The sequence below is a fragment of the Apibacter sp. wkB309 genome (assembly GCF_002964915.1).
Classification (GTDB): Bacteria; Bacteroidota; Bacteroidia; order Flavobacteriales; family Weeksellaceae; genus Apibacter.
The window spans coordinates 1-115,343 of the sequence record NZ_PSZL01000004.1 but is presented as its reverse complement, the minus strand read 5'-3'; the positions used below and the strand labels follow the sequence as shown (position 1 = coordinate 115,343).

Here is a 115,343-nt window from a genome sequence, read left to right as displayed (position 1 = left end):
TAATCTACATATCTTCCATGAAGGGAAAAAAAGTGCTTACTTTCCTTAGGATTATAGACATAGGAAACAGCTCCTAATTTGACATCTGCAAGATAAGAGGAATAATTTATTCCCGCTTGGTTATGCATTTTATCGTTCATCATTGCCGGATTGAACATAGCCATATTAGGATCATTGTCCCAAGAAGAGTTAGCATTACCTCCTAAAGCCGCTTGACGGGCAGATACGGTCATATTCATAAATGTATATATTTCTTGCCCGTTTTGAGAATAGACAATGGAGTATAAACTAATGAATATAATTAGTATAAATTTATGCAATAGACGCATTATAGTAAAAATTACAAGAAAATAAATCAGGTACGCTTGATGGTACTTTTTTGTAATTATAAACTATGAATCTGTCAATTTATTGTATGGGGCTACTAATAACCTAAAAGATCTAAAATTTGCTTATAATTTTGTTCTTCTCGAAACACTTCATAAGTAAATTCGCCGTCTTTATTTTTATTGATCAAAATATGTTTTGGCTGCGGAACTAGACAATGGTGCACGCCTCCGAACCCGCTAATGGCATCTTGATAAGCTCCTGTATTGAAAAAACCTATATATAAAGGTTTTTCTTCACTGAAAATAGGAAGATAAATGGCATTAACGTGTTGTTCTGAATTATAATAATCATCGCTATCACAAGTAAGACCTCCTAAGAAAACACGTTCATAGGAATCTTCCCAACGATTGATAGGAAGCATGGTAAATCGACGAGAAATAGCCCAAGAATCAGGTAATGTTGTCATAAAAGAACTGTCAATCATATCCCATTTTTCCCGATCATTTTGTCTTTTTTGACTTAAAATTTTGTAAACAATCCCTCCACTTTCTCCAACAGTGAATGAACCAAATTCGGTATATAAAGTAGGTTCTTCTACTCCTTCTTCAACACAGAATTTTTTTATTTGGTAAGTAATCTCATTGACCATATAATAATAGTCGTAATTAAAATTCAAAGAATTTTTTATAGGAAAACCTCCTCCTATATTGAGCGAATCCACTTCGGGTGCGATTTTTTTCAATCGAGCATAAACTCGCAAACATTTATAAAGTTCGTTCCAATAATAGGAAGTATCTTTAATCCCCGTGTTGATAAAGAAATGCAACATCTTTAAACGAGCAAAAGGATGATTTTGGATTTTTTGAGCATAAAAGGGAACAATATCTTTATATCCGATTCCCAAACGAGAAGTATAAAACTCAAATTTAGGTTCTTCCTCAGAAGCAATTCGAATACCTATATTAAAATTAGTATCAATGCTGTCGGAAAGTCGATCGATTTCTCTGAAATTATCCAATACAGGTAATATGTTAGAAAATCCGCCGTTAATCATTTCCGAAATAATTTTTAAATATTCATCGGTTTTGAATCCGTTGCAAACAACTTCTATATTTTTATCGACAATTCCTTTATCGTATAATCTTCGTATAATTTCCATATCGTTTGAAAAAGAAGTTTCCAAACTAATTTTATTTTTTAAAGCTTCTTCAACCACGAATGAAAAATGACTTGATTTTGTACAATAACAATATCTATATTCATTATTGTAATTATTTTCCTTATAAGCCTTTTTAAACCATTTTTTGGTTTGTTGTATGTTTTGCGATATTTTAGGTAAATAATTGAACTTAAAAGGAGTTCCGAATTTTTCAATTAAGTCCATTAAAGGGATGTCATGAAATAATAAATTTCCGTTATCAACCTTAAATTCGGGTTGTGGAAAATCAAAAGTTTGTTGAATTAAATCGTGATACTTTATTTTCATTTTTAATAGTGGAAAAAAATCAGATTACAAATATCTATAAATTTACTAGTTAATAAATGCTTTTTTAAAAAAATTAATAATTTTTTCCATCAAATATTAGATTTTAAAAATATTTTAACAATTTTAAGTTATCATTTATCAAATTCAGAAAATATTTTTTTATTGAGAATAATTATAAAAAACTGTTTATTAATTCTTCATGCAAAACACCTTCACAAATTTGGCGAACTTCTCCGGTCATTCTTATTTGCCAATGATCATCAATTTCTATTTTAAGTTCTCCTCCGGGCATTTTAATGGTTACTTTATTATTTATTAACCCTTTTTTTCTTAATACACTTGCTACCGCACAAGACGAACTTCCTGAGGCTAAAGTGAAACCGGCCCCTCTTTCCCAAATTAATATTTGAACTTCATCTCTATTCAGTACTTTTGCAAATTGAACATTTATACGGTTAGGAAATTTTGAAAACGTTTCAATTTTAGGTCCGTATTTTTTTATTTCCTCACTATCTAAATTTTCTTTGAGAATTACACAATGTGGATTTCCAACAGAAACACAATTGATTAGAAACTCTTGATCATCGATAGTAATACGTTCATCTTGTACTTCTTTCGAATTAAAGGAAGTGGGTATTTGTTTTGAATCGAAAATGGCTTGACCCATATCTACTGTTATTAAAGCAGCCCTCTCATTTAAAGTTTCTTGTATGGTTGCACGAACTTTCCCTCCTTTGGTTTCTACTGTAAATTCCTTTTGAGGAATAATTTTATAATCGTATACATACTTACAAAAAATTCTTAATCCATTTCCGCTTTTTTCTGCTTCGGAACCATCCGGATTAAAAATTTTCAGACCTATATCAGCCGTTTCTGACTTTGTTTTTACTAATATTCCATCAGAACCTATTCCGAAGTTTACGTTACAGATTTTTTGAATGGCTTTTTCAGTTAAAGGAAAAGTAATAGTATCTTCATTGATTACTATGTATTCGTTACCCAAACCTTGGGATTTAATAAAAAAGTTTTTTTCCATCAGAACGGATTTTTTTTAATTAATAAGATGGTATTAGAGCATAAATATAAAATTTATTTTAATTCATGTTCTAAATTTTTACTTTTTAAATTTTTGATTGTGCTGTAGATGTACCTATTGATTTAAAAATAAATTAAAGCCCTTTACATAAAAACATCAATTGAATTCTTATTTACTAATTTTCGGAGTAAGAAATAAAGCAGAGAAATATATTATGATTGTTTAATCCACTTGAAAATTTCTTTTATAGTTACTTTTTTTCCATACATAAGTATACCAATCCTATAAATTTTACTTGCAATAAAAACCATTACTAATACCGATCCGACCATGGTAATGATTGATACTGCCAATTGCCAACCCGGTATTCCATAAAAGGATCGGGTAACCATAGCCATGGGAGAGGTAAAAGGAATAATGCTTAACCAAAATGCCACAGGTCCTTCCGGATTGTTTATGATACTTATGCATCCATAAGCGCCTAAAAGTAGGGGGATTACAATTATTGGAATAAATTGTTGAGTTTCTGTATCATTATCCACTGCTGCTCCAATGGCTGCAAAAAAAGAACTGTAAAATAAATATCCCGTAAAAAAGAAGAAAAGAAAAACAAAAATAATTAACGGATAGTTAAGATTGAAAAGGGCATTAATAGTGTCGCTAATTTGAATTTGCATTTCTTGATTAAGAATATTTCGTAAATCATTTTGTTGAATGGAAAGTGTTAATTCATGCCCTAATATCAGTTTACCCATACTAAGAAGGAGCAGGGTCATTCCTATCCATATACAAAATTGAGTTAAAGCAATTAACGTTGTACCCAATATTTTTCCCATCATTAATTCAAAAGGTTTAACGGATGAAATAATTATTTCAACCACCCTGTTATTTTTTTCTTCCATAATGCTTCTCATCACACGTGTTCCGTAAATAATAAAAAACATAAGATTTACATACATTAATGACAAAGAAAGAATTTCTTTAATTAAGTGGTTATCTTCTGATTTGCCTTCTTTAACATTAGTAATTTGTAAGGATATTTTGGAATTAATTTTATCTATATCGGATTGATTTATTCCTAATAATTTTCTTCTTTTTTCTTCAATTTTTTTATTGATGGTTTCTTCCAATGAATAGAGAAGATTTTTGTTCAGATTTTTGTTTGTATAAAGTTGGATATGGTCTTGCAAATTATTGAATAGAGAATCTTTGGTTTTAGGTATATACAAAATAGCATCTAATGAGTTACTTTGTGCTAAAGAATCTTTTAAAGCTTGTAAATCATTTTCTGTATAAAAATTAAAGATATTTTTTTCATTACTCTTAAAATCAGGATAAAATTCATGGGTTGAATCAATGATGGCAATACGTGAATTGCTTTCATTAATTTTAATCATAAAACCAATGATTGCTACGGCTAGGATTACTAATATCGGAGCAAAAAAAGTAATAAGAACAAAAGATTTTTTTCTTGCCTGAGTAAGAAATTCTCTTCTCATTACCAAAAAGATATTTCTCATAGATTTTTAGAATTTACAGCATTAATAAAAACTTCATTCATACTGGGGATTTCTTCATAAAAAGAAAGGATTGTTCCTTTAGATGAAAGTTCTGATAAAAGGGATTTTGAGCTTTTCAGGTCAGATAGTTTAATTGAAAATGAATATTCATTATCCATTTTTATTAAATTTTCGATCGTATGATTAGATAGTAGGTGTTCAATATCATGGGATTGTATATCAGTAATCCTGATATTAAATTTTCCTTGTTTAAATTTATGTCTGATATCTTTAACCGAACCATCTAAAATTTTTTTTGAATTATGGATAAGGGCCACATAATCACAAAGTTCCTCAACAGATTCCATTCGATGAGAAGAAAATAAAATGGTAGTCCCTTTTTCTTTTAATTCCAGAATTTCATCTCTTATTAGATTGGCATTTACCGGATCAAATCCGCTGAAAGGCTCGTCAAAAATTAATAATTCGGGATTATGCAATACGGTAACTACAAATTGAATTTTTTGAGCCATTCCTTTAGATAATTCGCTCAATTTTTTATTCCACCATTTTTCAATTTTTAGTTTATCAAACCAATATTCTAAACGCGCTTTGGCTTCCGTTTTATTCATGCCCTTGAGCTGGGCTAAATAAATTGCCTGTTCGCCTATTTTCATGTTTTTATACAGCCCTCTTTCTTCCGGCATATAACCTATATGTGAAATATGTTTGGGTTGTAGAGGCTCTCCATTAAAATAAATTGTACCGCTGTCCGGCTTAGTAATTTGATTTATGATTCTTATAAACGTAGTTTTTCCGGCACCGTTCGGACCTAAAATTCCATAGATACTGCCTTTTGGAATTTTTATGTTGAAGTTATCTAAGGCAATTTTGTCTTCATAAGTTCGGGTAACATTTTCAGCTACAATAAAATAATCCATTTTTGAGTTGTATTATTTATTCAATCACAAATAGCAAATGTACTATTTTTATAGAAATTTGTTTATGTTAAATACTTTATATTTGCCCCTAAAATAAAGTATAATTAGGTTTTAATTTTAAACTTAGTTGTAATACACTTTTATTTGACTATATGAAGAATTTTCCGGTTTATATTTTTTTGTTATTTCAAATATTTATGTTCTCTCAGAATTTAGAGATGAAATATTATGTACCGGATCGTCCTCATTCCCGTGTTTATAAAATTTTAAAAATGGTTAAAAAGAACGAAAAAATTAACCATCCTAACCATTTAAATTCTTATAATTATTTTTTATATACTAAATTCTATATTGATGATTTTAGTAATGTTATGCATAGTATGAATAGTGATTCATCTGAGATTGCTAAGTTAGAGAAAAAGGAATATATATTTTTAGGAGAGCGGGTGTTGAAATGCAGATATGACACAAGATACGGGAAAAAAAATATAATTTTAGCCGATCAGGTTTCGGGTTTTAAAAAACCTTTTTATGAGTTGTTTTCTGAACCTTTTTTTCAAGAAGAATTTCCTAATCTTTTAAAGAATAAATTCAATTCCTATAATTTTAAATTAATTGACAGTATTGTAATCGATACTAAAAAAAATTACATTATTTCATTCGGATCCAAAAAAAACTTGTTAGTAAATGGGAGCAGGGGAACGTTGTATATTGATGCTAAAAGTTTTGCAGTAGTTAAATATTCAGGGGAAGAATACAACTCAAATTATACTCGTTATTTTGAATATCAATGGAAATCGTTCAAAGGGATATGGTATTTAAAGTCTAAAACCAATAAAATAAGAATAAGTACCATTGATGTTACCAAATTTTTGACAAATTCCAACAAGGAACAAAAATTTTTGTTTTCTCCTTGGATAGTTATCGAGATGACAACGTCTCATTTTACATCCAATAAGTCTTTTACAAGAAAAGATTTTAGAGGGTATGAATATGAATTAGAAAAAGATTTTAACACGAATACGGAAACAAAAATTAAAAACTTTCGTAAAGCTCCTTTAACGCAACGAGAAAAGAACACCTATGCAAATTCCAGCTTTTTCAATGCGTTGCCCATTGAAAAAAATGTTCGTCTTTTGAATTCGGTAAAAAATTGGAAATTACCTTTAGGTAAAGTAGATTTAAATGTATTGAATTTGATGAATTATAATGATTATGAAGGATTTAGGTTTCAGTTAGGAGGAAAAACCAATTACAAGTTTAGTAAAAATATGTCCATACTCGGATATCTTGCCTTCGGGACGAAAAGTACCAACAGTAAAGGTGCGTTGGGAATAGATCTTAATGTAAACAAAAAAAATAATGGAAAAATAAAGCTTTTAGGATACTCTGATGTAAATCCATTTTCGAAAACTATTGATAGATTTCCTAATCGTGAGGAACAAATAAAGGACGAATTAAATTACATTCAAAATTCAATTTTTTATACTTACAGAGGAGGAAAGCTCGCTTATGAACAAGATATAGTAAAGAAAGTTACTGCTTCGGTGGAAGCGAATTATGAAGTTCAAAAATCGGATTATGAATATTCATTTAAATCTTATTCGCCTTCTCATAAATATACGTTATTTTCAACTTCTTTACACCTTAAATATGCACCATTTGCTAAATACCTGATGACTCCGGAAGGAAAAATGACGGTAGAAGATAAGCCCGTTTATTTTTATTTTGATTATACCAAAGGGTGGAAAACTTTGGGAGCTGATTTCAACTATGATCGCTTTGATTTAGCTGCTCATATATCGGTAACTAATCCTATAGGGGAGAGTTCCTTATTTATGAACTCCGGATATATTTTCGGAAAAACGGTTTTATGGAATAATTATGGAAGTTTTGGTAATGCGAAAATAGGTAAATCAATAGGAAATAGATTTTCAATGAAAGGCTATCGATCACTGGAAACCTTAGCACCCGGAGAGTTTTATGCGGATAAATACGTGGCTTTTTTCTTAACTCATTCTTTTAAAGACATAAATTTTATAGGAAATAGTAAGTTGCAATTTTCTTTAGTTTATAATGGGTTACTAGGAAATATGAATCATAAAGAAATCCATAAATTAACTTCTTTTTCAGTTCCCGACAACTATTATCAAGAAGTTGGAATGGAGTTTAATAAGCTAATTTACTATTTTGGATTGGGAATTTATTATAGAATGGGAGCCTATCACCTTCCTACTTTCGATAAAAATTTATTTCTTAAATTAACTTTTAGTCTCTTTTAAATAGCATATTTCTTTAGATTTAATTATAAAATGCTATTTTTGTGTAGTTAATTTTATCATAATATCCAAATGAAAAGCTATCTTTTTTTATTACTTTTTTTTATATGTATTTCTTTTAAAGCCCAGCAAATCATTACCAAAGTAGATTCAGCTACCGGGGGAAAGCTGATTATCAATGCTGATGAAGAAATATTGAAAATGGTTAGTGAAGATGAATTATGCAAAAAATTTGGAGACACCACGAGAGAATCTAAACCCATTTCTTCCACCGATAAAAAACCGGTGAACAGGCCTGTTTCTCCTGAAAACATTTGTGGCAGACGTAACGATATCCCCGGTTTTATGATCAAAGTTGGAGAAGCTAAAACAGAGAAGGAAATAAATACGTTGACTACAGAATTTAGAAAGTTATTCCCTGAATTACGGGTTGAAAAAAGTTATTTACGTCCTGATTGGAGACTTTTGGCCGGAGATTATTTTAAGAGAGAATCAGCAAAATCTGATTTAAAAAGAATTAAAAGGAATTTTCCTTCCGCCTTATTAGTTAATTGGAGAATTTATTGTAACCGGGCAAAATAATTTTTTTTAATAAAAAATATAAAACGAAAAGGGCTTAATTAATAAGCCCTTTTGTATTTTAAATTATATTTCTTTACCTTCTTGATCGTAATATTCAAAGAGAAAATCATTATAAGGAAATCGTTGGGTATGGATATCTTTAACTTGATTATAAATAATTTTCTTCAATTCTTCATAATTTTCTTTAGTTAAAGCAGAAATAAAAACACTAGGATATTTGGATTTAGCCATCCATGTTTTTTTCCAATCTTCTAACGAATAATTTCTTTTGGTCACCGGTGTTAGATCATCTTCATCTTTTCTTTCATAAGAAAAATTATCAATTTTATTAAATACCATTATTGTTGGTTTATCTGCAGAACCTATTTCTGCCAAAATGGTATTAACGGAATTAATATGATCTTCAAAGCTGGGATGAGAAATATCAACCACATGAATTAAAAGATCAGCCTCTCTCACTTCATCTAACGTTGATTTAAACGACTCTACCAGCTGAGTAGGTAATTTTCTTATAAAGCCGACTGTATCGGTTAGTAAAAAAGGAAGATTACCTATTACAACCTTTCTTACAGTTGTGTCTAGTGTTGCAAATAATTTATTTTCTGCAAAAACTTCCGATTTACTCAACACATTCATTAAGGTAGATTTTCCTACATTAGTATATCCAACCAAAGCTACTCTAACTAATTTTCCTCGATTGTTTCGTTGAGTTGACATTTGCTTATCAATCGATTTTAATTTATCTTTAAGCAAGGATATTCTGTCTCTAATAATACGTCGGTCGGTTTCAATTTCAGTTTCTCCAGGTCCTCTCAATCCAATCCCCCCTTTTTGTCGCTCCAGGTGAGTCCACATACGAGTTAAGCGAGGAAGAAGATATTCATATTGAGCAAGTTCGACTTGTGTTCTGGCATAGGATGTTTCAGCTCGTTGAGCAAAAATATCTAATATAAGATTCGTACGGTCAATAATTTTCCTGTCTAATTCTTTTTCTATATTTTTAAGTTGAGAAGGAGTCAATTCATCATCGAAAATAATTGTATCGATTTCATGTTCTTTAGCATACTCATTAATTTCTTCCAACTTTCCTTTTCCTACAAACGTTCTAGAGTGTGGCTGATCCAGCTTTTGCGTAAATCTTTTGTAAACTACAGCTCCGGCTGTATTTGCCAAAAACTCCAATTCATCCATGTATTCATTTAACTTTTCTTCATCTTGGTTTTGAGTAATCAATCCGATTAGAATAGCTTTTTCATATAATGCTTCTTTTTTTTCTAACATATAAAATTAATCTGCTTTAAACTCGATTTATTTATCAAATGTATTGTTTTTAATAATTTGTAATACTATAAACTTTTAAAGATATGTGTAATTACTGCATAATGTGATTTAACATAACAGGTATCTTTCAATAATTATACAATTTTTTTTAATTCTTTGTTTTTTACTGAATAGTACAATGGGTCCTAAGAGAGATTTTTTCTAATTAGTCATTAAATATAAAAGTAAATCGAAAAAAAACATGTTTACAATCAACTAATGATTAACAGGATGAAATGAGCAACTAAGAGTATGATCATTAACCACTCCAACTGCCTGTAAAAATGCATAAATAATAGTTGTACCCACAAATTTAAATCCACGCTTTTTTAAATCTTTTGAAATACTATCGGAAAGTTGAGTTGAAGCGGGAACTTCTTTAATGGTCTCCCAGTGGTTGCAAATAGGTGTGTGGTTGACAAAGTTCCATAAATAATTGCTAAAACTTCCGAATTCATTTTGCACGTCCATAAATTTTTGTGCATTGGTTGTGGCTGCTTTAATTTTCAATTTGTTTCTAATAACACCTTCATTGAGAAGTAAACGATCCATTTTTTCCTGAGTATATTGTGAAATTTTTTTATAATCAAAGTGGTCAAAAGCTTCACGAATGCTCTCTCTTTTTTTTAATACAGTTATCCAACTAAGACCGGCTTGAAATCCTTCAAGTAAAAGAAATTCAAACAGTAATCGGTCATCATATACCGGTTTACCCCATTCCTCATCATGATATTTTTTGTATATGTCATCAGATCCTACCCAATCGCATCGAATTATTTCCCTTTCCATACTAATTTATATTAATGTAAGATGCAAATGTAGATATTTATATAGGTATCTGATAATTATCGATTGTTGACTTTTGCATTTTGTTTTTTCTCTTCTTCCAACATTTGCTCAATGGTTTTTCTAGGCTCGTTTTTATTATAGGGAAAGACATCCGGGAATATATCTTGCCATTTTTTTAATCTTTCGTCATCTCTCCATTCAAAGTCAGGTAAATATCTGTTTTGCTCGGGAAGCCTACTTTCAGGGTATAATTTTGATTCTGCACTGAGCTGACATGAAACAATATCCATTTTGCGTTCAACAAACTCTCCTTGTAAAATTCCACATACAGATATGCTGATTCCCGTCCGTTGTTTACCTTTCGTTTTAGATTCTTCTTCTACATAAGTGATGGATTCAGCATTACCTTTTAAATCCACTAAATGAAGTTCTTCGTTTTGAAAATAGGCATGAAGCATTCTTCCTTTTGCTTGATTGAATTCCAATTTAGGACTTAAAGAATCTACTTTGCTAATTACAAAAGCATGGGATCTGCCATAAATGGAATCAATGGCTTGACTGGAACTATTTAAATACGCTGAAAGAGTGTCTGCGGTTAATTGTCTTCCTCCTGTTGACCAAAATATGGGTTTTTTATAAAAATCAATTCTTCCAATGGTTTCTTGATACACCAGAGAATCACTTTTTCCGGAAACATTCGATTTAAATAGTCTTCCGTTATGGTACCCCCGAATGGTGGATTTTTTATCTTTCCCTTGAATAGCAATCAAGGTATCGGAATGAATGTATAAAGAATCTTTAGTAAATGCTTTTACCATATAAGGCCTTCCTGTAATCATTGCAGAATCCTTAAATTGGTATACTTCAGCATATTCACCGATTAAAAATCTTTTTTCTTTAGGTTCTTCCAGTTTAACGTTTTTAATTCCTCTACCAAAACCTTTTATTTCATCAAAAAATAAATCATTTCCGGATAATATTTTCCCTTGGTAATAAACCTTTCCGTCATTTTTTAAATCGGATTGTTTGGTTTTGGTGTTGTAAGAACCCGTACTTCCCGTTACGTAAACCGTAGGATCTTTTTTATTGGTTATGCGGGTAAATTTAGTAAATGTTGCAATTTCATTTTTAGCATCATATTTAATATCAGACCCTTCTAATATATATTCCGGAGATTCTAACGTAGAATTATCGCCTAATTCAATTCGGTTGTCTTTAACAAAATATTTTCCAACTTTTGTATGAGTTATATTTTCGCCTTTATAAACTGTTCCCCAATTCTCAAAATAGGCAACATCCCTATTAGCATCATAGATCATTTCCTCGGTTTCAACCGTTTGATCGGGGGTAACTAATTTTACGTTATAATAGGCTATTGCATTTCTGGTTATTCCGTTATAGGTCAATTTTTTACAATTCAAGGTAGATTGTTTATCCCTAAAAAATACATTTCCTCTCGCTTCAATAAAATTTTTATCGCTAAAATAAATGATTGAATCTGCTTCTAAATGAGAAGTTTCGTGTTCTGCTATGACATGTCCTGAATAAACAATATTTCCGTTAAATACATGTTCATTCACCTCTTCCATGTCGGCATTGATAAGATTAATAGGTTTGGGATTATCCTTTTTGGAAGTAGCCGGAGGAGTAACTTGAGAAAATAAAAATACACCTGTGAATATAAAGAAAATAAAAAATATAATTTTTAAATTCATTTACTTGCTTTTCTTTTTTGCATAAAAGTATAAAGAATGACTTTCGATTTCAATATTAAATATTTTTTCTAATGAATCTTTAATTGTTTGAAGTCTAGGATCACAAAATTCAATAACTTCTCCCGAATCCATCATTAAGATATGATCATGTTGCTTAGCAAAATACGATTTTTCATATAAAGCTTGAAGTCCTTCTCCAAATTGATGTTTTCGGACTAACTTGGCATCTAAAAGAATTTCAATAGTATTATATATAGTGGCTCTACTCACTCTATAATTTTTTTCTTTCATTCTCATATACAGCCAATCGATATTGAAATGTTCATCTGTTGAGTAGATCTCCTCAACGATAGCAAATCTTTCAGGAGTTTTTCTATGTCCTCGATCTTCTAAATATTTTATAAAAACATCTTTAACAATTTCAAAATTTTTATTTGCAGTATCTGTACTCATGTTATAGAATAGGTAATATGCAAAGTTAGCAAATTAATTACCTTAATCATACATTCTTATAACATAATTTAAAATGATTTACTAAACAAAATAAATATTTTTTTTATGGAATAAATTATTTATTCAAAATAAAATATAAAAAAATCCTTTTGTTTGTGTAAAATATTTAAAAAAAAATAAATTTTAGTACAGTTTTTGTTTAATAAAGAATAATATTAAATACTTAAATTTTTATAACTGTTTTATAAATATGCAACTAGTTCTAACAAATAATATAAAAAAGCAATTATTTATTTTTTTTAATGCTGTTAATTTACTTTTGTTTAGTTGTCAGACCAATCAATCACAAGAAAAGAAAACGGATATAATGAGAAAAAAATTAGAGAAAATCACATTAGGAGGAGGATGTTTTTGGTGTTTAAGTCCTTGTTTTGAAATGTTAAACGGTATTACTAAGGTTACGGCAGGATATTCCGGAGGAAAAAAAGAAAATGCCAATTATAAAGATGTTTGTACGGGAACTACGGGTCATGCAGAAGTAATTGAAATAGAATACGATCCTGAAGAAATTTCTTTTTCAGAAATATTAGATATTTTTTGGTTTTTACATGATCCGACTCAATTAAACAGACAGGGAAATGATATTGGAACACAATATAGATCTGTTATCTTTTATAGAAACGAAGAACAAAAAATTCTTGCTCAAGAGTCTTTAAAAAAATCAGAATCTTCTGACTTATGGAAAGGTAAATATGTGACAGAAATAGTACCTTTTAAAGAATTTTATCCGGCTGAAGATTATCACCAAAGATATTACGAACAAAATCCTAATCAACCTTATTGCAGCTATACTATTGCACCTAAAATCCAAAAATTTAAATCTCGATTTAATTATAAATTGAAAACAGAATTTCAAAAAAGAAATGTGGATAAAAATCAAGCATAAGAAATTCACAATATAAAAAATTGTAGTAAGAATTAATTTAAATTATTTTAATTGTAGAAAAAAATATTTATAATTTTAATAAAAATAAATACAAAATATCTATATCAATTTAATTTATTTTTATAAATAATTAGTCTTTTTATAAAAAATTACGTTTTATTTTATCATGTATTATTTTGATTATATACTTTTAAAAAAAAATTAAATTATTTTTTTAGAAAAAAAATTATATATTTGCTTGGCAAAAAACAATATGTCGCTTAGTTCTAAAATTGTAGAAGAAGCTATCACATTTGATGATGTTTTGCTTATTCCTTCTTATTCAGAGATTCTACCTTCTCAAGTAAATTTAAAAACCCAGTTAACCAAAAGAATTCAATTAAACATTCCAATAGTTTCAGCAGCTATGGACACTGTAACTGAATCAGGTTTAGCCATTGCTTTGGCTAGAGAAGGAGGTCTGGGATTTATTCACAAAAATATGCCGATAGATCAACAGGCTGTTGAAGTTAACAAAGTAAAAAGGTCAGAAAACGGCATGATCTCCAATCCCATTACCTTAAGTCGAAACCATACCTTACAGGATGCGCTCATGTTAATGAGGGAGTATAAAATATCTGGCTTGCCTGTAATAGAAGAAGATGATACCTTAGTCGGCATAATTACCAATAGAGATATTAAATATCAATCGGATTTAAATCAGAAAGTAGAAGATGTCATGTCCAAAGAACATATTATCACTTCTTCAAAAAATACTTCTTTGGAACAAGCCAAGCAAATATTATTAAATAATAGGATAGAAAAACTTCCTATTATAGATGATCACAACAAATTAATAGGGTTGATTACCATAAAAGATATTGATAATTTGTTGGAATATCCCAATTCATGTAAAGATTCTGAAGGAAGACTTAGAGTGGGAGCAGGTGTAGGAGTAGGGGATGATACCTTAGAAAGAGTCGAAGCATTAGTTAAAGCCGGAGTAGACATAATTGCAGTAGATTCTGCTCATGGACATTCAATCAATGTATTAAATAAAATCAAAGAAATCAGAGCTTCTTTTCCCGATTTAGATATTGTTGGTGGAAATATAGTTACCGCACAAGCGGCAAAAGATTTAATAGAAGCCGGAGCCAATTCATTAAAAGTGGGGGTAGGTCCCGGTTCTATATGTACCACTAGAGTAGTAGCGGGAGTAGGAGTACCACAATTATCTGCCATATATAATGTCTATGAATATGCCAATCAGCATCATATACCGGTAATTGCAGATGGAGGAATTAAACTTTCGGGAGATATAGTTAAAGCTATATCCAGCGGTGCATCCTGTGTCATGCTGGGATCTTTATTTGCCGGAACCGATGAAGCGCCCGGAGATGAAATTATTTTTCAAGGAAGAAAGTTCAAAAGTTATCAAGGTATGGGTTCAATTTCTGCCATGAAAAGAGGAAGTAAAGACCGTTACTTTCAATCAGGAACAAAAAAATTAGTACCAGAAGGAATTGAAGGAAGAGTTCCTTATAAAGGAAAATTATCCGATGTGGTTTATCAATTATGTGGAGGAATTCGTGCAGGTATGGGCTATTGCGGTACAGAAGATATAGTAAAATTGCAAAAAGAAAGTAAAATGGTTAAAATTTCTTCTGCAGGATTAAAAGAAAGTCATCCTCACGATGTTATAATTACTCAAGAAGCACCTAATTATTCTAATTAAAAAAAATATAATATTTTGTTAAAATTTTGGCATAGGTTTTGTCGTTTACTATGGTGTATAAAAATAATATAATAATTATGAAAAAAGTACTTTTATTGTTTACTATTTTTTTAGGTAGTATAGCAATATCAAATGCACAGATTGTAACTACACCACAAACTTCGGCTAACGTAGGTTCTACACCAATTCAAAAAGGAAGCTGGTTGACCGGAGCAGGTATTACAAATCTCGGCTATGATTTCGAAAACAAAGGATTTTCATTTAATTTAACTCCTAGAGTTGGGTATTTTCTTTCTCATGGAATAGCCGTTGGTGCAGCTATAGATTTCGGGGCAGTATTTCAAGATGATGAAAAACCTATTTGGAACTATGGAGTTATGCCTTTTGTAAGATATTACTTCCCTGAAGGTGCTAAAGAAACCGGAAGATTTTTTGCTGAAGGTGATGTTGGGTTCAAAGGAGCAGCAGTTAACGGAAGCTCAGACAGTGGATTTGCCTTTGGTGTAAATGTGGGTTACGCTCATTTTATTACCCGTTCTGTAGCGTTAGAAGGTACAATCGGATATAACTATGCAGCTGCAATTCAAAATATTAACAACGGAAACAAACAAAGTGGTTTAGGTTTTGGTTTAGGATTTCAAATTTATATTCCACAATCCAAATAATTTAACTGCTGTTAAAAAAAATTAAAACTCCTAGAAAATAGGAGTTTTTTTTATGAAATAAAGTCAGTTGCCATCGGTTTAATGAATTAAATATTACTTGTTTATTTTATACTACTATCCAATAATTACAAAAGAAATAAACTAACAAAACATTATCGTTTTATTGACAGTAAATGGAATATTAACATAATTATAGCGAAAAAACTACCTACACTAATCACCCCGGTCCAATTATAAATTTCAAAAGCATAAGCAGAAATAAAGGTTCCCAGTGATCCACCGATAAAATAACTGGTCATATAAATAGTATTAACACGATTACCTGCTTCCGGGTGATTTGAAAAAATAATAGATTGATTAGTAATTTGGGTAGATTGCACACCAATATCAATTAATATAATCCCAATAGTTAAACCCAAATAAGAATAACCTCCATAGTAGAATATAATCCATGAAAGTAAAATCAATAATGCGGTAAAAACAAGTATCGTATTTTTATTGAATTTAGATATAACTTTTCCCATGAGGGCAGCAGCCAAAGCTCCAAATGCACCTACTAAGCCAAATTTTCCGGCTATATTACTTGCTGATCCATCACTTAAATGAAAATTTTCTTCAAGATGAAAAACCAAAGGAGTCCAAAAAGCACTTAAAGAAGCAAAACTAAGTCCTCCTCGTAAAGCGGCAGAGCGTAATGATGAATCTGTTTTAAAAAGCTCAACGAGTGAAAGCATTAACTTTTTATAATTTCCTTTAAAATTCGGGTAGATTTCCGGTAAATTAAAATATATCAAAAGATAAACAACCCCCATTAATATCGCTGCGATATAAAACATTTCTCTCCATCCTAAAATATCGCCGATATATCCACTTAAAACCCTCGATCCCAATATACCGATGAGTAATCCGCTCATCACAAATCCTACGGCTTTAGGTTTATCTTCCGGAGCTGCCAAAGTTGCAGCCATGGGTATAAATAATTGAGGAATAACTGAGGTAAAGCCTATTATAAAACTTATGGGAAATAATAATTCTATGGAAGGACTGACAGCCATAGCTAATAAACTACCAATAATGAATATAAAATCAATAAGAATAATTTTTTTTCTACGAAACATGTCACCTAAAGGAATCAGAAAAAATAGTCCACAGGCATAGCCTATCTGCGTAAACATGGTTATACCGCTTATTTTTGATTCACTGACATTAAAATCTTTGGCCATTAAACCCAATAGTGGTTGGTTATAATAGTTATTTGCTACTACTAGTCCTGAACTAATAGCCATCAGCCAAAGTATTTTAGGAGTAAGTTTTGGTTGAGAAAGGTCCATTGGTTATTAATAGTGTTTAATTTATAAAAATATTAAATTAATTTTAAGTATATGAAATTTTTTATGAATGAATTATAAAAACAATAATAATTGAAACTTTAATTTTAATATTTTAATGAATGTTAAAGAAATTTAAGAAGATTTAAAAGGGAACGTTTTTAGTTTGCATATATAAAATTTATTTGGAGGTATTCATTCATTGTCACATTGTGGATCTAGCTAAAAATAAAGAAATTTGAAATGTGTACGAATATAGTTATTTTTGTACATTCAATACTAAATTATGGGCAAGGATAAACTTCGTAAATTTGCTGAAAACAAGACTTTTGATAATGTAATACAGCCTACGAGAGATGAAATACTTTCTAATTTTCATTATAAAGGTAAATGGAAAGAAGAATTTTTTAAAAATGATAATCCCATAATCATTGAATTGGGTTGTGGAAAGGGAGAATATTCCGTTGGTTTAGCGCAACATTTTCCCGATAAAAACTTTTTAGGAATAGATATTAAAGGAGCACGTTTTTGGAGAGGAGCAAAAACAGCCATAGAACAACAAATAAAAAATGTTGGTTTTTTGCGCACTCAAATTGAATTAATTGAACATGTATTTTCTCCCGGTGAAGTAGATGAAATTTGGATAACATTTCCGGATCCACAAATTAAATATAAAAGGACAAAGCACCGATTAATAAATTCTATTTTTCTTGAAAAGTATAAAAGAATTATGAAAGAAGGAGGAAGTATCCATTTAAAAACGGATAGTGAATTTTTACATGGGTATGCCAACGGATTAATACATGGTTTGGGATATACCGTGTTATCTTCTCACCATGATATTTATGGAGCGCCGGAATATGAATTACCTTCTTACGTAAGAGAAATAAAAACTTTTTATGAGAATATGTTTTTGAAAGAAGGTAAACCTATCACCTATCTGAATTTTAAAATATAACTATAAACGGAATTTCTTGATATATGATTCACCTATTATAAATATCTTAACTAGATAGATACTCTAAATGTAAATTATATATAATGAAAAAAGGATTGAGTAACAATCCTTTTTTATGTTATTATAATATTTTTGTATAAATAATTTAATCGCAAAGTATTATACCTTTATTGTTATTAAATTCTAATAATCCGCTCTTTATAGTGAATGTTTGGTATTTGCCATCATTCGTTAATTTAGTAGCGTTGGAAGAAGAACTTACATTTTCCAGCTTAATGATTCCGGGTTCAAGAGTAGAAACAATAGAAGCATGGTTTTCCAACATTTGAAATTCACCCAATGAACCTGGAACTGTTATAGATGACACTTCACCGTCAAAAATAACCTCTTCCGGAGTAAGTATTTGTATTTTCATCAAAATTTAAAATTATTCAACAAATTATTTTTTTAATTCAGCTAATAGTCTTTCGCCATGTTCAATAACTTCTTCGATAGTTCCCTTCAAGTTAAAGGCAGCTTCCGGATATTGATCTAATTCTCCGTTAAGAATCATATTAAACCCTTTAATCGTGTCTTTAATATCCACTAATGCACCGGGAGTTCCCGTAAACTGTTCTGCAACATGGAAAGGTTGTGAAAGGAATCTTTGTACTTTTCTAGCTCGATAAACCACTAATTTATCTTCTTCACTTAATTCTTCCATACCTAAGATGGCAATAATATCTTGTAAAGCTTTATATCTTTGAAGGATTTCCTTAACATTTTGAGCACATTCATAGTGATCATTTCCTAAAATTTCAGGAGAAAGAATTCGCGAAGTAGATTGTAGTGGATCTACGGCCGGATAGATACCCAATGAAGCAATTTTCCTGTCTAATACAGTAGTAGCATCCAAATAAGCAAATGTAGTTGCAGGGGCAGGGTCAGTTAAATCGTCTGCCGGAACATAAACCGCTTGAACAGATGTAATAGAACCGTTTTTAGTTGAGGTAATTCTTTCTTGAAGTGCACCCATTTCACTGGCTAAGGTAGGTTGATACCCTACCGCAGAAGGCATACGTCCTAATAAAGCAGAAACTTCCGATCCGGCTTGAGTAAAACGGAAAATATTATCTATAAAAAACAATACGTCCCGACCTTTTCCGGCTCCTAATCCGTCTCTATAGTATTCGGCTAAGGTTAAACCGGATAGAGCCACTCTGGCACGAGCACCAGGAGGTTCATTCATTTGACCAAAAACAAAGGCAACTTTTGATGATTTTAAAGCTTCAAAATCAACTTTTGAAAGATCCCAACCGCCTTCTTCCATAGATTTCATAAATTCATCTCCATACGAGATAATTTTAGATTCCAACATTTCCCGTAATAGGTCATTACCTTCACGAGTTCGTTCTCCAACACCGGCAAATACAGATAACCCACCGTGTCCTTTAGCAATATTGTTAATCAATTCTTGAATCAATACGGTTTTACCAACTCCAGCACCTCCGAAAAGTCCAATTTTACCTCCTTTGGAATAAGGCTCAATTAGATCGATAACTTTAATACCGGTATATAAAACTTCTGCAGAAGTAGAAATATCTTCAAAATTCGGAGAAGGCCTGTGTATAGGTAATTCATGGGTTTTGGGTACATCACCGATTCCATCAATAGCTTTTCCGATAACGTTGAATAAACGTCCGTTAATTTCTTCACCGATAGGAACCGTTATAGGTTTATTGGTTGCTATAACTTCCTGACCTCGATATAAGCCATCCGTAGCATCCATAGCGATACATCTAACTGTATCTTGACCTATATGTTGCTCAACTTCCAGTACTAAATTGGGTTCGTCGTTATCTTTAATAACTTCTAAAGCATCATATATATTGGGAAGTTGTTCTACGTCATCAAAAACAACGTCTATAACCGGACCTATTACCTGAGATATTTTACCTTTATTTTCAGTTACCATATAATTTAAAATTCAAATAATTACATTTCCTTTGTGGAATTACAAATATACTATTTTAAAGCTTATAGGCGTTGAAAAAAAACCAAAAAAATATCATATTTTTGCAGACAATTTGTTTTCATTACCGGTGAATATTCATACTAAAAATTTCAGAGTAGCTAAAGAAAATAAAATTATACTAACTTTAGGTATGTTCGATGGAGTGCATTTGGGCCATCAGTTTGTTTTAAACTATTTACATGATATTGCTAATAAAGAGGGAGCTGAAACAGCAGTTATGACATTCAATCCACACCCCCGATTTGTTTTACAACCTACTACTGAACTTAAGCTTTTAACTACTTTAAATGAAAAAATACAACTTTTGGAAAAATTTAATGTGCAGCATTTATTTGTACAAGAATTTACGAAAGAGTTTAGCCGGTTAAGTGCCTTAGAATTTGTTAGAGATCTATTAGTATCCCAATTACACATACATTCATTAGTTATTGGTTATGATCATCAATTTGGAAATAATCGGGATGGAAATTACGAACGCTTGCAAACATATTCCGAACAATTTGGATTTACTCTTTACAAACTTCCTTCAGTAAGTGGATATACTTCTGTAATCAGTTCCACTAAAATTAGAAATAAAATTAGCGAAGGTAAAATAGGTAAAGCAAACGAGTATTTAGGTTATAATTTTTTTATGAAGGGCAAAGTGGTTACCGGTGATAAGATAGGAAGAACGATCGGTTTCCCTACTGCAAATATTGAAATTGTACCACATAAGATATGCCCAAAAAATGGGGTATATTACGTCAAAGTTAAGATTAAAGATGAATTTTTTTACGGGATGATGAACATAGGAATGCGTCCTACCATACAAGGTTTAAAAAAACAAATAGAAGTTCATATACTTGAATTTGATAGGGATTTATATGGAAAAGAAATTGAAATTTATTTCTATGATAGAGCACGTGATGAGATCAAATTTTCTTCATTAGATAATCTTAAGGCTAGATTGACTTTGGATAAGAAAAACACACAAAACTATTTTAAAGGTTTATATAATTAATTTTTCAAAATAAGTGTATCCGACTAAATTTTATAAGACAATCATTTCGATAAAGGTTTAACGTCGATTAAAGTAAGGGTTACTAAGAGGGGAACATTAGATCCAATTTTATTTTCATCTCCATATAAACCATAGGCAGTGAAGGAGGGGAGGACTATTTCAGCTACATCTCCTTTTTCCATCATGTACAATGCTGACTCAATTCCTCTTATCTCTTTAAATTTTCCTAAAACTCCCTGCTTTTCACCAAACTCATCAAAAGAATAAATTACATCTCCTGAAAGTGTTTTTATTTCAGCAGAATATTTAATCCAACTATTATTTTTAGGTTGTGGAGATTTTTTATGTGAAATAAATCGAATCCATATACCCGAAGAAGTAGGCATAAATTTTAAATGTAAAGAATCCTCTCGTTTACTAATCCAGTTTTGCAAGAAATCCCTTTCCTTATCTTCTCTAGCTTTAGAGTTTTCTAATAATTTTTTGCCGTATGCAGATTTTGAATTAGTAACCGGAAGGAAAATTTCTTTTTTTTGACACGAAAAAAAAATGCCTATACAAAATAAGTATATAATTGCAATGTTAAGAAATTTCATGGATTTCGTTTTCAATTATATTTTTAAATCTTGAAATAGAATCTTTTAAAGAAAGATCACTTCTACCACCGGCAGCATTAATATGTCCTCCGCCATTAAAATAGCTTCGAGAAAACGCATTAACATCAAAATTACCTTTGGAACGGAAAGAAATCTTAACAAAATCATTTTGCAGATCTTCCATAAAAAATGCAACAAACTTAATGCCTACAATGGAAAGCCCGTAATTAACAAATCCTTCCGTATCTCCTTTTTGATAACCCAATTCTAACAATTGATTTCTGGTCACATACAATATTGCAGTATTTTTATTAGGAATAAGTTCAATGGATTCTAAAACACAGCCTAAAAGTTTTAGTCGTTCCGGTGTATTACAATCAAAAATATTGGAAGCTATAAGATCCGGTTTTGCACCTTTTTCCAAAAATACGGATATAATTTTATGAGTTTCGGCGGTGGTATTTTTAAACCGAAAACTTCCGGTGTCAGTTAAAATTCCGGTATATAGACAAGTTGCTATTTTTTCATCGATTTTTGATACTTCACCTAAAGCATCAATAAATTTATAAATCATTTGGCAAGTAGCCGGTTGAGAAGTATCTGAATATATGTAATCAAAATTATCCGGGTTTTGATGATGATCAATCAACACTTTAACGGCTTTTGATTCATTTAATTTTGTTTCCAATTGATTAATCCTTGAAGAAGTATTGAAATCAAGACAGAAAATTAAATCTGCATTTCTAAAAGCTATTTCAACGAATTTTACCCGATATTCACCAATGATAATATTTTTGGCTTCCGGCAACCATTTTAAAAATTTAGGAAATTCATTCGGTACAATTATCGTGGATTGAACTCCAAGGGTACGTAAAAAATGATATAATCCTAAAGAAGAACCAATGGCATCACCATCCGGATTCTGATGAGCCAAAATGAGTATATTTTTTTTTGTTTTTATTAATTGTTTTAATTCATTGAGTTTTTCAGGTGTAAACATCGTACTGTATAATTTTGGTAAATGTAAAAAAAATCACTCTTTTATGCAGAGTGATTCTTACTATAGGTTAGATATTTTAGTTGAAATTTTAATAATTGTCGTAAGCATTGGTTGCATCACCACCAAAATCCCACGTCAATCCAAATCGTAACGTATTGTCTAAAGCATTATTAACACTTGAAGTTGTAATCAGATAGGAAAAATCAATACCGAACGATTGATATTTAAGACCTGCTCCTAGTGTTACATATTGTCTTCCTCCTTTGTCAGGATTTTCGTAGAAATAACCGGTACGAAAAGCAAATGCGTTATTGAAAGTATATTCACCTGCAATGCTGTACGTAATTTCTTTGCCTACATCTTTATTACTAAATGATTTAAACATTCCGGAAATAAAACTTTTATCGGGAACTTGATATGTTATGCTACCATCGGGATTTTTAACTTCTTCGGGTGCAGGAACAAGTAATTTTGTAGCTTCAAAAGTCAATCCCAATTTATTATCGTCATCGAAATACAGGTCATAACCCACACCTAATCTTAAATTAGTAGGCAAATAGCTGGAATTTTCTTTGCTGTCAGAGTAGTCTAATTTAGGTCCCATATTAAATAACCCCCAACCGGCTCTCCACCTTCCTTCATAATTGCCGAAAGAACTGCTTTTTTCAGATTGGAAATATCCGGTTACGTCAACTGCAAATGTATTGGCAGCCTTTGTTTGGGCAGATGAATTGTCAACATTGTTAAATAAATCGGAACGAACGTACCTAGCGGTAACCGCCATGGAATATACATCCGCTAATTTAAGTCCATAAGACACATCTAATGCAAATTCATTAGGTTTAGAAATACCTTTTTCAACAATGTTATTTCCCAATAATTCGTTAAGTTGGATTTCACCCATGTTGAAATAATAAATACTTGCGGCTAATGTGCTTCTTTCTTCTTCACCGAGGAATGTATAAAAAGTTCCATTTAATAAAAATACATCGCTAGTTAGTTTATTCATGTAAGGAGTATATGAAAGACCTACTCCGGAATAACTAGTTCCAAAAACATATTTTGAAGGGTTCCAAAATTGGGAGAACCCATCGGGTGACGTTGCCACCCCTTGATCACCTAAACCGCCAGAACGAGCATCCGGTGATATTCTTAAAAAGGGTGCTCCGGTGACTATGGCGTAATTTCTATTCTGAGCCTTAAAGGCGCTAAATAATAACAACGTCAGAATTAAAATTCTTTTTTTCATGAACTATTTGAGTTAAAATGATATAAATTTTTTTTATTATAGCGTTTTTATAATGCAAAAATAAATTTTATTTTAATATTACCAATTTTTCCACTTGAGAAACTGAACCCTTACAAAATTCAGATGTTCCTTTTATTTTTACACGATAAATATACACACCTTTTCCGATTTTGTCTCCAAAATCATCCAATCCATCCCATTCAATTCCGAATTTGTCGGTTCTGTATCCTTCGTTAAATGGTTGAGAAGTAACGGTTTTGTTAATAGTTTTAACTAATTTTCCGGATACGGTAAAAATTTGGACTTGAACATCAAGAATATCGGGACAATTATGTTCAAAATGAAAAAATGTTTTAGTTGTAAATGGATTAGGCCAGTTTAATAATTTTTTTATTATTAATCCCTGATCACCGTTATCAACAACTAAAAAATCTAAGGTAGCAGAAGATGAATTATTATTAATATCCCAAACTTTGAATTTAATTGAATGATTTCCTGTTTCAAGATTATCTAATCGATACCAAACTTTTCCTTTTTGATAATCTTTTAAATTCGGATTTAGACAAGGAGAAGATTCTCCCCCGGTATAAAAATCATTTAGAATAATGGTACCGTTTACATTATTATTTAATACGCCCGTGATATCATGTCCAATTCCTAAACCGGTTGAATTAATACCGGTACTATCCGTTACACAGGCTAAAAGATACGGTGAGCGATCAGTTATTCCTCCATTAGCAAAATTTAGATTATTCATGTATAAACCTATTTTTGGGCCTTCCGAATCATTTATTCCATTGGGATTTATATCTCCAATTTTTAAATCATTTTTAAAATATAAGGCGTCAATTTCAGAATTATCGGCATATAAAAGTAATTTGCCATCGCCGATATCATAATTAATATCTTTAGGAACGTAAAATTCTATTTTAAAATTTCCATCTTTAACTTGTGAACCCCCTTTATATATGGCATTAACCTGTTCTTTATATTCAAGAGGTGGTTTAAGTGAATTATAATTAAAATTATTTAGAGTTTTTTTATCCACAGGTTTATCATATAAAACAGTTTGGATATTTCCTGAAAAAGAGGGATCAACATCTCCATTTTCATTTAGTACTTGGCCTTCAATGGTAATAAAGTCAAGGGCTTTTATAACACCCGAAAAATGGTCAGCATCCAATCCGTTTATTTTAGTAACCTTAATTTTACGTTTTGGGTATACCAATGATTGTGCGGGATCTCCTAACAAATTTATTTTTCGACTTTCTCCACTTAAGATATCTTTTTTGGAAAGTCGAAGTGCTTCACCTAGAGCTATATATTGATTACTTCCAGTTTTTTTTGTGAATATGTTTTTCATGATTATAGGATTCATATTCAACCCATAATATATTGACAGCGCCCTATTAGTTGTAATCATGGAATTTGCTCCACCATTTTTTTTGAGATATAATAAATCCCCTAAAGAATTTAAAGAAGGATTGTCCCATACGGAAACATCGCATGAGATAGTAATAAATAAAGGCAATCGAGAATAATCTCTGTTGAAATTAGACAAACTGTTTACATCTTCTTTTGAAAATAGCCTATATTGAGAAAGAGATAATGTACCGCCATGTCCAAAATAATTTATTACTAAATTACCATTGTTAAAAGCGGCTTTAATAGCTTCATTTACCTGTGGAAATCTGGCTCCACCTGTAGTGTAATCTGCATTATAAGAATCTATATATAACTTTTTAAGCGTATATTCTTTTAAAGATTTATCAAAAATATTTTGAGCAATAGTTTCTTCCATTTTTTTATGGAAATTATTATCACTGTCAATATCAACAATAATAGAGGCGTTTAATCTCCAATTTCCAAAAGGAGTACCTTGAGGAGCTTTTCCATTATCGTATTTTACACTTTTATCTACACACGCAGTTGCTTCAGATAGATTTTTTGCAATCATTCTTCCCACTGCTATATCTAATTGACTGGCTGAAAGATTGGCATCTTCTCCTATTAAATTAGCTTCATTATCATCTAATATCGTTATAAAATCATCTGTTGCATAAGAATAATTAAGACCGGTGCTGTTATAACTTTGATAGGTAGGAATTAAGTTATGTCCGGTTCCGGTTTTATTTTTATAGTCATAAGAGGCAGAACCCAGTAGAAGCACATATTTTAATTTTCCATTGTCTTTCTTATATAAATAACGTAAAAAATCCCTTATTGCGGTTAAATCTTGTCCCCCGGAGCTAAATTCATTATAAATTTGATTTACTGTAACTACTTCAACTTTTAATTGATTTTTAGATTGATGTAAATTTTTAATGCGATTTGCCTGCGAAACAAATTCAGGAACAGTTATTACAATATAATCTACTTCGGAGATGGAATGTAAAGCCTGATTTGAAATTTTACCAACAACTTCCGGAATGTAGGCAGCTGAGTGCTTAAAGGCAATCATCTCATTTTTAAAATTAGTTGATAACAATTGATAGGAATATGTAAAGGCATTTGCTGATCGTTCCAGTTTTTTTGCGTTGACTACATCTGAAACATCCCACACTTCGAAATCTTCAGAAGGAACAAAAGTAAACCCATATATTTTTCCATCTTCAATGGGATCAAATGTTCTGAAATTCATTTGACTACCATTAAATTTAAGCTTTTGTTTATATAAGACTTCAAAATAATCGGGATAAAATTCAGCCGAGGGATTGGCCGAATTATCAAATCCTAAAGTAAATTTTAATTGATTATTAGTTGGAGTAATAGTTTGTGTTTGGCTTCCAATTGCAAAATCAATTTCATTAGGAGATGGTCTTAAAATCGATGAATATACCGGATTATCATTATATGACACATTTATTTTTCCGTTAATACCGTTTCTTGATACCCAAGAATATTTCCAAGTTATGCTTGAACCCGGAACTAAGTCATGCACCGGAAATAGGATTTCTTTATAATTTTTCAATCCCAAATTTTCGTCCAGCCATATTTTACCTAATTGATTTAAATTTAGTCTATCTTCTTCAAAAAATTGATGATCATCGTACTCTACATATACTTTAGCGTTCGGTGTTTTGTAAGGATTGGATTGAATTCTTTTTCCCGCAGTTTGATTGACGTTAATAAAATAATATGCATAATCTTCATATATATTTTTTTTATGCTTTACCGTTGAATTTCTTATCCAGTAGTCCGGTCCTTGCCCATAAAATAATATATAATCATCTGAATCAAAAATTCCATCATTTTCTCCACGTACAAAAATGGCATTTTCTTTTAGATTATCGTATCTGAACGATGAGGTTGGTTCCGGAAGCATTTTTCCTCCATTGCCAAATATTCGTATAGTTTTGGGATCTAAGGAATTACAATTTATTCCTAATGATTGTAATAAATTACGATCAATTTTATATATTCCTGTTTTAGCTATTTTAATTTTATACCATGATCCGTTTTTTAGAACACTTTCAACATTCAAAAAGGATTCTGTAGATGAAAAATTTTTATGAAACGAATTTTTTTTCTCAATGGTAAAACGTACCAGTTTAAAAATGGTATTGCCTGTTTTCTTTAATGTTTTAATGGTTACCGATATAAATTTTTGATCTCGTGACTTAGTAATTGACGCGCAGAAAATATCATCATCGGGAATGAAATCTAGAGGCGTATCGCCAAGTTGCGATTTTTCAATAGGTTGCCATTGTAAATTGGTTAGAAATACATCTCCATTAAAATCTGTTTTCTCGGCATAATATAAAGTAGGTATTCCTTCATCAATGGAATAGTTATCATTGGTAAAGAAAGGATATTTTTTTACTTGCTCAGTAGAATAATAAAAATTCTTTATACCGTCCCAATTAATCGTAATAGTTTGTGCCACAGGGATAAATGTGGACACTTGAATGAAAAACGCTATAAAAATGTATAAAAATCTTTTCATTTAACACTAAATAACGAATAAGTAGAAATAATATTTTACTAAATATACAATATCTACAAATAAGTTAACGTTATTTGAGGTTATGTAATATAAAGTAGAAAAAATTTTTCTTTCAGTAATATTATATTATTTTTGCATGATCTTAATTATGAAAATAAATACAATGAGAATCGGGAAATTCATATTATTATTATCCGTTGTTTCTTCAATTTCCTTAGCATTAGTTAGTTGCGGTGGTGGGAGAACTAAACCTGGCGGTGGAACTAAAAATACAAAAAGTTTGACCGGATGGAAAGCCAACGATAGAAACGGCTGGTTTTATAGTAAAAAGAAAAAGACTGAAAAAGGTTGGGTTGGAATGGTATTCGTGGAAGGTGGAGCTTTTACTATGGGATTAGTTAAAGACGATGTAATGCATGATTGGAACAATACCCCTAACCGAATGCAAGTAAGATCTTTTTTTATCGGTGAGACTGAAGTAACAAATTATGAATATCGTGAATATGTAACTTGGTTAAAGTATGTATATTCACCAACGGATGAGAATTATAAAGATATTTATTATGGAGCCCTTCCTGATACTCTTGTTTGGAAAAACAAATTATCCAGAAACGATGTTTATTCAGAAGATTATTTCAGAGCTCCTCAATTTGATAACTACCCGGTAGTTGGAGTAAGTTGGTTACAAGCACAAAGATATTGTGATTGGTTGACTGATAGAGCCAATGAAAGAGAATTAATGAATAAAGGTATTATCCCAAAAGATTTTTATAGTAATCCGGCCAATAATGTGGGTTCAAATTCATTTAATGTTGAAAAATATAAATACAATGATCCTGAATTAGAAGGTATTGTTAACCAAGATAAAATCGCTAAACAAAGCGGTATAACCAGCAAAAATGATAGAATTATAGCAGTTAATAAAAGTGCTCAAGGAAATTTAGTACAAAAATTCAGATTACCTACAGAAGCAGAATGGGAATATGCTGCACTGGCTGAAGCAGATAACAGACAGTATAATATCATTGAAGGTAAAGATGTAATGATCAATAGAATGCGTGCTAAAAAAGGAAGAAATAGAGGTCAATTCCTGGATAATTTTAAATCCGGTGGACAAGGTGATTATTCCGGTAGTGGAGGTTGGGCTAATGATGGGAATGCAATTACTTCTGATGTTAGAGCATATCCATCCAATCCATTTGGTTTATATGGTATGTATGGAAATGTTGCTGAATGGACACAAGACGTTTATAGACCTTTAATAGATACTGATTTTAATGATTTCAACTATTATAGAGGAAACGTTTATCAACAATTTATTAGTGAAGAAGGAAATCCCGGAAGATTTAAAAAAGTTGATGACGGTTCAATTCAATACGATACTTTGGCAGACGGAAGAAAATTGTATAGAAATTTATCAGGAAAATTTGAAACAGAGATTGTTGATGATGCAAGAAACTTTAGAGACGGAGATTTACAATCATCTTTAGAATCGGGAGATGGTCGTGTTGATTCAACCGGTACTTTTAATTACTACAATTCACCTATTAGAAACTGGACAGTAGATAAAAACGGAAGAGTAGTGTTAGATAAAGATTCCAAACAAAGAACCTCCCAAATCAGTAATGATTTAAGAGTAATTAAAGGAGGATCTTGGAATGATACCGCTTATTGGTTAGATCCGGGACAAAGAAGATATATGCTTGAAAATGAGTCTGCCGTATGGGTTGGATTTAGGGTAGCTCAAGATCATAAAGGTAAAGAATCCTCTTCTAAAAGAACCAAAAGAGGAGCAAGCAATAGAGTTCCCAGAAAATGATGTAAAATATATTAAATAGTATAAACAAAACATAGAAGGCTATCCTCAAGGTAGCCTTCTTTATTAATTCAATCTGTATGAAGATCGGGGATAAAGTAAAACTACTGGATGAAGAAGGAATTTTTACTATAAAAAATTTTATAGGAAATAAAGCAGTTTTAATAGATTCTTATGGATTTGAAGTTACACATTTACTAAATAACTTAATTGCTTATGATAAATATGCAAACATGTATACTGAAGTTATCGATTTTAATGCTAAAAAAGAAGATGTAACTTCTAAAAAGACAAACAATGTAGCAAAAGAAATTATACAAGAAAGAATTATTGATTTGCATATAGGAAATATTGTTGATTCTTTTAAAAACATGATGCCTCATCAAATGCTTGAAAAGCAAATTAATAAAGCTATGGAGGAAATAAAATCAGCCAAGAAAGATAAGGTTAAGAAGTTAATATTAATACATGGCAAGGGAAAAGGAGTATTAAAAAAAGAAATTTATAAAATATTAAATAGTATGAATGATATTGAATATTTTGAAGCAGATATAATTAAATATCGTTTTGGAGCCGTTGAAATAAGATTTAAATAGTAATCATCTGCTATGTCTTCTTGCTGTTAACTATGAAAATTCTAAGAATCTTAACGAATATAATTTTAGTAATTTTACCTTTATTGTGCTTTTCACAAAGTGATAAAATACTTATATCAGCAACCTTAGACAGCCTAACTAAAAATATATCCGTAAAACAAAAGATCATTTTTTATAATAATACGGGTATAACTTTAGATAAAATATATTTACACGCAGCCGCTAATTCCTATTCTAATACTAATACGGTATTAGGAAAACGAAAATTAGAGGATAGAAATAAAACTTTATATTTTTCAAAATATATGGATAGAGGTCGAATCAATGATTTGACCATCTTTATAAATAAACGACAACCCGTTTTTTTACTTAGAGATTTTGAATTTTACGAAGTAAATCTTTTTTCTCCTTTATCACCCAATGATAGTATATCTTTAGATTTAAATTATAATATAAAAATACCTTACAATAAAATTACCGGATATGGATTTTCCTCGAAAGGTACTTATGTATTAAAAAACTTTTTTATACAACCTTTAGATTTTATCAATTCAAAACCCAAGTTGGAGCCTTTTACCGATACTGAGTTTAATCCCTATAGAAAAACCAATTATACTATTAACTTTTACTATCCTGTGGGTTTATATATGGATGGAGATCTTACAAAAGTAGGAGAAAATCAATTACAGGGAACATGCGGTGATGCTGTTGCTATGATCCTTACTAAAAATAAACCGATTTCTTTTATTTATACTATAAACGGATCGCAAACCGAAGTGGTTATTGGATATTCCATTAATGAAGAATTTAAAGAAATTTATTATAAAAATATCAAACGAGAATTACTATTTTTAAATGAAAAATTAGGCAAACTACCCTCAAAATTATTAATTAGCTCTAAAATTAAAAAAGATCATAATTTCATAGGAGTTGATGATATTAAATTATTTGGTTTAAAAGAATGGAAACTTTTTCCTGATGACGTAAAAATTGATCTTAAAATGTTTCAACAAATTGCCTATTCAGTTATTAATCAGGTAATACAAGTGGATAAAAATAAATATCATTGGATACCTAACGGTTTGCTTACCTATTATCAATTAAATTATTTAAAGAAGTATTATCCTGACACTAAATTATTAGGTGATCTTCCTAAAGAACTTAGCATAATAAAAATTAAACCGTTACAATATTTTTTCATATCTAAAGTTCCTATAACCGATCGATATAAATTAGGATACAGATATATAGCCACTCAAAATTATGATCAGCCGATAAGTGAAGATTTTTTAGAATTGAGCAATATCAATCAGTATATAATTAGTGGATTTAAATCGGGATTAAGTTTTAATTTTCTATCCGCCTATTTGGGAGCGGATCTTTTCGAAAATTCAGTTAAAAAGCTTATTGAAGAAGGAAAAGATCGTGAAATTACTTCATCAGATTTTCAAAGTATTTTAGAAACAAACTCTCAAAAAAATTTAGCATGGTTTTTTCAAAATTATATAGTTACCAATGATCGTATTAATTTTAAGATAAAAAAATTTTATGAGGATAAGTATGAAAAAGATACTATAAAAGTACGTATCACTAATAAAACGGCTTTACCAATTCCAATATTAATCACAGGAGAAAAAAACAAGAAGATAATCAATCAGAAATGGGTATTTTCAACCCATAAAGATTCTTTATATTCATTTAAAAATGGAGAATATGATCGTTTACTTATAAATAAAAATTACCTGTTTCCGGAAATTAACGATAATGATAATTTATTGAACACAGAGGGTATTTATAAGAACCGAAAGAAATTGCAAATGAAATTCTATGCAGACGTTGATAATCCTAATTATACACAAATTTTTTATGAACCCAATATAAACTGGAACAATTACGATAAATTTATACTAGGTTTACGTTTTTATAATAGTTCTCCATTTTCAAGACCTTTTGAATATTCATTTTCTCCAACCTATTCAACAGGAACCAAAAGTTTAACAGGTTCAGGATCCTTAAATTACAATTACGATTTGCAAGAGGGCATATTCAGAAGAATGTCTATGGGAACTGGATATACTTATTATCATTATGATAAGAATTTGAGTTATAAAAAATATTCAGGAAACGTAAATCTTATATTTAAGAAAAGGCCCAGATCAGATATTAACAGAACCATAGGAATTTCATTCAATAGTGTCGAAAGAGAAAAAGATCCTTTTAAAATATTAGAAAAAAATGATTATTCCCATTACAATCTGCTGGATCTATCATATTCGCATTCAGATAAAAGAATAATCAATGAATGGTATAGTAAAACGAACTTCCAACATTCTAATATTTTCAATAAAATAAGTACAGAAATATATTTTAGACATGAATATGCGCCGAATAAAAAAATAACTTTACGCTACTTTGGAGGATATTTTATAAACAATCATTCAAACTCTACTTACTTTGATTTCGGAGTAGATCATATCACAGATTATAGTTTCAATTACATGGATTATTTAGGAAGATCTGCAACCGGTGGATTGTTTTATCAACAATATATAATGGCTGAAGGAGGGTTTAAATCCATGTTGGATAAATCAGCCAATAAATGGATTACTTCACTAAATGGAGAAATACATTTATGGAAGCCTTTTGACTTATATGCTGATATGGGATTGTATTCGAATAAAAAGAAATCTACCTATTTTATCTACGATTCAGGAGTTAAATTGAACATAATACCTGAATTTTTAGAATTGTATTTACCCATTCAATCAACGTTGGGATTTGAACCGGCAAAAAATAATTATTTATCCCATATTCGATTTACCTTTAATTTTAACTTAAGCGCGGTGGTTACCCATTTTCGGCGGGGATGGTATTAGTTAAATTCTTTTGTATTTCAGAAAGAAAGCTAATCAAAACATCTATTTCCTCTTTTGTATTATAGTGGCTGTAAGAAATGCGTAACGTCGTTGTATTTTTTAACTCTTCTTCGGTATAAAGCTGCAACATGGTTTTTGACGGTTTAGAAGCACCGGAAGCACAGGCGCTTCCTTGAGAAACGGCGATACCCTTCATATCGAGTTGAAAACCAACCAAAGTATTGGGAAAAGGAAGCAAAATACTTAAAAGAGTATAGTTACTTTTAGTAAAGTCTGTTCCATGTCCATTAAACAAAACCCCTTGTATATTTTTAGACAATTGATCAATCGTATATTGTTTTAAATCTTCAATTATTCTTCTTCTTTCTTTTAATTCTTGCATAGCATAATCAAAAGATTTACCTAAGCCAACAATCCCGTAAACATTTTCAGTTCCTGCTCGTAAATTACGCTCCTGAGTTCCTCCGGTTATCATACCTTTTAAACCGCTTGATTTTCTTATAAAAGCCATTCCTATTCCTTTTGGACCATGAAATTTATGGGCACTGCAAGAAGCAAAATCAATGGGTGTTTTAGAGAAATCTAAAGGATAATGAGCCATAGTTTGAACGGTATCTGAATGAAATAAAGCTCCATGTTTTTTACATAATTGAGCAATACAATCAATATCCGTTAAATTTCCAATTTCATTATTGGAATGCATTAAAGAAACTAATGTTGGAGTTTTTTCTTCTAATAAATCTTCTAAAAAAGCAATATCCAAATCCCCTTTTTTATTCTTCAAAGGAAGAAAAACAACTTCAATTTCAGGATGCTTTTCTTTTAGATCTCTGATGGTTTCCAAAACAGATTTATGTTCTAAGGGAGAAGAAATGATTCGTTTAATAGATAAATTTTCTATACAAGAACGTAAAATTAAATTATTAGACTCAGTACCGCAGCTTGTGAAAATAATTTCATTAGGATTTACATGCAACCATTGAGCTATATTTTTTCTGACCATTTCTATTTTTGACTTGCTTTCTTGCCCAAAGCTGTGTATAGCAGAAGGGTTACCAAAATCTTCTTTCATAGATTGAATCATTGCTTCAATAACTCTTTCATCTATAATAGTTGAAGCGGCACTGTCTAAATATATTTTTTTCATTGGTTAATTGCTTAATTATAATTCAAAAGTTGCTCGTATTCAATTTTAAATGCATGCAGATAATTTATTTATCGAAATAAATTACTTCATAAGATTAACATTTAAAATATAAATAAAAACTAACATAGTAAAACATTTATATTTTCAATATTTTCTAATAATAAATTTTATTAGCCTAAAATTTAAAATTATGTAAATCTATAGTATTACAAAAATAAAAAATATATGATCATAAATTTATGTAAGCCTGCGATAACAAGAATATTTATAAATAATTCGAAGTAAAAAATAGATAATTTACTAAGAAAGCCCTAGTAAATTATCTACCGGGACTTTCAAAACTAGTATATTTTATACAAATCTATTTTTAATTTATAATTTTACCAAAAAAATGATAATAATTATTTAACGAATTATATTTATTAAAAATAAATTAAAAATCACACTTAAGACTTATTGGAAATTAATATGCTTTCAGCTTTATCGTAATTAAATTCATTTTCCCTTCTGGCAACAACAATAGTAGCAGCTGCATTACCTATTAAATTAGTCAAAGCTCTTGCTTCACTCATAAATTTATCAATACCGAATATTAACGCCACAGCCTCAACCGGTACATGTCCTACTACCGGAAGGGTAGCGGCAAGAGTAATAAAACCACTTCCTGTTACCCCGGCTGCACCTTTTGAGGTTAAAAGCAATACCAAAAGAAGCGTAATTTCTTGTTGTAAATTCAAATGCATGTCTAAAGCTTGAGAAATAAAAACAGCAGCCATGGTAAGATAAATCGAAGTACCGTCGAGATTAAAAGAATAGCCGGTTGGTATAACCAATCCAACGACAGACTTAGAACAGCCTATTTTCTCCATCTTGCTCATAATTCCCGGCAATGCTGATTCGGAAGATGAGGTGCCGAGCACTATTAAAAGTTCTTCTTTAATATATTTGATAAATTTAAATATGTTGACTTTATTGTAATAAAGAACTGCTCCGATAACTCCGAAAATGAAAACAATACACGTTAGATAAAAGCATAAGATTAACATTCCTAAATTACTCAATGCTTTCAATCCGTAAACTCCAATGGTATATCCCATAGCACCCATGGCTCCTAAAGGTGCCAGATACATAATTATTTTTATAATAGCAAAAAGTCCATCCAGGAAAGATTGCATTACGGATAGAACCGGTTTTGAAGATTTAGGTCCAATTTTTGTCATGGCAAAACCAAAAAGAATGGCAAATACCAACACTTGAAGTAAATTATTAGAAGCAATTGAAGCAATAACATTTTCAGGAATCATATCCAAAATAAAAGTAATTATTCCGTGATCTTCTTTACTTTTTTCTATATAATGGGACATAGATGAAGAATCCAATGCATAAGGATCTACATGCATGCCGTTTCCGGGTTTTAGCACATTAACGAAAACCAAGCCGATGATTAAAGCTATTGTTGTCATAATTTCAAAATAAACAATAGCTGTTAAACCAACCTTACCTACCTTCTTAGTATCTTCCATTCCTGCAATACCCAGCACAATGGTACAGAAAATCAAAGGTCCTACGATCATTTTAATTAGCTTGATAAATCCGTCTCCTAATGGTTTTAGCATTTCACCAAGTCCCGTACTGTGTTGTTTAACCCCATTAACTATAATATCTTCACTTGGGAAAAAATATCCAATAAGAATACCTATAATTATGGCAATTATTACTTGTACGTAAAGACTTTTAAGTATTTTCATATTGTTTTTATTTTATTAAGGACAGTAATATATGAATAATATATTTGAATTGTTATAAATTGTAATTTTTTTCTTTAAAAAACATTTTTTGTAAATGTAATTATTTGAAATATAATATTTTGCGCTAATTTAATTAAGAAAAAATTCATTAAAAATTCACTTAATTTTCTTAAAAAATGCGTTAAAAAAGAAAAAAAAGCGTAAAAAAAAGTGGCTTAAAAATTAATTTTTTATTTATCAAATGAAAAAAATCATGTATTTTTATGAAAAATATTAGTAAGGTAATAGTTTGTAAAAACACAAAAATACAACTTAAAATTTATGAAACTTACTATTTTAGGATATAACTCAGCGGTTCCCACTGTTCGTACCAATCCTACATCTCAGTTATTAGAATGTAATAACCAATATTTTCTAATAGATTGTGGAGAAGGAACTCAAGTACAACTTAGAAAAGCAAGAGTGAAATTTACCCATATTAATACTATATTTATTTCTCATCTGCATGGCGATCATGTTTTTGGTTTGATCGGGCTTATATCTTCTTTTCATTTATTGGGAAGAACTGAACCTTTAACCATTTATGGGCCCAAAGGAATTAAAAAATTAATAGAAGTTCAATTACTATTAACTGAGAGTAGTAATCAGTTTGATATTAACTTTATTGAACTGACTTCTTTAAAAAGTGAATTAATTTATGAAGATAATAAATTGTGTGTTTGGACGATTCCATTAAACCATCGTATTTACACCAATGGGTTTTTATTTAAAGAAAAAGTAAAGCCGAGAAGGCTAAATATGGATGTAATTAGATACAATCCCGAAATTGAAGTATGCGATTATCATAATTTGAAATTAGGTAAAGATTTTATAACTCAATCCGGAGATATCATAAAAAATGAGTATCTTACCCTTCCTCCCAAACATTCTTACAGCTATGCTTTTTGTTCAGATACTAAATTCAGTCCCAATATAGTCCCGTTAATTAAAGGGGTTGATGTTTTATACCATGAAGCTACTTTTTTGGATGAATTAAGAGAATTAGCTTCTAAAACAGGACATACCACAGCATATCAAGCCGCAGAAATAGCAAAAACGGCAAACGTTAAAGTGTTAATATTAGGGCATTTTTCCAATCGTTATACCGATATATCCTTACTAAAAGAAGAAGCCAATCAAGTCTTTTTCAATACGATTTTACCCGAGGAGCTTTTAACTTTAGATTTTAATAAACTGATAATTAATTAAATAAAAGATGCAAATGATTAAATGAGTGATAAGGTAGTCTTTACACACAAAAACACTAATCAATATTACTTAATTGTTAGTACTTTTGCTTTTTACTAAACTAAACTAAACTGATAACATGAAAACTTTTCTAGACGGATATTTTAAGCTATCCGAAAATGGTACAACTATTAAAAAAGAATTAGTAGCCGGGATCATCACTTTTTTAACCATGTCCTATGCTTTGATTGTCAATCCTAGTATTTTATCGGAAACGGGAATGGATAGAGAAGCTCTTTTTACAGGAACTACGTTGGCTATAATTTTTGCGACGTTGTTAATGGGAATATTGGCAAAATTGCCCATAGCACAAGGGCCCGGAATGGGACTGAACAGCTTTTTTGCTTTTTCTGTAGTTTTAGGACTTGGATATTCTTGGCAATTTGCTCTAACAGCTGTTTTTATAGAGGGGCTTATATTTATAATTCTTACTTTTTTGAATGTCAGGGAAATGATAGTTAAAAGCATTCCTAGAGTACTGAAAGAGGCAATCCCTGTCGGAATTGGATTATTTATTACCTTAATAGGACTAAAAGGAGCGAATATCATTGTATCTGATCCCAATACTTTTCTTGCTTTAGGTGATTTTAAACAACATTCGGTATGGATTGCTTTTGCAGGATTATTGGTAACGGCTGTACTTCATTCGCGCAATATAAATGGATCCATCTTAGCGGGAATTGTAGTTTCCACATTATTCAGCTATTTGTTGGGCGACATACAATTACCTGGATCATTGGTAAGCATGCCTCCTTCCATTGAACCTATATTTGGTAAAGCTGTCGAACCGATGTTTTCTTCAGAAGGCTGGGACAAAATATTTTCAGTGGATATGTTGATTGTAGTTTTCACTTTTCTATTTGTTAATTTATTTGATACGATTGGAACTTTAATAGGAGTTGTATCTAAACTGGGATTGACGGATGAAGAAGGAAATTTTCCTCAAATGAAAAAAGCATTATTGTCTGATGCATTGGGAACAACGGTTGGAGCGATCTTGGGTACCAGCACGATTACTTCATATGTAGAAAGTGCTTCCGGGGTAGCCTCCGGAGGGCGAACCGGTCTTACAGCAGTTAGTACAGCATTGATGTTCTTTTTATCTTTATTTCTAGCACCTATATTTTTATTGGTTCCGGCAGCTGCCACAGCACCGGCATTAATTATTGTCGGTCTCTTTATGATTTCTTCTGTTGTAAAAATTAATTTTAATGATATCACGGAAGGTTTACCCGCATTTTTAACCATAATTTTTATGCCTTTTACATTTAGTATAGCTGAAGGTATTGTATTTGGTATGCTAAGCTTTACTTTATTGAAAGTATTAGGTGGCAGAAGAAAAGAGGTTACTCCAACGGTATATATTGTTTCGTTACTGTTTTTAGTAAAAATAGTTTTGGATGCATCGAAGATATTAGGATGAGATTGAAAGACGGTGATGATAAAAAACTAATTTATAGAAAGATAATATTTGATTAAGAATTTAATCTAATAAATATATATTTTTAAGTGGATGAATTAAATTTTACCATCTGGTTAAAATTTAATTCATCCATTGCCTTTTATTATTATCAAAATTTATAATTGATAAAATCTTTTATAAGTAAGGATCAAGCATTCATCTGTTTTAATTACAATTTTTATACTGAATTTGAAAACCGAAAAAATTATTAATTTGATAAATAAAACATTCAAGCTATTATCTGAATTATTTACGGTCTTATTTGACCGTTACCTTCTACAATCCACTTATAAGAACATAATTCATCCAGAGCCATAGGACCTCGTGCATGCATTTTCTGCGTGCTGATCCCTATTTCTGCACCCATTCCGAATTGTGCGCCATCTGTGAAGGCAGTGGAAGTATTAACATAAATACAAGCGGCATCAACCAGCTTTTCAAAAATTTTTATACATGATTTATTTTCGCTTATTATTGCTTCGCTATGTTTGGATCCGTAGTTCGCTATATGTTCAATTGCTTCCTTAATAGTATTTACCGTTTTTATAGACATTTTATAATCCAAGAATTCCATTCCGTAATTTGCGGAAGTTGCTTTATACAGTAAATTGGAGGGATAAGAGTTTTCTAATTGAGCGTATGCAGGTTCATCAGCATAAATAACTACTTTTTTCTCAATTAATTTTTTACACAATTCGGGAAGGTCCTGTATTCTTTCCTTATCAATAAGTAAGCAATCCAACGAATTGCAAACGCTAACTTTTCGGGTTTTAGCATTAAAGATGATCTCTTTTCCTATTTCTAAATTACCTTCTCGGTGGAAGTAAGTATGGCATACTCCTGCACCGGTTTCGATTACTGGGATTTTCGAATTTTCACGAACAAAATCAATAAGCTCTTTACTTCCTCTCGGAATAAGAAGATCAACATAATTACTTGCGTTCAATAATTGTAAAGTCGAAGAACGATCAGCGGGCAATAAATTACAAATATCAGGACTCAAACCCTCCTGTAGTAAAACCCTCTTAATAATCGAAACAATCGCTATATTAGAAAAAAAAGCATCAGAGCCTCCTTTCAAAATACAAACATTACCCGATTTTAAACATAAAGAAAATACATCGAAGCTTACATTGGGTCTGGCTTCATAAATAATACCTATAACTCCGAAGGGAACCGTAATTTTAGATAACTTAAGACCATTGGAAAGAATTTTTTCTGAAATTATTTTTCCTACAGGTGAGGGAAGAGAGGCAACTTTGCGAATATCTTTCGCTATATCTTGTATGCGTTCTTCAGTTAAAAGCAACCGATCAAATTTCGGATCGGAAGTAGACATCCTTTCTATGTCTTTCTTATTTTCAGAAAGAATATAGGGAATTGAATTTTCAGTTTCTTTGGCAAGAACTTCTAAAACTTGGTTGATTTTATAAGTATTAACTAAATTTAGTTCATTTACTGCTTTAACGGATGAGGTAAAAATATTTTGTTGAATAGAAGACATCATTTATTTTTCAATATATAAATAGTCGTAATGTATGATCGGCTTGTTGTTGGCCTGTCCTAAAATTTCTTTCGCTTTTTCGCTGGAATAGGAAGATCGTCCTATTCCAATTTGTTTTTTGGTGTGATCAATAATGCGAACAATATCATCAATTTCAAAATTTCCGACTATCCGAGTTACGCCCACAGGCAATATGCTGACAGCTTTAAAATTTAATAAAGCTTTTCTTACTCCTTCATTAATATGTATTTCTCCTTTAGCGAAACCTTCAGAATGGGCGATCCATTTTTTCACGCCCGAAATTTCTTTGGATGCCGGAATAAATCGGGTGGAAGGTGTGTCAACGCCATTTACAAGTCGAGAAATGATGTTTTTCACCCTTCCATTGGCAATAATTACTTCTATACCTTCTTCTGCTACTTTTCTAGCTATATTATATTTGGTTTTCATTCCGCCTCTTCCGGTAGTCGACCGCTTAGATTGTATATAATCCTCAACAGGATCACTTGAACTGTCTATTTCTTTTATAAGCTTAGATTCAGGGTCTGAAGGATCGCCGGTGTAAATTCCATCGATATTACTTAAAATAATCAATTTTTTGCAATCCATCATAGCGGCTATCAAGCCTGATAATTCGTCGTTATCCGTAAACATAAGTTCATTAACAGAAATCGCATCGTTTTCATTTACAATTGGAATCACATGATTTTCAAGCATAATATTCATGCAATTCCTTTGATTTAAATAATGCCTACGTGTTGAAAAATCTTCTTTAGTTGCTAATATTTGTCCGCATAGAATTCCATGTTGATTAAATAGGTCGTAATATCTATGGATTAATTTTACCTGTCCAACAGAAGAATATAACTGGCGAGCTGAAATACTGTCAAGTTTTGAGTGGGTTTTAAATTCATTTTTACCGGACGCTACTGCACCGGATGAAACCAGAATGATTTCCGTATTATTTTTATGAAGTTCAGCAATCTGATCAACGATATCAGACATTTGGGTAATGTCAAGAGTTTCATCCTTACGGGTTAACAGCTGACTTCCAATCTTTACAACAATTCTATCTTTCATGGTAAATGAATTTGTCGAAATAAAACAAAGGTAAACTTTTTTATTTTGACTAAAAGAATCTTATAAATTAAATAATAATTTATATAGTTATAAAAAAATCTATATATAAATATTTTTAAAAATTTGGAAAAATACTTTGTAAATAATTAGAGAAAAGAATAATATAAATGTAATAGTAAATTGAATATTTGTTCTCTGCGTTTAAATAAGTTATATTTGCATCCCAATTAAATTTAGTAATCTTTAAAAAGAAAAAATAATGACAGATGTTTTAAAGTGCCCAAAATGTTCAATGGAAAATGTTTATTTTGATGGTACTTCCTATGTATGCCCGGATTGTTTTTATGAATGGTCGGGAGAAGAATCGGCGGGAAATTCAATAGTTAAAGATAGCAACGGAGCTGAACTTCAAGATGGAGATGCGGTTACAGTCATTAAAGATCTTAAAGTAAAAGGTTCTTCTATGGTAATTAAAAGAGGAACTAAAGTAAAAAGCATCCGATTAACTGATAATCCGGAAGAAGTAGATTGTAAAATTGACGGTTCAAGTATTGTTTTAAAGACCTGTTTTCTTAAGAAATAAATTTTATAAATATATTTATACTTATGAAAGAGCTGCTTTAGTAGCTCTTTTTTTTGTTGTAACATTTCTTTGAATCCCTTTTTTAAAATCTATTTTTTAAGCTCTGTATAACAAGTAAATAAAAGTTATATATCGGAAATTAATTCATTTTGAAATAGCGAAAATTCAAAATAATAGTTTACTAATTTATTTTAATAAATATTGAATAACTTAATAAATATGTAAATATTTTATAAAAAAAACTTATATTTGAACTGTAATTAAAAATATTACAGTAATGAATGACCGCCATTTTACAGTTTCCATGCATATACTTACTCTTTTGGCAAAAAATTTGGATCAATGGCTACCGTCAGCTTATATAGCAGGAAGTTTAAATCTTAATCCTGTTATAGTCAGGAATGAATTAACCAATCTTCAAAAACATGGTTTTATAGAAACAAAAGAAGGAAAGAAGGGGGGAAGTAGATTATTAAAATCTCCTGAAAAAATTGCATTGTCTGAAATTTATTTAAGTGTTTACAATCAATCGCTAGTAGGAAAACTTTTACCATCTCCCAATCCTTTATGTTGTGTTGGAAAAAAAATTAATCAAAACATTAGCGAATTGAATGAAACTATTGAAGAGGTAGTATTTAAAAAACTGGAAGGAGTAACTCTTCAAGATTTCAGCATGAAATTTTAGGGAAAACAAATATGGAAATCTCATTTATTATATGAAAATAAGTTATCAAAGAATTAATTATTAATATATTAGTATACAAATTATGAAAAAAGTAGCATTAATAGGTGCCTCAGGATTTATAGGGTCACAATTAGTAAAAGAATTACTGAGCAGAGGGTACCAAGTAACAGCAATCGTTCGTTCGGCTGATAAAATTAAGAATGACGATAAAAATTTAAAAGTGGTAAGTGCAGATGTATTTGACACAGATAAATTAGTAGAAGTTTTAAAAAATAATGATGCAGTAATAAGTGCATATAATCCGGGTTGGACTAATCCGAATATTTACGATGATACAATAAAAGGATATCAATCAATAATTGAGGCTGTTAAAAAAGCGGGTATTAAGAGATTACAAGCGGTTGGTGGAGCAGGAAGCTTATTGGTAGCTCCGGGTAAAACCGTTGTAGATTCTGGAGCCATTCCGGATGAAATTTTACCGGGAGTTAAGGCCTTAGCATTAGTTTTAAAAGATCAATTTTTACCGGAAAAAGAACTAGATTGGGTGTTCTTTTCTCCTGCCGGAACTATTGAGCCGGGAGAAAGAACAGGAAAATATCGTTTAGGATTAGACAATCTTATTACAGATGATCAAGGGAACAGTAAAATATCAGTTCAGGATTATGCGAAAGCTATGGTTGACGAACTTGAAAATCCAAAACATCATCAACAAAGATTTACCATAGGATATTAAAAAAGGGAGTGTTTAAACTCCCTTTTTCTTTTTATATAGTAATGTATATTTTAAACTTTTAAATTGAAATAGTCTAACTTCTTAATTAATTTAAAATTTAGGTTATGAAGTAAAGACATACTATTATTTAAAGTTTTTCACTTTTAAGTTTAGGGATTTGCAAATCCCATCTAACAGCTATATATCTTAATAAAACTACAATTCCGATAGTTACAGCACTAATAAATGGTAAATTAAAGTTGAAGAATTGAAGCGTTACAAAAAAAATTCCTCCAACTATACAGGGAGAAGCATAAATTTCACGTTTAAAGATTCGAGGGACTTTGTTTAAAAGAATATCACGAATTACTCCACCTAAAACAGCTGTAATAGTTCCCATAATCACTATGACCCAAGAGTCATATCCTAACAACATAGCCTTTTCAGCGCCTACTACAACAAATAATCCAAGACCGATACTATCACTCCAAAAAAAGAAACTATTTAAATGATTAAGATGCTCACGTAGAAATATATAAAATAACAAAGAGAAAAGAGTACACCATACATAGATACTATTAAGCATCCAAAAAGGAGTTATACCCAAAAGAAGGTCTCGAAAAGTTCCTCCTCCAACGGCAGTAACAAAACCTAAAACAAAAGCACCAAACCAATCGCATTTTTTTGTTGCAGCACCCCGAACACCACTGATTGCAAAAGCAAATGTTCCTATAAATTCAATAATGTCAACGAAGCGGATTTGTCGAACTAATTCAAAAACGTATTCTTTCATGGTTATCAATTCAATTAAAACTTGCAAAATTACAATAATTTAGCATTAGCCGGTTTGAACGTTAATAATTTAATTAACTAAATTTTGATTGGTAAAATTCATAAAATATCAAAAACTAAAACTTTTAATTAGAGGGTTATATAAGAATTATCCCCTCTATAAAATAAGGAATTTAATTATCTCATTACTACTTGTTTGTAATATATATTTTATAAAATTGGAATAACCCATGATGATTAATTATAGGTTCAAATTTACCTAATTTTTCAGAACATATATAAGTCAAAGATTTGGTATGATTTTTTTGTTAATTATACATAATATGTTAACTACAGATTTAAATAAAAAGAAGCAAATTTTCATATCTTTGCGCACTACTTTAATTTAAGTCAGTTAATCAATTAACTTGAGATAACCTATAATGAATCAGGATTATATAAATATTTATGGAGCAAGAGAACATAACCTCAAAGATATTTCTCTTAAAATTCCCAGAAATCAATTAGTAGTAATTACCGGTTTAAGCGGAAGTGGAAAATCTTCCTTGGCATTTGATACAATTTATGCAGAAGGTCAAAGACGATATATCGAAACTTTTTCAGCCTATGCACGTCAATTTTTGGGAACTTTAGATCGTCCGGATGTAGATAAAATAGATGGATTATCTCCCGTTATAGCTATTGAACAAAAAACCACATCGAAAAACCCACGTTCAACTGTAGGGACCGTAACAGAATTGTATGACTTTTTTCGATTGTTATATGCCCGAGCTTCGGACGCATTTTCATACAAGACGGGTGAAAAAATGGTTACTTATTCGGAAGATCAAATTACTGATTTAATTTATAAGGATTTTTCAGGAGAGAAAGTTTTGGTTTTAGCGCCATTAATTAGATCAAGAAAAGGACATTATAGAGAGTTGTTTGCAAATCTGGCTAAAAAAGGTTTTTTACAAGTTAGAGTTGATGGAGAATTATTGGATATTGTTCCGGATATGAAGTTAGACCGTTATAAGATTCACGATATAGAGGTTGTAATAGATAAGCTGATTATAGATACAAAAGAGAATACCCAACGAATCATACAATCGATACGGTTAGCCATGCAATATGGAGAGGGTACCATAATACTTTTGAAGCAAGGAGAGGAGCAGGGAAAATATTTTAGTCGTAATTTAATGTGTCCCAGTACCGGGATTTCTTATCAAATGCCGGAGCCAAATACTTTTTCTTTTAATTCTCCTAAAGGAGCGTGTGAGCACTGTAACGGATTAGGAAGAGTTAAGGAAATTAATATAAATAAGTTGGTGCCCAATCCCAAATTATCTTTTGATAAAAACGTTTTTCCAATTTTTGAAGAACTTAGTCATACCGGATGGATTTTATCTCAAATAGATGTTATCCTAAAAAAGAATGGTTTTACAATGTCTACTCCATGGGAAAAACTTTCTGAACAAGCAAAAGATGAAATACTCTACGGGATAAATGATAAGGTTACTTTAGATTTAGATTATGCTCAAATAAAGAAGACCTATAAAGTAAATTTTGAAGGAATCATTGATTATATAACTCGTTTGTCCACCGGAAAAGATGAAGAAGAATCTCAAAAATTTAAAACTCAGGTATTTGAAGACAGAATTTGTCCGGTTTGTGAGGGAGCACGCTTAAAAAAAGAAAGTTTATTTTTTAAGATTGATAACAAAAACATTTCGGAAATAGCCCGTTTTTCTTTACAAAAATTAAGTGAATGGATTCATGAATTGCCTTCAAAATTATCTGAAAATAACCAAATAATTGCTAAAGATTTAATTCAAGAAATTTCCAAGAGACTCAGTTTTTTAGTTGACGTTGGTTTAGATTATCTTAGTTTGGATAGGCCGTCGCAGACCTTATCCGGTGGAGAATCTCAAAGAATACGTTTGGCTACACAAATTGGTTCTCAATTGGTCAATGTTTTATACATTTTAGATGAGCCCAGCATTGGGTTACATCAACGCGATAATATTAAATTAATAGACTCTTTAAAAAAACTTAGAGATTTAGGTAACTCTGTTTTAGTAGTGGAACATGATAAAGATATGATCCTAAATGCAGACTATGTAATAGATATGGGACCATTGGCCGGAAAGGGAGGGGGTGAGGTAGTTTGGGAAGGAAAACCACAAAATATATCAAAAGCAAATACATTAACTGCAAAATATATTAATGGAGAATTACAAATTCCCATACCCGAAGAACGAAGAAAAGGAAATGGTAATCATTTAAAATTAATAGGATGTACAGGAAATAACTTAAAAAATGTAACCCTGGATATACCTTTAGGGGCATTGGTTTGCATAACCGGAGTTTCCGGGAGTGGAAAATCTTCGTTAATAACCAATACATTATATCCTATATTAAATAAACATTTCTATCGTGCTGAAAAAGAACCTCTTCCGTATAAGAAGATTGAAGGTATTGAATTTTTGGACAAGATTGTAGATGTAGATCAATCGCCAATTGGTCGAACTCCAAGATCCAATCCTGCAACCTATACAGGAGTTTTTACAGATATACGAAACTTGTTTGCTCAATTGCCTGAATCAAAGATAAGAGGATATCAATTGCGTAGGTTTTCTTTTAATGTAAAAGGAGGAAGATGTGAAGTTTGTCAAGGTTCCGGATTGAAATTGATTGAAATGAATTTTTTACCGGATATATATGTTCATTGTGAAGCCTGTCATGGAAAACGATTTAACAGAGAAACTTTAGAGGTAAGATACAAAGGTAAATCTATTTCAGATGTATTGGATATGACCATAGATGAAGCTGTAGATTTTTTCCAGCCAATCCCTAAAATTCATCGCATTATTAAAACATTACAAGAAGTAGGTTTAGGTTATATTACTTTAGGACAGCAATCAACAACCCTATCGGGAGGGGAAGCTCAACGAGTTAAATTAGCTAAAGAATTAAGTAAAAAACAAACAGGGAATACCATTTATATATTGGATGAGCCAACTACAGGCTTACATTTTGAAGATATCAGAATTTTAATGGAAGTAATTAATCGTTTGGTAAATTTAGGTAATTCAATTATTATTATCGAGCATAACCTCGATGTTATTAAGGCAGCAGATTATATTATTGACATCGGATTGGAAGGAGGAGATAAAGGAGGTAAGATAATTGCACAAGGTACCCCGGAAGAAGTAGTTAAAAATAAAAGCAGTTATACTGCAAAATTTTTAAAGGATGAATTATAATTATTGCTAAATTATTTATAAACAAATTGTGTATTAATTACTCCGGCTACCCCCGTTCATAATTTACCTATTTATCTTAATTTCAATCAAGATTTTTAAAATTTGTTTCTGTGAAATAAAGAAATTTTACTTTTCAATAGTATTAATTTTATTAACATTTATTTTTTTTTCTTAAGATTATTTTAAGAAATTTTTAAAAAATTTTCTTCATATTTTTACATGAGTTTTTTAATGTATTTAATTGTATTGTAATTTTTTACAAAATATTTTTTTGCTAACTTAAAGGTAAAATTATTTACAATTGTGAATAAAAATTAAAATTTATGTTGGTAAACTGCTAAATAGTACTTATATTTGTTAAAGAAATCTTAATAAAGATTTAACTAAAACACACAAACAATATTATGAGTAAGAAAAAAATAGCAATAGGCTGCGATGAGGCAGCGTATGCTTTAAAAATTGTCTTAAAAGATCATTTAGAAAAATTAGGATATGAAGTCAAAGACTTTGGTGCTGAAAAAGGAGAGGTGGTTTTATATCCGGATGTTGCAGCAAAAGTAGCAAAGGCTGTAGCAGCAGGAGAATTTGAAAGAGCTGTGTTAACGTGTGGTACGGGTATAGGAATGGCAATAACAGCCAATAAAATACCGGGAGTTAGAGCAGCGGTTTGTCATGATCCTTTTTCTGCTGAAAGAGCAAGAAAAAGTAATAATGCACAAATTATTTGTTTTGGTGAACGAGTAATTGGTCATGAACTTGCGAAAAGTTTGTTGAATACTTGGTTAGAGTCAGAATTTAGCGGTGGCGGTTCTGCTCCAAAAGTTCAACGAATCTGTGATTACGAAGAAGAATATTTCAAAAAATAAATTTTGAAATTTTAAAAAAAGATATTTTTATTTATTTTAAATAGTTATTAATAATTATTCAATCAAAAAAAGAGTAAGTTAAATTAAACGTTACTCTTTTTTTTATTTTATTATGTTCGCTAAAAAAAGAAATCTGCTTTATCTATTTGGATAATTTTTTTCCAAAAGCCAAATCACCGGCATCTCCTAATCCGGGTACGATATATTTATTTTCATCTAATTCATCATCAACAGACGCAATCCATAATTCTGAATTTTCAGGTAATTTAGTTTTAATGTAATCAATTCCCGGTTTGGAGCCTATGGCTGCAACAATATGTACTTTCTTGGGCTTTCCTTGACTTAATAAAACTTCATAAACATTTGCCAAAGATTCACCGGTAGCCAGCATAGGATCTGAAATTATTAATGTTTTATCTTGCAAAGAAGGAGTTGCCAAATATTCAACCACTATTTCAAATTCTTTATTACTGTTCGGATGATGTCTAAATGCGGATACGAATGTGGTTTCTGCTTGATCAAAAAAATTCATCATTCCTTGATGTAAAGGTAATCCCGCTCTCAAAATAGTACATAGTACAGGTTGCTGGATAATCAATTCTGTAGGCTTACTACCTAAAGGAGTAGTAATGTTAACAGTTTGGTATTCAAGCGTCTTACTTAGTTCGTAACCTAAAATTTCACCTATTCTTTCCAAATTTTTTCTAAATCTCATTCTGTCTTTCTGAATAGAGACATCTCTTAATTCTCCTACAAAATGATTTAAAATGGATTTAGATTTACTGAAATCGTGGACTATCATAAATATTATTTTTGTAAATATAAGTTATTTGCTCTAATAGTTTATAAACTAAGTGGTGACTACAAAGATGATTTAGTTATTCTATTTATCAGAAGATTCTGTAAAAACCTCTATATAAATTTTATTTCTTTTATCTTTTTGATATTTTTGTTCTTTAGTCCAAATATCTAAGATAGTAGTTGAATTTAGCTTTTCAGAATTTCTACTATACATTTCAAGATTAATTCCTAAATAATTTAAAAGTGCAAATTCATCACTTAATGAAATAACTTTAAAAGCGGTTTCCTTATTCTTTCCATCTCCATAGTCGGCAATAGCTCTCATTAAAATTTCAGCTTGATTTTTTAATAGTTTTAATCTTTCTTCATTTTCATTATTTTCATTATAACATATAATTAGATTTAAAATTACCGTAAGATTAACCGGGTCATTTTTTAGTAATTCTTCTCCTAAAATAACTGCCTTAGTATATTTTTTAGCTGCTATTTGTTTCATGAATTTTAAATAATTGTTTTTTCCTTCCAAAGATTTAGTATAATATGAAGTATATAGCTTACCATAATAAAGGTAATACGATTTCACCTTTTCATTATGGAAGTTAGACGCATTATTTAAGAATTCAGATATTAATTGATCATAATAATAGGACGAATTCTTATCCGTTACATTTTCTTTTATGATTTCAAAATTTATCGTTTGTGAAAATGACAAATTAAATACCAATAAGGTTAAAATAGAATAGAAAGGTTTCATATAATTTGTGTATTAGTTAGTATAAAAATGAAATATAAATATAATTAGATGTTAAATAGTTATTTTTTAAGGATATAATGTTCTTATTTAAAATGAACGGATACTTAAAATTCATAGTAGTTAAATTATTTTTTATTAGTAAAAGAGCATCTAAAATGATAGCTTGTCGGACTAACTGTTGTTGAGTATTTAAATTAATAAATAAATTTATATAGTAAGATCTTTCACATGTTTTAAATAGGTTTCTAATAAAATCATGGTTAAAATCTTTAAATTGCTTTTATAATAGTTAGTTTAAATTTTATTTTTCAATTTACTAAATAAAATTTAAATTTCAATTATTTAAATTAAGCTGTTGGCTTATGATATATGCTTCACTCCAACATGCTTGAAAATTAAATCCCCCCGTTAATGCATCAATATTTAAAACTTCACCCGCAAAATATAAATTAGGTATTAATTTAGATTGCATAGTGCGAAAATCAACTTCTTTCAAATCTACCCCTCCGGCAGTTACAAATTCATCTTTATGCGTATTTTTACCAGTAATGGATAATTGCGTATTGGTAAGTGATTCGGCTATTTTATTGATATCTTTTTTACTTAAATCGGATAGATTCTTATCGTTAATTTGGAGATGTTCTAAAAGATTATTCCAAAATCGATGAGTTAAATGGTATAGTTTTAAACTATAAATCGATTTTTTGGGATGTTTTTCTTTTTCTTGAATTAATGCCTCTTTTACCTTATCAAAAGTTTCAGAAATCCAATTTACCCGTACAACAAATTTATAATTAAGTGTATATAATTCCCGGGCACTCCATGCAGATAATTTTAATACGGCAGGTCCACTTATACCCCAATGAGTGATAAGTAAAGGACCGAATTCTTTGTATTTTAATAAAGGAATATGTATTTCTGCTTCTGGAAAAGTAATTCCTTGTAAATTGCGAATCAGTGGATCATCACATAAAAAGGTAAATAAGCTAGGGACAGGAGGAATGATGGTATGACCTAATTGATTTAGGATTTTCCACATTTTTAATGAACTTCCTGTTGCAACTACTAGGGCATCAGCATAATAAGTGGAATGAGTAGTAATTATTTCAAATTGATTTTCTATTTTTTTTAGGTTAATTACCGTTGAATTGTAATTAATTTCTATATTTTTATTGTTTGCTTGCTCAATAAATGTATCTATAATGGTTTGAGAAGAATTAGATTCGGGAAATACTCTATTATCGTTTTCAATTTTTAAATTAACGCCTTTTTGAGCAAACCATTCAAAAGTATCAGATGGTTGAAAATGATTGAATACACTTAAAAGTTCTTTGGATCCCCTAGGATAGAATTTTACCAGTTTCTTAGGTATAAAACAAGCGTTAGTAACATTACATCTTCCTCCGCCCGATATCTTTAATTTTTGAAGGGGACTTTTAGCTTGTTCTAATATAATTGTTTCCCATTTATTGGAATTAATGTTGGATGCTAAAAAAAATCCGGAAGCTCCGCCTCCTATAATGATAAGCTTTTTCACTTACGATTAATTATGTTATATACGAAAATTTTGAGGTATATATATATTTATAATAAAGGTTGGAATATGTTCCAACCTTTTTGATTATTATTTTTTAAATAAACGTTTTATTCGAGTAAATAATGAATTATCATAGTTTTCATCTTCTTCAAAATACCCGTAGCCATACCCATAACCATATCCGTACCCGTAGCCATATCCATAACCATATCCTCCCGGATTAACGTAATCATTGAAAATAATCCCAATGTGATTTACCTCATCATTATTATATTTCTCATTAATGCCCTTTAAAAGCTGTTTATATGTATAATTGCAACGGGCAACATAAATTCTGGCATCAGAAAGAGACATTAGATCATATGCATCAATAACTAAACCAACCGGTGGAGAATCTATAATGATATAATCATACATAGTTCTTAATTTTTTAATCAATTCTTCATTTTCCATACTAATCAATAATTCACCCGGATTTGGAGGTATAGGTCCTGCCGGAATAATATCTAAATTTTCATATTCTGTTTTTTTAATAATGTCTTCTAGTGAATTTGATCCAGAAAGATATCCTGATAATCCTACTTTATTACTAATTTTAAAGTCATCAAAAATTCTAGGTTTTCGCAAGTCCATTCCAACTAAAACCGTTTTTTTACCGCTTAACGCTAAAACAGAAGCTAAGTTAATTGCTATAAAGGTTTTTCCTTCACTGCCTATAGACGAGGTTATTAAAAAAACTTTTCCACCCTTCACATCCTTTTCATTATATAAAAACCTCAAATTAGATCTAATAGCTCGAAAACTTTCAGAAATACTCGATTTAGGTCGTGCCAGTACAGCTAAATTATTTTCGGTATTTTTAGGCCCGATAGTACCTATAATTGGGATTTTAGTAACTGATTTTAAATCTGAAATTAATTTTATTTTATTATCTAATAGTTCGATTAAGAACAACAATATAAGAGGAATAACCAATGATATTCCTATATATTTATATTTATTTTTTTGAATGTTTGGAGTTATAGGAGCTTGTCCCGTATTTTTTGCTTTATCTAATACAGTTATATCAGAAATTGTAGTAGCTTTCCTCATTTCTGCCTCAGATAATTTATCCAAAAGGGTATTGTATATACCGTCATTTAGTAAATAACCTCTTTGCGCATTGACAAATAATCGTTCTTTTTCCGGAAGAGATTCAATATCGAGTTCTAAATTACTTATTTGATTATTTACATTTTTTAAATTGGTAGCGAGATCTTTAGATGAATTATCTAGTAAGGATATAACCTTATTTTTGGCATTATTAATTTTGTAATTTATTTCATTAATAGGTTCAGAATGATCTCTATATATTAATAATAAATCTCTTTTTTCTTGTTCTAAAGTTTGAACATTTTGCATCAAACCATCTATATTATTATCCGATATTCCTAAAATATCTCCATTTAAATAAGTGTTTTTATTGAAAGATGATTTTTTAAAATTATTTAAAGCCTCAATTTTAGATTTTAATTCTTCTCTTCTAAGATCTAAACCTTGTATTTTAGATAAGATAACATTGGTACTAACATCAGATTTTGAAAAAATCTTATTATCCATTTGTACTTTCTGAAAGATTACCGTAGCACTATCTAATTTTCTTTTTGTTATAATGATTTGTTTTTTAATAAAATCAATGGTATTTAAATTAACTTTATTTTTATCTTCAAGTCTTCTTTTTATTAATTCATCTACCGATTTATTTAAGAAATTAATAGTCCCATTTAAACTTAATCCTTTCTTTGTCATAATCATGATGGATGGAAGGTCTTGATCAAAGTCTATAGAAACTAAAGATTTAATTTTGGATACAGAATAATTTATGGTCGATAAGTAAAAATAAAAACTGAGATCTGTAATGTTATCTCCAAATCTGCCCCCGTATTCTTTATTTTTAACAAACTTAAATTTTAAATTATTTGTTTGTACCCATGTATTTAAAGGGACAATGAGCTCTTTTACATATTTGTCTTTACGTATATAATAGTTTTCGTTTGTATAAAGAAAACACGTTTCATTTAAGTTATCAGGAAAAGTAAGTTTAAATTTATGATCAGGGAGTATATCCACTTTAATATCTGTATACAAAGATTGGGGATAATTTGTATCCACTACTATTTTGAAAGGTACATCCACATAGTCAATTTCAGTTGTTTTAAAATTACCTTTTAAATAATAATTTATGTATAGATTAAGCGATTTGACTAAATTTTCGTTATGAGTTCTGGAAGTCAGTAATTTTTTATAATATATACCTTGCGTAGCCCCTGAATTTCCTCCCCAAATAAAGTTTATGGATTGATTGGGTGCCAGAACGCTTGATGTACCGGAAGATATACTGACTGTGGTAGAAGATTGGTAAAATCGATCAGAAAATCGATTGACAAGAAAAGCTATGGTCCATCCAAATATAAAAGCGATTAAAAACCAATACCAATTTTTTATAAGCCTTCGAATAAATCTTTCAAGACTAAAAAAATTATTTTCGAGAAAATCGGAATTTTTATTTTTTTGTGTTTTATTTTGGTTAGTATTTTGCTGGTCAGTGGTATTCATGTTTCGATACTAAAATTTATTATAATGTTTTGAAAAATAAATACGTTGTAATTGCCTGAATACCTACAGATAGGAATTGGGTAACATCTCCAATAGTGGTACCACCTCCTAAACCAGATATTTTCTCTTTTAATGGGTCTATAATAATTTGATCTCCAGATTGTAAATAAAAATAGGGAGAGTTTAGAATATCATCGCGGGTTATATCAAGCACAATGTTTTTTTTACCTTCCGGGTATTCTCTGATGATTCTAATATGGCGCCTGTCAGCGTATCTTGTTAAATCTCCCGATTTAGCTATCGCTTGTAATAAATCGACCCGGTTAGACAACTCCGTTTTTTCTCCGGGTGATGCAATTTCGCCTACCATATAATATTTGATGGCTCCGATATTCATTCGAACTTCAGCTTTTCCATCATTATATAATACTTCATTTAGTTTAGACTGAACTAAATCTGTTATTTCATTTAAAGTTAACCCATATACATAGAATTCACCTAATCCATATATGGTTATATATCCATTGGCATCAACAATTAATCCACTAGTTCTTAATCTTCCATCTCCACTGTTAGCACCTCCTTTAAATGCCGTTGTGTTTTCTTCACTTAAAAATCGAGAAGCGTTTTTATCCGAAGTGATAAGGGTCATTGCTAAAATATCGTCTTTTTTTACCCTGTAGTTTTCATAGATTACCGGAACTAATCCATATTCATTATAATGTAGGTTTTCGCTAGGTTGAAGATATTTTAAATCTTTAACACCGATGCAAGAACATAATAATAAAGCAAAAGAAATAATAAAAATAGCTTGATTAAATTTCATATAATAACTTAAACTGCAAAAATAGTTAATTTTTTAATATTTGCATAAGATTTGTAATTTCTGTTTCAATATTACTTATATCATAATTATTTAAAATTATTTTTTTATAAATAGATATATTATTTTCAATTCCTTCAAAAGGAAAATATAATTGTTCTTCAAATTTTTCAAAATTTGAAATCTTATTTAAATAAATAATTTTCGGCTTATAGTCGAGATTTAATTTTTGTAAAAATGTGTTTAACAAATCATTAATATTATAAGAATTTCCCATATCTAAAATATATATCCCGGAACAGTTAATAGGAGAGGCTATTTCAATTAATCCTCTGGAGGCTTGATATTTGGAAATAAAATATCGATTCATGTTTTTATTTGTAATAGTAATAGGCAGTTGGTTTTCAATTTGATATTTAAAGATAGTGAAAACCGATCCGCTACTATTGAAAACGTTTCCAAATCGAATAATTTTAATTTCTAACGTCGTAGGAATTTCTTTTTTTATAATTTTTTTTAGAATATTCAGTTCCGCAATTCGTTTAGATATTCCCATAATGTTTATGGGTTGAACAGCTTTATCGGTTGAAATAAAAATAAACTGTTCGACATTTTGATTAGTTAATGCAATTTCCAATAAGTTTAAAGTAGCATCTATATTTACGGATTGAGACTCTTCTACGTTATTCTCTAAAATATCAATGTGTTTATAAGCTGCGGCATGATAAATTATTTGAATAGAAAATAAAGAAAATAATTTTTTTAATAATTCTTTATTTCTAATATCTCCTAAAAATAACTGTAAACGATTATTTTCAATTTCATTTTTAAATTTTAACTTGATTTTAAAAATTGCATATTCAGAATGATCTAAGATTATAATTTTTTTACATGAACTTTCCAATAATCTTTGTATAAGTACGCTTCCTATAGAACCTCCTCCACCGGTAACTAAAATGACTTTATGATTTAAATAATCATATTCTTTATTTGAATAATCTATTTTTTTATTAAACAATTTTTCAAAGGAAATATTTTGATTTTGAATTTTGATTATATCTTCTTTGTTTGGCATTATATTTTAAATATTTTTATTGATAATAGTTATAATCTTATTTAAATCTTCATCGTTCAAATTATCTCCGGAGGGTAGACACAGTCCGTTTTTGAAAAGCCTATTCTCAAAAAAAGAATCACCATAAAATGAAAAATTTTTAAAAACTTTCTGATTATTTAGTGGATTCCAAAGAAATCTTGATTCAATATTGTTTTTATCAAGCAAACTTTTAATTTTTTTATTTAATGAGGTTGGAAATATAAAAGAGCTTAACCAACGATTAGAAAAGCTGTGATTTAATTCTTTTTGATTGTCTATGGTGAATCGTTTTTCCAGATTTGAAAGATAATAATCGAAAATAAGTCTTCTTCTTTTTACTTTTATTTCCAATTTATCAAATTGTGCACTACCTAAAGCGGCAAGAATATTACTTGTAGAGTAATTATATCCTAATTCATTATGTTTATAATAATCGACTTTTTCTTTTGCTTGAAAAGCTAATTTTTCAGCATAGTTATAACTTTTTTTATTGGGTAATATTAGAGCTCCCCCTTGAGAGGTAGTAATAATTTTATTTCCATTAAATGAAATAATTCCATAGTTACCCATCGAGCCTAAAGGCTTATTATGGTAAAAGGAACCTAATGCCTCTGCTGCATCTTCAATGATTATGATGTTATTATCCTTGCATATATCAATTATTTTATCCATTTGTGCAGGCATTCCGTAAATATGTGCAATGATTAAAACTTTGGGTTTTATATCTTTTTTATTTAAATCTTCAATTGCGAAGTGAAGAAATTCAGGAGACATATTCCATGTTTCTTTTTCAGAACCTATAAATACAGGAATAGCTTTTTCATATAAAATAGGAAAAGCAGTAGCAGCAAAAGTAAAATTAGAACATAAAACATAATCACCTTCTTTAATTTCGGTTACTTTTAGAGCAAGGTGAATCGAAGACGTTCCACTATTTGTTAGTAAAATATTTTTTTTAAAATATTTAGATAATTTATTAGTAAAATCAATTGTGTAAGATCCAAAAGGTGAAATCCATCCACTTTTTAGAGCTTGAACTACATTTTCTATTTCTGAATGATCAATGTTGGGAGGAGATAAATATATTTTGGTGTTTTTATTCACGTTTTTTGTGTATAATTTTAGTTAATAATAAGGGGAGAAAAGAAAATATGATTCCCAATAATAAAATTATGATAAGTAGTAGATGAACATTAATATGTCTTAAAAAGTAAGCAACTAATATAACTATAGCATTTTCTGCAACTATAACTAATGTAACTTGTTTGTGAGATAAACCCAAACGTAAATATCTATGATGCATATGATTTTTATCTGCATTAAAAGGAGAGCGTTTTTTATATATACGTATCATAAAAACACCTAACGTATCAATGATAGGAATAATTAAAATGGCAATAACAATTACTGGAGCTGTTTGAATCCAATATACCGGAGTACCAAATGGATATTGCAATAAAAATAAATTTAGGAATTTAATGCCCATAAATGAAAGTAAAAATCCTATAATCATAGATCCGGTGTCACCCATAAATATTTTATACCTTTTGGAAAAATTATAATGGAGAAATGCTAAAAGACTTCCTATAATGGTTAATGCTAAGACAATCATAGGATAATTAATTGATCCCAATCTCCAAAAAGTAATTATAAATGCACAACAAACTAAGATTGCAACACCTGATGCTAAACCATCGATTCCGTCTATTAAATTGAACGCATTTATTAAAAAAATAAAAATTAAAACGGTAAATAAAATACTAAACCAATAGGGGAGTAGATTAATACCGAAAATGCCAAAGAAATGACCAATTCTAACGTTGGATCCTACAGAAATCATTAGAGCGGTAACAATTTGTGCATAAAATTTTTTATTAGGTGCAACAACTAATATATCATCCATTAATCCAATGAAGAATAGAACAATAATTCCGGAAAATAAAAAAATATAGGAAGAAAATAGCTCATAAGCACATATGGAAGACATAATTGTAACAGAATAAAAAATTGAAATTCCACCTAAATTAGGAGTTTCCGTGTGATGAGAACTTCTTTCCTTAGGTCTTGCCATTAAATTTTTTTTATAAGAAACTCTAATAATTTTAGGAATAGTTAAATAGGTTAATAAGAATGATCCTATTAAACCCAATATACATTTTAGATAAAAACTATCAATTCCCAAAAAATACTTAATATTTCTTATATCAACTTCTTCCATATTTACATTAAGTCGATTTGATAACTAGCGTTATTCTGCAATTATTATGAATCTAACAAAGATATATTTAAAAAGTTAATATTTATAAAGTTTTTTTGTTGAATTAAATAAATTTTTATTTATTATTTTCAAATAAAATGAATTAACACAAATTCTTCTAAAAAAATTGAGTTGAAAGTTTTATATGGGATAATATTAAGTTTATCGTGAGATAAATTATTGTTTAAAAATTAATTAAGTTTATAATACGGTATAAATTAAATATAATTATTGATTTAAATTTTGTAATATTCAATATTATTTACATATACAAAATAAAATATTAAAAAAATAAATATATATTTGTATTATACAATTTATAAAATATATACTTATGAAAAAAATTTACTGGCTTTTTATTTTTTTATTTTCAATATTAAAAGCCCAGGTTAAAGTAATTGACCTAAGTACGGGACGTTTCGATGACGGCTCCGTTATGCCAATCGAGATTGAAGACCCGGATTGGAAATGTATTCGTCCGGACGGTTCAGAACACATTGCTCGCACAAGGCATACTTACTCGGGTTGGTATTATCCCCAATTTAAAGATAATACTTATAATGAAAGATGGATTACTGGTGCACCTGGTGATCCGGGAGAAGGATATTTTATTTATAAAAGTAAATCCTTTGTGGTACCTAAAGGTTCAAAAGCAAACCTTGAAATTAGGACATTAGCTTTTATGAGGCAATGGACTTACATTGTTAAAGAAAATTCCAATGGTAATGAAGAAGAATCACAAATTACTCAAACCACCTGGATGAATGACGGAGCTAAAGGATGGTTTAATTCTAGAAATCCATTAATAGAAAAAGCATTAGAACCGGGATCTTATCACATAAAAGTAAAGGTGTATGTGAATAGTAGCAGAGCTAGACAATCAATAAACGTAGCATCAAAAGTTTATATTTCCTCATCTAACGAAAAAGATTATACTTATGCACCCAATAGCTATATATATGATATCGAAAAAGCAAAAAAGGAAAATTTGGGAGGAATCTCTATTCCAGTAAAGAAAGCATATGCTATGTGGGAAAATAATGAATTTTTAAACAAGCCAATCCCGGTAGGGAAATTATCTGCTTCTATTTATTGGGAAGATATACCTGGTTTAATTCGTTCTGCAGAAATAGAAGGTAAAGAAGAAAATGCTAAAATTGAAGTAGTTATAGATAAAGCTCGTGGTAAAGGGAATGCCTTAATTGCTTTTCATGTAGGACCAAAGGGTAATCATGAAGATCCGATATATTGGAGTTGGCATGTATGGGTTACAGATGACCCATCTAATGGTGTCGTATATAGTCAAATGGATAGTAATGGGAATCATTTGCAAACTGATATTGATGGAAATCCATTTGCGCCACAATATATGGACCGTAATTTAGGAGCTTTAAGTAATCATTTTTTAGGTCATGATGGTTATAAATCTATAGGACTCTTTTACGAATGGGGAAGAAAAGACCCTTTTCCTTCCAATCAACACGGTGACGGTTCTTTTTATGAATTAAATGGAGTAGTGGGACCTGTAAGACATAAAGATATAGTTGCTGGAACATCTGCCATTATGGAAGTTGTACAAAGAAAATATGACGATATAAATGATAATATAAAATATTCAATACATAATCCTTTTACTTATATTTTAGCTCCAAAAGAATCAACTAGAACGTGGTTTTCTAAAAAAGAATTTAAGCAAGAAGGAGCTAATTATGTAACTTGGGATTTGTGGGGAGATAATACAAAAGGTAAAGATTCAAATGGAGGATCAAGTAACGTAATAGTAAATAAAGACAGTTGGTCGTATGAGCTTAAATCAGCTTTTGATCCATGTCCTAATGGATGGAGAATACCTTCATATTATGGAAGAGAAACTGTAAGCAATTCGTTAAGTCCTTGGGGTAGAAATAATAGTGGAGGAAATGATGATAAGTATAATGACTGGAATAAAGATTTTTTTCTAAATCCTAATGTAAATGAAGGAAATTCGTTAGCATTTATTTCAACAAAAGTAAATAATTATACACTTAATGGAATTAAAATATATCCTTATTTGGGTATGGACTTTACCAATGCACAAGGTGGAAAAAGAAATATTGGAGTATTTCCAATTACTGGTAATTTTGAACCATTTAAAACTAATGACAATTTAAGTGTAGTGTATGAAGATTTAGGAGCAGATGGTGGTATTTGGTCTGCTACATATGCACGGGGCGCAAAATATTTTAAAATAAATTCGGATATGACTAAAAATAATAAGTTAGGAATTCATCAAGTATTAGCTACAAATCAGACTGCTGATACCGATTTGGGACATTCCGTACGATGTATGCGTGATCCAAACATTTCTAAAATTGGAAACTTTGTGACCGAATATCTCCCTGCAAAAGTTATAGATTATACGGATGGTCTAAATAATCCTAACAGTTATATTATTTCAGGAAAAAATATTCAGAAAATTCCTGTAAATAAAGCTTTTTCAGTTAATAATCAATATCTTACTGATCATGAGCTACTTCCATCCGATCAATTGGTAGCTAATGTCTATTGGACCACTAATAAAAAATTAATAAAAAGAGTATATATTGAAAAAGCAGAAGATCCTAAAAATTCAAATATTATTGTGGAAATAGATCCATCTCAAACAGGTAATGCAGTAATTTCGCTACATAACGGAAAAATTTCAAATCCTATTTATTGGAGTTGGCATTTATGGGCACCGGCCTCTGAAATAGAAACTCTTACCTATGTAACAGAACAACCGATGGATCTTGTGAATAAGGATTTTATAAATATGACTAAAAGTACATTTGCTCCTCTCACAACGACCTTCATGGATCGTAATATGGGGGCAATAGAAGCTTTTCCATTAATTGATGTAAAAGAAATTGCCAATTCTAAAATAATTGAAAAAATTAAATATTCTGGAGGTATGCAATATCAATGGGGAAGAAAAGATCCAATACCATCATTTGTATATGCAGGTAATCAAGGATCTTATGAAATTTATATGGGAAATGTTAATCCAAATTCCGGATCTATTTCCTATGAAAATATTTCAATAAATGAATTAAGTTATCAAACAAAATATACTCAAAAATATCCATATACTACTAGTATAAGTAATGATAAAAATAAATATTCAAGAATACGAAAAGCTATAAAATACTCAGTAGAAAATCCTTTGACATTTTTATATCATCCCGGAACTTCAAGTTATGATTTTGTACCTCAAAGTAATAAACATGATATAAGAGACTGGGTATCTAATTCAGTTGCAGACAAATTAGAAAGAGGTTTTGCTGAGGATCGTTGGGGGCATGGCGGAAAAAAATCCCCCTTTGATCCTTGTCCTGAAGGATGGAGAGTTCCTGATGTTCTGAGAACCACAATGATTGAATTTGGTTCATCCATTGAAAATCCACACTTAGGTACCTCTCCATGGTATATTGGAGATGAAATGCAAAAAGAACCATTAAGTATTGAAAACACTTATTATGGAACAATCATATCTAATTTAGGATATATATTTAATGATCCGAGATATCCAATAGGTAATTTTCCTCATACCGGAATTCGGGGAGAATTAGGAAACTCAAAGTTTTCTATAGATAAAAGATCGGGAGTTTGGTTAGCTGCTTTATCTGATCATATGATTGGATATGCTTGGGCTATGAATTTTTCCCTTGAAAAAGGATTGATGAGAACCGGAATGGGGGCATTTCCACAAGCAGCTATGAATGTTCGTTGTGCTAAAGATGTGCCAAGATATGACGGAACAATTGGGAAAAATAGCCAACCAAAATTAAAAAAAGATGCACTTATAGAGAGTATAAATGATATTAAAGAGGATTTATCTGAATCTCAAATTCAAATTTATCCTAATCCTAATTCAGGTTTATTTACAATTAAATTGGGAAATTTAAGTTCAGGTACTATTAAAATATTTAATTCAAATGGAAATTTAATATTTACAGAACCAATAATTGGTGAAGAAATTAAAGTAAATATACAAAACCAACCTGCGGGTATTTATTTTATAAAAATACAATCAAATAAAACAATCATAACTAAGAAAATAATTATAAATTAAATTATATTACTTTTAATTAATAAAAAACCAATCTATTGCTTTTAGATTGGTTTTTTTTATGAAAAATTTTAATATAACTTTTAAGTATCTGATAGCATTCTTAAGAGTTTTTTTTCATAATTTTCCCAGGTATAATTATTTGCAATAAATTCTCGAGCATTTTTTCCAATATTAACATATTTGTCTCTGTTAATTAGAATATCTTTTAATAAATGGATCATTTTCAAAGGTTGATCTTCTACTAAGAAATGTGTATTCACTTTTGCTCCAGTTATAGGTTTGGCTACTTTCGATGTCAAAACATTAATTTGACCTAATGCCATAGATTCTAAGACCTTATTCTGTATTCCTCCTCCAATTTGCATTGGAGAAACTACCAGACAACAATTCGTAATAATTTCGTAGGGATTGTCTAAATATCCTGTAACAATTATATTTTTATACTTTTTGGTTTTATTAAGAATTTTTTTTGAAGGAGATGTTCCTAAAATTATAAATTCATAATCTTTCGGTAAATGATTATGTATATGATCAATATACCATATGACAGCCTCAATATTAGGTTGATAGTTCATTTTACCAAAAAAAACAATTTTTCGAGAACTTATTTTAGAAGGTAATTTATAGTTTACTAATTTTGATGAAACTCCATTAGGAATCCAAATCGACTTGCCATATTTAGAATAAGATTCAGCTTCCTGTTTATTAACAAAAAAAGTACTGTTAAAGTTTCTTATACATTGAATCTCATAATTTAATACTCTTTTGCCCTCAATATAATAAATTATTTTCCAAAATAATGAAGTTGCTTTATGAGTAGCTTCAATATAATGAGGACCAATAGCATCAACAATATCTAAAAATTTTTTTTTGTGACTAGTATTGTTTAAATATTTTGTTGTTCGAATTAAATTTGCGATGATAAAATCAGAGTTTTCAATATCTTCAAGTATTTTTTTATGAATATTTGAAAAATAATAATATGATACTTGAAGAGGAATTTTTTTAAACAAACCTTTAATAGCATTCAATTTAAACTTTAAGGGAGAATATCTGAATACTTTATAAGAATAAGTATTTTTTTTTAAAAATGCTTCACCATCATGATTATAAGGCTCATCAGTAATAATTACTACCCGAAGTTTAAAATTTTTAGATAATATTTTTATTAAGTTATAACTTTTTACTTTATCTCCACCAATAATAGGGAAAGGATATCGTGTTAATAAAAGTAGACATTTTTTCATAAAATATTTACTAAGATAAAAAGGTATAAATTTTTAGATACCATTAGTTGTAAATTTAGTTATATAAATTAGTTTTTATTAAATAAAATCTGAATTTTTAAAAAACAAAACAATTTAAATTAAAAAAAATAATAGTTTTGAAATTTAGAATGTATTATATATTTCTAAATTTAGATTAATGATTTTATATAATGATATATGATAAGAAAAAAAATGATATTATTTCAACAATAATTTATGTAAATATGAAAATATTGATTACAATTTAATTTTCATTTATATATTCATAAGGTATGAAATAATTAATGTCATAAGATGTATTGAATACATTAGACATTTTATCAAAACCTAATGCAACTGAATTAGGCCAAATCCTCCAACTCATTAAATAAATATATATAACAACAAAATAGTATATAAAAATTCTATAACTTTTATTAGAGTATTTTACAATCATGGCTATTAGAATAGTCCAAAAATCACCATATACAGAAGGAAGTCTAATCGAAAATATTGAATTTTCACGAAAGGAATAGTATAAGAAATAATAGGTTACTATTAAATTTCTTATCATTTTATAATTAGGATCGGTAGTTGTGTTACAAATATATTTATCGTTAAGTAAGAGTATTGCTATAAAAATTAATTTCACAAGATCATTTAATTTCCATCCAACACCTTCTAAATTTCTATAGGAATAAAACCCCCCGGAAGCTTCTGCTATGAGATCAGAAGATATATTTGAAAATAAATTTTCAAAAAATAAATAAGGCTTAAAGGGAGAAATTATTATAGCAAAAATTATTATTAAAAAACAGGTAAAGGTCGATAAATTCAACCTTGTAATCCAATATGCCGGAATAAATATCAATGCTGTTTTATGAAAATAATAACCAATAAAAACGCAGATTAAAAATTTAAATAATTTTCTTTGTTCAATATATTGATAAGAATATAAACAAAGCGCTATTGAAACTGCTTGTCTAATATGCCCGGAATCACTAAAAAAGTAATTTGGCATAAAAAAATACATTAGCGATAGCATGGGATATGGCGAATACTTATAGTAGGAATAAGTTTTTAGGGAAATAGAAATAAGTCCGAAAATAAATAATAAAACGAAGAAGGGCATTTTAAAATATCCCAATATTTTCGAAATTAATACATATGTTACCTCAATATCAGCATTAAAAACATTCTCCCATTTTACATATTTATTAACACCCATGTATAGCTTATAATATGGCCAATAATCAGCACCTTGAGCAATACGTATTCCACAGAGAAATATTAAAAGCGAAGATATAATGATATAAGGTACTTTTATCCTAGCTTTGGAACCGTTATTAAATATTTCTATATAAGAAAAAAAGGTTATTACAAATAAAATAATATAATATACTGGATGAAGCATTAAATTATAGTTTGATTAGTTGTAATACATAAAATATTATTTTTTTTAAATTTAAAGTACTAAGATAATTTTTTCCAAATCTATTATAGGTACAAATTTGTTTTTTGGAAATATGTTCACTTTTTAACATTTCTTTAAGTTTAGAGAACATTTTTTTTCTACTGCTATAATCACTTACATATGCATAATAAGCCAGAAAACAATAAAATCCTTGAAAGATAGTAAATTTATGCCAGTCATGAAGATTTTTAAAGTAAATGCTTTTAAAAAAATCATGTTTAACTATTTCGATGGCATCAAACATATTTAATCCTTTAATAGAATAATTTCTTGTTATAGAACCGCTTCTGATTAAATATTGATAAAAATATTTATTGGATTTGGCTATTGTTTTAGCTTTTAAAAATAATCTGGGAATAGTTGCCACATCTTCAAAATGCATATTTTTAGGAAAAGAGATGTCATTAAATAGTTCCCTTTTAAAAATTTTATTACATGCAAAACAAGACATTTCACCAAAAATTGTGAAATCTTGTGTAAGATCAATTCTTTCAGGAAGTTGATGTAATTCAGGTAATTTTTTTATTATTTTGCCTTGATCATCTATATTTTGAAGGCTACATAAAACTATGTCTGCTGAATGTTTTTTGGCTAGAGTGTGCATTTCATGTAGCATTTCTTTTTCAACCCAATCGTCACTGTCAACAAATGCTAAAAACTCTCCGGATGCATGTTTAATACCGGTATTTCTAGCTTCGCTTAATCCATTATTATTTTGAATAATAGATTTTATATTATCGTATTTTAACGCATATTCATCAATAATTAATTGTGAATTATCTGTAGACCCATCGTTAATAATAATTATCTCAATTTCTTTACATGTTTGATTTATAAGAGAATCTAGACATTTACGAAGATAATGTTCAACATTATATACAGGTACAATTACTGAAACTTTATAAATCATAGATGATATAAAAACGTCAAAGGTACTATTTTAATTTAATATTAGTAAAATATTAAAAATTAAAAAATTATTCTTTAAAAAAGAGTCTTACACTTTAATTCCATAAAATTTCATATCATTCCAAAATTCAACATAGGACTTTACAACTACATCAGGATTTTTAATTTCTAAAGGAAACAGTAATTTTAAAGGAGCAAAACTCATTGCCATTCGATGATCATTATAAGTTTCAATTTTTTGATTAGCATTAAAAGAATTGACTTTAAGAAGAGTAAAAGAATTATCAGTAATTTCTACCTTTCCTCCACATTTTTCTATTTCATTTTTAAGTGCAACTAAACGATCGGTTTCTTTAATTTTCAAAGTTTCAAGTCCGGTAATTTTTATAGGAATACATAGACCAAAGGCAGTTAAAGCAACCGTTTGCGCAATATCTGGACAATCATTCATGTCCAATTCTATAAAATCAGGATATTCAAAATTGGGTTGTTTATTTAAGGTTATTTCGTTTGTATTAAAGGTAGTAGTAATACCAAAGAATTTTTGATAAATTTCCACTGCTCTTCTATCTGCCTGTAATGAATCTTCAAATAAATATTTTAACTTAATAGTTAAATTGTCGCTTAAAGCACATATAGAATAATGATAAGACGCAGAGGACCAATCACTTTCAATTATAAATTGTTGATTTTTTATCTCACTGACCGGGTATATTGTAATTTTATTTTGGTTAAACAAGGTTTTAATTCCTATTTTATTCAAAATCTGGAGGGTCATAGTAATGTAAGGTTTTGAAGTAATTTTACCTTCCAACTCTATAACTAAACCTTTTTCTAATTTAGTTCCTATCAAACATAAGGCAGTTATATATTGACTACTGATATTAGATGGTAACTTAATAATATTACTTTTGATTTCTTTCCCTTTAATTTCTAACGGAGGATATCCTTCATTTTCAACATATGAAATATTTGCTCCTAACTGATTTAATGCATCCACTAAAATTTTTATAGGGCGTTCTTTCATTCGATGAGAACCTGTTAGGATAGTTTCCCTATTTTCTTGAATTGAAAAAAATGCAGTTAAAAACCTCATAGCTGTACCGGCATGGTGTATATCAATGCAATGCTCTTTAGAAGAAAGAGCTTCTTTCATCATTTGGCTATCTTGGCTTTTCGATATGTTTTGTAGTTGTAGAGAATTATTGAACAATGAATTAAGTATTAACACACGATTGGTAATACTTTTTGAACCGGAAAGATTGATTGAAATTTCCCTCATTGTAACTTTTTATTGTTATGATGTCTATCATTGTCGCGTTGAGTAGTCGTCTTTAATTTTTTTTGAAAAGCTTTTTCCAAATCAATTCCTGTTTGATTGGCTAAACAAGCTACAACGAAAATAACATCAGCTAATTCTTCTCCTAAATCTTTGTTTTTATCAGACTCTTTTTCAGATTGTTCTCCATATCTTCTGGATATAATTCTGGCAACTTCTCCCACTTCTTCAGTGAGTTGAGCCATATTGGTTAATTCGTTAAAATACCTTACACCATAGGATTGAATCCATTGGTCAACTTGAAATTGTATATCTTTTAAGCTCATTTTTAAACTTTTAGAATAATTATAATTAATAAAATAATTGATTATTTAAAGCTTTATCTTTTTTATTTGTAACTTATAAAACTTAGGTATTTAGTATAAAAAAAATCCTTAATTAAAAGAGCATTAAGTATATTAATATTTACAATATTATATTTTAAAATAGTTATGTATTTAAACAATATAAATAATAGCTAAAAAAAATTTATCTAATCCAAAGGGTAAAGACTTTAAAAGTCTCTAAATAATTCAATATTTTAAATAGCTAAATTAAATAAATTTTAGAAATGTAAATCATTACGCATTGAATAATAAATTATAGAATTTTTAATTTTTTTGATTTGATATTCTTAGATATAAATAATTTATTTAATTATTTTCTTTTTGTGTTATAAGGAAAAATATTTAAATAAATTAAATTAGAGTTTTTTTATAAAATTTTAATTTTGTTATCATGGAGTGGAACTTAGCATTAAATAATTTTCAAGAATATTTATTATTAGAAAAAGGCCTTTCTCAAAATACACAATTAGCTTATATTAGGGATATTAAAAAACTAATAAAATTTATCGAACATGATACGACCATAACCCCATATACTATAGATAGATTTTTAATTCAAGATTTTATTTATGATTTTGCAAAAAAATCTTCCTCAGCCAAGTCTCAAGCTAGAGTAATATCATCATTAAAATCTTTTTTTAAATTTTTGCAAATAGAAGAAAAAAGGCAAGATAATCCGGCAGAATTGCTCGAAAGTCCTAAAATTGGCCTATATCTTCCTGACGTGCTAAGCCATGAAGAATTATTAACTATAATACAGTCAATAGACTTATCCCAATCAGAAGGAGAGAGAAACCGTACCATTATTGAAACATTATATGGATGTGGCCTTCGTGTTTCAGAATTAATTAATTTACGACTTTCCGATTTATATTTAGATGAAAATTTTATTAGAGTTATCGGAAAAGGGAATAAACAAAGATTAGTACCTGTATCGGATTGGACGATTAAATATATAAATCTTTATAAAGACTCAATTCGTATTCATTTAAACCCGAAACCTAAATGTGAAGATATACTTTTTTTAAATAGAAGGGGAGGGCAGCTAACACGTGAAATGATTTTTATAATAATAAAAAATATTGCAGAAAAGGCCGGAATTAAAAAGAAAGTTTCCCCCCATACATTCAGGCATTCTTTTGCAACGGTATTACTGAAAAATGGAGCCGATTTACGTTCAATTCAGCAAATGCTGGGACATGAAAGTATTACCACAACAGAAATATATACCCATTTAGATAATCAACAACTAAGAGATACGATAGAAAAATATCATCCTTTTTCAATTAAAAAGGGCTAATATTTTAAGTTAAATAATATACACACTTTAAAAGTATAATGAATTTAGATAAATACAAAAACGAAGCGTTAAAAAAAGCTTCAGAACACAAAAAATATTTAGAAAAACTCAAAAATAAGAAGCCCAAAAAATTGGATCAAGAATTAATCGAAATTCATGATAAAGTTTTCTCACATATAGATTGCCTACAATGTGCTAATTGTTGCAAAACTACCGGACCCTTGTTTTTAGAAAAAGACATTGAAAGAATATCTAAATATTTACGAATGAAACCGATTGATTTTATAGATCAATATTTGTATAAAGATGAGGATAATGACTGGATATTTAAACAATTGCCTTGCCCGTTTTTAGACAATTCCAATTATTGTTCAATCTATGAAGTTCGTCCAAAAGCATGTAAAGAATATCCTCATACGGATCGTAAAAAATTCTATCAGATTAATAAATTAACGTTAAAAAATACAGTCATATGTCCGGCTGCTTATGAAGTAGTGGAGCTGTTGATGAAAACTATACGAATGTAGAATTACTTGTTTTTTTGTGAATCAATTATTTTTTTATTTTGTAACCATTCCACTATTTTAGCCCCCAGCCAAGAGAATGGAAAAAATATAAAAAACATACTTATTATATACCAGGTGGGATGTCCTTTAAATGTAAAAACAGAAATAATAGCAGTTAGTAAAAGTATAAATCCGATCAACATAGCATAAGCAGTTTTTGCTGTTTTTACTAATAAAGCGCAAACTATTCCACCTAATAGAGAACCAATCCCGGAAGAAATTAATAAGGCTATAAAGAATTCGCCTTTAGCAGTACGAACAATGGATCTCCAATATTCTATTGGAAGACCTTTATAATTATAAGGTATCCAATAAGAATTTATCATAACAGAAAGAGTAATTATTGTAATGGCTACTAAAAGCCCGGATATAACTGCAAGAGTATTTCTTATCATTTCGTTTTATAATTCTGTAGCAATAACTGAAATTTCAATTAAAACATTTTTGGGTAAGGCTGAGACTTGTACACATTCACGGGCCGGATATGCATCAGAAAAATAAGAAGCATATATTTCATTAATCGTGGCAAAATCAGATAAATTTTGAAGAAAGATGGTAGTTTTAACCAAATTATTCCAATTTAAATTAGCTTCACAAAGAATTGCTTCAATATTTTTCATAACCTGATGAGTTTGATCATCAATGGAAGCAGGAATTTCTCCGGTTTGCGGATTTACCGGTATTTGTCCCGAAACAAATAAAAAGTTGTTAACCTTAATCGCTTGAGAATAAGGCCCAATAGCTGCAGGAGCTTTTTCAGTATTAATTATTTTTTTAATCATGAATTAAATATACAAATTTTTTAAAAACTTGCATTGTCATTGAAATTTTTAGCCTCGTATTTTACCGCATCTTTTAATATGGCCGCTTTCACTCCTATGTAAAAACTCCATGTCTTGTTATAACTTGAAGAAATGGGAACCCAATTGAAATTAATATTAAAACTTCTCAAATCTCTCATAAATCCTAGTCGAGTGTATCCGAATTCTTTACTTTCCAAATCGTAATTAGTAGATGCAGTAATTTTCCAATACGGAGAAGGGGAAATTTCTCCCGAAAGATTAACCGTAGCAGAAACATTAGTATTTCTATTATATTCTTTCGTAGAAGCATAATTCAATCCTACGTCCAATTTCCAAGGCATATCGAAATGGGCGTAATTTTCATCATCAAAGTAATATTTTTCATATCTAACCGTTCCTTGCTTCTTATATTTAATTACTTTCTTTTCACCAAATAATGATTCATCCAAAGAAAAATTCAATCCCATAGTGTAACTGGCAATAGTAAAATATCCAAACTTATCAATAGCATGACCTACTGTTGATTCGGGAGTATCAAATACTATTTTATAAGGATTTACCCTCATGGCATAATTAACACGTAATTTAGAATTAAATAAAGAGGAAGAACCCGAAGCATTAATAGGACTCCATTTCAAAGAATCTGCAGCAAAATTATAAGATGTATTGATATTTAAAGATTCGAATATTTTTATCTTTTTAAAGCCGTTGGATTCTTTTTTATTTCTAACCTTCATTTCAAGATTGTTAGCAAGGGAAATATTTATGGCACTGTTTTCATAATTGGAAGGATTACCCATGACATTTCCTTCAAAATAAGAATATTTTACTTTTTTTCCATCTTTATCTGTGTACGTACCGTAATATCCCCAGGAATCTTTAGAGAAGTCAGGCATATATCCGTAACTAACCGTAGGAGATATCATATGACGGATTGCCTGAATCATACTTCCTTTTTTAAAGTTGGCGATACCATACAAAGTCGTTGTTAAATTAAGGGACCCGTCAAAAGTTCGGAAAGTTTTAAATCCATCTTTATTAAACGTTTCAACCTTATCCATAGAAGCATTATAGTCCCTTCTAATAGTCTTTGTAGTCCAGATTTCTCGATAATTACCATTGATACCTAATTGAAAATAATTAAAAAGTGTGGAAGTAGTACCAAAACTGGTGGAATTTTTCATTCCGTTATTAGAGTTTTTAAACATTTTTGACGTAAACATATCATCAGTAGTCGTATTCAATGAATTTTGAAGATTCATTTTATAATCCATATAGATATTGTGCCAAATGGTTTTCTTAGGTCCTGATTTAGGTTTAAAAGGATAAATTTGAGGCATAGTAACCGTTACATTAGGAAGTACCATGGTTACATCGCCGGTTGAAATATTTTGCGAAGCGGAGGTATTAAGTGAAATAGTTAAAGGATTATTATTAAATCTTTTAACCAAGGAAATTGATGATGAAGTCTGATTATTATTTACATTACCATGTAAAGCATTTTGATTATATATACTGTTGTTGTAGTAATTCTGACTCATAAAATTTACCGATGCGTTAAAAGATAAATTTGGATTGGCTTTGGCATCTTGTAAATGAGACCAGGTAATACGATAATTTTCAATTTCTGAATAATCATCCAGTCCTTTCGTACTGTTTATATTTTTTTCATAAATAAAATTTAAATTACCGGAATATTTGTAACGATTCAAATACCTTAATCGATTATCAATCATCCAGCTACCTTTTGTGTAAAATCCAAAACGGCTTTCTAAGTCCAAATATTCACCAATGGGAACATAAATTCCCCATCTTTCCAAATAAAATCCTTTATTTTGCCGTTCACCGAACGTTCCGATTAAAATTCCCGCCTGTCGATTGCTGCCCGTAGAAGGCAAATATAAAAAGGGTAAAATGAACGGAGTCGGTACTTGCTCAATATACATCGTGGTAGGTCCTGCAATGATGGTTTTTTGATTTTTACCGGTAATAACTTTCATTTTATTAGTCGATAATCCATAATCAGGAATAGAATCTTTTTTTGCTTTAAAATATTCATCCGTAGTCATAAATCCCCCCCTCATATAATATTCTTCATCATTCATTCTTTTGGCTTTCTTGGCAATAATTGCCATTTCATCTTCTTCCGTTCGAATATTAAAAGCCGTACCTTGTTTGGTATTCATATTAAATTGGGCTTCTGTATATTCATACTCTTTTCCTCCCTGAATAAATTTTATATTATCAATAATTCTTCCTAAACTGTCCACTTTTCCACGAGCTAAAATGTCTCCGGTATTCCAATCCATAACAATATAATCTGCCTTAATGGTCATATCCTGATAGCTGACCTGTGCATTATGGATCAGATAGGTTAATTTTTTTGAGAAAACATTACGAATTTCATCCCCTTTAGTGTCCACAATATTTTCAAGCTTTTCTTTATTGACTGATAAAGAATCAGTAGGGATTTTTATAGTGTCAGAAAGGGTTTTAACTCTTTTTTCCTGTGCTAAGAGAATGTTAAAAATTAGAAAAAATAAATAAAGTATATTATATTTGAAACTTGAATTGATCAAAGCATATAAATTCAGAAAAAATTTTGCTGTCAAAATTAATCAAAAAAAAGAATTAATGAGAGTTTTAACAATATTTAACTTAAAAAATATACTTCTAATAACTTTAATTTTTTTCACCGGCTCTTTATCTTCACAAAAAAAAGATTTTACCTTAGTTTTGGATGCCGGACATGGCGGACATGATAATGGTGCCAGAGGAGCCTATGCCAATGAAAAAGATGTAAATCTTTCATTGGTTTTAAAAGTTGGAGCCATGATTGAAAATAATAATAAAGATGTAGAAGTTATTTATACTCGAAAGACAGATGAATTTATTCCATTAATGACCCGCGCAGATATTGCCAATAAAGGAAAAGCCAACTTATTTATTTCCATACACTGTAATTCAAGCCCTAAAAGTGCCCCGTACGGTACGGAAACCTTTGTTCTGGGAGCTCATCGAAATAGAGATAATTTTGATGTTGCAAAAAGGGAAAATGAGGTTATTTATATGGAAAAAGATTATCAAACGACTTATGAAGGATTCAACCCCTCATCACCCGAATCGGTAATAGGCCTCACATTGATGCAAAACATATATTTAGAAAACAGTTTAAAAATGGCCAGCTATGTGGAAAATAATTTTAAAAAAGAAAATCGATTTTCCAGAGGGGTAAAACAAGCCGGTTTTTTGGTTTTAGTTCAAACAGCCATGCCTTCAGTATTAATTGAAACCGGATTTATCTCTAATCCTCAAGAAGGGCAATATTTAGCTTCAGAAGAAGGACAAAATATTATAGCTAAAGATATATACGAAGCTTTTTTAAGCTATAAAAAAGAATACGATAAAAAATCAGAGAAAAAAGCGGAGGAAGAAATTCAACAAGTTGTTGAAAACCCGGTGGACAGTAACTTATCACTAAAGGTACAATTCTTAGCATCATTCAATAGATACAGTCCTAATTCCTTGCAACTTAGAGGCATGAAAAATGTTGAAATTGTTAAATCAAACGGTAAGTATATATATTATGCAGGAAGTACCAATTTACGATCTGAAAGTGAAGCGACATTAAAAATTGCCAAAGAAGCCGGGTTTACAGATGCTTCTATAGTTGAATTTAATGAAAAAGAAGTGGTAACCGGTCTGTACTATACCATTGAATTATTTGTATCACCTAAAAAATACAGAGAAAGAGATGCTATTTTCAAGGGATTAAATAATGTAATAAGACAAAAAACGGATAACAATTTGTACATATATACCAGCGGGAAAGTGAGTAATTACGATTCAGCCAAAAAATTATTGGAAATCTATAAAAAAATAGGATTTTCAGATGCTATCATTTCGAAAACTTTATCGTAATTTGAATTAGTAAATTAATATAAGATATAAACTTTTTACTAAGGTTATAAATTTTTTTACTCATAAATTCATGAGTTTAAAAATATCCATTATATAAGATGTCTAAAGTTTCCCAATAGATCCTCTTTATTGAGCTTATTGATAACTATTTAAATTTATAACTTTGATCAAATTTCTTAAAAAACCAAACCGTTATTAAATTGTTCATTCAACCTATTTTTTAAATAAAGCTCGGTTCCGATTATCCATATTTTACCAATTGCAAAATCAAAAGATAGTATAAAGTATATGAATCAATTGTAAAAATATGCATACGTATATTGTATTTAAAACTAATAAAATTAAGGATCACTAAAACAGATAATTTATCATCATGGTAATGATCTTAATTTTATTTTTTTGGAATATAAAATTCAATCCCATAAAAAAATTACTTTTGTAATATGAAAGAAAATCCTATTTTATCTATAGTTGTTCCGGTTTTTAATTCAGGAATTTATTTGAAGGAAACTATTAAAAGTATTGAAGAGGTAAATTTTTCATGTCCTTATGAAGTAATATTAGTAAATGACGGATCAACAGATTCGGAGACTTTAAAAATATTGGAAGATTACAATGAAAAATATACAATTATAACTCAAGAAAATGGAGGAGTAGCCAGGGCAAGAAACAAGGGTATTGAAAATGCAAAAGGCCAATATATATTAGCTTTCGATTCGGACGATATAATGAATGGCAATTATTATGATCAAGCCCTACACAAGATGGTTCAAGATCCAACTATTGACATTCTCTATGGAGATTATATAATTTTCGGAAGTGAAAACAGGTACAATAAATCAGGAAAATATAATCGTTTACGCTTAATAAATAGCGGATGTTTTTTACCCAATTCAAGTATTTATAAAAAAAGGGTATGGGAGGATAATGGGGGCTATGATGTAACTTTGTCGTATGCAGAAGATTGGGATTTCTGGTCAAGAGCTGCAGTTAAAAATTATAGCTTTTATTATTTTAATCAACCCTTATACAAATATAGAAGAATTCATGATGGAAAATCATTAAGTCAAAGCAAAGCAACCAATTATAATGAAGCCATTAAAACTTTAAAAAGTAAAATTCCTGCTTCTGTATTTAATCAAGAAACCATAAGTGATTATGTTGTACAATCTGTAAGAGAAAATAGAAAATTAAAGATAAAACTCTTTTTACGCATATTTTTTCCAAAAATATTTAATTATCTAAAAAAGAAAAACCTATTTCCAAATGGGATAGTAGTAGAATAAAATGGCTTTTATTATTCATAATAAAAGCCATGAAAGAGAAATTTTGATCTAAATAGCATCAGTATGCACCGTTTTTACGGCTCTACCTGATGGATCAGGGTTATTTTTAAATGCTTCATCCCATTCTAAAGCTACGGCAGAACTACAGGCTACAGAAGGTACAGAAGGAACCGTTTGTGCTGCTGCTTGAGACGGGAAATGTTCTTCAAATATGCTTCTGAACCAATATTCTTCTTTTGACATCGGTGGATTTATTGGAAAGCGTTCGGAAGCTCTTTCCATTTGTTTATCAGAAACTTTTTTATTAGCCGTTTCTTTTAATGTATCAATCCAGGAGTAACCCACTCCGTCAGAGAATTGTTCTTTTTGTCTCCAAGCAACTTCTTCAGGTAAATAATCTTCAAATGCTTCTCTTAAAATATGCTTTTCAATTTTTCCGTTTCCGCACATTTTATCTTTAGGATTTAATGTCATAGCAATATCCATGAACTCTCTGTCCAAGAAAGGAACCCGCCCTTCTACGCCCCAAGCCATTAAGGATTTATTGGCACGAAGACAGTCGTAAAGGTGGAGTTTATCTAATTTTCTGACGGTTTCTTCATGAAATGCTTGAGCATCAGGTGCTTTGTGGAAATATAAATATCCGCCGAAAAGTTCATCGGATCCTTCTCCCGATAATACCATTTTTACTCCCATGGATTTTATATATCTGGCTAATAAATACATGGGGGTAGAAGCCCGAACCGTTGTAACATCGTAGGTTTCAATATGATAAATGACATCACTGATCGCATCTAAAGCTTCTTCAATGGTAAAATGAATTTCATGATGTACGGTGCCGATATGGTCTGCCACTTTTCTGGCTGCCAACAAATCCGGAGCACCTTTTAGTCCGACAGCAAAGGAATGCAGTTGAGGCCACCAAGCATCCGAATTATTGTTATCTTCCACTCGTTTACTAGCATATTTTTTTGCAATAGCTGAAATAATGGATGAGTCTAATCCACCGGATAGAAGAACACCGTAAGGAACATCAGACATCAACTGTCTGTGTACAGAATCTTCTAATCCTTTTCTTAATTTTTGAATGTCAGAAATATTGTCTTTAACAGAATCAAAATTCATCCAATCTCTATGATACCAAGTTTTTATTTCTCCGTCCGGACTGTATAAGTATTTTCCCGGTTCAAATTCTTTGATATCCGGACAAACTCCTTCCAACGATTTGAGTTCACTGGCTACATAAAATTGCCCTTTTTCATCATATCCCATATATAAAGGAATAATTCCCATATGATCCCTTCCAACTAAATAGGCATCTTTTTCTTGATCATATAAAACGAAGGCATAAATTCCTGTAATATCTTCAAATAATTTGACCCCTTTTTCTTTATATAAAGCTAAAATAACCTCACAGTCAGATAAAGTTTGGAAATCGTATTTTCCTTCAAATTTCTTTCTAATTTCTTTATGATTGTAAATTTCACCGTTTACGGCTAATATCAATTTTTTATCGCTGCTATATAAGGGTTGGCCACCGGAAGCAATGTCAACAATGGATAATCTTTCATGAGCAAGGATTGCATTTTTATCGCAATGGATTCCGGACCAATCCGGACCTCTATGACGAATTTTTTTTGCCATTTTTAAAGCCTGAGGCCTTAATGTTTCACCGGCTTCTTTTAAATCGAAAATTCCTACAAATCCACACATTTTTTTTGTTTATTAATTTTTGTAAAATTAAAGTAAATTAGCTTAAATGTAAATATAATTTGTAATTTTTATTTTTAAAATAAATTTATTTATTGGTTTTAATTTATTTTATAAACTTTTTGATGGTAAAACACAAAAATAAGTTTAGATTGAGAATGTGAAATGTTTGAAATAATAAACTGTAAAAATATTTTTCAGAAATAGATTCTTATTTTCATCACCTATTTCAAAATGATACGCTCTCCTTGTGTAGGAAATATATAATTGATAGAATATGGATTATGGATAACTAATTGTTCCTTAATTATTTGTTCATGATTTCCTTTAGGTTTGATATGGGTAACAATAATTGTTAGCTTTTTCATATTTTTTTTTCCTACTAATTGAGCTAATTTTTTCATTTCTTCATTTAGTAAGTTGGGCGTTAAATGACCAAACAATAATTCTTCAGGTTGAGAATTAGGAAAAGAAACTTCAATCAGAAAGGTTTTTAATTTTCCTGATTTAATTTTAGGAGCCATAAGGTTCCAGATCTTATTGAGATTATCGGATTTTTCAATTCTGTCTGCTCCGGTATCGCCAAAATATAAAACTGCTTGGGTATTATTTTCCATTAAAATGGCGGAACTTTTAAGTGGTTTTACATGACTTAATTCATAAACTGTTCCCGTTAAATGAGTATTAAGAATAGGAAATGCTTTTCCTATTTCTGTGTATATATATTGATATTTATTAAGAATTGGACTTTCGCCTTCATTGGCAAAATTGATCCAAGCAGCATTGGTAAAATATTTATTTTTTAAAACTTCTATGGTTTCCTTACTTGCATAAATTGGCTTGGAGGAATCTTCGGGAGAGTTAATCAACATTCCTGATAAATGGTCTAAATGGCCATGAGATATAAAATATCCTTTGATGTTATCTTTTAATACATTTTCAATTGTAGTATTGGTAAAGGTTCCTTTTTCAATTGCTTTATTAATACCACTATAAATAGTTCCGGCATCCAAAGCTAAATAATTGGTTGTTTTTTCTTCAGCAATTAGATAAGAAGAAAGATTACTTTCGTTACTTCCTCCGTAAACTCCTAATGGAACGATCTCTAAATTTTGAGCCGAGGTAATTATAGTTACTGCAAAACATATTTTTAGAAAATATTTTTTCATGAACCTATTTTTAAATCAAATTATAACTGATATATTTTTACATAAGTCTCTTGCATCTTTCCATTAATGTTAATATCAACGTATGCTAAGAAAATGAAATTCAGTAATTGCTTAAATTAAAGTAAAAAAATATAACGGATCATTTATAGTAGGAAATTAACTAATATAACTTTAAAAAATTGGTAAATCTTCGTAAAGCAATAGCTCTGTGACTTATCATATTTTTTTCTTTAGGTGAAAATTCTGCGAAACTTTTCAAATATCCGTCAGGAATGAATATTGGATCATATCCGAAACCTCCATCCCCCTTGATTTCAGTGGTAATAGTTCCAAAAATTTTACCTTCAAAATATTTAACTTCTTCATTATTTACCCAACAGATTACGCTTATAAAATAAGCTTTTCTATTGGTACTATTTTGCATACTTTTTAGCACTTTAGAAATATTATCATCAAAAGATCCGGTGCCTGCATAACGCGCAGAATAGATTCCGGGTTCTCCATTTAATGCTTCAACTACTAATCCGCTGTCATCAGCAAAACAAGGTATATGAGTTAAATCATATCCGAATTTAGCTTTAATAAAAGCATTTTCACGGAAAGTGGTACCTGTTTCTTCAATTTCGCCTTCAAAATTATAATCAGCAAAGGTTTTAAGTTGAAAATTTTCGGGTAAAATTTCAATTATTTCAGCTTTTTTATGTTCGTTTTGTGTAGCTAATAGGATTTCCATGATTGATTTTTTGTTAATTTCATATAAATGCATCCAAATATAGCTATTATAATAATACCAACAATGAACAGAGTAAAATTACTAAAACCTAATTCGGGTGATTCCAATGATTTATATCGCATAAAAAATATAAAACCTATCGTATTATTAATGCAATGAAGTAGTGTGCAAGTAAGCAGTGAACCTGTTTTATAGAAAGTTATTCCCAAGACAATTCCGGCTAAAATTCCACCAACTACCTGCCAAGGAAATATATGGATTCCTCCAAAAATTAAGGCGGATATTAAAATAGCCTTTTGCGGTTTAATTTGATTATTGAGCATTCCCTTTAAAATAAATCCCCTAAAAAATAATTCTTCAAAAATTGGAGCAACAATACATACCGATATAAAGGTAATTATGGGATAATTACCGGCATTACCCAATAAGGCATACGACATGGTTCTATACATTTTTTCGAATAATCCGCCTTGAGTAGGTATTAATCCGGTTAAAAATTCTGAAACTAAATATTGTCCAAAAAATAACAAAAGGGCAATAGGGAAGAGTTTACTATTCTTAAGTGAGTAACTGATTATAAAACGTTCTTTTCTGGGTTTCAATCCCACCAAATAATAGACTAAAAAGACGATAAAATAATTTCCAATGGTTAGAATCGGGGTAAAAACGTAGGGATTGGTATGTAGTTTTTTAGCTAGAATTGAAAATAGAGGACTTAGTACCAAAGCTCCCAAAAAAAATAAGATAAGAGCTAAAACTATGTCATACCATTTTAATTTAAGATAATTATTCATTGTGATAAGGTTTACCTTGTAAAATACTAAAGCCGCGATATAATTGTTCAACGAAAAACAAACGCACCATCTGATGCGTAAATGTCATTTTGGATAAAGCTAGTTTTTGAGGATTTAGATTATAAATTTTGTCAGAAAATCCATAAGCTCCTCCGATACAAAAAACTAAATGTTTAACAGAATTATTCATTTGCTTTTCCAGATATGATGAAAATTCAGTCGAAGTAAACTCTTTGCCTTTTTCATCTAAAATTATGAGTGTATCTCCCGAATCCAAAAAAGAAAGAATGGACTCTGCTTCCGCATTTTTTAATTCATTTTCTGATAGATTTTTGGAATTTTTTACATCCGGCAATTCTTTACGTTCAAATTTTATGAAAGCGGGTAAGCGTTTTTCTAAATTTTCCATTAGAAATACTAATTCTTTAGAATTGGTTTTGCCAATCGATAATAATGTAATTTTCATGCCACATTAATAACTACAAAAATAGAAGATTATTTATAAATAAAGTCTTCTTTTTGTTAAGCCTGTATTTAATAAAAAAATTTAGTAATAATATACTTACCCATTTCTAAATAATATAAGTTCTAAACATTTAAAATTAAATTTAGTTTATGAATACTCTTTTGTAATATATTTTTCTTGATTGAGATAATAACTTTCATTTTTAAATAGATTGCGTCCTTAATTTAGAATTAGAAGAGTATGCCAGTATTTTCCCCGTTTAGAGAATTTAGATATAAATACCAATTGTATTGGTAAATAGTTTTATAGAAGGTTCTTATATCAGTTTTATTAAAAAGTATTATTCTTTAAAGATTTCTATATAACGTATTGAGTATTATTTTTTAATTACAAACTTATCCCATTCATTTTATAATAATTTTGAGAACTATACTCTCCTTATCATATAGTTTTTTATCTTTGTTAACATAATTAACATATAAACATTATAAAGATGAAAATTAATATTGTTGCGGGTATTCTTGCTGCCTCAATAATTTTGGGGTCTTGTGAATCAAAACATTCAGAGCAAACCGAAAAAATTAGTGAAGAAGATTTTAATTATAAAGTCGATCGTTTTGCCGATATTGAAGTTTTAAGATATCGAATACCTGAATGGGATAAGTTGTCTTTAAATGAAAAAAAATTGGTCTATTATCTTTCTCAAGCCGGATTAGCTGGTAGAGATATCCTTTGGGACCAAAACTATAAATATAATTTGAAAATAAGAAAAGCATTAGAATCCATCTATCAAAATTATAAAGGAGATAAAACCTCAAAAGATTGGAACAATTTTGAAGTATATTTAAAAAGGGTATGGTTTTCAAATGGGATTCATCATCATTATTCTAACGATAAAATTATGCCTGAATTTACCCAAGCATATTTTGAGGAGTTATTGAAAGAAACTCAAACTTCATTGGATTCGCAGATCGTTTCCATTTTATTCAATGAAAAAGATTCTAAAAAAGTAAATCTTGATGAATCCAAAGGGTTGATTTCAGGATCTGCAGTAAATTTTTATGGAGAAGGAATTACCGAAAAAGAAGTGGAGAAATATTATTCAGCTAAAAAAAGTCCGGATGCTTCTCGTCCCTTATCTTTTGGTTTAAACTCTCAATTAGTTAAAGACAGCAAAGGTTCTTTAGAAGAAAAGATTTGGAAAAGCGGGGGAATGTACGGTTCAGCTATTGACCAAATAATCTATTGGTTGGATAAGGCTGTTACCGTAGCTGAAAATAAAGAACAGGGAGATGCATTAAAACTTTTAATTGAATATTACAAAACAGGAGATTTAAAAACTTGGGATGATTATAATATCGCATGGCTTAAAGCAACTAAAGGAAATATAGATTATATAAACGGATTTGTAGAGGTGTATAATGATCCCCTTGGTCATAAAGGATCTTATGAAAATATCGTTCAAATCAAGGATTTTGACATGTCGGCAAAAATGGAAGTTATATCCAAAAATGCGCAATGGTTTGAAGATCATTCTCCTTTAATGCCGGAACATAAAAAGAAAAATGTAGTAGGGATATCGTATAAAACAGTTAATGTAGCATCAGAAGCGGGGGATTCTTCACCCAGTACTCCAATTGGAGTAAATTTACCTAATGCGGATTGGATCCGTGCGGAATATGGCTCAAAGTCGGTTTCTTTAGGTAATATTATAGACGCTTATAATTTAGCCGGAGGAAGTGAAAAATTAAAAGAATTTGCATACAGCCAAGAAGAAATAGAATTATCAGAAAAATACGGAGAATTAGCAGATAAACTGCATACAGCTTTACATGAAGTTGTGGGTCATGCTTCTGGACAAATTAATCAAGGAGTCGGAACCCCTAAGGAAACTTTAAAAAGCTATGCATCTACAATGGAAGAGGGAAGAGCAGATTTAGTAGGGTTGTATTATTTATATGATCCGGAATTACAAAAGCTTGGATTAGTAGATGACTGGAAGAAAGTAGGAATGACAGCTTATAATGATTATATACGAAACGGATTAATGACTCAATTAGTTAGAATTGAACCGGGAAGAGATATAGAAGAAGCACATATGAGAAATCGTCAATGGGTAAGTGCGTGGGCATATGAAAAAGGTAAAAAAGATAATGTAATTGAAAAAGTGGTTAAAGACGGTAAAACCTATTTTAAAATTAATGATTACGAAAAGCTTCATAATTTATTTGGAGAATTACTGAAAGAAACTCAAAGAATTAAATCTGAAGGAGATTATAATGCTGCAAAAAATTTAGTGGAAACGTATGGAGTAAAAGTGGATAAAGAATTACATGCAGAAGTTTTAAAAAGAAACTCTAAATTTAATACCGCTGCTTATAAAGGTTTCATCAATCCTATTTTAGTTCCTAAAACCAATGAACAAGGAGAAATAACTGACATTGAAGTTACTTATCCGGAATCATTTGCAGTAGAAATGTTGTTCTACTCTAAAAATTATGGATTCCTTCCTCTTGAAAATTAAAAATTAAAATACTTACAATACAAAACGACTCTACTTACCGACCGGAAGTAAAGTCGTTTTATTTTTTGGTATGCTTTATTTTATACACTTATATATTAAATAGAAATCCTATTTAATTTTCAGACAAATTATTTATAAAGTTTTCCTTTTGATTAGTATACTATTTGGATTAGAGATAAAATATTTTTAAAATAATTTATCCTAAAATAAAATTCATTCTTAGATTTGCTAAATATATCTCATTCAGTTTTTTTATATAAATTACCGAAATGGAAATCTTGTTACTATTCTAAAAAAGGTGCATTTAGTTTTTCGAAAGAAATAGGGGGAAAGTATACCCATGAATCAATTTATGAAATTAACCCATATGCCTATATTCATATTATTTATGGAGATTTTATTCTCAAAGAAAAAACTACTGCTTATTCGCAAAATTTTTGGAGAGAAATGTTGATTTCCGCCAGAAAATGGGCAAAATTAGTAAATGAGAACGGCGGAGATGTAACTGTTATTCATTTGCGGACATTGGAATAAATGGAAATACGCATTTTATTATGTCAGACCTTAATAATATTGAAATTGCGGATCATATACAAAAGTGGTTAAAAAAAAAAAAATTGAATTAATGCTTTATTATAGTAATTAGTAAATAGGGTAGATATCCATGCAAACAACTCTTATAATAATTAAATTCTAAACAAAAATAAGATCATTAGAAATCTATATTAAGAGTCTTCATAGTTAAATACTAATAAATAAAAAAAGGGATTAATAGAAATTAATATGAAAATGAAGTTTAAATTTTAGCGATCCGGACGGGACTCGAACCCGCGACCACCTGCGTGACAGGCAGGTATTCTAACCAACTGAACTACCGGATCAGGGTAGATTGCATGGTGTGCAATAAAAAAATAAAGAAATTTATGTTTCTTAGCGATCCGGACGGGACTCGAACCCGCGACCACCTGCGTGACAGGCAGGTATTCTAACCAACTGAACTACCGGATCTTTTCTGAAGACTTATTTTTAATAATTTCAGTGGTGCAAAGATAAACTCATTTTTCAATTTCACAAACTTTTTTGATTGAAAAATTCATATTTTTTGCTACAAATAACGATTTTTAAAGTAATTAATCTCATTTAATACTATTAAATCTATGAATTTCAATAAAATAATAAATGAAATAAACACTGTTTTTTTTTAATTTTATTATTTATCGATTAATAGGTACTGAATCAATCATCTAATGTATCTAAATTAATTACGTATTGTTTAATTGTGATTGATACTATTTTAGGTTTAACTTGTCGCAAACAAACTTAATTGTAGATAACAAGTATTATTTAGAAATAAAAACCATTAAATCAACTTCTGTCCAAGTTTTACCTTCATGCAGATCATAACAAGCTCTATGCAAGCTGGTATATGCTCTTTCAGAATTAAAATCTTTTAATACGTCGATTGAACCTTGAATCATCATCATTTTTTTGTCAAGTTTATATGAAAATTCTTTGGTTATTGTTTTTCCATTTAAAGTTAAGGAGATCTTCACCTTATTGTTTTCAAATTTCCCAAATGATCCATAAATTTCAGGAGAGGATAATCTCTTAAAAAAAAATAAAGTTAAGTTTCCATCTCTGGATGTGTCACCGGTAGAAACCGTTGTTCCATCAATATAAAATTTTGCTCCTTCCAATGATTCATCCAAAGGTTTATCTTCTTTGGTGTTGGTTAAAGAAATATTTTTAAAACTACCACTTACAGGTACTTTTTTGGGAGTTTTATAAGCCGTCCATACTAATTCTTTTTTGAAACCGGATTCTTTTCCTTGAGGTTTAATTTGTTGTGTTGTAGTTTCAACGCTTTTTACGTCAGGAGTCGAGGTAGATTTATTACTCTTATTATCTCCGCAAGAAAACAAAATAAGTGTAACGGATAAAATTAAACTAATATATTTATTATATAACATCTTAAAAGTTTTATTAGTAAAAAATTATTCAATAAATAAAATAATTAGTTACCTTTTTTTATAACAGTTTTCGTAGGATGCAATGAATCTTGGGTAAGATTTTTTTTCATTAAGGAATCTTTTGTAGATTCACTTTTTAAAGAATCAATAACTATAGAAGATTTTTTTAGAGTATCATTTGTTTGAGAATGTGAATTTACATTTTGTTCAATATTGGCAGGAATAATATTTTTATTACCGCTTGAATATTTATCACATGAAATCAATCCACAAGTAAGGATTGCTATAACATAAAAATTTTTTTTCATAAACATTTAATTTTATCAAATATAAAAAAAATAGCAATTACGGTCTCTTTTATTTATAAAAATAAAGAGTAATATTCTGCGATATAATTTATAAACAATACGTGTAAAAACACTTTAAAAAAATATGTTTCTTTTTTACGTAAACTATATGATTGATTTTATAAAATAAAAATTTGAACTTTTAAATGATTACTTTTGTAAATAAAATAGTTAAATGAAAAAAATATATGTAGTACTATTCAGCCTTGCCTTACTAGTTTCCTGTAAAGAAAAAAATACTGGTAAAGAGCAGAGTTCAAAACAAACTCATGAAACTACTGTAGATCATTCGGAAATTGAAGTAAGTAATCAAGAAACTAAAATAATCAAGTCCGATTTTTCAAAAATTCAAAGTTTATTAAATACGAAGAGTGATACTATATATATTACCAATTACTGGGCAACGTGGTGTCCTCCTTGTGTTAAAGAAATACCTGATTTTGTGTCTCTTCAAGAGAAATACGCCCATGAAAAAGTAAAATTTATCTTTGTAAGCATCGATCAAATAGATACCCAAAGTACATTACAATCATTTGTGCAAAAAAATAAAATGAAAAACGTATACAATATATCCTCAAAAGAAATGAGAGACCATATTGGAACGATTAGTCCTGATTTAGAAGGGGGTATACCGGTAACAGTTATACAAAAAGGAAATAAAAAAGAGGGATTTTTAGGAAATCTTTCCAAAGAATTCATTTTAAGTAAAATTGAAGAATATTCAAAATAATCATAAGAATAAAAGAAAATATCTATGCCGTTAATTAAAAGTATATCAGGAATTCGAGGAACAATAGGGGGTAAAATAGGAGAAAATCTTACACCGATTGATACCGTAAAATTTGCTTCGGCTTATGGAACTTGGTTAAAAAGAAAAGTAAATAAAGAAAAAATTAAAGTAGTACTAGGGAGAGATGCACGGATCTCCGGTCAAATGATCTCCGAATTAGTTTCATCCACTTTACAGGGAGTAGGAATAGATGTTGTTGATTTAGGACTTTCGACAACTCCAACGGTGGAAATTATGGTTCCATATTTACAAGCAGACGGAGGAATTATTTTAACGGCAAGTCATAATCCTAAACAATGGAATGCGTTAAAACTACTGAATGCTAAAGGTGAATTCATATCCGATAAAGAAGGTAAAGAATTATTAAACATAGCTGATGCTGAAGATTTTGATTTTGTTGAAGTGGATTATTTAGGATCGTATATAAAAGAAGACAAAGCAATAGAGCATCATATAAACAAAATATTGGAACTGCCTTTAGTGAACGTTGACTTTATAAAAAAAGCAGGCTTTAAAGTGGTGGTTGATGCAGTAAATTCTACAGGAGGTATATCGGTTCTTCCCTTATTAGAAAAATTAGGAGTTGAAGTAGTCGAAATGTATTGTACACCCAACGGCCATTTTCCACATAATCCCGAACCGTTGGAAGTTAATTTAGGCGAAATAATGAAAAGAGTTCCTAAAGAACAAGCGGATTTTGGAATAGTTGTGGATCCGGATGTAGATCGCTTAGCATTTATATGCGAAGATGGAACCATGTTTGGTGAAGAATATACATTAGTTGCTGTTGCAGATTACGTTTTAAGTAAAACTCCTTCAGCTACGGTTTCTAATTTATCATCTTCACGGGCATTACGAGATATTTCAGAAAAATACAAGCAAGAATATCATGCTTCGGCAGTTGGAGAAGTTAATGTAGTAACAAAGATGAAGGATATCAACGCGCGTATCGGAGGGGAAGGTAATGGAGGTATTATATATCCTGAATTACACTATGGTCGTGATTCATTAGTTGGAATTGCCCTTTTTCTATCCTATCTTGCTGAAAGAAAGATTACTATTAAGCAACTGAGGAATACTTATCCTTCCTATTTTATGGGAAAGAAAAAAATTGATTTAAGTCCTGAAATTAATACAGATGTTATTTTACAAAAATTAACCGAAAAATATAAAAATGAAGATATAAAAACCTATGATGGATTGAAGATCGATTTTTCCGATAATTGGGTACACTTAAGAAAATCAAATACAGAACCTATCATCCGTATATATACTGAAGCTCCTACGCAACAAGAAGCCGATCAATTGGCAGATAGGTTTATAGAAGAAATAAAGCAGGTATCTAACTAAAATAATGATTATACAGGTGATTAAAAATTATACTTGAAATCAATTTTTAAATAAAATAGACTAAATAGACTGTTTAATTTATTCTGATTTATATAATTTTTTTAATCTTTTAAAATCATTTAATCTGCTTTATTTAATTATAGTAAAATATTTTTGATTCATAAAAATTAAATTTGATTGAAATGAAAGTTAGCTATCTTAATAAAAATTAGACAAACAAAGGTTCTATGAAAAAAATTTTTTTATTTTCGTTTACCATATTTTTATACTTTTTAGCTAACTTTTATACTTTTTATCATATATATTCCTTACTACCTGAACAATCAATTTTTGTAAAAAGCATTTTTTTCTTACTGGTATTTTTTCTTCCCTCATCTTTTATATTATTTTTACTTTTCTCAAAAAAATTATCATTAACATTCGCAACGATTTTATATAAAATTTCTACTAGTTGGCCGGTTGTTCTTTTATACTCCTTTTTACTTTTTCTTATTTATGATGGATTACTTTTATTAAATAAGTTTGGTGAATTTATACCTGAAAATTTCTTTAATTACAACTACGGTATTATCTTGATTTTATGCTTAGTGGTTTGTATAGGTTTCTATGGATATAGAAATTATTTTAATAAAAGGAGAATTTATTTAAAATTAACAACCGATAAAAAGTTAATTAAACCTTTAAAAATTGTAATGATCAGCGACCTTCATTTGGGTTATGCCATTCAGGGAAATGAACTGAAAAGCTGGATTAATAAAATTAATAAAGAAAAACCTGACTTAGTTCTTATAGTAGGAGATATCATTGACACTAATGTTAAGCCTTTACAGCATTTTTTATTAGAAAAGCACTTTAAAAATATAAAATCCCGTTTAGGTATTTACAGTTGCTTAGGAAATCATGAATATATAAGTGGAATTACTGAAAGTATAGATTTTATTAAAAATGCCGGTATTCATTTACTTAGAGACTCTTCAATTTTAATTGAAAATAGTTTTTATATTGTGGGAAGAGATGATCGTACCAATAGTTCTAGAAAGCCTCTTAATGAATTAATTAAAGATCTTGATTCCTCTAAACCTATAATTGTTTTAGATCATCAGCCCTATCATCTGGAAGAATCCGAGCTTAATCAAGTAGACGTACAATTTTCAGGACATACCCATCAAGGACAAGTTTGGCCGATTTCTTTAATTACTAAATCCATATTCGAAAAATCTCATGGATATTTAAAAAAAGGTAAAACTCATATCTATGTAAGTTCCGGAATCGGAATTTGGGGTGGAAGATTCAGAATAGGAACCAATTCTGAATATGTAGTCGTAGATTTTTTACAAGATTCAACCAAATATTAATTTTAAATTTAAATGTTATTTTTAAAATTTTAAACAATAGAACGTCCTTTTCCCGTTCATTATATTATTAATTTATATAATAACTTTAAAATAACACACTTAAGTAAATCTCACTAGAAATAGTTAATTTTTAAAATATTTATTATGAATAAAAAAATAGCTGTTATTTGTTATGACCATCCCACAAGAAAAACACAAGAAGTATTGTTGCGATTAAAAGGGAAAGGATATCATAAAGTTGATGTATATGCAATACCATTTGTTCCCAGAAAACCTATACAAGCATTAATTACACATCGTCCCACCGAATTACTTCTTACCCTGGAAAATGAACAGTTAGCTAAAAATTTAGGCTATACCTATATAAAAAAAGAAATAGGAGAGTTGGATGACTGTTTTACAGAAAATTCCTATCATTCTATCTTAATAGCGGGAGCAGGTTTATTGCCCGAACAATTAGTTTCCAACCATAAAATTATAAATTCTCATCCGGGATACCTTCCCTTTGTTCGAGGTTTAGATGCTTTGAAGTGGGCGGTATATGAAAATTTACCTATAGGAGTAACGGTTCATTATGTAAACAAAGAGGCAGATGCGGGTCTTTTAATTATTCAAGAAAAAATAGAAATAGCATTAGAAGATACGTTTCATACCCTATGCTTTAAACTTTGGAATTTAGAAATGCAGCTGTTGGTTGATTCTATTGAAAAGGTCGATACCATTAATAATTTTATTTCCTTACCAACGGATGTAACAGAGCCTCATCGAAGAATGCCTCGAGTTAAAGAAGAAAAATTATATTTAAAATTTGAAGAATATAAAAACAAAAATTTAAAATAAGCAGGCTTAATAAAAGCCTGCATCACTAAATAGAATTTAACATGTTATTGAATTTAAATTAAATGAGTTTACAAATTTAATTGGTGAATTTATACATATATTTATAATTAGTCTTTAAATTTTCTGATTCTATTCTTTTTTATCTTATAATTCATTCATAATTAAAATTCAAAACCATTCAAAGTATTCAATAATATTTTAATTAATTTTTATAACAACAATCGCAGTAAATTATTGATTGTGGTCTTGAAAAATATATATTTGGATTTCTAAAAAATATAAATCCGAATTCTTTTAAAAAATATTTTAGAAAGTTAGATAGATATACTAAGCTAGTTAATTTTACTATAGATACTGGAATTTTAAATTTGCTATAAATTACAATTGGCAATAAGTTAGAATGAGTAATACTACTTTTTTCAGTTGAGAACAATATACTTTTAAAAAAATAAGCCAAATTATTTTTCATAATAGATTTATTTATGCTTTTATTAAACACTAATTTCGTGCCAAAATTTATATAATAATAAAGTAAATACCTAATATATATTTCGAATACTGTATAAATAAATAATAAATTGAAGTGGTAATGTGCGTTTTTGTTATACTATATAAAAGAAAAAAACCTTCTGAATTATTATTCAGAAGGTTTTTATATATCTAAAGTTTTGTTTAAAAACTTTATACTTTAATCTCTACTTCAACACCGCTAGGAAGCTCTAATTTCATTAATGCATCAACAGTTTTAGAAGAAGAACTGTAGATATCCATTAATCTTTTATGAGAGTTTAATTGGAATTGTTCACGAGATTTTTTGTTAACGTGTGGAGAACGCAATACGGTAAAAATTCTCTTATGAGTAGGTAATGGAATAGGACCATTAACTACAGCACCGGTTGCTTTCACGGTTTTTACGATTTTTTCAGCTGATTTATCAACTAAATTATAATCGTAAGATTTAAGTTTTATTCTTATTTTTTGACTCATTGTTTTAAAAATTAAACGTTTGTACCCTTAGCTTTAGCAATTACTTCATCAGCTATATTCTGAGGAGCTGCTTCATAGTGGTCAAATTCCATAGTTGAAGTAGCACGTCCTGAAGATAAAGTTCTTAAGGAAGTTACGTACCCGAACATTTCAGATAATGGAACAAATGCTTTAATAACTTTGGCATTATTTCTATCATCCATTCCGCTTACTGTTGCTCTACGACGGTTTAAGTCTCCTACAATGTCCCCCATATATTCTTCCGGAGTTAAAACTTCCAATTTCATAATAGGTTCCATAATAACCGGTTTTGCTTTCTTAGCTGCTTCTTTGAATCCAAGTTTAGCTGCCAATTCGAAAGATAACTGGTCAGAGTCAACCGCATGGTAAGATCCGTCTTTCAATGTGATCTTCATACCGTCAATCTCATATCCTGCTAAAGGACCATTTTTCATAGCTTCTTTGAAACCTTTTTCAACAGATGGGATAAATTCTCTAGGAATGTTACCACCTTTGATTTCGTTTACGAATTCTAATCCGGTTTTTCCTTCATCAGCAGGTCCGATTTGGAATACAATATCAGCAAATTTACCACGACCACCGGTTTGTTTTTTGTAAACTTCTCTGTGATCAGCAGATCCCATTAAAGCTTCTTTATACTCAACCTGAGGTTGTCCTTGGTTTACTTCAACTTTAAATTCTCTTCTTAAACGGTCTACAATGATGTCAAGGTGAAGCTCACCCATTCCTGAAATTACAGTTTGTCCTGAAGCTTCATCTGTTTTTACTTGGAAAGTTGGATCTTCTTCCGCTAATTTTGATAAAGCCATACCCAATTTATCAACATCCGCTTTAGTTTTAGGTTCTACAGCGATACCGATAACCGGATCAGGGAATACCATGCTTTCCAAAATAATCGGAGATTTTTCATCACAAAGTGTATCTCCTGTTTTAATATCTTTAAATCCAACTGCTGCACCAATATCTCCGGCTTCGATATATTCGATAGGATTTTGTTTATTGGCATGCATTTGATAGATTCTGGAAATTCTTTCTTTATCTCCGGATCGAGTATTTAATACATAAGATCCGGCATCTAAATGACCGGAATAAGCTCTAAAGAAAGCCAAACGACCAACATAAGGATCGGTAGCAATTTTAAACGCTAAAGCTGCAAACGGTTCTTTTGCATCCGGTTTTCTTGCGATCGGTTCATCAGTTTTAGGATCTGTACCTTCAATAGCTTCTTTGTCCAGTGGAGAAGGAAGATAACGGCAAACAGCATCTAACATAAACTGAACCCCTTTATTTTTGAAAGATGATCCGCAAACCATAGGTATAATGCTGATATCTATAGTTGCTTTACGAAGCGCTTCGTGGATTTCTTCTTCCGAAATAGAATCCGGATCTTCAAAGAATTTTTCCATTAAAGTTTCATCGTATTCAGCAACTGCTTCGATAAGGTTTTGGCGATATTCCATTACCTCCTCTTTCATATCTTCAGGGATATCTACAATATCAAAAGTAGAACCGAAGTTATCATTATGCCATACAATAGCACGGTTTTTAACTAAGTCAACTACCCCTTTGAAATCTTCTTCAGATCCGATAGGTAATACGATAGGAACCGCATTAGATCCTAACATTTCTTTAACCTGACGGCATACATTAAGGAAGTCTGAACCTTGTCTGTCCATTTTGTTTACAAATCCCATTCTAGGAACTTTGTAATTATCCGCAAGTCTCCAGTTAGTTTCAGATTGAGGCTCAACACCGTCAACCGCACTAAATAAGAAAACTAATCCGTCTAATACCCTTAATGAACGGTTCACCTCAACAGTAAAGTCAACGTGTCCCGGAGTGTCGATAATATTAAAGTGGTAAGACTGTGTATCCGGTAGTTTTTTACCGTCATCAGTTAATGGGAAATTCCAATTACATGTAGTAGCTGCAGAAGTAATAGTGATTCCTCTTTCAGCTTCTTGAACCATCCAGTCCATCGTTGAAGCTCCGTCATGAACTTCTCCGATTTTATGGTTTACTCCGGTATAAAATAAAATTCTTTCCGTCGTAGTTGTCTTTCCTGCATCAATGTGAGCAGCAATACCTATATTACGTGTATATTTTAAATCTCTAGACATATTTTCTTTAGAATTTGAAATGTGAGAATGCTTTATTAGCTTCAGCCATACGATGCGTATCGGTTTTCTTTTTAACTGCAGCACCTTCCTCTTTAGCAGCGGCAATAATTTCAGCAGCTAACTTTTGAGACATGGACTTTTCATTTCTATCTCTTGAATATTTTATTAACCATTTCATCGCCATAGAAATTTTTCTATCCGGACGAATAGGCATTGGAATCTGGAAGTTAGCTCCCCCAACTCTTCTGCTACGTACTTCAACGTGAGGCATTACGTTTTCTAAAGCATCTTTCCAAATTTCCAGAGATGTTTTTTCCTGATTTTCTTTTTTAGTTTCTACGATTTCCAACGCATCGTAAAAAATTTTAAAAGCTATGCTTTTTTTACCGTCTTTCATTAAGTTATTAACGAAACGAGTTACTAACTGATCGTTAAACTTAGGATCCGGTAAAAGCGGACGTTTTTTTGCTTTCGTTTTTCTCATTTTACCTGAATAATTTCGTTATTACTTATTTTTTCTCTTTAGGTCGTTTAGCTCCGTATTTACTTCTTCTTTGTAAACGTCCTTGAACGCCGGCTGTGTCTAAAGCACCTCTGACAATGTGATAACGAACACCAGGTAAATCTTTTACCCTTCCGCCTCTCACCAATACTATCGAGTGCTCTTGCAGATTATGTCCTTCTCCCGGAATGTACGCATTGACCTCTTTACCATTAGTTAAACGAACTCTGGCTACTTTTCTAAGTGCTGAATTCGGTTTCTTAGGTGTAGTGGTATATACACGAGTACATACTCCACGTCTTTGTGGACAAGAATCTAAAGCAGCCGATTTACTCTTCTTGGTAAGTGTGGCTCTTCCTTTTCTTACTAATTGTTGAATAGTTGGCATTTATGCTCTTTTAATTTTTAAGTTTGCAAATGTAGTGCTTTTTATTTATAAATGCAAAAAATAATACGCTCATAATCCACTGATTCATATGATTATTTATTTAAAATTTTATCTATATAATTGATAATTGTTTAATCTAAATTTAAAAAAAATCAACAATTGAATGAATTTTTCGTCAAGTATCTGAATTTAAGTTTTTAACTTTGAGCCTGCTTAAAATTATATAAATACAAATAAATGAACGTGAACTACTTAAAATCGCTATTTTTTGTGGCGTTTGCAGCAGCTTCTTATGGAGTATTGGCAACTTTTGTTCGTCTGTCTTATAACGATGGTTATACTACTGCGGAGGTTACCTTTTCTCAAGCGGTCCTCGGCTTGTTAGGTCTTATCATACTTCATGGTTTTAGTAAAAATAAACAGGTAAGTCAAGAAAAAAAATACACTTTAAAAGACAAAGTATATTTAGTTTTGTGTGGAACATCTTTTGGTCTTACCAGCACCTTTTATTATTTAGCCGTTCATTACGGAATCCCTGTATCTATATGCATAGTTTTACTTATGCAGGCGGTATGGATGGGTGCATTAGTGGATTTTATTGTAAATCGTAAGAAACCTACACTTGTTGAAATTGTAGCCATTATAACCATTCTTTTGGGTACTTTATTAGCAACCAATCTTATCAATGAATCTCACGTTCATTTGAATGCAACAGGTGTAATTTTTGGAATTTTAGCAGCACTATCCTATACTTTTTCAATGTTTACATCCAATAAAGTAGCCTTATCTATGCCCTCTACTTTGCGGTCTGTTTATCTGTTAGTGGGAGCCACCCTTATGGTTTCATTAATTTGGGCTCATGCGCTGATAACTGAACCCTTCCATTTTTCAATATTCTATAAATGGGGTATTATATTAGCTGTTTTCGGAACTATTCTTCCTCCCTTTTTATTTACCAAAGGTATGCCAGTGGTTGGAATTGGAATAGGAAGTATAATCGCTTCCTTGGAACTTCCGGTTTCTGTTATGATGGCGAAATTTGTACTTAGTGAAAAAGTAACTTCCCTGCAATGGGTGGGCATTGTACTTATCCTTATCGCTATTGTTTTACTTAATTTAACTTTTATCCTTCCTAAAAGATTAAAAAAATAAAAAATTCAAAAAAAATACAAATAAGATAAAAATAAGGAACTTTTTAACTTACAATAATTTTCATGTAAAAAATATTTTTTATCGTTTAATTTTAGCCTTTATGCGTCCCGGTAAATATTGTTTCTCATTGATATTTTAAATAACTTGCAAGACAATGAAACAGGATACATTAAAACATAAAGGAAAGAGAAATAAACTAATTAATTTACTTAAGCAAAAAGGAATAAATGATGAAATTGTATTAAATGCCCTAAATAAAATTCCTCGTCATCTTTTTATAGATTCAATATTTGAAGATCTGGCTTATGAAGACCGAGCTTTTCCAATATTATCCAATCAAACGATTTCCCATCCATTTACAGTAGCTTTTCAAACTCAATTATTACACGTTCAGAAAGGAGAAAAAGTTTTAGAAATCGGAACGGGTTCCGGATATCAAACTTCTGTTTTAGTAGCTTTAGGAGCACAAGTCTTTACCATTGAAAGACAAAAAGAATTATTTGAATTTTCCAAAAGAATACTTAAAAAAATTAATTTCACCCCTAAACATCAAATTTTTGGAGATGGATATTTAGGTCTTCCTTCTTTTGCTCCTTTTGATAAAATTATAGTAACAGCGGGGGTTCCCACCATGCCTAAAAAGTTATTGGAGCAATTAGCAGTAGGAGGGGTCATGGTTATTCCTATAGGAGAAAAAGAGCAAAAAATGTATACCGTTCTAAAATTAGATGAAAATACATTTGAGACTATGGAGTTTGGAGATTATCAATTTGTTCCTATGTTAGAAAATAGAGTGATTGAATAACAAATCGATTGGTTTCAATTAATAATTTTAAACCGTATCTATTTTACTAAAAAGCATTATGTTTTAATAATTTAGAAAAAATATAATCTAATTTTCAAATTAACAATTGATCTAAAAAAACATTTTTAAGATACTCACCGAGAAGCATAAGTGTCATAAGAAACGTGTAGATAACGTTAGATCGCTTGATCCTCTAAAATGTATTATACAAAAAAGAGTATCTTTGTTTTACTAAATTTCTAAATATGGTCCATTATTTATTAAGAGAACCTAAGTCAGCTACCGAGACGCCTTCATTAATACTTTTACTGCATGGGTATGGAAGTAATGAGCAAGATTTGTTCAGTTTTGCAGAAGAATTACCCGATGATGCCTACGTGATTAGTTTACGAGCTATACGAGAAATTAGCATGGGGGGATATGCCTGGTACGATTTAGATTTTACCTCAGGAGCCAAAATGATTAATTCCGACCAGGCAATTGAATCGCAAAAAATTATTATGAAATTTTTGGATCAAATCCAAACTAAATATCCTTTTGATACTAATTCCATAACCTTGTTAGGTTTTAGTCAAGGAGCTATCCTTTCTTTTTCATTAGCATTACACCATCCTAAAAGGTTTAAAAAAATAGCCTGTTTAAGTGGATATCCGGATCCGGAATTATTGAAAGACGTAAACATGGGAGATGATTTTTCACAATTGGAATTTTTCTTTTCACATGGAAAAGAAGATCCTATTATTCCCATTCAATGGTCTCGTCAATTCAAATCAATATGTGAAGAATTAGATTTAGATTATGAATATCATGAATACAATGAAGGTCATGGCATAAATTCTGAAAACTATTATGATCTTTTAAATTTTTTGCAATAAGATGAAAATTGGAATTGTTTGTTATCCTACGTTCGGTGGGAGCGGGATAGTTGCCACCCAATTAGGAATGGAGATGGCCGCATTAGATAATGAAGCTCATTTTATAAGCTATAGTATTCCGGCAAAGCTGGATGTCACTTTGCCTAATGTATATTTTCATCAAGTTTGCGTTAAACAATATCCTTTATTTGAATATCAACCCTTTTCCTTAGCATTGTCTACAATCATTGTAAATGTTGCAGAAACTTACGGATTAGATTTGCTGCATGTACATTATGCAATACCTCATGCCTATGCAGCCTATTTTGCCAAGCAAATTTTAAAAGAGAAGGGTGTTGAATTACCGGTAATCACTACCTTACACGGTACAGATATTACTTTGGTAGGAAGTCATCCCATTTATAAATCCGGTGTCGAATTTTCGATCAATAAATCCGATTATATCACCTCTGTTTCCCAAAGTTTAAAACAAGATACTTTTGAGGCATTTACTATTAAAAAAGACATTGAAGTAATTCCGAATTTTATTGATAATTCTGTTAAAATATCAAGCCCGTGTATCCGAAAGAATTTTGCTTCTGAAGATGAAAAATTACTTATCCATGTATCTAACTTGAGAAAAATTAAACGCATTGATGATGTAATGTCGATTTTCAATCTGGTACAAAAAGAAGTTAAATCGAAACTTTTGATTGTTGGAGAAGGACCGGAGACAGAAACTATTGAGCATTTAACTAAAGTGTATCATTTGGAGGATAAAATAAAAACGTTGGGAAAAATGGTAGATGTATCTTCAATTTTAAGCATTGCAGATCTATTTTTATTACCTTCAGAACAAGAAAGTTTCGGATTGGCAGCCTTAGAAGCAATGGCTTGTGGCATACCTGTTATTTCAAGTAATGCCGGGGGAATTACAGAAGTTAATAAAGACGGATTTTCAGGATTTGTATCACCCGTTGGTGACGTTTCTTCCATGGCAAAGAATGCCATTAGGCTGCTGAAAGATGAAAAAATGCTTTCACTTTTCAAAAAACAAGCGAAAGATCAAGCGTTACTTTTTGATAATTCTAAAATAATTCCTATATATAAAAAATTATATGACCGAGCTTTGGGCAATCATTGCTAAATAGTTGAGCTTATATACTTATCAACCCAATCAGCTGAAAAAAATAACATTTATATTCGGATCTTTAATCCATGTAGAATGCGCTAATTTATGTAAACAGATAAAACCTATAAAATAATTACCTGAATGGCTGCTGTATTGTTCTTCTATGGATTCAAAATCATCAAAACCGGAAAATTGATCGTGATATCTCACATAAACCTTATAAATTTTAGTATCGACTAATTGTAATTGTTTATTTAGATGAATATATTTCTTGTTTTCATATCTGTAATCATACGTTAAAGCTGAAATATCAGAAAGCACGGCAGATCCGGTGGGTTTATCTCCCGCACCTTTACCGATCATCAGTTGCTTTTCTGAAAAAGCACTTTCTAAAACCACTCCATTATATTCATAATTTACATGAGCTAACGTATTTTCTTTTTCTATAAAAGTAGGAGCACAAAAACCCGTAATTTCATTATTATTTTTATTGCATCTTGCTATTAACTTGATTGTTAAATTTCTTTGACGAGCAAATTCCAAGTCGAAATCACTAATTCTTGATATTCCGAAATTAAATATAGATTCCGGTTTTGTAATAAGTCCAAAAGCATGAAAAAGAATAATACACAATTTATATTTAGGATCAATTCCCTCAACATCTAAGGTAGGATCTGATTCTGCGAATCCTTTGTCTTGAGCTTCTTTTAAAACCACAGGATAAGAAAGTTTTTCATGGATCATTTTGGTTAAAATGAAATTGGTAGAACCATTAAAAATTCCCGAAACCGATGTTAACAAATCATTGTCATAATATTCTTCTAAATTTCTGATGATGGGAATACTTGCACAAACAGAGGCTTCATAGAGTAGGGGAACTTGGTATTCTTTTTCCAACTTTAGAAGTTCAGGTAAATGTTCAGCAATCATCTTTTTATTTGCCGAAACTACAGCTTTTCCGTTCTTCATGGCCTCTGAAACAATATCAAAAGCAGCATCAGCATCATCAATTAATTCAACAATAACTTCAATTTCAGGGTCTGATAATAACTCGTATTTATCGGTAGTAAAATACTTTTTATCGATTGATCTCGGTTTATCGGGATGTTTAATACATATTTTTTTAATATTTGCATCTACACTTTCGGCTTCTTCTAACACTTTATACAATCCCGTTCCCACACATCCAAATCCAAAAATTCCTAATTTAAGTTTATTTCTTATCATTTAATTATTCAATTTATAAAATTAACCGTTAATCTAAAGCTTGTTTGATATCATTAATCAGGTCATCTACATTTTCAATTCCTACCGATAAACGAATTAAAGAATCTTGAATTCCTGTTTCTTTACGAACTTCAAGAGGGGTTGATTTATGGGTCATGGTGGCAGGATGGCTACCCAAACTCCTAACATCGCCTAAATTTTCAGCTAAAAGAAAAATTTTGGTACGAGTTAAAAAATCTTTTGCCGCTTCTAAAGTATCGTCTTTTAAACTAAAAGATACCATTCCGCCAAACCCTTTTTGTTGTTTGGCCGCAATATGATGATTGGGATGATTTTTTAATCCGGGATAATATACTTTATCTATTTTGGGATGTGTAGTTAAAAATTCAGCAATTTTTTGAGCATTTTGTGAATGTTTTTCCATACGCAGAGATAGAGTTTGAATTCCGCGTAAGGTTAACCAACTATCAAAAGGCGAGAGTACCCCACCTGAGGTATTTTGTAAATATTTTAATTCTTCGGCTATTTTAGGATCTTTCACAACTACAAAGCCGGATAAAACGTCTCCATGTCCTGAAAGATATTTAGTTCCACTGTGTACAACAATATCAGCTCCTAAACGTATCGGTTGTTGTAAAGCTGGAGATAAAAATGTATTATCTACAATTAATAATGCTCCCACTTGCTTAGAAATTTTAGCGATTTCTTCAATGTCGGATATTTTTAATGTTGGATTTGTAGGGGTTTCCAGCCAAATGAAGCGAGTTTTATTTGAAACTGCTTGTAAGACATTTTGAATATCAGTAGTATCAATAAATTTAGAGGTTACACCAAATTTATTATAAACTGTAGTAACTATTCGATAAGTACCTCCGTAAACATCATTTACAGCAATAATTTCATCCCCTTGTTTTAATAACTTTAAAACACAATCCGTTGCTGCCAATCCCGATGAAAAAGCAAATCCGGCAATACCACCCTCTAATTCAGCAATGGCTTGTTCTACAACTTTACGAGTAGGATTAGCCGTTCTTGTATAAGCAAATCCTTTATTCACATCCGGTTCTTCCTGAACATAAGAAGAGGTTTGGTAAATAGGAGTAGAGATAGCTCCGGTAAGTACATCTGGAGTAGAAATATGTACTAATTTTGTTTCTAATTTCATGACTAGGTTGTTTTTTCTAATTAATAAATGCTTTAAAATTCATTAATCATCATAAAACAACTTATACAAGATTCCCATTTATTTAAATGCTAAATTATGAATTAGCTTCTTTATGTAGGTCGAAAGAAGCTCTATTATTTGTATTTTTATGTAAGCTGTTTCGACTTATCTTTCCTTTACGGTTGGATGCAGCACCTACTCATATAAGAGGGTTGCTAAGGTATCATAGGGCCAATTCCCTCCACCTTTCTTGATAAGTAATTTTATTAATGATCGCTAAATATATTACAAAGATACGTTTTATTTTTTAATTTCCAATAAAAAACCATTTTATTATAATATTTATAAATGTAATGTATCTTTAGTAATCATTATAATATAAGATTTAAAGTATGCTAAACAGAAATGAATTTACTAACAGAAGCGTTTAAATAACCGTCGAAATTAATTTCAAGTTGAAATAATACAATTTTTTGTGATGGTAAATAATTTACTGTAAAGCATGATTTATAGTAAGATCAATTATAATATTTTGCAATATAAATGATCTTTTAACAACCCATTTATTATATACTGATTTTATTTGTTGGAAAGCTTTTTTAATACATTTTCAATCATTTGCATTCGGCTGTCTAATTTTTGTGACGCAGCATCTAATGTAAACCCTTCTTCCAATAATTCTTTTATTAGAATCATTTTTTTAATATTTTCATAATTGTATCTTCTGTTTTTTCCTTCCTGTTCTGTAAGACTTTTGATAATTCCTTTATCTTCCCAATACCTAATTTGTCGGGTAGGAATTCCCGTTATTTGAGAAACTTCGCCAATGCCCACAATTAATTGCTCTAAAAATTTAAAATCGAAAGATAAATGATTGGTTTCGTTCATTTTGTAAATTATTTACATTATTTGAAGTAAATATACAAAATAAAAGTTAAATTTGTAATTGTAAATAATTTGCATAAAATGTAAATATTTAACAATAAAATATAATTAAAATTTAAACACTATGTTCATAGACAAAAATGTTATTATAACCGGCGCTACAGAAGGAATAGGCTTGGGAATTGCTCGTGCTTTCGCCAAACAAAGAGCAAATCTTGTTCTAATTGCCAGAGATCCTCAAAAATTAAACAACATTAAAGAAGAATTTTCGTCGTATCACGTAACCGTTTCTCTGATTTCTGCGGATTTAACGGAAATTGAAAAATTACCTTCAGTTGGTAAACTAATTTTAGAAAAAGTAAAGACAGTTGATGTGTTAATCAATAATGCAGGAATCGGTCGTTTTAATCCTTTTGAAGAAACATCTGAAGATTTATTAGATAAACATATTAATCTTAATATGAAAGCACCTTATATACTGACTCAAAATTTGTATCAATCTTTGAAAAAATCTAAAGGAAATATAATTAATATTTCATCTTATTTTTCACACAGAATGTTACCGGGAAGAGAATCTACTGCTTACTCCATGACTAAGGGCGGTATAGATTCATTTACTAAATCATTAGCTTTTGAGGCAGGAAAAGATGGAATTCGGGTTAATGCTATTGCTCCGGGAAGTATCGATACGCCGCTTCTTCGATATAATTTAGAACAACTTAGCGAAGAAGGGAAAACAAATTTTCATACAATGATTAAATCTATATATCCGATGGGAAGTATTGGAACGGTAGAAGATATTGGGGCGGCTGCTGTTTTCCTGGCTTCCGATCAAGCCCGATGGATTACTGGAACGATTCTATCAGTTGATGGTGGATTAACAACTAATTAGTTAATAAAAGATAGCATAAAGGAATATAAAAAAACCAATCCGTTTTGGGATTGGTTTTTCAATTCTATTTATAGTACAATATTGACAATTCGTTTAGGCACTACAATAATCTTTTTAGGTTGTTTGCCGTCAAGATAATTCGGTGTTTTTTCATGGGCCATTACTGCTTCTTCAATTTCTTTAGGAGTAGCGGAAATAGGCATTTCAATTTTAAAACGTACTTTTCCATTAAAACTAACCGGATATTCATGTATTTCGGAAACAAGATATTCAGCGTTGAATTCAGGGAATGCTTGAAATTCAATGCTGTTTTCATATCCCAATTTTTCCCATAGTTCTTCTGCAATATGTGGAGCATAAGGAGAGATTAAAATGCACAAAGATTCTAAAATTTCTCTTTTATAGCATTTTATTTTTACCAAATCATTGGTAGCAATCATAAAAGAACTTATGGATGTATTGAAAGAAAAGTTATCCAAATCCTCTTTAACTTTTTTTATTAACTGATGAATTATTTTTTGTTCTTCTTTAGTAGGTTTTTCATCCGATACAAAGAAAGTTTCTCCTTCACCGGAATGATACAGTTTCCAGAATTTTTTTAAGAATCCGTGAACTCCGCTAAGTCCTTGAGTATTCCAAGGTTTAGCCTGTTCAATAGGTCCTAAAAACATCTCATACATACGTAAGCTGTCGGCTCCGTATTCATCACAAACATCATCTGGATTAATAACATTGTAGTAAGATTTTGACATCTTTTCTACTTCTCTCCCGCATATAAATTTACCTTCTTCAAGAATAAACTCTGCATTTTTGAATTCATCTCTCCAATTTCTTAATTTTTCTAAATCAACTTCATCTGTAGTTCCTTTAAGAAGTTTTACATCAATATGCAGTGGAGTGGTATCTTGTGCTTCATGTAATAAATTGTAAGAGATGAAGTTATTAGTTCCGTTAATTCGGTATATATAAGCACTTTGACCTAAAATCATCCCTTGATTAATTAATTTTTGGAACGGTTCTTCTTGGGCACAGTATCCATAATCTTTTAAAAATTTATTCCAAAAACGTGAATACAATAAATGTCCCGTAGCATGTTCACTTCCTCCAATATATAAATCTACATTTTCCCAATAATTTATTTTTTTAGTATCCGCAAAGCAAGAATGGTTAGTTGGATCTGTGTATCTGAGAAAATACCAGGAACTTCCGGCCCAACCGGGCATTGTATTCAAATCTAAAGGAAAAATCGTGGTATGATTAATACGGTCGTTACTAACAACTTGTTCATTTTCAGTATCCCAAGCCCATTGTGCAGCACGTCCCAACGGAGGGTCTCCGTCTTCAGTGGGCAAATATTTTTCAACCTCCGGAAGAAGTAAAGGTAGTGCAGATTCCGGTAAAGCATAGGGAATATCATTTTTATAATATATAGGAATAGGTTCCCCCCAATATCGTTGACGAGAAAAAACGGCATCTCGTAATCGATAGTTGGTAGTTCCGTGCCCGATTTTCATTTTTTCAATTTCCGCAATAATTTTAGCTTGAGCATCTTTAACAGTCAATCCGTCTAAAATTTGGGAATTGATACAGATTCCTTCTTTAGAAGAAAAAGCTTCTTCTTGAACATCGGTTCCTCCTTTAATTACTTCAACAATCGGAAGTCCAAAATGTTTAGCAAATCGATGATCGCGCTCATCATGAGCAGGAACAGCCATTATGGCACCTGTTCCGTATCCATATAATACGTAATCTGCAATATAAATAGGAATTTTTTTATAAGTAAAAGGATTTATAGCATAAGCTCCGGTAAATTGTCCTGAAACAGTTTTAGCATCTGCGATTCGCTCCCTTTCCGATCGTTTGGTGCTTTGATCTTTATATTGGTTTACGGCTTCGTAATAAGTTCCGGTAGTAATTTGATCCACAAGAGGATGTTCAGGAGCCATAACCATATAAGTTGCACCAAATATTGTATCCGGACGAGTGGTGAAAATTGTAACGGTTGTCTCAGAATCAGCAACAGCAAAATTGATTTCTGCTCCTAAAGATTTTCCGATCCAATTACGTTGACTTTCTTTGATTGATTCGCTCCAATCGATGGTTTCCAATCCGGAAAGAAGTCTTTCAGCATAAGCCGTAATCCTCATAGACCATTGCATCATGCTTTTTTGATAGACAGGAAATCCTCCTCGTTCAGAAACCCCATTTACTACTTCATCATTTGCCAGAACCGTACCTAAGGCGGGACACCAGTTAACGGTTGTTTCTGCACGATAAGCCAATCGATAATTTAAAAGGATATGTTGTTTTTTTTTATCTGAAAAACGGTTCCAATCTTCAGCCGAAAATATTTCAATTGGTGAGGTACAGGCATTTATTTTAGCATTACCTTCCTTTGAAAAAATATCTACTAATTCAGTAATAGGACGAGCCTCTTGCGAAGAAGTATTGTAATATGAGTTAAAAAGTTGGATGAAAATCCATTGGGTCCATTTATAATAGTCGGGATCAGATGTTCTCACTTCACGATTCCAGTCAAAAGAAAATCCCAATTTTTTCAACTGATTGTTATATCCTGCAATAACATTGTCTTTATTATCTATACCCCCGTTGATATTAACTTCTGTGGTTATCGCCGGATGTTGGCCTGTTTGAATAGCATATTGTTCGGCAGGAAGCCCGAAACTGTCATAACCAATGGGATGAAGTACATTAAAACCTTGGTGGCGTTTAAACCTTGCATAAATATCAGAGGCAATATAACCCAGTGGATGACCTACATGTAAACCGGCTCCCGAAGGATACGGAAACATATCCAATACATAAAACTTGGATTTATCTGTATGGTTTGATGCAGCAAATGTTTGTTGCTCTTTCCATTTTTTTTGCCATTTTTTTTCGATTTCCTGAAAATTATATTGCATGGGTAAAATTGAATTAATTTTTTGCAAAGGTAATGATTTATTCAATTTTTAAAATTGTATTTCAGCTCAAAGCATACGTATTAATTTCAATAGTGAAAGAGGATATATGATATGAAATATATATAATAATTCTTACAAACTTACTTACGCTTCAATATAATAAAATTTCTTAGACTGTAAAATTTATCGGAACTGTCCCATGCAACTGTTTTCAATTTATTTTCCATTTCCGGCCATACTTCATTATTTTTTAAAGTTTCAATCATAATCTCCCGACTGTTTACATTAGCATAATAGATGCGAAGCCAATATAAATCTTCATCTAGATCTTCCTCTTGAATTTGCTCCTCTATGATTTTAAATAAATTTTCGGGAATATTGAAATCGCCTTTGCACCCAAAATTACCGATATATACCTTCCATTTGTTGCCTTTGATCTCCCATTCTTCAATTCCGATTTGATCATGATTAGTAATTTGCCAAAAAGCAGATAAAAACACATGAAATGAATTAGTTACAAAATTTTGAAAAGCATTTTGTATGGCATTAATTTTATTTTTACCAATACCTAAGTAGCTTTCCGAGATAGTTTTTTTATTGGCTAAAAGTAAGGTTATATCTAAACGTATGCCGGCTCCGTTTTCATATTCTTTAAAATCAAATGTTTCAGCACGCATGGCAGGAAGTTGTTCATCAACCAAAAGCCAGTCTTTATATTCAATGCTGGGTAGGTCATGAGCAAGAAGCATATTAGCGAGAATTTCTTGAGGTGACATAGATTATTTTTCTTCAAAATTACATAATATCTTTATTTAATACTACAACTAGTACAAGTACGTAACTCACGAATACCGCTTCATATATTTATCATAAATCGCGTTGATACTATAAAAATATTTTGATACAAAATTTAAATAACCAATAATTTATATTATGTCTATTATGTCTATTAAATTTAAAATTATCAATTCTACAATATAATTAATTAAAAATATTAATTTTTTTAGTTGTAAAACCATCATGTGTATATTTAATAAAAATAAAATAATATATTTGTTGCTTTAATTAAAAAATAATCATATTACTATGAGAAAATTATACTTAATACTTCTTATAGGGGCTAATTCCATATTTACATCTGCGCAAAAAGGTAGGGTAATCGGGCCGGGAGGTATTCCCGGTGCTGTTTTATGGATGAAAACAGTCCCTGAAACAAAGAATCTTAACGGTAGATATCTTTGGAAAGATTTTTCTGGAGATTCTTTACGGCTAAATTACTATGATAGTGGAGGAGAGTATATAGTTGAATGGAATCCATTCGGTAGATCCATTAATTTTAATCCATCGATACTCCTAACTAATCCAAGCTCCAGTAAAGAAATTCAAATTAAAAGTGGAAATTTATCTACTGCCACTATTCTGGGTACTTATGCTGAAGCTAGTATACTTGGAAGTAAATTTGAATATCCGGATTATATTTTTACACTTAACGGGGTGAAAGGAAAAGGATTTGTCTTAAATAAAGATAAAATCATTCACAGCGATGAAAGCAACAAAGGAGTTTTAGACTATGGCTCCGAAGAAGGCTATGATTTAATGTATCATCCGAACGGGAATTCAAATTCAGATTTAACGGCTTATCAAGAAAAGACCATGCGTTTGTTCACTTATTTTCGTGCAAATAAACGAGCAACTAACGTATGGGGTGAAAGAATGAGTTCTACCTTATCCATCGGTGAGAAATTTTATTCTTTCAATAAATATAACAATTCGACTTATAATACAGATCTTTTTGATCCTAATTCCATATACAGAGCGTATATGCCGGAATTAATCATGTACGATCGTATATTAAATCCGCTTGAAAAAATTAAAGTAGAATCGTATTTAGCCTTAAAATACGGTTTTATGTTAGAAAATTCCTTGATAAATAGTTATGATAAATTACTTTGGGACAAAGATGAGAATGTAAAGTATAATCATCGAGTTACAGGTATTTACAGAGATGATATAAGTGGATTATATCAACGAAGAAGTACCACATCCTACGAAGAAAGTCCTTATTTTACTTATTCAGCACAAGGAGACTCCTATGATGAGTCCAATAATTACAATTTACCCAATAAAAATAAATTATTGGTTATTGAAAAATTCCCGGCTAATTCCATGTCTGATTCTGAATATGTGATTTGGGGTGATAATAATAATGATATTAAAACATCTCAGATTGAAAGCATTGCCGGAATGAATATCATGAATCGTCGATGGTTAGTAAATACCGGTAATATCAGTAATGCAGAAGAACAAGACGTAATTTGGAAATTGCCTGAAAATTTTGAAGCAATAAAAGAAAAATATAAATTTTCCCAAGTAAAAATGGTTAATGATCGCAGCAAAGATTCTGAGACAGCGATCATGTATACACAAGATCCCTTGAAAGGATATGAAGGTCATGCTTCTTTAACCTTAGGCAATCCTTTTGGAGGAGTTATGTTAAAGTTCGGTACAAAAGAGGTTACAAATCAACAAAAACCAAGTGCTGATTATGGAGTATTCATAGACCATCAAGGAAAAGTATTTACCATTATTAGAGGTATAGTAAAACATTATATCAATCACAAAGTAAATGTTGGAGATCGGGTACAAATCGATAAAACTAAAGATGATTTTATCATACGATTTAACGGATATGCACCCCCTATTCCCGGGTTAGATTCTCCCAATATACCTTTGGATAAGGAAGATATAGATCAACCATTCCATGTCAGTCTGGTCATGTATAAGTGGAATTTAGAATCGATTGTCAAAGATGTAAGGACTGGAGGATTTGTGAATAGCGGTAACAAAGTTGAATTAGGATATATTCAACATCGGGCGGAAGAATTCTCGGAATATAAAGATGGAAGAACATATCTTTTAATTGACCGATCCGGAAAAGGAGATTTTAAATTAGAAAATACCGATTTTTATTTATCGGATGAATACGACCCATACAGACAAAAAATAATATTTAATAATGTATTCTTTGATACGGATTACAACGGAAAAGATGTATTTACTTTCGGATACCGGCCAACCAATATAATTGCTAAAATAAATAAAAGCAATCCAACCTGTGATGCTTCCTCTCATAGTAATAATGACGGATCCGTACAAGTGAAAATTCTTAGAGGAGATGAAGGATTTGAATATGAATTAGTTGATAAAAATGATAAGGAAGTAAAAAAATCCGGAGTATTTTATGGTAAAGATTTAAATTTAAGCGGACTTTCAACCGGTGAATACACCTTGAGATTAAAAGAATTGGGCGGTTTCAATATTCTATCCGATTCTACCGGTGTGGAAGCAAAAGCACATAGTATACAAAGTATCGATTGGGATAGAGGAGGATTTTTTGAAACAACTATCAAAGGTACCAATCAAAATTTCCAAATGGGATTAACTCTTAATCCAAGATCGAATTCAGTAGCCGACATTGCAATCCATGCAGGATTTGAAATCAATCAAGGACGCATATATATAATAAAAGACTATGTAAAAAGCAACACTCCATTAGCAAATGTTGTGCTTAAGGAAGGAGATCGAGTTCAAATATATAAAGACTTTAACGAAAGACAATCGCCGTATAAAGTATACTATAAAATAAACGGTGAAACCTTTTATACGGAATATATTACCCTTTACCATTTCTTTGCAATTAAATTAAACAATAATGTGGGAGGTGTTTATAATATAAGAAACACAGACGGATTTAATGAATCTCAACCTAATTATTGGAAGTATCAAGGGGCTCATTCCTATCCTAAATCTGAAAATCTATCTAAGAGTATTTTGGAACAAACAATCATATTGAAAGATGATTGTACGAAAAAAGAGGAAGAAACAGAAAATCAAGACATACCGGATAAAACCAATAAGAATGTTCAATTTTATTATAAAGATTTTAAAAACAAATCTGAAATAACCGGTACTATTAAGTTAAAACAGCCATCCGGAATTATGATTTCAGTTTTCGACTTTTCAGGAAATATGGTTTTTAATAAACATATGAACAAAATCGATACGGAACATACCTTCGATCTTACCGGACTTTCCAAAGGTGTGTATATAGTGAAAATATTTTCCGATGAAGGTGAATTTACCAAGAAGATTTCAATAAACTAAATTACTAAAATAAGTACATCATTATGAAATTAAATTCAAAGCAAGCCCGTTTTGTTTCACTCGTGTTACTATCCACGATGGCATTACAGAGCTTTTCCCCATATATTCCTTTAATTGAACATAAGAAGTATGAATTAAGGGAGAAACGTTTAGTACTTACTAAGCATTCTAAAACCGTTGATGAGAATTCTGAATCTGGAAACCCTCAAAAATCGGTAATGAATAAAGGTGAGGAAACCCAAAAAAATAGTAAATCAGAAAAATTAATTACTTCAAAGTCTATTCTTTACAGTGCTAATATTTCAGAAGGAGTAATTGGTACTTTAGAAAATAAAATTTTTGATAATCCGGAAGATAATATTTTCACGATATATCTGGATCAAAAACCGCAGCAAGATCAAAAAGTATATTTGACTTATGAGTTGTATGGAGTTTCCGATAAAAACGGAATTTCCAAAAGTATCAACGACCGAATGAGCAGAGGAGGATATTTAGTGAAAAAATATTCCGGATGGACTCATCAAAAAGAAGAAATAAATTCTGATTGGCTGAAAACCGGTGATAACACGATTCAATTTGCTATTCCGCAGGATGCCGGATACGGATATAAAATAAAGAACTTAAAAATTGAAGTAGAAAAACAAGAATATCCCATAGGTACTATTACCTGGGAGGCATTTGCTTTTGAAGGAGGAGATACCTATGTAAAAGGATATTTTGCAGACGGAAAGGATCGCAAATTAGTTATTAATAATACAGAAACTTCGACCTGTCAAGGTGAATTTGAAGTTGTACTTTCCGGTAAAGTTCCTACCGTTGAATTGGTTACCGAAGGAATTAAAAATGTAAGAGAATCCAAAATTGTATCCGGAAAACAAGATTACTCGTATTCCTTGCAATCAAACACAGCACAAGAGCAAATTTGGTTTAAAAAAGATAAGACAAATAATAAAATACATCTTTTAGGAGCTGAATTGAGTGTAAATGGTAAAAATTTGTTAAGTGACAAGCAAATACTGATTAGAGGATTAAGAAGTATTGACATTCCCGCATTGGATATGGGAATGAAAAATGTGACGGGAAAAGCAGACGGGTATAAATTTTTACCTCATGGAGAACATTTCAATGAAGGGGCAATACTTAAGTTGGCTTACGACCGCACCAAAATTCCGAACGGCTATACCGAAAAAGATATCCGTACCTTCTATTTTGATTTGGAAAGCCATCATTGGGTAGCTTTGGAACGAGACAGTATAGATACCAAAAATCAAGTAATCATATCCCGAACTACTCATTTCACCGATATGATTAATGGGGTGATACAAGTACCGGAATCGCCGGAAACTAATGGTTTTACACCCACAACCATGAGCGATATTAAAGTTGCCGATCCATTGTCAAAGGTGAATTTAATAAGCGCACCGACTGCCAATAATCGTGGATCCGCAGCGTTAAGTTATACCTTTGAAATGCCTCCTGCCCGTAATGGAATGAGTCCGTCTCTAGGTATTCAGTATAACAGTGATGGAGGTAGCGGATGGTTAGGCGAAGGCTGGGATATGAATATTCCGAGTATAACAGTAGATACCCGTTGGGGGGTACCGAGATACGATACCTCAAAAGAAACCGAAACCTATATGATGGATGGGACCCAGTTGGTAACAATGGGAGCTGATGGAAATACGTCCATAGCCCACAGAGGAGAAAAAATAGCCAGGAAATCAGATCGATTATTTTATTCCAGAAAAGAAGGGAGCTTTGCTACCATTCAAAGGAAAGGATCTAATCCGGGAAATTATACCTGGGAAGTAACCAACAGAAAAGGGGTTAAATATACTTACGGAGGAAATGGAGGAATACTTAAAGGAACTGTTACCGATATATCCGGAAATAGCAAAGACGTAATTACGGAATGGAAAGTTTCCAGAGTAGAAGAACTTCACGGAGATTGGATTGAATATATTTATGAACAAGTGGAAGAACCCGTAAAAGGAGGTTTGAAATCCAAAGCTTTATATCTTAAAGAAGTACATGCCGGTAACAAAGGACAAAATCCGCATACAGTAGTTAAATTCACCTCTGCCAAAACTAAGCAAAAAGAAACAAATTCAGCTCGATATGGATTTTTTACCTCTTCAAATCGCTTACTTACCCATGTTGAGATAGACTTTGAAGGAAGTAAATTAAGAGAATATGAATTAAAATATAAATCCGGAGCATTTTATACAGATCTTTTAGACCGGATAACGCACAAAGACGATCAAGGAAAAGAATTTACTTCCAATCGTTTTGAATATTATGATGATGTTAAATCTCAAGAGGGATATATAGCCTTTAGTCAAAGTGAAGAAACTTGGGCAAAAAAAGGAGAAAAGATAAACGAAAGTTCCACAACAACCTATGGAGGATCTTTTTATGCCGGGATAGGTCTTAATAATGGCGATGTCATCTTTAATAGTGGTACCATAGGAGGAAGTTATAGTTATAGCAATAGTGTAACCGAAGGTAAATCAATTTTTATAGACATCAACGGTGATGGTTTAACGGATAAAGTATACCAAAAAAATGGAGTATTATATTATGAACCTAATTTGCTAACACCTCTCAAAGGAGAAAAATTTGGTAAACCTTTAGCCATAAAAGGTGTAAACAAATTCTCTAAAACCAAATCAACCAGCACTAATACCGGTGGATCAGCCAAAGTAGGGAAATGGATGGCTGCGGTGACAGTAGGAGTAAGCGGAGGTACAACAAATACAACAACAACGGTTTACTTTTCTGATGTAAACAGTGATGGATTGATCGATATAGTTTCCAATGGAAAAGTGTATTTTAATCGAATAATTCGAGATAAAGACGGAAATCTTATACCCAACTTTTCTTTAGAAAGCGCTACAACTCCCAGTCCGATTATGGGGGGAGGAACTATTGACAGTTCTGATACTGCGGTAGATCCTCAGGAACAAAAAGATCTTATTTATAATTCTCCACTTTATGATGTAGTAAAAGTATGGGAAGCACCTTTTGACGGGAAAATAAGAATAGAAGGAAATGTACAACTACAAGCACCAACGGGAGATTACGACACTGAAGAGTATGAAAAAGCCGACGGGGTGAGGGTTGCTATCCAATATAAAGGAAAAGAAAAATGGAATAAGAGTATAAATAAAGGTGATTTTACTAATTATCCTGCCAATATAAAATTATCCGAGACTATAAAAAAAGGGGATAAAATTTATTTCCGAGTACAATCCGGAAACCAGGAAATGTCTAATGGAAGCTTTGATCAAGTACAATGGAATCCTGTTATAACCTACGAACAAACCGCCCTTGCTGAAGCAGACTTAAACAGTATAAATCCAGACGGGCAAAAAATGTATCGTTTTTCATCCTCAGAATCCCATATAGCTTCACAGGATGTAGCAACAAGTGTTGGTGATTTTAAAAAAGCCGTAATATTTGGAATTTTTGAAAAACCGATCACATCTGATGACGTTACGGTAAAAGTTATTCAAACCAATGACAGTCGTTCCGAAGAAGTTATAGTTTATGAAAAAACGTTTAATTGGAACGAAACACATCAAGGAAATTTGGAAATACCTGTACCCGAAGGCAAAAATTGGACAAACTTTTATTTTACTTTGAGTTCACCCAGTCAAGTGAATTGGAAAAAAATTAGTTGGAAACCACAGATAAAATTAGATGACAGCCAAGAGGCAGAACCTGGAAGTGTTAATTACAGCGTTTACCATCAGAAATGGGAAGGAAGTTACTATCCTTTAGTTTTTGAAAATGCAAGCCAAACTAAAAATATATCGCTTACATTTCAAGCGCTGGCAAATGATCCTATGAATTCTTCCGTTTTGAATGGAGATCTTGCGATTACCATTAAGAAAAAAACCGGATTATTGGGAAGATATAAAATCAGAGTTGAGAATGGAATTGTCGTTACTCCACCTTTAACGGATTTGAAAGTTGAGGCAAATGGGGCTTTAACTGAAAATATTTGGGTGGAAGCATTTACCAAGGATGCAACGATCATCAAAAATTTGAAAGCTTTAACTTTTACTTTGCAAACCGAAAACGGATTGTCGTCTAATGGATATGCAAATATTTTTGTAAAAGATTCAGACAAAGGTTTTGGACCTATGTATCGCGGATGGGGTCAATTTATCTACAATGCCAATGCCGGACGTTATGCACGTCCTATAGATGAAAAGGAATTAAAATTGCCGCAGGATGAAAATGCTGATATGGATCCTCGTACCATGATTTTTATTCCGATGGGATTAGATAATGAAACCAAAAGTTATTGGACGGGAGCAGACCGCTATGTATATACAAAAGATTCAAGCATGAGTGCATCCCGATTAGGTGAAAAAGAGGTTAAACTTACCAACCCATTGGAAGGTTTAAGTAATAAATTTACCTCTTCAGGAAATTGTCTTCAAGGATCTTCGGCAGTAGGAGTAAAGTTACTAAGTAAATCCAAAAGCACAACAAAACAATCGGGAGCTAATAAAGATGAAGGAACTTTAAAAGGGTTTGGAATAACATATAATAGTTCCGAAGGCAGTGACGAAACTCGTTTGTCATTTACCGATATGAATGGAGACGGATATCCGGATATTATAACCAAAAATAAGATACAATTCACCAATACCCGTGGAGGATTTGACGGTGAAGTGATTGATTCACGTAACGGATTTCCGGGCAATCATCGCAGCAATACCACCAGTCAGGCTTATGGCTTAGGAGCTAATCCTATATCTGCGGCTGCCCTTTTTACCAAAAAACAGAGTTCGGAACAACAAAATTCTCAAGATTCTAAAGCCTCAGAATTGGGAATAAGCTCTGTAGACTTGTCTATCAGCGCTCCGAAAATGAGTGAAAATGTGGAACATACCTTGATAGACCTCAACGGAGATGGTTTACCGGATAAAGTGTATAAAAACGGAAAAGTACGTTTAAATTTGGGATACAGCTTTACTCCTGAAGTAGATTGGGATATAACCGAAATACAATCAGCAAAATCCGAAGCAATTTCCGGAGGCGTAGATATTCCGATAGTTGCCAAAGCCACCGATAAAGCATCTTCAAGTTTTGCCGGAGGTATTAATGTGACCACCGTAACCAACAATCCTACCTTTAATTTGATGGATGTCAACAGCGATGGTTTAATTGATAAAGTACGTATTAGTGACGGAAAAGCGTGGGTGTCTTTAAATAGAGGAACTAACTTTGCTCCCGAAATAGAGTGGAAACAATTAAGTCGAATTGCAAAATCAAACTCGGTAAGTGTCTCTACCCATGTAGCGTATACTTTAAACGTTATTATTCCTCCACCTTTTAATTTGAAATTTTCAATCAATCCGGGTATAAACTCTTCAACCTCTACCGGTCATACAACTTTTGAGCTTAAAGATGTTGACGGTGACGGATATCCTGATATGGTATGGACGGATAATTCGGGAAGTATAAAAGTGAAGCGCTCTACCATTGGAAGAACCAATAAATTGAGCAAAGTATCCAATTCCATAGGGGGAAAATTCATGCTTGATTATAACCGTTCCGAAGCTACTTATGAACATCCGGGAGGAAAATGGGTGTTATCATCCGTAGAAATTGATGACGGAATTCATGATGATGGGGCTAATATGCGTACTGAATATAACTACCTGGAAGGAAAACAAGACAGACATGAAAGAGAGTTTTTAGGTTTTGGAAAAGTTGAAAAAATTAATATAAATACCGAAAATAACAATCAAGTATATAGAAAAACAATTGAGGAATATGATGTTACGAATTACTACACTTCAGGTAATTTATTAAAAACAACCATCACCGATGCTCAAGGGAAAAAATATGCCCAAACTGAAAATAAATATTATCAATACGAAGTAAAACAAAAGGATAGAAACAATTATAGCATTTCTTCCAACATAGTATGTTCTGATGACCAAGCGTCCTTTGCTCCACTACAATATACCCGCAATATGGTGTTTGAAGGTAAAGATCAAGGGATAATAACCAATGAAACCTGGTATTCGTATGACTTGGTAGATCAATACGGAGAACTATCCAACTACCGATACAGTGATAGCGGAAATTTAGGCGAAAACGGAGCAGGAAGCTATAACTATCAAACATCCATTTCCTATACCTCTAATCCTAATAAGAACATTTTCGGATTACCGGTAAAAGTTCAAGTCAAAGGATCCGGTGGAAATGTTCAAAGAGAAGTAACGGCAGAATATGATTTAAACTATGCTAATCATATTACCCGAGTTCGTCAAAAACTCAATGATAAAGAAGAATCGGTAACTGATATTACTTACGACAAGTACGGAAATATTACCCAAAAAACTTTACCGGCCAATACTAAAGGCCAAAGAATGTGGTATAAATATCGATACGATAAAGATTACCATATGTATGTAGAGCGTATTGATGATGCTTATGGATATACCGGTTTATTAGAAAATTATGATTATCGCTATGGAATACCGTTAACCAGCAAAGATATCAACGGATATTTCACAGAAACCACAATAGATAATCTGGGAAGAATTGAGACCATCACCGGACCCAATGAATTGGAATTGGATTTACCTTATACCATAAAATATAAGTATAATCCGTCAGTAGTTTTAAATTCAGATGGAGATATTGAAAACCCAGCTTATGCAATAACTTATCATTACAATC

Annotated in this window: 88 protein-coding genes, 2 tRNA genes and 1 riboswitch (1 of these 91 running past the window's edge); of the genes, 35 read left to right on the top strand and 55 right to left on the bottom strand. The window is 30.5% G+C overall.

Going from position 1 to position 115,343, the window contains the following annotated elements; translation table 11 throughout:
• The 5 genes from porQ to C4S75_RS04220 form a co-directional block, all read right to left on the bottom strand.
• A protein-coding gene (gene porQ / locus C4S75_RS04240; protein WP_105297079.1) for a type IX secretion system protein PorQ crosses the window boundary here: on the bottom strand, positions 1 to 329 show its beginning. Its footprint begins 688 nt before the window's first position; the window shows 329 of its 1,017 coding nt (coding positions 1-329); its start codon is at positions 327 to 329; its stop codon lies off the left edge, out of view.
• Between the two features lie 95 nt (positions 330 to 424).
• The gene (locus C4S75_RS04235; RefSeq protein WP_105297078.1) at positions 425 to 1,816 is read right to left on the bottom strand and encodes an arginine decarboxylase; all 1,392 of its coding nucleotides are present in this window, start codon (positions 1,814 to 1,816) and stop codon (positions 425 to 427) included.
• Between the two features lie 172 nt (positions 1,817 to 1,988).
• Complete coding sequence (gene dapF, locus C4S75_RS04230) at positions 1,989 to 2,852, bottom strand: diaminopimelate epimerase (protein ID WP_105297077.1); 864 nt, start codon at positions 2,850 to 2,852, stop codon at positions 1,989 to 1,991.
• A gap of 212 nt (positions 2,853 to 3,064) precedes the next feature.
• The gene (locus C4S75_RS04225; RefSeq protein ID WP_105297076.1) at positions 3,065 to 4,372 is read right to left on the bottom strand and encodes an ABC transporter permease; all 1,308 of its coding nucleotides are present in this window, start codon (positions 4,370 to 4,372) and stop codon (positions 3,065 to 3,067) included.
• Positions 4,369 to 5,292, bottom strand: a complete 924-nt coding sequence (locus C4S75_RS04220) for an ABC transporter ATP-binding protein (RefSeq protein WP_105297075.1) — start codon at positions 5,290 to 5,292, stop codon at positions 4,369 to 4,371. Before C4S75_RS04220 ends, C4S75_RS04225 begins: the two co-directional genes overlap by 4 nt.
• A 197-nt stretch (positions 5,293 to 5,489) precedes the next feature.
• On the opposite strand from C4S75_RS04220, the gene C4S75_RS04215 reads away from it, so the two are divergent.
• Positions 5,490 to 7,574, top strand: a complete 2,085-nt coding sequence (locus C4S75_RS04215; protein WP_146105558.1) for a DUF5686 family protein — start codon at positions 5,490 to 5,492, stop codon at positions 7,572 to 7,574.
• Between the two features lie 69 nt (positions 7,575 to 7,643).
• Positions 7,644 to 8,153, top strand: coding sequence for an SPOR domain-containing protein (locus C4S75_RS04210; protein WP_105297073.1), 510 nt, complete (start codon positions 7,644 to 7,646; stop codon positions 8,151 to 8,153).
• Between the two features lie 63 nt (positions 8,154 to 8,216).
• Here the strand turns inward: C4S75_RS04210 and hflX are convergent, their stop codons facing one another.
• From hflX to C4S75_RS04190, 4 genes are all read right to left on the bottom strand, one after another.
• Positions 8,217 to 9,434 carry a GTPase HflX gene (gene hflX, locus C4S75_RS04205; protein ID WP_105297072.1) on the bottom strand — a complete coding sequence of 406 codons (1,218 nt, stop codon included), beginning with the start codon at positions 9,432 to 9,434 and terminating at the stop codon, positions 8,217 to 8,219.
• A gap of 255 nt (positions 9,435 to 9,689) precedes the next feature.
• Positions 9,690 to 10,262 carry a DNA-3-methyladenine glycosylase I gene (locus C4S75_RS04200; RefSeq protein WP_105297071.1) on the bottom strand — a complete coding sequence of 191 codons (573 nt, stop codon included), beginning with the start codon at positions 10,260 to 10,262 and terminating at the stop codon, positions 9,690 to 9,692.
• Positions 10,263 to 10,318: 56 nt separating this feature from the next.
• A complete protein-coding gene (locus C4S75_RS04195; protein ID WP_105297070.1) occupies positions 10,319 to 11,977 on the bottom strand; it encodes an OstA-like protein in 1,659 nt (552 codons plus the stop codon).
• Positions 11,978 to 12,430 carry a Fur family transcriptional regulator gene (locus C4S75_RS04190; protein WP_105297069.1) on the bottom strand — a complete coding sequence of 151 codons (453 nt, stop codon included), beginning with the start codon at positions 12,428 to 12,430 and terminating at the stop codon, positions 11,978 to 11,980.
• Positions 12,431 to 12,797: 367 nt separating this feature from the next.
• On the opposite strand from C4S75_RS04190, the gene msrA reads away from it, so the two are divergent.
• The 3 genes from msrA (at position 12,798) to C4S75_RS04175 (ending at position 15,755) form a co-directional block, all read left to right on the top strand.
• Positions 12,798 to 13,376, top strand: a complete 579-nt coding sequence (gene msrA, locus C4S75_RS04185; protein WP_255410582.1) for a peptide-methionine (S)-S-oxide reductase MsrA — start codon at positions 12,798 to 12,800, stop codon at positions 13,374 to 13,376.
• Positions 13,377 to 13,629: 253 nt separating this feature from the next.
• Entirely contained in the window at positions 13,630 to 15,090 is a 1,461-nt protein-coding gene (guaB, locus tag C4S75_RS04180) for an IMP dehydrogenase (RefSeq protein ID WP_105297067.1), read from the top strand.
• 77 nt (positions 15,091 to 15,167) lie between these two features.
• A complete protein-coding gene (locus tag C4S75_RS04175; RefSeq protein WP_105297090.1) occupies positions 15,168 to 15,755 on the top strand; it encodes a hypothetical protein in 588 nt (195 codons plus the stop codon).
• A 152-nt stretch (positions 15,756 to 15,907) separates the two neighbouring features.
• Here the strand turns inward: C4S75_RS04175 and C4S75_RS04170 are convergent, their stop codons facing one another.
• Entirely contained in the window at positions 15,908 to 17,086 is a 1,179-nt protein-coding gene (locus C4S75_RS04170; RefSeq protein WP_105297066.1) for an MFS transporter, read from the bottom strand.
• Between the two features lie 283 nt (positions 17,087 to 17,369).
• Between C4S75_RS04170 and trmB the strand changes: the two genes are divergently transcribed.
• Positions 17,370 to 18,041 carry a tRNA (guanosine(46)-N7)-methyltransferase TrmB gene (gene trmB, locus C4S75_RS04165; RefSeq protein ID WP_105297065.1) on the top strand — a complete coding sequence of 224 codons (672 nt, stop codon included), beginning with the start codon at positions 17,370 to 17,372 and terminating at the stop codon, positions 18,039 to 18,041.
• Between the two features lie 145 nt (positions 18,042 to 18,186).
• Here the strand turns inward: trmB and C4S75_RS04160 are convergent, their stop codons facing one another.
• Together C4S75_RS04160 and atpD are read right to left on the bottom strand one after the other, a co-directional pair.
• Entirely contained in the window at positions 18,187 to 18,456 is a 270-nt protein-coding gene (locus C4S75_RS04160) for a F0F1 ATP synthase subunit epsilon (RefSeq protein WP_105297064.1), read from the bottom strand.
• A 24-nt stretch (positions 18,457 to 18,480) separates the two neighbouring features.
• Positions 18,481 to 19,995 (bottom strand): F0F1 ATP synthase subunit beta, encoded by a 1,515-nt coding sequence (gene atpD / locus C4S75_RS04155; RefSeq protein ID WP_105297063.1) that lies wholly within the window; start codon positions 19,993 to 19,995, stop codon positions 18,481 to 18,483.
• Between the two features lie 31 nt (positions 19,996 to 20,026).
• Here atpD and C4S75_RS04150 point away from each other — a divergent pair, with 31 nt between their 5' ends.
• Complete coding sequence (locus C4S75_RS04150; protein ID WP_255410581.1) at positions 20,027 to 21,055, top strand: bifunctional riboflavin kinase/FAD synthetase; 1,029 nt, start codon at positions 20,027 to 20,029, stop codon at positions 21,053 to 21,055.
• 41 nt (positions 21,056 to 21,096) lie between these two features.
• Here C4S75_RS04150 and C4S75_RS04145 read toward each other — a convergent pair whose 3' ends face one another.
• The 4 genes from C4S75_RS04145 to porU form a co-directional block, all read right to left on the bottom strand.
• The gene (locus C4S75_RS04145; protein ID WP_105297062.1) at positions 21,097 to 21,651 is read right to left on the bottom strand and encodes an FKBP-type peptidyl-prolyl cis-trans isomerase; all 555 of its coding nucleotides are present in this window, start codon (positions 21,649 to 21,651) and stop codon (positions 21,097 to 21,099) included.
• Complete coding sequence (locus tag C4S75_RS04140) at positions 21,638 to 22,651, bottom strand: bifunctional oligoribonuclease/PAP phosphatase NrnA (RefSeq protein WP_105297061.1); 1,014 nt, start codon at positions 22,649 to 22,651, stop codon at positions 21,638 to 21,640. Before C4S75_RS04140 ends, C4S75_RS04145 begins: the two co-directional genes overlap by 14 nt.
• Before the next feature lie 88 nt (positions 22,652 to 22,739).
• A complete protein-coding gene (gene porV, locus C4S75_RS04135; RefSeq protein ID WP_105297060.1) occupies positions 22,740 to 23,900 on the bottom strand; it encodes a type IX secretion system outer membrane channel protein PorV in 1,161 nt (386 codons plus the stop codon).
• A 67-nt stretch (positions 23,901 to 23,967) separates the two neighbouring features.
• Complete coding sequence (porU, locus tag C4S75_RS04130; protein WP_105297059.1) at positions 23,968 to 27,846, bottom strand: type IX secretion system sortase PorU; 3,879 nt, start codon at positions 27,844 to 27,846, stop codon at positions 23,968 to 23,970.
• Between the two features lie 148 nt (positions 27,847 to 27,994).
• Here porU and gldJ point away from each other — a divergent pair, with 148 nt between their 5' ends.
• The 3 genes from gldJ to C4S75_RS04115 all read left to right on the top strand — a co-directional run bounded on the left by gldJ (position 27,995) and on the right by C4S75_RS04115 (position 33,134).
• Positions 27,995 to 29,665 (top strand): gliding motility lipoprotein GldJ, encoded by a 1,671-nt coding sequence (gene gldJ, locus C4S75_RS04125; protein WP_370431228.1) that lies wholly within the window; start codon positions 27,995 to 27,997, stop codon positions 29,663 to 29,665.
• A 77-nt stretch (positions 29,666 to 29,742) separates the two neighbouring features.
• A complete protein-coding gene (locus C4S75_RS04120) occupies positions 29,743 to 30,258 on the top strand; it encodes a Smr/MutS family protein (RefSeq protein WP_105297057.1) in 516 nt (171 codons plus the stop codon).
• Between the two features lie 32 nt (positions 30,259 to 30,290).
• Positions 30,291 to 33,134, top strand: coding sequence for a hypothetical protein (locus C4S75_RS04115; RefSeq protein ID WP_105297056.1), 2,844 nt, complete (start codon positions 30,291 to 30,293; stop codon positions 33,132 to 33,134).
• Here the strand turns inward: C4S75_RS04115 and C4S75_RS04110 are convergent.
• Together C4S75_RS04110 and dctA are read right to left on the bottom strand one after the other, a co-directional pair.
• Positions 33,106 to 34,281, bottom strand: coding sequence for a cysteine desulfurase family protein (locus tag C4S75_RS04110; RefSeq protein WP_105297055.1), 1,176 nt, complete (start codon positions 34,279 to 34,281; stop codon positions 33,106 to 33,108). The genes C4S75_RS04115 and C4S75_RS04110 overlap by 29 nt on opposite strands.
• Positions 34,282 to 34,727: 446 nt before the next feature.
• Complete coding sequence (gene dctA, locus C4S75_RS04105; RefSeq protein WP_105297054.1) at positions 34,728 to 36,029, bottom strand: C4-dicarboxylate transporter DctA; 1,302 nt, start codon at positions 36,027 to 36,029, stop codon at positions 34,728 to 34,730.
• A 321-nt stretch (positions 36,030 to 36,350) separates the two neighbouring features.
• Between dctA and C4S75_RS04100 the strand changes: the two genes are divergently transcribed.
• Positions 36,351 to 37,277 carry a ribonuclease Z gene (locus C4S75_RS04100; RefSeq protein ID WP_105297053.1) on the top strand — a complete coding sequence of 309 codons (927 nt, stop codon included), beginning with the start codon at positions 36,351 to 36,353 and terminating at the stop codon, positions 37,275 to 37,277.
• A gap of 118 nt (positions 37,278 to 37,395) precedes the next feature.
• Complete coding sequence (locus C4S75_RS04095; RefSeq protein WP_105297052.1) at positions 37,396 to 38,739, top strand: NCS2 family permease; 1,344 nt, start codon at positions 37,396 to 37,398, stop codon at positions 38,737 to 38,739.
• A 289-nt stretch (positions 38,740 to 39,028) separates the two neighbouring features.
• Here C4S75_RS04095 and C4S75_RS04090 read toward each other — a convergent pair whose 3' ends face one another.
• Positions 39,029 to 40,285 (bottom strand): glutamate-5-semialdehyde dehydrogenase, encoded by a 1,257-nt coding sequence (locus tag C4S75_RS04090; protein WP_255410580.1) that lies wholly within the window; start codon positions 40,283 to 40,285, stop codon positions 39,029 to 39,031.
• Entirely contained in the window at positions 40,286 to 41,362 is a 1,077-nt protein-coding gene (gene proB / locus C4S75_RS04085) for a glutamate 5-kinase (protein WP_105297051.1), read from the bottom strand. It abuts the gene before it with no gap.
• 259 nt (positions 41,363 to 41,621) lie between these two features.
• Between proB and C4S75_RS04080 the strand changes: the two genes are divergently transcribed.
• The 3 genes from C4S75_RS04080 to C4S75_RS04070 all read left to right on the top strand — a co-directional run bounded on the left by C4S75_RS04080 (position 41,622) and on the right by C4S75_RS04070 (position 43,363).
• Positions 41,622 to 41,945 (top strand): zinc ribbon domain-containing protein YjdM, encoded by a 324-nt coding sequence (locus tag C4S75_RS04080; RefSeq protein WP_105297050.1) that lies wholly within the window; start codon positions 41,622 to 41,624, stop codon positions 41,943 to 41,945.
• Between the two features lie 277 nt (positions 41,946 to 42,222).
• Complete coding sequence (locus tag C4S75_RS04075; protein WP_105297049.1) at positions 42,223 to 42,630, top strand: Rrf2 family transcriptional regulator; 408 nt, start codon at positions 42,223 to 42,225, stop codon at positions 42,628 to 42,630.
• Positions 42,631 to 42,712: 82 nt separating this feature from the next.
• Positions 42,713 to 43,363 (top strand): NAD(P)-dependent oxidoreductase, encoded by a 651-nt coding sequence (locus tag C4S75_RS04070; protein WP_105297048.1) that lies wholly within the window; start codon positions 42,713 to 42,715, stop codon positions 43,361 to 43,363.
• 127 nt (positions 43,364 to 43,490) lie between these two features.
• Here the strand turns inward: C4S75_RS04070 and C4S75_RS04065 are convergent, their stop codons facing one another.
• The gene (locus C4S75_RS04065; protein WP_105297047.1) at positions 43,491 to 44,135 is read right to left on the bottom strand and encodes a trimeric intracellular cation channel family protein; all 645 of its coding nucleotides are present in this window, start codon (positions 44,133 to 44,135) and stop codon (positions 43,491 to 43,493) included.
• Positions 44,136 to 44,556: 421 nt separating this feature from the next.
• Here C4S75_RS04065 and uvrA point away from each other — a divergent pair, with 421 nt between their 5' ends.
• Together uvrA and rpiB are read left to right on the top strand one after the other, a co-directional pair.
• A complete protein-coding gene (gene uvrA / locus C4S75_RS04060; protein ID WP_105297046.1) occupies positions 44,557 to 47,379 on the top strand; it encodes an excinuclease ABC subunit UvrA in 2,823 nt (940 codons plus the stop codon).
• Between the two features lie 404 nt (positions 47,380 to 47,783).
• Positions 47,784 to 48,245, top strand: a complete 462-nt coding sequence (gene rpiB / locus C4S75_RS04055) for a ribose 5-phosphate isomerase B (RefSeq protein WP_105297045.1) — start codon at positions 47,784 to 47,786, stop codon at positions 48,243 to 48,245.
• Positions 48,246 to 48,387: 142 nt separating this feature from the next.
• On the opposite strand, the gene upp is transcribed toward rpiB, so the two are convergent.
• The 8 genes from upp to C4S75_RS04015 all read right to left on the bottom strand — a co-directional run bounded on the left by upp (position 48,388) and on the right by C4S75_RS04015 (position 58,069).
• Complete coding sequence (upp, locus tag C4S75_RS04050) at positions 48,388 to 49,047, bottom strand: uracil phosphoribosyltransferase (protein ID WP_105297044.1); 660 nt, start codon at positions 49,045 to 49,047, stop codon at positions 48,388 to 48,390.
• Positions 49,048 to 49,128: 81 nt separating this feature from the next.
• Positions 49,129 to 49,800, bottom strand: a complete 672-nt coding sequence (locus C4S75_RS04045) for a DUF4919 domain-containing protein (protein ID WP_105297043.1) — start codon at positions 49,798 to 49,800, stop codon at positions 49,129 to 49,131.
• Between the two features lie 334 nt (positions 49,801 to 50,134).
• Complete coding sequence (locus C4S75_RS04040; RefSeq protein ID WP_105297042.1) at positions 50,135 to 51,337, bottom strand: NAD(P)/FAD-dependent oxidoreductase; 1,203 nt, start codon at positions 51,335 to 51,337, stop codon at positions 50,135 to 50,137.
• 87 nt (positions 51,338 to 51,424) lie between these two features.
• Positions 51,425 to 53,932: an exopolysaccharide transport family protein gene (locus C4S75_RS04035; RefSeq protein ID WP_105297041.1), complete on the bottom strand. Its 2,508-nt coding sequence runs from the start codon at positions 53,930 to 53,932 to the stop codon at positions 51,425 to 51,427.
• Positions 53,933 to 53,951: 19 nt separating this feature from the next.
• On the bottom strand, positions 53,952 to 54,758 hold the full coding sequence (locus C4S75_RS04030; RefSeq protein WP_105297040.1) for a polysaccharide biosynthesis/export family protein: 807 nt from the start codon (positions 54,756 to 54,758) through the stop codon (positions 53,952 to 53,954).
• A 25-nt stretch (positions 54,759 to 54,783) separates the two neighbouring features.
• The gene (locus tag C4S75_RS04025) at positions 54,784 to 55,830 is read right to left on the bottom strand and encodes a polysaccharide biosynthesis protein (RefSeq protein ID WP_105297039.1); all 1,047 of its coding nucleotides are present in this window, start codon (positions 55,828 to 55,830) and stop codon (positions 54,784 to 54,786) included.
• Positions 55,831 to 55,836: 6 nt separating this feature from the next.
• Complete coding sequence (locus C4S75_RS04020; RefSeq protein ID WP_105297038.1) at positions 55,837 to 56,955, bottom strand: DegT/DnrJ/EryC1/StrS aminotransferase family protein; 1,119 nt, start codon at positions 56,953 to 56,955, stop codon at positions 55,837 to 55,839.
• Positions 56,948 to 58,069 carry a glycosyltransferase family 4 protein gene (locus tag C4S75_RS04015; RefSeq protein WP_105297037.1) on the bottom strand — a complete coding sequence of 374 codons (1,122 nt, stop codon included), beginning with the start codon at positions 58,067 to 58,069 and terminating at the stop codon, positions 56,948 to 56,950. The genes C4S75_RS04020 and C4S75_RS04015 overlap by 8 nt, the downstream gene beginning before the upstream one ends.
• A gap of 373 nt (positions 58,070 to 58,442) precedes the next feature.
• Between C4S75_RS04015 and C4S75_RS04010 the strand changes: the two genes are divergently transcribed.
• Entirely contained in the window at positions 58,443 to 62,198 is a 3,756-nt protein-coding gene (locus tag C4S75_RS04010; RefSeq protein ID WP_105297036.1) for a T9SS type A sorting domain-containing protein, read from the top strand.
• Between the two features lie 80 nt (positions 62,199 to 62,278).
• On the opposite strand, the gene C4S75_RS04005 is transcribed toward C4S75_RS04010, so the two are convergent.
• From C4S75_RS04005 to C4S75_RS03985, 5 genes are all read right to left on the bottom strand, one after another.
• On the bottom strand, positions 62,279 to 63,445 hold the full coding sequence (locus C4S75_RS04005) for a glycosyltransferase (RefSeq protein WP_105297035.1): 1,167 nt from the start codon (positions 63,443 to 63,445) through the stop codon (positions 62,279 to 62,281).
• A gap of 265 nt (positions 63,446 to 63,710) precedes the next feature.
• On the bottom strand, positions 63,711 to 64,859 hold the full coding sequence (locus C4S75_RS04000; RefSeq protein ID WP_105297034.1) for an EpsG family protein: 1,149 nt from the start codon (positions 64,857 to 64,859) through the stop codon (positions 63,711 to 63,713).
• Positions 64,860 to 64,863: 4 nt separating this feature from the next.
• Positions 64,864 to 65,829, bottom strand: coding sequence for a glycosyltransferase family 2 protein (locus C4S75_RS03995; protein ID WP_105297033.1), 966 nt, complete (start codon positions 65,827 to 65,829; stop codon positions 64,864 to 64,866).
• Between the two features lie 87 nt (positions 65,830 to 65,916).
• A complete protein-coding gene (locus tag C4S75_RS03990) occupies positions 65,917 to 67,110 on the bottom strand; it encodes a 3-phosphoshikimate 1-carboxyvinyltransferase (protein WP_105297032.1) in 1,194 nt (397 codons plus the stop codon).
• Positions 67,107 to 67,433, bottom strand: coding sequence for a nucleotide pyrophosphohydrolase (locus C4S75_RS03985; protein ID WP_105297031.1), 327 nt, complete (start codon positions 67,431 to 67,433; stop codon positions 67,107 to 67,109). The genes C4S75_RS03990 and C4S75_RS03985 overlap by 4 nt, the downstream gene beginning before the upstream one ends.
• 451 nt (positions 67,434 to 67,884) lie before the next feature.
• On the opposite strand from C4S75_RS03985, the gene xerD reads away from it, so the two are divergent.
• On the top strand, positions 67,885 to 68,793 hold the full coding sequence (xerD, locus tag C4S75_RS03980) for a site-specific tyrosine recombinase XerD (RefSeq protein WP_105297030.1): 909 nt from the start codon (positions 67,885 to 67,887) through the stop codon (positions 68,791 to 68,793).
• Positions 68,794 to 68,831: 38 nt separating this feature from the next.
• The gene (locus C4S75_RS03975) at positions 68,832 to 69,320 is read left to right on the top strand and encodes a YkgJ family cysteine cluster protein (RefSeq protein WP_105297029.1); all 489 of its coding nucleotides are present in this window, start codon (positions 68,832 to 68,834) and stop codon (positions 69,318 to 69,320) included.
• Between the two features lie 2 nt (positions 69,321 to 69,322).
• Here C4S75_RS03975 and C4S75_RS03970 read toward each other — a convergent pair whose 3' ends face one another.
• Genes C4S75_RS03970 through C4S75_RS03960 form a run of 3 tightly spaced genes read right to left on the bottom strand, consistent with a single transcriptional unit; the run spans position 69,323 to position 72,774 of the window.
• Entirely contained in the window at positions 69,323 to 69,754 is a 432-nt protein-coding gene (locus C4S75_RS03970) for a hypothetical protein (RefSeq protein ID WP_105297028.1), read from the bottom strand.
• Positions 69,755 to 69,760: 6 nt separating this feature from the next.
• A complete protein-coding gene (locus tag C4S75_RS03965; protein ID WP_221404051.1) occupies positions 69,761 to 70,138 on the bottom strand; it encodes a RidA family protein in 378 nt (125 codons plus the stop codon).
• A gap of 23 nt (positions 70,139 to 70,161) precedes the next feature.
• The gene (locus C4S75_RS03960) at positions 70,162 to 72,774 is read right to left on the bottom strand and encodes a putative LPS assembly protein LptD (protein ID WP_105297026.1); all 2,613 of its coding nucleotides are present in this window, start codon (positions 72,772 to 72,774) and stop codon (positions 70,162 to 70,164) included.
• 22 nt (positions 72,775 to 72,796) lie between these two features.
• On the opposite strand from C4S75_RS03960, the gene C4S75_RS03955 reads away from it, so the two are divergent.
• Both C4S75_RS03955 and C4S75_RS03950 read left to right on the top strand, forming a co-directional pair.
• On the top strand, positions 72,797 to 74,083 hold the full coding sequence (locus tag C4S75_RS03955) for an N-acetylmuramoyl-L-alanine amidase (protein ID WP_146105557.1): 1,287 nt from the start codon (positions 72,797 to 72,799) through the stop codon (positions 74,081 to 74,083).
• Between the two features lie 443 nt (positions 74,084 to 74,526).
• A complete protein-coding gene (locus C4S75_RS03950) occupies positions 74,527 to 75,369 on the top strand; it encodes a glycosyltransferase (RefSeq protein WP_105297024.1) in 843 nt (280 codons plus the stop codon).
• Between the two features lie 48 nt (positions 75,370 to 75,417).
• On the opposite strand, the gene asnB is transcribed toward C4S75_RS03950, so the two are convergent.
• The 5 genes from asnB to rlmH form a co-directional block, all read right to left on the bottom strand.
• The gene (asnB, locus tag C4S75_RS03945; protein WP_105297023.1) at positions 75,418 to 77,082 is read right to left on the bottom strand and encodes an asparagine synthase B; all 1,665 of its coding nucleotides are present in this window, start codon (positions 77,080 to 77,082) and stop codon (positions 75,418 to 75,420) included.
• Between the two features lie 221 nt (positions 77,083 to 77,303).
• Positions 77,304 to 78,248, bottom strand: a complete 945-nt coding sequence (locus tag C4S75_RS03940; RefSeq protein WP_105297022.1) for an MBL fold metallo-hydrolase — start codon at positions 78,246 to 78,248, stop codon at positions 77,304 to 77,306.
• A 160-nt stretch (positions 78,249 to 78,408) separates the two neighbouring features.
• A complete protein-coding gene (gene rdgB, locus C4S75_RS03935; RefSeq protein ID WP_105297087.1) occupies positions 78,409 to 78,981 on the bottom strand; it encodes an RdgB/HAM1 family non-canonical purine NTP pyrophosphatase in 573 nt (190 codons plus the stop codon).
• A complete protein-coding gene (locus C4S75_RS03930; RefSeq protein WP_105297021.1) occupies positions 78,966 to 79,775 on the bottom strand; it encodes a CPBP family intramembrane glutamic endopeptidase in 810 nt (269 codons plus the stop codon). The genes rdgB and C4S75_RS03930 overlap by 16 nt, the downstream gene beginning before the upstream one ends.
• Positions 79,768 to 80,241 carry a 23S rRNA (pseudouridine(1915)-N(3))-methyltransferase RlmH gene (gene rlmH / locus C4S75_RS03925; protein ID WP_105297020.1) on the bottom strand — a complete coding sequence of 158 codons (474 nt, stop codon included), beginning with the start codon at positions 80,239 to 80,241 and terminating at the stop codon, positions 79,768 to 79,770. The genes C4S75_RS03930 and rlmH overlap by 8 nt, the downstream gene beginning before the upstream one ends.
• A 493-nt stretch (positions 80,242 to 80,734) precedes the next feature.
• Here rlmH and C4S75_RS03920 point away from each other — a divergent pair, with 493 nt between their 5' ends.
• Positions 80,735 to 82,765 (top strand): dihydrofolate reductase, encoded by a 2,031-nt coding sequence (locus tag C4S75_RS03920; RefSeq protein ID WP_105297019.1) that lies wholly within the window; start codon positions 80,735 to 80,737, stop codon positions 82,763 to 82,765.
• Between the two features lie 225 nt (positions 82,766 to 82,990).
• The gene (locus C4S75_RS03915) at positions 82,991 to 83,299 is read left to right on the top strand and encodes a hypothetical protein (protein ID WP_105297018.1); all 309 of its coding nucleotides are present in this window, start codon (positions 82,991 to 82,993) and stop codon (positions 83,297 to 83,299) included.
• A 273-nt stretch (positions 83,300 to 83,572) separates the two neighbouring features.
• Here the strand turns inward: C4S75_RS03915 and C4S75_RS03910 are convergent.
• The 4 genes from C4S75_RS03910 to C4S75_RS03895 form a co-directional block, all read right to left on the bottom strand.
• Positions 83,573 to 83,646, bottom strand: a tRNA-Asp gene (locus tag C4S75_RS03910).
• Between the two features lie 53 nt (positions 83,647 to 83,699).
• A tRNA-Asp gene (locus C4S75_RS03905) sits at positions 83,700 to 83,773 on the bottom strand.
• A gap of 332 nt (positions 83,774 to 84,105) precedes the next feature.
• On the bottom strand, positions 84,106 to 84,735 hold the full coding sequence (locus C4S75_RS03900) for a YceI family protein (RefSeq protein WP_105297017.1): 630 nt from the start codon (positions 84,733 to 84,735) through the stop codon (positions 84,106 to 84,108).
• A 44-nt stretch (positions 84,736 to 84,779) separates the two neighbouring features.
• The gene (locus C4S75_RS03895) at positions 84,780 to 85,043 is read right to left on the bottom strand and encodes a hypothetical protein (protein ID WP_105297016.1); all 264 of its coding nucleotides are present in this window, start codon (positions 85,041 to 85,043) and stop codon (positions 84,780 to 84,782) included.
• A 214-nt stretch (positions 85,044 to 85,257) separates the two neighbouring features.
• Here C4S75_RS03895 and C4S75_RS03890 point away from each other — a divergent pair, with 214 nt between their 5' ends.
• From C4S75_RS03890 to C4S75_RS03875, 4 genes are all read left to right on the top strand, one after another.
• Entirely contained in the window at positions 85,258 to 85,812 is a 555-nt protein-coding gene (locus C4S75_RS03890) for a TlpA disulfide reductase family protein (protein WP_105297015.1), read from the top strand.
• Positions 85,813 to 85,836: 24 nt separating this feature from the next.
• Positions 85,837 to 87,222 carry a phosphoglucosamine mutase gene (glmM, locus tag C4S75_RS03885; protein ID WP_105297014.1) on the top strand — a complete coding sequence of 462 codons (1,386 nt, stop codon included), beginning with the start codon at positions 85,837 to 85,839 and terminating at the stop codon, positions 87,220 to 87,222.
• Positions 87,223 to 87,449: 227 nt separating this feature from the next.
• On the top strand, positions 87,450 to 88,577 hold the full coding sequence (locus C4S75_RS03880; RefSeq protein WP_105297013.1) for a metallophosphoesterase: 1,128 nt from the start codon (positions 87,450 to 87,452) through the stop codon (positions 88,575 to 88,577).
• Between the two features lie 144 nt (positions 88,578 to 88,721).
• Positions 88,722 to 89,417, top strand: a complete 696-nt coding sequence (locus C4S75_RS03875; protein ID WP_105297012.1) for a formyltransferase family protein — start codon at positions 88,722 to 88,724, stop codon at positions 89,415 to 89,417.
• Between the two features lie 681 nt (positions 89,418 to 90,098).
• Here C4S75_RS03875 and rpsJ read toward each other — a convergent pair.
• From rpsJ to rpsL, 4 genes are read right to left on the bottom strand one after another with little or no spacing between them, the layout of a single operon-like run.
• Positions 90,099 to 90,404 (bottom strand): 30S ribosomal protein S10, encoded by a 306-nt coding sequence (gene rpsJ, locus C4S75_RS03870; protein WP_055425679.1) that lies wholly within the window; start codon positions 90,402 to 90,404, stop codon positions 90,099 to 90,101.
• A gap of 11 nt (positions 90,405 to 90,415) precedes the next feature.
• Positions 90,416 to 92,545 (bottom strand): elongation factor G, encoded by a 2,130-nt coding sequence (fusA, locus tag C4S75_RS03865; RefSeq protein WP_105297011.1) that lies wholly within the window; start codon positions 92,543 to 92,545, stop codon positions 90,416 to 90,418.
• A gap of 7 nt (positions 92,546 to 92,552) precedes the next feature.
• Positions 92,553 to 93,029 carry a 30S ribosomal protein S7 gene (gene rpsG, locus C4S75_RS03860; RefSeq protein ID WP_055425681.1) on the bottom strand — a complete coding sequence of 159 codons (477 nt, stop codon included), beginning with the start codon at positions 93,027 to 93,029 and terminating at the stop codon, positions 92,553 to 92,555.
• Positions 93,030 to 93,054: 25 nt separating this feature from the next.
• Entirely contained in the window at positions 93,055 to 93,435 is a 381-nt protein-coding gene (rpsL, locus tag C4S75_RS03855; protein WP_055425682.1) for a 30S ribosomal protein S12, read from the bottom strand.
• A gap of 237 nt (positions 93,436 to 93,672) precedes the next feature.
• On the opposite strand from rpsL, the gene C4S75_RS03850 reads away from it, so the two are divergent.
• From C4S75_RS03850 to bshA, 4 genes are all read left to right on the top strand, one after another.
• On the top strand, positions 93,673 to 94,587 hold the full coding sequence (locus C4S75_RS03850; RefSeq protein ID WP_105297010.1) for a DMT family transporter: 915 nt from the start codon (positions 93,673 to 93,675) through the stop codon (positions 94,585 to 94,587).
• Positions 94,588 to 94,741: 154 nt separating this feature from the next.
• Positions 94,742 to 95,392 carry a protein-L-isoaspartate(D-aspartate) O-methyltransferase gene (locus C4S75_RS03845; protein WP_105297009.1) on the top strand — a complete coding sequence of 217 codons (651 nt, stop codon included), beginning with the start codon at positions 94,742 to 94,744 and terminating at the stop codon, positions 95,390 to 95,392.
• A gap of 245 nt (positions 95,393 to 95,637) precedes the next feature.
• Positions 95,638 to 96,267: an alpha/beta hydrolase gene (locus C4S75_RS03840; RefSeq protein ID WP_105297008.1), complete on the top strand. Its 630-nt coding sequence runs from the start codon at positions 95,638 to 95,640 to the stop codon at positions 96,265 to 96,267.
• A 1-nt stretch (position 96,268) separates the two neighbouring features.
• The gene (gene bshA / locus C4S75_RS03835) at positions 96,269 to 97,393 is read left to right on the top strand and encodes an N-acetyl-alpha-D-glucosaminyl L-malate synthase BshA (protein ID WP_105297007.1); all 1,125 of its coding nucleotides are present in this window, start codon (positions 96,269 to 96,271) and stop codon (positions 97,391 to 97,393) included.
• Between the two features lie 30 nt (positions 97,394 to 97,423).
• On the opposite strand, the gene C4S75_RS03830 is transcribed toward bshA, so the two are convergent.
• The 3 genes from C4S75_RS03830 to C4S75_RS03820 all read right to left on the bottom strand — a co-directional run bounded on the left by C4S75_RS03830 (position 97,424) and on the right by C4S75_RS03820 (position 100,658).
• Complete coding sequence (locus C4S75_RS03830; RefSeq protein WP_221404050.1) at positions 97,424 to 98,605, bottom strand: homoserine dehydrogenase; 1,182 nt, start codon at positions 98,603 to 98,605, stop codon at positions 97,424 to 97,426.
• Between the two features lie 28 nt (positions 98,606 to 98,633).
• Positions 98,634 to 99,770, bottom strand: coding sequence for a PLP-dependent aspartate aminotransferase family protein (locus C4S75_RS03825; protein WP_105297006.1), 1,137 nt, complete (start codon positions 99,768 to 99,770; stop codon positions 98,634 to 98,636).
• 162 nt (positions 99,771 to 99,932) lie between these two features.
• Positions 99,933 to 100,030: riboswitch (SAM riboswitch) on the bottom strand.
• A 319-nt stretch (positions 100,031 to 100,349) separates the two neighbouring features.
• Positions 100,350 to 100,658: a MerR family transcriptional regulator gene (locus C4S75_RS03820; RefSeq protein WP_105297005.1), complete on the bottom strand. Its 309-nt coding sequence runs from the start codon at positions 100,656 to 100,658 to the stop codon at positions 100,350 to 100,352.
• 121 nt (positions 100,659 to 100,779) lie between these two features.
• On the opposite strand from C4S75_RS03820, the gene C4S75_RS03815 reads away from it, so the two are divergent.
• Positions 100,780 to 101,547: an SDR family NAD(P)-dependent oxidoreductase gene (locus tag C4S75_RS03815; RefSeq protein ID WP_105297004.1), complete on the top strand. Its 768-nt coding sequence runs from the start codon at positions 100,780 to 100,782 to the stop codon at positions 101,545 to 101,547.
• 68 nt (positions 101,548 to 101,615) lie between these two features.
• On the opposite strand, the gene leuS is transcribed toward C4S75_RS03815, so the two are convergent.
• Together leuS and C4S75_RS03805 are read right to left on the bottom strand one after the other, a co-directional pair.
• Positions 101,616 to 104,471 carry a leucine--tRNA ligase gene (gene leuS / locus C4S75_RS03810; protein ID WP_105297003.1) on the bottom strand — a complete coding sequence of 952 codons (2,856 nt, stop codon included), beginning with the start codon at positions 104,469 to 104,471 and terminating at the stop codon, positions 101,616 to 101,618.
• Between the two features lie 140 nt (positions 104,472 to 104,611).
• Positions 104,612 to 105,247 carry a DUF6348 family protein gene (locus tag C4S75_RS03805; protein ID WP_105297002.1) on the bottom strand — a complete coding sequence of 212 codons (636 nt, stop codon included), beginning with the start codon at positions 105,245 to 105,247 and terminating at the stop codon, positions 104,612 to 104,614.
• A gap of 310 nt (positions 105,248 to 105,557) precedes the next feature.
• On the opposite strand from C4S75_RS03805, the gene C4S75_RS03800 reads away from it, so the two are divergent.
• Together C4S75_RS03800 and C4S75_RS03795 are read left to right on the top strand one after the other, a co-directional pair.
• Entirely contained in the window at positions 105,558 to 108,635 is a 3,078-nt protein-coding gene (locus tag C4S75_RS03800; RefSeq protein WP_105297001.1) for a T9SS type A sorting domain-containing protein, read from the top strand.
• A 23-nt stretch (positions 108,636 to 108,658) separates the two neighbouring features.
• Positions 108,659 to 115,343 (top strand): toxin TcdB middle/N-terminal domain-containing protein (locus tag C4S75_RS03795; protein ID WP_221404049.1); only part of this gene is annotated, 6,685 nt, incomplete at its 3' end.

Excerpts from the sequence above, each read along its gene's own strand:
- C4S75_RS04235 (WP_105297078.1), bottom strand. The coding sequence starts at position 1,816 with ATGAAAATAAAGTATCACGATTTAATTCAACAAACTTTTGATTTTCCA.
- dapF (WP_105297077.1), bottom strand. The coding sequence starts at position 2,852 with ATGGAAAAAAACTTTTTTATTAAATCCCAAGGTTTGGGTAACGAATAC.
- C4S75_RS04225 (WP_105297076.1), bottom strand. The coding sequence starts at position 4,372 with ATGAGAAATATCTTTTTGGTAATGAGAAGAGAATTTCTTACTCAGGCA.
- C4S75_RS04220 (WP_105297075.1), bottom strand. The coding sequence starts at position 5,292 with ATGGATTATTTTATTGTAGCTGAAAATGTTACCCGAACTTATGAAGAC.
- C4S75_RS04215 (WP_146105558.1), top strand. The coding sequence starts at position 5,490 with ATGTTCTCTCAGAATTTAGAGATGAAATATTATGTACCGGATCGTCCT.
- C4S75_RS04210 (WP_105297073.1), top strand. The coding sequence starts at position 7,644 with ATGAAAAGCTATCTTTTTTTATTACTTTTTTTTATATGTATTTCTTTT.
- hflX (WP_105297072.1), bottom strand. The coding sequence starts at position 9,434 with ATGTTAGAAAAAAAAGAAGCATTATATGAAAAAGCTATTCTAATCGGA.
- C4S75_RS04200 (WP_105297071.1), bottom strand. The coding sequence starts at position 10,262 with ATGGAAAGGGAAATAATTCGATGCGATTGGGTAGGATCTGATGACATA.
- C4S75_RS04195 (WP_105297070.1), bottom strand. The coding sequence starts at position 11,977 with ATGAATTTAAAAATTATATTTTTTATTTTCTTTATATTCACAGGTGTA.
- C4S75_RS04190 (WP_105297069.1), bottom strand. The coding sequence starts at position 12,430 with ATGAGTACAGATACTGCAAATAAAAATTTTGAAATTGTTAAAGATGTT.
- msrA (WP_255410582.1), top strand. The coding sequence starts at position 12,798 with ATGAGAAAAAAATTAGAGAAAATCACATTAGGAGGAGGATGTTTTTGG.
- guaB (WP_105297067.1), top strand. The coding sequence starts at position 13,630 with ATGTCGCTTAGTTCTAAAATTGTAGAAGAAGCTATCACATTTGATGAT.
- C4S75_RS04175 (WP_105297090.1), top strand. The coding sequence starts at position 15,168 with ATGAAAAAAGTACTTTTATTGTTTACTATTTTTTTAGGTAGTATAGCA.
- C4S75_RS04170 (WP_105297066.1), bottom strand. The coding sequence starts at position 17,086 with ATGGACCTTTCTCAACCAAAACTTACTCCTAAAATACTTTGGCTGATG.
- trmB (WP_105297065.1), top strand. The coding sequence starts at position 17,370 with ATGGGCAAGGATAAACTTCGTAAATTTGCTGAAAACAAGACTTTTGAT.
- C4S75_RS04160 (WP_105297064.1), bottom strand. The coding sequence starts at position 18,456 with ATGAAAATACAAATACTTACTCCGGAAGAGGTTATTTTTGACGGTGAA.
- atpD (WP_105297063.1), bottom strand. The coding sequence starts at position 19,995 with ATGGTAACTGAAAATAAAGGTAAAATATCTCAGGTAATAGGTCCGGTT.
- C4S75_RS04145 (WP_105297062.1), bottom strand. The coding sequence starts at position 21,651 with ATGAAATTTCTTAACATTGCAATTATATACTTATTTTGTATAGGCATT.
- C4S75_RS04140 (WP_105297061.1), bottom strand. The coding sequence starts at position 22,651 with ATGTTTACACCTGAAAAACTCAATGAATTAAAACAATTAATAAAAACA.
- porV (WP_105297060.1), bottom strand. The coding sequence starts at position 23,900 with ATGAAAAAAAGAATTTTAATTCTGACGTTGTTATTATTTAGCGCCTTT.
- porU (WP_105297059.1), bottom strand. The coding sequence starts at position 27,846 with ATGAAAAGATTTTTATACATTTTTATAGCGTTTTTCATTCAAGTGTCC.
- gldJ (WP_370431228.1), top strand. The coding sequence starts at position 27,995 with ATGAAAATAAATACAATGAGAATCGGGAAATTCATATTATTATTATCC.
- C4S75_RS04120 (WP_105297057.1), top strand. The coding sequence starts at position 29,743 with ATGAAGATCGGGGATAAAGTAAAACTACTGGATGAAGAAGGAATTTTT.
- C4S75_RS04115 (WP_105297056.1), top strand. The coding sequence starts at position 30,291 with ATGAAAATTCTAAGAATCTTAACGAATATAATTTTAGTAATTTTACCT.
- C4S75_RS04110 (WP_105297055.1), bottom strand. The coding sequence starts at position 34,281 with ATGAAAAAAATATATTTAGACAGTGCCGCTTCAACTATTATAGATGAA.
- dctA (WP_105297054.1), bottom strand. The coding sequence starts at position 36,029 with ATGAAAATACTTAAAAGTCTTTACGTACAAGTAATAATTGCCATAATT.
- C4S75_RS04100 (WP_105297053.1), top strand. The coding sequence starts at position 36,351 with ATGAAACTTACTATTTTAGGATATAACTCAGCGGTTCCCACTGTTCGT.
- C4S75_RS04095 (WP_105297052.1), top strand. The coding sequence starts at position 37,396 with ATGAAAACTTTTCTAGACGGATATTTTAAGCTATCCGAAAATGGTACA.
- C4S75_RS04090 (WP_255410580.1), bottom strand. The coding sequence starts at position 40,285 with ATGATGTCTTCTATTCAACAAAATATTTTTACCTCATCCGTTAAAGCA.
- proB (WP_105297051.1), bottom strand. The coding sequence starts at position 41,362 with ATGAAAGATAGAATTGTTGTAAAGATTGGAAGTCAGCTGTTAACCCGT.
- C4S75_RS04080 (WP_105297050.1), top strand. The coding sequence starts at position 41,622 with ATGACAGATGTTTTAAAGTGCCCAAAATGTTCAATGGAAAATGTTTAT.
- C4S75_RS04075 (WP_105297049.1), top strand. The coding sequence starts at position 42,223 with ATGAATGACCGCCATTTTACAGTTTCCATGCATATACTTACTCTTTTG.
- C4S75_RS04070 (WP_105297048.1), top strand. The coding sequence starts at position 42,713 with ATGAAAAAAGTAGCATTAATAGGTGCCTCAGGATTTATAGGGTCACAA.
- C4S75_RS04065 (WP_105297047.1), bottom strand. The coding sequence starts at position 44,135 with ATGAAAGAATACGTTTTTGAATTAGTTCGACAAATCCGCTTCGTTGAC.
- uvrA (WP_105297046.1), top strand. The coding sequence starts at position 44,557 with ATGAATCAGGATTATATAAATATTTATGGAGCAAGAGAACATAACCTC.
- rpiB (WP_105297045.1), top strand. The coding sequence starts at position 47,784 with ATGAGTAAGAAAAAAATAGCAATAGGCTGCGATGAGGCAGCGTATGCT.
- upp (WP_105297044.1), bottom strand. The coding sequence starts at position 49,047 with ATGATAGTCCACGATTTCAGTAAATCTAAATCCATTTTAAATCATTTT.
- C4S75_RS04045 (WP_105297043.1), bottom strand. The coding sequence starts at position 49,800 with ATGAAACCTTTCTATTCTATTTTAACCTTATTGGTATTTAATTTGTCA.
- C4S75_RS04035 (WP_105297041.1), bottom strand. The coding sequence starts at position 53,932 with ATGAATACCACTGACCAGCAAAATACTAACCAAAATAAAACACAAAAA.
- C4S75_RS04030 (WP_105297040.1), bottom strand. The coding sequence starts at position 54,758 with ATGAAATTTAATCAAGCTATTTTTATTATTTCTTTTGCTTTATTATTA.
- C4S75_RS04025 (WP_105297039.1), bottom strand. The coding sequence starts at position 55,830 with ATGCCAAACAAAGAAGATATAATCAAAATTCAAAATCAAAATATTTCC.
- C4S75_RS04015 (WP_105297037.1), bottom strand. The coding sequence starts at position 58,069 with ATGGAAGAAGTTGATATAAGAAATATTAAGTATTTTTTGGGAATTGAT.
- C4S75_RS04010 (WP_105297036.1), top strand. The coding sequence starts at position 58,443 with ATGAAAAAAATTTACTGGCTTTTTATTTTTTTATTTTCAATATTAAAA.
- C4S75_RS04005 (WP_105297035.1), bottom strand. The coding sequence starts at position 63,445 with ATGAAAAAATGTCTACTTTTATTAACACGATATCCTTTCCCTATTATT.
- C4S75_RS04000 (WP_105297034.1), bottom strand. The coding sequence starts at position 64,859 with ATGCTTCATCCAGTATATTATATTATTTTATTTGTAATAACCTTTTTT.
- C4S75_RS03995 (WP_105297033.1), bottom strand. The coding sequence starts at position 65,829 with ATGATTTATAAAGTTTCAGTAATTGTACCTGTATATAATGTTGAACAT.
- C4S75_RS03990 (WP_105297032.1), bottom strand. The coding sequence starts at position 67,110 with ATGAGGGAAATTTCAATCAATCTTTCCGGTTCAAAAAGTATTACCAAT.
- C4S75_RS03985 (WP_105297031.1), bottom strand. The coding sequence starts at position 67,433 with ATGAGCTTAAAAGATATACAATTTCAAGTTGACCAATGGATTCAATCC.
- xerD (WP_105297030.1), top strand. The coding sequence starts at position 67,885 with ATGGAGTGGAACTTAGCATTAAATAATTTTCAAGAATATTTATTATTA.
- C4S75_RS03975 (WP_105297029.1), top strand. The coding sequence starts at position 68,832 with ATGAATTTAGATAAATACAAAAACGAAGCGTTAAAAAAAGCTTCAGAA.
- C4S75_RS03970 (WP_105297028.1), bottom strand. The coding sequence starts at position 69,754 with ATGATAAGAAATACTCTTGCAGTTATATCCGGGCTTTTAGTAGCCATT.
- C4S75_RS03955 (WP_146105557.1), top strand. The coding sequence starts at position 72,797 with ATGAGAGTTTTAACAATATTTAACTTAAAAAATATACTTCTAATAACT.
- C4S75_RS03950 (WP_105297024.1), top strand. The coding sequence starts at position 74,527 with ATGAAAGAAAATCCTATTTTATCTATAGTTGTTCCGGTTTTTAATTCA.
- asnB (WP_105297023.1), bottom strand. The coding sequence starts at position 77,082 with ATGTGTGGATTTGTAGGAATTTTCGATTTAAAAGAAGCCGGTGAAACA.
- C4S75_RS03940 (WP_105297022.1), bottom strand. The coding sequence starts at position 78,248 with ATGAAAAAATATTTTCTAAAAATATGTTTTGCAGTAACTATAATTACC.
- rdgB (WP_105297087.1), bottom strand. The coding sequence starts at position 78,981 with ATGGAAATCCTATTAGCTACACAAAACGAACATAAAAAAGCTGAAATA.
- C4S75_RS03930 (WP_105297021.1), bottom strand. The coding sequence starts at position 79,775 with ATGAATAATTATCTTAAATTAAAATGGTATGACATAGTTTTAGCTCTT.
- rlmH (WP_105297020.1), bottom strand. The coding sequence starts at position 80,241 with ATGAAAATTACATTATTATCGATTGGCAAAACCAATTCTAAAGAATTA.
- C4S75_RS03920 (WP_105297019.1), top strand. The coding sequence starts at position 80,735 with ATGAAAATTAATATTGTTGCGGGTATTCTTGCTGCCTCAATAATTTTG.
- C4S75_RS03900 (WP_105297017.1), bottom strand. The coding sequence starts at position 84,735 with ATGTTATATAATAAATATATTAGTTTAATTTTATCCGTTACACTTATT.
- C4S75_RS03895 (WP_105297016.1), bottom strand. The coding sequence starts at position 85,043 with ATGAAAAAAAATTTTTATGTTATAGCAATCCTTACTTGTGGATTGATT.
- C4S75_RS03890 (WP_105297015.1), top strand. The coding sequence starts at position 85,258 with ATGAAAAAAATATATGTAGTACTATTCAGCCTTGCCTTACTAGTTTCC.
- glmM (WP_105297014.1), top strand. The coding sequence starts at position 85,837 with ATGCCGTTAATTAAAAGTATATCAGGAATTCGAGGAACAATAGGGGGT.
- C4S75_RS03880 (WP_105297013.1), top strand. The coding sequence starts at position 87,450 with ATGAAAAAAATTTTTTTATTTTCGTTTACCATATTTTTATACTTTTTA.
- C4S75_RS03875 (WP_105297012.1), top strand. The coding sequence starts at position 88,722 with ATGAATAAAAAAATAGCTGTTATTTGTTATGACCATCCCACAAGAAAA.
- rpsJ (WP_055425679.1), bottom strand. The coding sequence starts at position 90,404 with ATGAGTCAAAAAATAAGAATAAAACTTAAATCTTACGATTATAATTTA.
- fusA (WP_105297011.1), bottom strand. The coding sequence starts at position 92,545 with ATGTCTAGAGATTTAAAATATACACGTAATATAGGTATTGCTGCTCAC.
- rpsG (WP_055425681.1), bottom strand. The coding sequence starts at position 93,029 with ATGAGAAAAACGAAAGCAAAAAAACGTCCGCTTTTACCGGATCCTAAG.
- rpsL (WP_055425682.1), bottom strand. The coding sequence starts at position 93,435 with ATGCCAACTATTCAACAATTAGTAAGAAAAGGAAGAGCCACACTTACC.
- C4S75_RS03850 (WP_105297010.1), top strand. The coding sequence starts at position 93,673 with ATGAACGTGAACTACTTAAAATCGCTATTTTTTGTGGCGTTTGCAGCA.
- C4S75_RS03845 (WP_105297009.1), top strand. The coding sequence starts at position 94,742 with ATGAAACAGGATACATTAAAACATAAAGGAAAGAGAAATAAACTAATT.
- C4S75_RS03840 (WP_105297008.1), top strand. The coding sequence starts at position 95,638 with ATGGTCCATTATTTATTAAGAGAACCTAAGTCAGCTACCGAGACGCCT.
- bshA (WP_105297007.1), top strand. The coding sequence starts at position 96,269 with ATGAAAATTGGAATTGTTTGTTATCCTACGTTCGGTGGGAGCGGGATA.
- C4S75_RS03830 (WP_221404050.1), bottom strand. The coding sequence starts at position 98,605 with ATGATAAGAAATAAACTTAAATTAGGAATTTTTGGATTTGGATGTGTG.
- C4S75_RS03825 (WP_105297006.1), bottom strand. The coding sequence starts at position 99,770 with ATGAAATTAGAAACAAAATTAGTACATATTTCTACTCCAGATGTACTT.
- C4S75_RS03820 (WP_105297005.1), bottom strand. The coding sequence starts at position 100,658 with ATGAACGAAACCAATCATTTATCTTTCGATTTTAAATTTTTAGAGCAA.
- C4S75_RS03815 (WP_105297004.1), top strand. The coding sequence starts at position 100,780 with ATGTTCATAGACAAAAATGTTATTATAACCGGCGCTACAGAAGGAATA.
- leuS (WP_105297003.1), bottom strand. The coding sequence starts at position 104,471 with ATGCAATATAATTTTCAGGAAATCGAAAAAAAATGGCAAAAAAAATGG.
- C4S75_RS03805 (WP_105297002.1), bottom strand. The coding sequence starts at position 105,247 with ATGTCACCTCAAGAAATTCTCGCTAATATGCTTCTTGCTCATGACCTA.
- C4S75_RS03800 (WP_105297001.1), top strand. The coding sequence starts at position 105,558 with ATGAGAAAATTATACTTAATACTTCTTATAGGGGCTAATTCCATATTT.